The sequence below is a fragment of the Roseibium sp. HPY-6 genome, assembly GCF_040530035.1.
Taxonomy (GTDB): domain Bacteria; phylum Pseudomonadota; class Alphaproteobacteria; order Rhizobiales; family Stappiaceae; genus Roseibium.
Genome location: NZ_JBEWCD010000003.1, coordinates 510,526 through 625,058, shown reverse-complemented (window position 1 = coordinate 625,058; position 114,533 = coordinate 510,526). Strand labels below are relative to the sequence as shown.

Annotated in this window: 113 protein-coding genes (2 of these 113 only partly in view); 55 read left to right on the top strand and 58 right to left on the bottom strand. The window is 56.6% G+C overall.

The features are described 5' to 3' along the window. Positions 1-133: the 5' portion of a tetratricopeptide repeat protein gene (locus ABVF61_RS28945; protein WP_353997075.1), read on the bottom strand. Its footprint begins 806 nt before the window's first position; the window shows 133 of its 939 coding nt (coding positions 1-133); it begins with the start codon at positions 131-133; its stop codon lies off the left edge, out of view. Positions 134-136: 3 nt separating this feature from the next. Beyond that, positions 137-1,312 carry an ATP-binding protein gene (locus tag ABVF61_RS28940; RefSeq protein WP_353997074.1) on the bottom strand — a complete coding sequence of 392 codons (1,176 nt, stop codon included), beginning with the start codon at positions 1,310-1,312 and terminating at the stop codon, positions 137-139. A gap of 247 nt (positions 1,313-1,559) precedes the next feature. Between ABVF61_RS28940 and ABVF61_RS28935 the strand changes: the two genes are divergently transcribed. The 6 genes from ABVF61_RS28935 to ABVF61_RS28910 all read left to right on the top strand — a co-directional run bounded on the left by ABVF61_RS28935 (position 1,560) and on the right by ABVF61_RS28910 (position 13,492). Further along, positions 1,560-4,394, top strand: a complete 2,835-nt coding sequence (locus ABVF61_RS28935) for a [protein-PII] uridylyltransferase (protein WP_353997073.1) — start codon at positions 1,560-1,562, stop codon at positions 4,392-4,394. A gap of 32 nt (positions 4,395-4,426) precedes the next feature. Next, positions 4,427-5,989, top strand: a complete 1,563-nt coding sequence (murJ, locus tag ABVF61_RS28930) for a murein biosynthesis integral membrane protein MurJ (RefSeq protein WP_353997072.1) — start codon at positions 4,427-4,429, stop codon at positions 5,987-5,989. Positions 5,990-6,110: 121 nt separating this feature from the next. Then, entirely contained in the window at positions 6,111-7,190 is a 1,080-nt protein-coding gene (gene trpS, locus ABVF61_RS28925) for a tryptophan--tRNA ligase (protein ID WP_353997071.1), read from the top strand. A 399-nt stretch (positions 7,191-7,589) separates the two neighbouring features. Continuing rightward, entirely contained in the window at positions 7,590-9,803 is a 2,214-nt protein-coding gene (locus ABVF61_RS28920) for a PAS domain-containing hybrid sensor histidine kinase/response regulator (RefSeq protein WP_353997070.1), read from the top strand. 309 nt (positions 9,804-10,112) lie between these two features. Beyond that, entirely contained in the window at positions 10,113-11,051 is a 939-nt protein-coding gene (gene olsB / locus ABVF61_RS28915) for a l-ornithine N(alpha)-acyltransferase (RefSeq protein ID WP_353997337.1), read from the top strand. A 167-nt stretch (positions 11,052-11,218) separates the two neighbouring features. Next, positions 11,219-13,492 carry a transglycosylase domain-containing protein gene (locus ABVF61_RS28910; RefSeq protein WP_353997069.1) on the top strand — a complete coding sequence of 758 codons (2,274 nt, stop codon included), beginning with the start codon at positions 11,219-11,221 and terminating at the stop codon, positions 13,490-13,492. Between the two features lie 13 nt (positions 13,493-13,505). Here the strand turns inward: ABVF61_RS28910 and ABVF61_RS28905 are convergent, their stop codons facing one another. The 8 genes from ABVF61_RS28905 to rph all read right to left on the bottom strand — a co-directional run bounded on the left by ABVF61_RS28905 (position 13,506) and on the right by rph (position 20,580). After that, positions 13,506-14,054, bottom strand: coding sequence for an ATP-binding protein (locus ABVF61_RS28905; protein WP_353997068.1), 549 nt, complete (start codon positions 14,052-14,054; stop codon positions 13,506-13,508). Between the two features lie 26 nt (positions 14,055-14,080). Further along, entirely contained in the window at positions 14,081-14,518 is a 438-nt protein-coding gene (locus ABVF61_RS28900; RefSeq protein WP_353997067.1) for a hypothetical protein, read from the bottom strand. Positions 14,519-14,606: 88 nt separating this feature from the next. After that, positions 14,607-15,344: a M48 family metallopeptidase gene (locus tag ABVF61_RS28895; protein WP_353997066.1), complete on the bottom strand. Its 738-nt coding sequence runs from the start codon at positions 15,342-15,344 to the stop codon at positions 14,607-14,609. Between the two features lie 134 nt (positions 15,345-15,478). Beyond that, positions 15,479-15,913, bottom strand: coding sequence for a DUF2852 domain-containing protein (locus ABVF61_RS28890; RefSeq protein WP_353997065.1), 435 nt, complete (start codon positions 15,911-15,913; stop codon positions 15,479-15,481). A gap of 276 nt (positions 15,914-16,189) precedes the next feature. Continuing rightward, positions 16,190-17,764 (bottom strand): polyhydroxyalkanoate depolymerase, encoded by a 1,575-nt coding sequence (gene phaZ / locus ABVF61_RS28885; RefSeq protein WP_353997064.1) that lies wholly within the window; start codon positions 17,762-17,764, stop codon positions 16,190-16,192. 282 nt (positions 17,765-18,046) lie between these two features. Continuing rightward, positions 18,047-19,231 carry a radical SAM family heme chaperone HemW gene (hemW, locus tag ABVF61_RS28880; protein WP_502950027.1) on the bottom strand — a complete coding sequence of 395 codons (1,185 nt, stop codon included), beginning with the start codon at positions 19,229-19,231 and terminating at the stop codon, positions 18,047-18,049. Continuing rightward, positions 19,216-19,854: an RdgB/HAM1 family non-canonical purine NTP pyrophosphatase gene (gene rdgB / locus ABVF61_RS28875; RefSeq protein WP_353997062.1), complete on the bottom strand. Its 639-nt coding sequence runs from the start codon at positions 19,852-19,854 to the stop codon at positions 19,216-19,218. Before rdgB ends, hemW begins: the two co-directional genes overlap by 16 nt. Positions 19,855-19,866: 12 nt before the next feature. After that, the gene (gene rph, locus ABVF61_RS28870; protein ID WP_353997061.1) at positions 19,867-20,580 is read right to left on the bottom strand and encodes a ribonuclease PH; all 714 of its coding nucleotides are present in this window, start codon (positions 20,578-20,580) and stop codon (positions 19,867-19,869) included. A gap of 203 nt (positions 20,581-20,783) precedes the next feature. On the opposite strand from rph, the gene hrcA reads away from it, so the two are divergent. The 3 genes from hrcA to ABVF61_RS28855 are packed head-to-tail and all read left to right on the top strand — an operon-like array spanning position 20,784 to position 23,156. Then, positions 20,784-21,833, top strand: coding sequence for a heat-inducible transcriptional repressor HrcA (gene hrcA / locus ABVF61_RS28865; protein ID WP_353997060.1), 1,050 nt, complete (start codon positions 20,784-20,786; stop codon positions 21,831-21,833). Positions 21,834-21,887: 54 nt separating this feature from the next. Beyond that, positions 21,888-22,691 (top strand): HesA/MoeB/ThiF family protein, encoded by an 804-nt coding sequence (locus tag ABVF61_RS28860; protein ID WP_353997059.1) that lies wholly within the window; start codon positions 21,888-21,890, stop codon positions 22,689-22,691. Positions 22,692-22,745: 54 nt separating this feature from the next. Further along, complete coding sequence (locus ABVF61_RS28855) at positions 22,746-23,156, top strand: carboxymuconolactone decarboxylase family protein (RefSeq protein ID WP_353997058.1); 411 nt, start codon at positions 22,746-22,748, stop codon at positions 23,154-23,156. An 87-nt stretch (positions 23,157-23,243) separates the two neighbouring features. Here the strand turns inward: ABVF61_RS28855 and secB are convergent, their stop codons facing one another. After that, complete coding sequence (secB, locus tag ABVF61_RS28850; RefSeq protein WP_353997057.1) at positions 23,244-23,744, bottom strand: protein-export chaperone SecB; 501 nt, start codon at positions 23,742-23,744, stop codon at positions 23,244-23,246. Positions 23,745-23,978: 234 nt separating this feature from the next. On the opposite strand from secB, the gene ABVF61_RS28845 reads away from it, so the two are divergent. The 4 genes from ABVF61_RS28845 (at position 23,979) to ABVF61_RS28830 (ending at position 29,754) form a co-directional block, all read left to right on the top strand. Then, on the top strand, positions 23,979-25,304 hold the full coding sequence (locus ABVF61_RS28845) for an ActS/PrrB/RegB family redox-sensitive histidine kinase (RefSeq protein ID WP_353997056.1): 1,326 nt from the start codon (positions 23,979-23,981) through the stop codon (positions 25,302-25,304). A gap of 99 nt (positions 25,305-25,403) precedes the next feature. Further along, positions 25,404-25,961, top strand: coding sequence for an ActR/PrrA/RegA family redox response regulator transcription factor (locus tag ABVF61_RS28840; protein ID WP_299477434.1), 558 nt, complete (start codon positions 25,404-25,406; stop codon positions 25,959-25,961). Between the two features lie 102 nt (positions 25,962-26,063). Next, entirely contained in the window at positions 26,064-27,893 is a 1,830-nt protein-coding gene (locus tag ABVF61_RS28835) for a VHL beta domain-containing protein (RefSeq protein ID WP_353997055.1), read from the top strand. Positions 27,894-28,065: 172 nt separating this feature from the next. Next, complete coding sequence (locus ABVF61_RS28830; RefSeq protein WP_353997054.1) at positions 28,066-29,754, top strand: methyl-accepting chemotaxis protein; 1,689 nt, start codon at positions 28,066-28,068, stop codon at positions 29,752-29,754. Between the two features lie 59 nt (positions 29,755-29,813). Here the strand turns inward: ABVF61_RS28830 and coaA are convergent, their stop codons facing one another. The 8 genes from coaA to hisB all read right to left on the bottom strand — a co-directional run bounded on the left by coaA (position 29,814) and on the right by hisB (position 34,818). After that, positions 29,814-30,779 (bottom strand): type I pantothenate kinase, encoded by a 966-nt coding sequence (gene coaA, locus ABVF61_RS28825; RefSeq protein ID WP_353997053.1) that lies wholly within the window; start codon positions 30,777-30,779, stop codon positions 29,814-29,816. Positions 30,780-30,818: 39 nt separating this feature from the next. After that, positions 30,819-31,142, bottom strand: coding sequence for a phosphoribosyl-ATP diphosphatase (locus tag ABVF61_RS28820; protein ID WP_353997052.1), 324 nt, complete (start codon positions 31,140-31,142; stop codon positions 30,819-30,821). A gap of 24 nt (positions 31,143-31,166) precedes the next feature. Continuing rightward, positions 31,167-31,946, bottom strand: coding sequence for an imidazole glycerol phosphate synthase subunit HisF (hisF, locus tag ABVF61_RS28815; protein ID WP_353997051.1), 780 nt, complete (start codon positions 31,944-31,946; stop codon positions 31,167-31,169). Next, entirely contained in the window at positions 31,943-32,686 is a 744-nt protein-coding gene (hisA, locus tag ABVF61_RS28810; protein ID WP_353997050.1) for a 1-(5-phosphoribosyl)-5-[(5-phosphoribosylamino)methylideneamino]imidazole-4-carboxamide isomerase, read from the bottom strand. The genes hisF and hisA overlap by 4 nt, the downstream gene beginning before the upstream one ends. Before the next feature lie 5 nt (positions 32,687-32,691). Beyond that, positions 32,692-32,979, bottom strand: a complete 288-nt coding sequence (locus ABVF61_RS28805) for a DUF1330 domain-containing protein (protein ID WP_299477451.1) — start codon at positions 32,977-32,979, stop codon at positions 32,692-32,694. Between the two features lie 76 nt (positions 32,980-33,055). Then, positions 33,056-33,709, bottom strand: coding sequence for an imidazole glycerol phosphate synthase subunit HisH (hisH, locus tag ABVF61_RS28800; protein ID WP_353997049.1), 654 nt, complete (start codon positions 33,707-33,709; stop codon positions 33,056-33,058). Then, positions 33,706-34,209: a DUF2628 domain-containing protein gene (locus tag ABVF61_RS28795; RefSeq protein ID WP_353997048.1), complete on the bottom strand. Its 504-nt coding sequence runs from the start codon at positions 34,207-34,209 to the stop codon at positions 33,706-33,708. The genes hisH and ABVF61_RS28795 overlap by 4 nt, the downstream gene beginning before the upstream one ends. Positions 34,210-34,224: 15 nt before the next feature. After that, complete coding sequence (gene hisB, locus ABVF61_RS28790) at positions 34,225-34,818, bottom strand: imidazoleglycerol-phosphate dehydratase HisB (protein WP_353997047.1); 594 nt, start codon at positions 34,816-34,818, stop codon at positions 34,225-34,227. Positions 34,819-35,000: 182 nt separating this feature from the next. On the opposite strand from hisB, the gene ABVF61_RS28785 reads away from it, so the two are divergent. Together ABVF61_RS28785 and pyrF are read left to right on the top strand one after the other, a co-directional pair. Next, complete coding sequence (locus tag ABVF61_RS28785) at positions 35,001-35,849, top strand: SDR family NAD(P)-dependent oxidoreductase (protein ID WP_353997046.1); 849 nt, start codon at positions 35,001-35,003, stop codon at positions 35,847-35,849. Positions 35,850-35,918: 69 nt separating this feature from the next. Further along, a complete protein-coding gene (pyrF, locus tag ABVF61_RS28780; protein ID WP_353997045.1) occupies positions 35,919-36,659 on the top strand; it encodes an orotidine-5'-phosphate decarboxylase in 741 nt (246 codons plus the stop codon). Between the two features lie 1,415 nt (positions 36,660-38,074). Here pyrF and ocd read toward each other — a convergent pair. After that, entirely contained in the window at positions 38,075-39,160 is a 1,086-nt protein-coding gene (ocd, locus tag ABVF61_RS28775; RefSeq protein ID WP_353997044.1) for an ornithine cyclodeaminase, read from the bottom strand. A gap of 112 nt (positions 39,161-39,272) precedes the next feature. Further along, positions 39,273-40,214, bottom strand: a complete 942-nt coding sequence (gene rocF / locus ABVF61_RS28770; protein ID WP_353997043.1) for an arginase — start codon at positions 40,212-40,214, stop codon at positions 39,273-39,275. A gap of 127 nt (positions 40,215-40,341) precedes the next feature. Between rocF and ABVF61_RS28765 the strand changes: the two genes are divergently transcribed. The 3 genes from ABVF61_RS28765 to ABVF61_RS28755 all read left to right on the top strand — a co-directional run bounded on the left by ABVF61_RS28765 (position 40,342) and on the right by ABVF61_RS28755 (position 42,695). After that, positions 40,342-40,785, top strand: a complete 444-nt coding sequence (locus ABVF61_RS28765; protein ID WP_353997042.1) for an Lrp/AsnC family transcriptional regulator — start codon at positions 40,342-40,344, stop codon at positions 40,783-40,785. An 83-nt stretch (positions 40,786-40,868) separates the two neighbouring features. Beyond that, entirely contained in the window at positions 40,869-41,786 is a 918-nt protein-coding gene (locus ABVF61_RS28760) for a methylated-DNA--[protein]-cysteine S-methyltransferase (RefSeq protein ID WP_353997041.1), read from the top strand. Between the two features lie 645 nt (positions 41,787-42,431). Then, the gene (locus ABVF61_RS28755; protein ID WP_353997040.1) at positions 42,432-42,695 is read left to right on the top strand and encodes a hypothetical protein; all 264 of its coding nucleotides are present in this window, start codon (positions 42,432-42,434) and stop codon (positions 42,693-42,695) included. A 36-nt stretch (positions 42,696-42,731) separates the two neighbouring features. Here ABVF61_RS28755 and ABVF61_RS28750 read toward each other — a convergent pair whose 3' ends face one another. The 5 genes from ABVF61_RS28750 to ABVF61_RS28730 all read right to left on the bottom strand — a co-directional run bounded on the left by ABVF61_RS28750 (position 42,732) and on the right by ABVF61_RS28730 (position 47,709). Beyond that, positions 42,732-43,994 carry a hypothetical protein gene (locus ABVF61_RS28750; RefSeq protein WP_353997039.1) on the bottom strand — a complete coding sequence of 421 codons (1,263 nt, stop codon included), beginning with the start codon at positions 43,992-43,994 and terminating at the stop codon, positions 42,732-42,734. Positions 43,995-44,028: 34 nt separating this feature from the next. Further along, on the bottom strand, positions 44,029-45,345 hold the full coding sequence (locus ABVF61_RS28745; RefSeq protein ID WP_353997336.1) for a bifunctional folylpolyglutamate synthase/dihydrofolate synthase: 1,317 nt from the start codon (positions 45,343-45,345) through the stop codon (positions 44,029-44,031). 148 nt (positions 45,346-45,493) lie between these two features. Further along, a complete protein-coding gene (gene accD, locus ABVF61_RS28740; protein ID WP_353997038.1) occupies positions 45,494-46,468 on the bottom strand; it encodes an acetyl-CoA carboxylase, carboxyltransferase subunit beta in 975 nt (324 codons plus the stop codon). Positions 46,469-46,549: 81 nt separating this feature from the next. Next, positions 46,550-47,383 carry a tryptophan synthase subunit alpha gene (gene trpA, locus ABVF61_RS28735; RefSeq protein WP_353997037.1) on the bottom strand — a complete coding sequence of 278 codons (834 nt, stop codon included), beginning with the start codon at positions 47,381-47,383 and terminating at the stop codon, positions 46,550-46,552. Positions 47,384-47,538: 155 nt separating this feature from the next. Continuing rightward, a complete protein-coding gene (locus ABVF61_RS28730; RefSeq protein ID WP_353997036.1) occupies positions 47,539-47,709 on the bottom strand; it encodes a hypothetical protein in 171 nt (56 codons plus the stop codon). A 262-nt stretch (positions 47,710-47,971) separates the two neighbouring features. Between ABVF61_RS28730 and ABVF61_RS28725 the strand changes: the two genes are divergently transcribed. Then, positions 47,972-48,208: a hypothetical protein gene (locus ABVF61_RS28725; RefSeq protein WP_353997035.1), complete on the top strand. Its 237-nt coding sequence runs from the start codon at positions 47,972-47,974 to the stop codon at positions 48,206-48,208. 40 nt (positions 48,209-48,248) lie between these two features. Here the strand turns inward: ABVF61_RS28725 and trpB are convergent, their stop codons facing one another. Together trpB and ABVF61_RS28715 are read right to left on the bottom strand one after the other, a co-directional pair. Beyond that, the gene (gene trpB / locus ABVF61_RS28720; RefSeq protein ID WP_353997335.1) at positions 48,249-49,454 is read right to left on the bottom strand and encodes a tryptophan synthase subunit beta; all 1,206 of its coding nucleotides are present in this window, start codon (positions 49,452-49,454) and stop codon (positions 48,249-48,251) included. Between the two features lie 41 nt (positions 49,455-49,495). Beyond that, on the bottom strand, positions 49,496-50,140 hold the full coding sequence (locus tag ABVF61_RS28715) for a phosphoribosylanthranilate isomerase (RefSeq protein WP_353997034.1): 645 nt from the start codon (positions 50,138-50,140) through the stop codon (positions 49,496-49,498). Between the two features lie 122 nt (positions 50,141-50,262). Between ABVF61_RS28715 and ABVF61_RS28710 the strand changes: the two genes are divergently transcribed. Further along, the gene (locus tag ABVF61_RS28710; protein WP_353997033.1) at positions 50,263-51,069 is read left to right on the top strand and encodes an alpha/beta fold hydrolase; all 807 of its coding nucleotides are present in this window, start codon (positions 50,263-50,265) and stop codon (positions 51,067-51,069) included. 252 nt (positions 51,070-51,321) lie between these two features. Here ABVF61_RS28710 and ABVF61_RS28705 read toward each other — a convergent pair whose 3' ends face one another. Further along, positions 51,322-51,609, bottom strand: coding sequence for a GIY-YIG nuclease family protein (locus tag ABVF61_RS28705; RefSeq protein WP_353997032.1), 288 nt, complete (start codon positions 51,607-51,609; stop codon positions 51,322-51,324). Between the two features lie 158 nt (positions 51,610-51,767). Next, on the bottom strand, positions 51,768-54,050 hold the full coding sequence (locus tag ABVF61_RS28700; RefSeq protein WP_353997031.1) for an NADP-dependent malic enzyme: 2,283 nt from the start codon (positions 54,048-54,050) through the stop codon (positions 51,768-51,770). Between the two features lie 135 nt (positions 54,051-54,185). Here ABVF61_RS28700 and mutS point away from each other — a divergent pair, with 135 nt between their 5' ends. Together mutS and ABVF61_RS28690 are read left to right on the top strand one after the other, a co-directional pair. Continuing rightward, entirely contained in the window at positions 54,186-56,906 is a 2,721-nt protein-coding gene (gene mutS, locus ABVF61_RS28695; RefSeq protein ID WP_353997030.1) for a DNA mismatch repair protein MutS, read from the top strand. A gap of 84 nt (positions 56,907-56,990) precedes the next feature. Then, a complete protein-coding gene (locus tag ABVF61_RS28690; protein ID WP_353997029.1) occupies positions 56,991-58,178 on the top strand; it encodes an MFS transporter in 1,188 nt (395 codons plus the stop codon). Here the strand turns inward: ABVF61_RS28690 and ABVF61_RS28685 are convergent. After that, positions 58,175-58,696 carry a DUF2244 domain-containing protein gene (locus ABVF61_RS28685; protein WP_353997028.1) on the bottom strand — a complete coding sequence of 174 codons (522 nt, stop codon included), beginning with the start codon at positions 58,694-58,696 and terminating at the stop codon, positions 58,175-58,177. The genes ABVF61_RS28690 and ABVF61_RS28685 overlap by 4 nt on opposite strands. A 22-nt stretch (positions 58,697-58,718) precedes the next feature. On the opposite strand from ABVF61_RS28685, the gene nth reads away from it, so the two are divergent. After that, positions 58,719-59,534 carry an endonuclease III gene (nth, locus tag ABVF61_RS28680; protein ID WP_353997027.1) on the top strand — a complete coding sequence of 272 codons (816 nt, stop codon included), beginning with the start codon at positions 58,719-58,721 and terminating at the stop codon, positions 59,532-59,534. Then, complete coding sequence (locus ABVF61_RS28675) at positions 59,531-60,079, top strand: GNAT family N-acetyltransferase (RefSeq protein ID WP_353997026.1); 549 nt, start codon at positions 59,531-59,533, stop codon at positions 60,077-60,079. Before nth ends, ABVF61_RS28675 begins: the two co-directional genes overlap by 4 nt. Positions 60,080-60,087: 8 nt before the next feature. Here ABVF61_RS28675 and irrA read toward each other — a convergent pair whose 3' ends face one another. Next, positions 60,088-60,519, bottom strand: coding sequence for an iron response transcriptional regulator IrrA (gene irrA, locus ABVF61_RS28670; RefSeq protein WP_353997025.1), 432 nt, complete (start codon positions 60,517-60,519; stop codon positions 60,088-60,090). A 339-nt stretch (positions 60,520-60,858) separates the two neighbouring features. Here irrA and fabA point away from each other — a divergent pair, with 339 nt between their 5' ends. The 3 genes from fabA (at position 60,859) to fabI (ending at position 63,538) form a co-directional block, all read left to right on the top strand. Beyond that, positions 60,859-61,365, top strand: a complete 507-nt coding sequence (fabA, locus tag ABVF61_RS28665; RefSeq protein ID WP_299477528.1) for a 3-hydroxyacyl-[acyl-carrier-protein] dehydratase FabA — start codon at positions 60,859-60,861, stop codon at positions 61,363-61,365. Between the two features lie 126 nt (positions 61,366-61,491). Continuing rightward, positions 61,492-62,715 carry a beta-ketoacyl-ACP synthase I gene (gene fabB, locus ABVF61_RS28660; protein WP_353997024.1) on the top strand — a complete coding sequence of 408 codons (1,224 nt, stop codon included), beginning with the start codon at positions 61,492-61,494 and terminating at the stop codon, positions 62,713-62,715. A 10-nt stretch (positions 62,716-62,725) separates the two neighbouring features. Then, on the top strand, positions 62,726-63,538 hold the full coding sequence (gene fabI / locus ABVF61_RS28655; protein WP_353997023.1) for an enoyl-ACP reductase FabI: 813 nt from the start codon (positions 62,726-62,728) through the stop codon (positions 63,536-63,538). Between the two features lie 61 nt (positions 63,539-63,599). Here the strand turns inward: fabI and ABVF61_RS28650 are convergent, their stop codons facing one another. Further along, complete coding sequence (locus ABVF61_RS28650; protein ID WP_353997334.1) at positions 63,600-64,097, bottom strand: SH3 domain-containing protein; 498 nt, start codon at positions 64,095-64,097, stop codon at positions 63,600-63,602. A 288-nt stretch (positions 64,098-64,385) separates the two neighbouring features. On the opposite strand from ABVF61_RS28650, the gene ABVF61_RS28645 reads away from it, so the two are divergent. From ABVF61_RS28645 to ABVF61_RS28635, 3 genes are all read left to right on the top strand, one after another. After that, the gene (locus ABVF61_RS28645) at positions 64,386-65,372 is read left to right on the top strand and encodes a 2-hydroxyacid dehydrogenase (protein WP_353997022.1); all 987 of its coding nucleotides are present in this window, start codon (positions 64,386-64,388) and stop codon (positions 65,370-65,372) included. 18 nt (positions 65,373-65,390) lie between these two features. Continuing rightward, on the top strand, positions 65,391-66,278 hold the full coding sequence (locus ABVF61_RS28640) for an aminoglycoside phosphotransferase family protein (RefSeq protein WP_353997021.1): 888 nt from the start codon (positions 65,391-65,393) through the stop codon (positions 66,276-66,278). 251 nt (positions 66,279-66,529) lie between these two features. Continuing rightward, positions 66,530-68,611: a methyl-accepting chemotaxis protein gene (locus tag ABVF61_RS28635; protein WP_353997020.1), complete on the top strand. Its 2,082-nt coding sequence runs from the start codon at positions 66,530-66,532 to the stop codon at positions 68,609-68,611. A gap of 218 nt (positions 68,612-68,829) precedes the next feature. On the opposite strand, the gene ABVF61_RS28630 is transcribed toward ABVF61_RS28635, so the two are convergent. Beyond that, on the bottom strand, positions 68,830-69,147 hold the full coding sequence (locus ABVF61_RS28630) for a hypothetical protein (protein ID WP_353997019.1): 318 nt from the start codon (positions 69,145-69,147) through the stop codon (positions 68,830-68,832). Positions 69,148-69,208: 61 nt separating this feature from the next. Further along, positions 69,209-69,571, bottom strand: coding sequence for a DOMON domain-containing protein (locus ABVF61_RS28625; RefSeq protein WP_353997018.1), 363 nt, complete (start codon positions 69,569-69,571; stop codon positions 69,209-69,211). 268 nt (positions 69,572-69,839) lie between these two features. Between ABVF61_RS28625 and ABVF61_RS28620 the strand changes: the two genes are divergently transcribed. Continuing rightward, positions 69,840-70,274, top strand: a complete 435-nt coding sequence (locus ABVF61_RS28620) for a MarR family winged helix-turn-helix transcriptional regulator (RefSeq protein ID WP_353997017.1) — start codon at positions 69,840-69,842, stop codon at positions 70,272-70,274. A 35-nt stretch (positions 70,275-70,309) separates the two neighbouring features. Here ABVF61_RS28620 and dnaQ read toward each other — a convergent pair whose 3' ends face one another. The 5 genes from dnaQ to ABVF61_RS28595 form a co-directional block, all read right to left on the bottom strand. Further along, entirely contained in the window at positions 70,310-71,023 is a 714-nt protein-coding gene (dnaQ, locus tag ABVF61_RS28615) for a DNA polymerase III subunit epsilon (protein WP_353997016.1), read from the bottom strand. An 88-nt stretch (positions 71,024-71,111) separates the two neighbouring features. Continuing rightward, entirely contained in the window at positions 71,112-71,699 is a 588-nt protein-coding gene (gene coaE / locus ABVF61_RS28610) for a dephospho-CoA kinase (protein WP_353997015.1), read from the bottom strand. Further along, positions 71,696-72,544 (bottom strand): shikimate dehydrogenase, encoded by an 849-nt coding sequence (locus tag ABVF61_RS28605; RefSeq protein ID WP_353997014.1) that lies wholly within the window; start codon positions 72,542-72,544, stop codon positions 71,696-71,698. Before ABVF61_RS28605 ends, coaE begins: the two co-directional genes overlap by 4 nt. Beyond that, positions 72,541-73,134, bottom strand: coding sequence for a Maf family protein (locus ABVF61_RS28600; protein WP_353997013.1), 594 nt, complete (start codon positions 73,132-73,134; stop codon positions 72,541-72,543). Before ABVF61_RS28600 ends, ABVF61_RS28605 begins: the two co-directional genes overlap by 4 nt. A 29-nt stretch (positions 73,135-73,163) precedes the next feature. After that, positions 73,164-74,006 carry a pyruvate, water dikinase regulatory protein gene (locus ABVF61_RS28595; RefSeq protein ID WP_353997012.1) on the bottom strand — a complete coding sequence of 281 codons (843 nt, stop codon included), beginning with the start codon at positions 74,004-74,006 and terminating at the stop codon, positions 73,164-73,166. Positions 74,007-74,431: 425 nt separating this feature from the next. Here ABVF61_RS28595 and hemE point away from each other — a divergent pair, with 425 nt between their 5' ends. From hemE to ABVF61_RS28550, 9 genes are all read left to right on the top strand, one after another. Then, a complete protein-coding gene (gene hemE, locus ABVF61_RS28590) occupies positions 74,432-75,460 on the top strand; it encodes a uroporphyrinogen decarboxylase (protein WP_353997011.1) in 1,029 nt (342 codons plus the stop codon). Beyond that, positions 75,423-75,896, top strand: a complete 474-nt coding sequence (hemJ, locus tag ABVF61_RS28585) for a protoporphyrinogen oxidase HemJ (protein WP_502950026.1) — start codon at positions 75,423-75,425, stop codon at positions 75,894-75,896. Before hemE ends, hemJ begins: the two co-directional genes overlap by 38 nt. A gap of 299 nt (positions 75,897-76,195) precedes the next feature. Then, complete coding sequence (gene rho / locus ABVF61_RS28580; RefSeq protein ID WP_306142345.1) at positions 76,196-77,461, top strand: transcription termination factor Rho; 1,266 nt, start codon at positions 76,196-76,198, stop codon at positions 77,459-77,461. A 131-nt stretch (positions 77,462-77,592) separates the two neighbouring features. Then, positions 77,593-78,165, top strand: a complete 573-nt coding sequence (locus tag ABVF61_RS28575) for a GNAT family N-acetyltransferase (RefSeq protein ID WP_353997009.1) — start codon at positions 77,593-77,595, stop codon at positions 78,163-78,165. 472 nt (positions 78,166-78,637) lie between these two features. After that, a complete protein-coding gene (gene mnmE, locus ABVF61_RS28570; protein ID WP_353997008.1) occupies positions 78,638-79,987 on the top strand; it encodes a tRNA uridine-5-carboxymethylaminomethyl(34) synthesis GTPase MnmE in 1,350 nt (449 codons plus the stop codon). Positions 79,988-80,275: 288 nt separating this feature from the next. After that, positions 80,276-82,162 carry a tRNA uridine-5-carboxymethylaminomethyl(34) synthesis enzyme MnmG gene (gene mnmG, locus ABVF61_RS28565; protein WP_353997007.1) on the top strand — a complete coding sequence of 629 codons (1,887 nt, stop codon included), beginning with the start codon at positions 80,276-80,278 and terminating at the stop codon, positions 82,160-82,162. Further along, positions 82,162-82,818 (top strand): 16S rRNA (guanine(527)-N(7))-methyltransferase RsmG, encoded by a 657-nt coding sequence (gene rsmG / locus ABVF61_RS28560; protein ID WP_353997006.1) that lies wholly within the window; start codon positions 82,162-82,164, stop codon positions 82,816-82,818. The genes mnmG and rsmG overlap by 1 nt, the downstream gene beginning before the upstream one ends. A gap of 20 nt (positions 82,819-82,838) precedes the next feature. Continuing rightward, on the top strand, positions 82,839-83,663 hold the full coding sequence (locus ABVF61_RS28555; protein ID WP_353997005.1) for a ParA family protein: 825 nt from the start codon (positions 82,839-82,841) through the stop codon (positions 83,661-83,663). A gap of 106 nt (positions 83,664-83,769) precedes the next feature. Beyond that, positions 83,770-84,675 (top strand): ParB/RepB/Spo0J family partition protein, encoded by a 906-nt coding sequence (locus tag ABVF61_RS28550; protein WP_353997004.1) that lies wholly within the window; start codon positions 83,770-83,772, stop codon positions 84,673-84,675. Between the two features lie 162 nt (positions 84,676-84,837). Here ABVF61_RS28550 and holA read toward each other — a convergent pair whose 3' ends face one another. Genes holA through leuS form a run of 3 tightly spaced genes read right to left on the bottom strand, consistent with a single transcriptional unit; the run spans position 84,838 to position 89,089 of the window. Continuing rightward, complete coding sequence (gene holA / locus ABVF61_RS28545; RefSeq protein ID WP_353997003.1) at positions 84,838-85,878, bottom strand: DNA polymerase III subunit delta; 1,041 nt, start codon at positions 85,876-85,878, stop codon at positions 84,838-84,840. A 24-nt stretch (positions 85,879-85,902) separates the two neighbouring features. Continuing rightward, positions 85,903-86,481, bottom strand: a complete 579-nt coding sequence (locus ABVF61_RS28540; protein ID WP_353997002.1) for a hypothetical protein — start codon at positions 86,479-86,481, stop codon at positions 85,903-85,905. Further along, on the bottom strand, positions 86,468-89,089 hold the full coding sequence (leuS, locus tag ABVF61_RS28535) for a leucine--tRNA ligase (RefSeq protein WP_353997001.1): 2,622 nt from the start codon (positions 89,087-89,089) through the stop codon (positions 86,468-86,470). The genes ABVF61_RS28540 and leuS overlap by 14 nt, the downstream gene beginning before the upstream one ends. Before the next feature lie 290 nt (positions 89,090-89,379). Between leuS and ABVF61_RS28530 the strand changes: the two genes are divergently transcribed. The 10 genes from ABVF61_RS28530 to rimM all read left to right on the top strand — a co-directional run bounded on the left by ABVF61_RS28530 (position 89,380) and on the right by rimM (position 97,911). Beyond that, positions 89,380-90,051, top strand: coding sequence for a YggS family pyridoxal phosphate-dependent enzyme (locus tag ABVF61_RS28530; RefSeq protein ID WP_353997000.1), 672 nt, complete (start codon positions 89,380-89,382; stop codon positions 90,049-90,051). Between the two features lie 438 nt (positions 90,052-90,489). Next, positions 90,490-90,720: a hypothetical protein gene (locus ABVF61_RS28525; protein WP_299477611.1), complete on the top strand. Its 231-nt coding sequence runs from the start codon at positions 90,490-90,492 to the stop codon at positions 90,718-90,720. Positions 90,721-91,008: 288 nt separating this feature from the next. Further along, a complete protein-coding gene (locus ABVF61_RS28520; protein WP_353996999.1) occupies positions 91,009-92,001 on the top strand; it encodes a TRAP transporter substrate-binding protein in 993 nt (330 codons plus the stop codon). 98 nt (positions 92,002-92,099) lie between these two features. Beyond that, the gene (locus tag ABVF61_RS28515; protein WP_353996998.1) at positions 92,100-92,594 is read left to right on the top strand and encodes a TRAP transporter small permease; all 495 of its coding nucleotides are present in this window, start codon (positions 92,100-92,102) and stop codon (positions 92,592-92,594) included. Next, a complete protein-coding gene (locus tag ABVF61_RS28510) occupies positions 92,591-93,865 on the top strand; it encodes a TRAP transporter large permease (RefSeq protein ID WP_353996997.1) in 1,275 nt (424 codons plus the stop codon). The genes ABVF61_RS28515 and ABVF61_RS28510 overlap by 4 nt, the downstream gene beginning before the upstream one ends. A 20-nt stretch (positions 93,866-93,885) precedes the next feature. After that, complete coding sequence (locus tag ABVF61_RS28505; RefSeq protein WP_353996996.1) at positions 93,886-94,758, top strand: isocitrate lyase/PEP mutase family protein; 873 nt, start codon at positions 93,886-93,888, stop codon at positions 94,756-94,758. Between the two features lie 268 nt (positions 94,759-95,026). Next, positions 95,027-96,565, top strand: a complete 1,539-nt coding sequence (gene ffh, locus ABVF61_RS28500) for a signal recognition particle protein (protein WP_353996995.1) — start codon at positions 95,027-95,029, stop codon at positions 96,563-96,565. Further along, positions 96,562-96,885 (top strand): chorismate mutase, encoded by a 324-nt coding sequence (locus tag ABVF61_RS28495; RefSeq protein ID WP_353996994.1) that lies wholly within the window; start codon positions 96,562-96,564, stop codon positions 96,883-96,885. The genes ffh and ABVF61_RS28495 overlap by 4 nt, the downstream gene beginning before the upstream one ends. 18 nt (positions 96,886-96,903) lie before the next feature. After that, a complete protein-coding gene (rpsP, locus tag ABVF61_RS28490; protein WP_299477633.1) occupies positions 96,904-97,305 on the top strand; it encodes a 30S ribosomal protein S16 in 402 nt (133 codons plus the stop codon). A 48-nt stretch (positions 97,306-97,353) separates the two neighbouring features. Further along, positions 97,354-97,911, top strand: coding sequence for a ribosome maturation factor RimM (gene rimM, locus ABVF61_RS28485; RefSeq protein WP_353996993.1), 558 nt, complete (start codon positions 97,354-97,356; stop codon positions 97,909-97,911). Here the strand turns inward: rimM and ABVF61_RS28480 are convergent. Further along, positions 97,857-98,378, bottom strand: a complete 522-nt coding sequence (locus ABVF61_RS28480; RefSeq protein WP_353996992.1) for a VanZ family protein — start codon at positions 98,376-98,378, stop codon at positions 97,857-97,859. The two genes, rimM and ABVF61_RS28480, sit on opposite strands and share 55 nt — an antisense overlap. A 123-nt stretch (positions 98,379-98,501) precedes the next feature. Between ABVF61_RS28480 and trmD the strand changes: the two genes are divergently transcribed. Continuing rightward, positions 98,502-99,212, top strand: a complete 711-nt coding sequence (gene trmD / locus ABVF61_RS28475) for a tRNA (guanosine(37)-N1)-methyltransferase TrmD (protein WP_353996991.1) — start codon at positions 98,502-98,504, stop codon at positions 99,210-99,212. Here the strand turns inward: trmD and ABVF61_RS28470 are convergent. Next, entirely contained in the window at positions 99,209-100,354 is a 1,146-nt protein-coding gene (locus ABVF61_RS28470) for a helix-turn-helix transcriptional regulator (protein ID WP_353996990.1), read from the bottom strand. The two genes, trmD and ABVF61_RS28470, sit on opposite strands and share 4 nt — an antisense overlap. Positions 100,355-100,916: 562 nt before the next feature. Between ABVF61_RS28470 and rplS the strand changes: the two genes are divergently transcribed. The 4 genes from rplS to ABVF61_RS28450 all read left to right on the top strand — a co-directional run bounded on the left by rplS (position 100,917) and on the right by ABVF61_RS28450 (position 105,429). After that, a complete protein-coding gene (gene rplS, locus ABVF61_RS28465; RefSeq protein WP_299477645.1) occupies positions 100,917-101,387 on the top strand; it encodes a 50S ribosomal protein L19 in 471 nt (156 codons plus the stop codon). A 246-nt stretch (positions 101,388-101,633) separates the two neighbouring features. Then, complete coding sequence (leuC, locus tag ABVF61_RS28460) at positions 101,634-103,046, top strand: 3-isopropylmalate dehydratase large subunit (RefSeq protein ID WP_353996989.1); 1,413 nt, start codon at positions 101,634-101,636, stop codon at positions 103,044-103,046. Between the two features lie 298 nt (positions 103,047-103,344). Next, positions 103,345-103,902 carry an HNH endonuclease gene (locus ABVF61_RS28455; RefSeq protein WP_353996988.1) on the top strand — a complete coding sequence of 186 codons (558 nt, stop codon included), beginning with the start codon at positions 103,345-103,347 and terminating at the stop codon, positions 103,900-103,902. A 165-nt stretch (positions 103,903-104,067) separates the two neighbouring features. Next, the gene (locus ABVF61_RS28450; RefSeq protein ID WP_353996987.1) at positions 104,068-105,429 is read left to right on the top strand and encodes a TadE/TadG family type IV pilus assembly protein; all 1,362 of its coding nucleotides are present in this window, start codon (positions 104,068-104,070) and stop codon (positions 105,427-105,429) included. Positions 105,430-105,490: 61 nt separating this feature from the next. Here the strand turns inward: ABVF61_RS28450 and acs are convergent, their stop codons facing one another. From acs to ABVF61_RS28385, 13 genes are all read right to left on the bottom strand, one after another. Beyond that, positions 105,491-107,428 carry an acetate--CoA ligase gene (gene acs, locus ABVF61_RS28445; protein WP_353996986.1) on the bottom strand — a complete coding sequence of 646 codons (1,938 nt, stop codon included), beginning with the start codon at positions 107,426-107,428 and terminating at the stop codon, positions 105,491-105,493. Positions 107,429-107,625: 197 nt separating this feature from the next. Next, the gene (locus tag ABVF61_RS28440) at positions 107,626-108,027 is read right to left on the bottom strand and encodes a DUF1761 domain-containing protein (protein ID WP_353996985.1); all 402 of its coding nucleotides are present in this window, start codon (positions 108,025-108,027) and stop codon (positions 107,626-107,628) included. A gap of 87 nt (positions 108,028-108,114) precedes the next feature. After that, the gene (gene ureG / locus ABVF61_RS28435) at positions 108,115-108,741 is read right to left on the bottom strand and encodes an urease accessory protein UreG (protein WP_353996984.1); all 627 of its coding nucleotides are present in this window, start codon (positions 108,739-108,741) and stop codon (positions 108,115-108,117) included. Further along, a complete protein-coding gene (locus tag ABVF61_RS28430) occupies positions 108,738-109,475 on the bottom strand; it encodes an urease accessory protein UreF (RefSeq protein WP_353996983.1) in 738 nt (245 codons plus the stop codon). The genes ureG and ABVF61_RS28430 overlap by 4 nt, the downstream gene beginning before the upstream one ends. After that, positions 109,441-109,926 (bottom strand): urease accessory protein UreE, encoded by a 486-nt coding sequence (locus ABVF61_RS28425; protein ID WP_353996982.1) that lies wholly within the window; start codon positions 109,924-109,926, stop codon positions 109,441-109,443. The genes ABVF61_RS28430 and ABVF61_RS28425 overlap by 35 nt, the downstream gene beginning before the upstream one ends. Next, complete coding sequence (locus ABVF61_RS28420; protein WP_353996981.1) at positions 109,923-110,528, bottom strand: glutathione S-transferase family protein; 606 nt, start codon at positions 110,526-110,528, stop codon at positions 109,923-109,925. The genes ABVF61_RS28425 and ABVF61_RS28420 overlap by 4 nt, the downstream gene beginning before the upstream one ends. Before the next feature lie 30 nt (positions 110,529-110,558). Next, on the bottom strand, positions 110,559-112,271 hold the full coding sequence (ureC, locus tag ABVF61_RS28415; RefSeq protein WP_353996980.1) for an urease subunit alpha: 1,713 nt from the start codon (positions 112,269-112,271) through the stop codon (positions 110,559-110,561). Between the two features lie 3 nt (positions 112,272-112,274). Further along, a complete protein-coding gene (locus ABVF61_RS28410) occupies positions 112,275-112,736 on the bottom strand; it encodes a hypothetical protein (RefSeq protein WP_353996979.1) in 462 nt (153 codons plus the stop codon). A gap of 27 nt (positions 112,737-112,763) precedes the next feature. Next, positions 112,764-113,174 carry a lysozyme inhibitor LprI family protein gene (locus ABVF61_RS28405; RefSeq protein WP_353996978.1) on the bottom strand — a complete coding sequence of 137 codons (411 nt, stop codon included), beginning with the start codon at positions 113,172-113,174 and terminating at the stop codon, positions 112,764-112,766. Further along, entirely contained in the window at positions 113,174-113,599 is a 426-nt protein-coding gene (locus ABVF61_RS28400; protein WP_353996977.1) for a lysozyme inhibitor LprI family protein, read from the bottom strand. Before ABVF61_RS28400 ends, ABVF61_RS28405 begins: the two co-directional genes overlap by 1 nt. Further along, on the bottom strand, positions 113,596-113,901 hold the full coding sequence (locus ABVF61_RS28395; protein ID WP_353996976.1) for an urease subunit beta: 306 nt from the start codon (positions 113,899-113,901) through the stop codon (positions 113,596-113,598). The genes ABVF61_RS28400 and ABVF61_RS28395 overlap by 4 nt, the downstream gene beginning before the upstream one ends. Positions 113,902-113,934: 33 nt before the next feature. Next, the gene (locus ABVF61_RS28390; RefSeq protein ID WP_353996975.1) at positions 113,935-114,237 is read right to left on the bottom strand and encodes an urease subunit gamma; all 303 of its coding nucleotides are present in this window, start codon (positions 114,235-114,237) and stop codon (positions 113,935-113,937) included. A gap of 15 nt (positions 114,238-114,252) precedes the next feature. After that, a protein-coding gene (locus tag ABVF61_RS28385; protein ID WP_353996974.1) for an urease accessory protein UreD crosses the window boundary here: on the bottom strand, positions 114,253-114,533 show its 3' end. It continues 574 nt past the right edge of the window; 281 of the gene's 855 nt are visible here — the last part of the coding sequence; the start codon falls outside the window, past its right edge; the stop codon is at positions 114,253-114,255.

The window sequence follows — 114,533 nt, the reverse complement described above, 5'->3', positions numbered from 1 at the left end:
CGATCTTGATCCGCAAGATCCAGCAGCTGATATCATCCGGCTTCTTTTGCAGAATTTCGTTTACAAGCCGCCGTGCGCCATCGAAGTTCTTTGCTTCAAGCAAGGCTCGAGCTGTGTTGAGGGAATGGGTCACGACTCACCTCGCATATTTTTTCAGGAAGGCCGAGAGGTCGTCATACATGCCGCTCGAGTTTGCATATTCCGCGAAATTTCGAGCCTGGCCCAGCCATTCACCGACGGAGGACCTAACCTCCTGAAGTGCTTCCTGGAAGTGCACGGTTGACAGAGGGACAAGCGCTTCGACGGACGGGCTTTCTTCAATGGCAATATCGACCGCAGTGTCGACCAGGGCACTGAGATCGGCGCCTGAAAATCCTGTGCAACTTTCGATTATCCGCTCGATATCCAGGCTTTCGGAAACAGGCCGGTCTTTCAAAAGACCATTCAGAATGAATTTTCGGGCAACGCGATCCGGAGGCGGTACGAACAGCGTCCGGTCAAAGCGCCCCGGGCGCCGGAACGCGGAATCGATCGACCAGGGCACATTGGTCGCACCAAGAAAAAGAACGCCTTCATTGTCGCTAAAACCATCCATTTCGGTCAGCAACGCAGAGACCGTGGTATTCACCCTGGCACTGCTTTCAAACTGACGTTTTTGTGCCAATGCTTCGATCTCATCAAAAAACAGGACAACCGGACGAGACGCTCGTGCCTCCTGAAAGATCTGCGCTATCCTCTTCTCGGCATTCCCGACATATTGGTCGAGAATGTCCGCCGCGCGAACATTTTGAAATGTAGCTTTGCATTCAAACGCCAGGGCACGCGCAAGCATGGTCTTGCCGCAGCCAGGCGGGCCGTACATCAAAACGCCACCACCGGCCTTTCGTTTGAACCGGTCGAACAACGCCTTCTTGTTCTGAAAGGGATTTATGATTTTGCGGCGCACTTGTTTCTTGACATTTTCGAGGCCGCCGATGTCGTCAAATGTGATACTGCCGGATGGATTCGAGACCGTTACAGAGGTACGATCCATGGGAATGACGTTGTTCCCAAGCTTTGGCGCGGACACTTTGTGCCAACCTTCAGCCAACTCCGGTGCATCTGCTTTTCTCAAAAGAGTGGCAGCCCTGGCTCTCAGATCCATGTTTGCAACCAGACCCGGTTCAATCTGGCCGAGCCCATCAATAATAACGCTGCTGTCCGGAGCCTGTTCCAATAAAATCAGGACGGCCCGCATCGCACCATCGTTCGTTCCGTTTTGAGCGACAAGGTCAATAAGCGATTGAATATCTTCAGGAATGTCTCGCTGCAACTGGCTTCACCTTGCTTGGCGAGCACGATACAGTACTCGCGAAGAATCCATCTCGGTTTTGATGTCGGAACCTTCTTAGAGCGATTTAGTAAAAAGAGACTTCAACTTAAGAGCGAAATGCAACGTTTGTTTTTTACGTGCCTCAATGACAACGCTCAGATTTCCGTGTCCTTCCGGCACGATCCCTATATAAACGGCATCTGACCGCTGCCCAGACATTGAATTTTTGACGGACTTTCAAACACTCATGCACCCAAGCGAAGAAGATCTTGCCGGACTGATCGATGCCGATGACCTGCGGTCGCGTCTGAAAGCACTTACTGCCTCCAGCGACGGTGACGGATCGGATAGCAAGGTCAGGGCGGAGGTTCTTGGTCTGTTGAAGTCAGAGGTCAAATCCTCACGCGACCGCGTGAAGGACAAACTCGACGAAGACGGCGGTGGGCTGCTCTGCGCAAACCGGCTGTCTTATGTGCAGGACCAACTGATCCGCGTGATCTACGACTTCGCGGTTCAACACGTCTACCGGGTCAAGAACCCATCAGCAGCAGAACGCATGTCGGTCGCCGCTGTTGGCGGATATGGCCGCGGAACGCTTGCGCCCGGGTCCGACATCGATCTCCTGTTCATCCTGCCCTACAAGCAAACCCCCTGGGGCGAACAGGTTGTTGAGTACATTCTCTACATGCTCTGGGACCTCGGCTTCAAAGTTGGGCATGCAACCCGCAATCTCGACGAGTGTATCCGACTGGCACGCGCGGACATGACGATCCGGACGGCTGTTCTGGAAGCCAGGTATATTTGGGGTGACGTGGAGCTTTTTGAGAGCCTTGTCAAACGCTTCGACAACGATGTCGTGAACGGAACGAGCTCCGAATTCATCGCAGCGAAGTTGCTTGAACGTGATGACCGGCACCGGCGCCAGGGAACGTCGAGATACCTCGTTGAGCCGAATATCAAGGAGGGAAAAGGAGGACTTCGGGATCTCAACACTCTCTTCTGGATTGCAAAATACCATTACCGGGTCGACCGTCAGTCCGAGCTCGTCAAGAAGGGTGTTCTCACGCGGTCCGAATACACGCGCTTCGTCAAGTCAGAGGACTTCCTGTGGGCGGTGCGCTGCCACCTGCACTTTCTCACCGGGCGCCCGGAAGAACGTCTGGCATTTGAATTCCAGCGCGAGATCGCCATTCGTCTTGGCTACACCCAGCACCCCGGCATGCGCGACGTCGAGCGCTTCATGAAGCATTACTTCCTTGTCGCAAAAGATGTTGGTGATCTCACACGCATCATCTGTGCCGCACTGGAGGAAGAGCACGTCAAGGAACCACGGGGCAAGGGGTTCTCCGGAATGATGCGGCGTCTGCGCAGCGGGCGCGTGACGGACAGTGTGACGCCGGTCAAGGGCGCTCCGGGTTTCGTTGTCGAGAACAACCGGCTCAATGTCACCAACGACACGGTGTTCGAGAGCGACCCCGCCAACCTGCTCCGCGTTTTCCAGCTTGCGGACAAGCACGACTATAATCTGCATCCAAGACTGACACGGCTGATCAGGCACTCGCTCAAACTTGTCGACAGCGATCTGCGCAATGATGCAGAAGCCAACCGGCTGTTTCTGTCGATCCTGACCTCGCGCAATGTTCCGGAGAAAATCCTGCGCAAGATGAACGAGACGGGCCTGCTCGGGCGCTTTGTGCCGGAATTCGGCAAGGTCGTCGCGATGATGCAGTTCAACATGTATCATCATTACACGGTCGATGAGCACTTGATCCGCTCGATTGGCGTGCTGGCGGAGATCGAGCGCGGCAATTCAGGCGAAGATCATCCGCTGTCCACCGAACTGATCCTGCGGTTGCAAAACCGGAAAGTCCTCTATGTGGCCATGTTCCTTCACGATATCGCGAAGGGGCGCCCGGAAGATCATTCCATTGCAGGCGCAAAGGTTGCCCGTAAGATCTGCCCCCGCTTTGGTTTGAACGAGGCTGAAACCGAAACGGTCGCATGGCTGATCGAGCACCACCTCGATATGAGCACCATTGCCCAGTCGCGCGATCTCAACGACCGCAAGACAATTACCGATTTTGCGAACACGGTTCAGTCTCTCGAACGCCTCAAGATGCTCCTGATCCTGACGGTCGCGGACATCAGAGCCGTCGGGCCCGGTGTATTCAATGGCTGGAAGGGCCAGCTTCTGCGGACCCTCTTTTATGCCACCGAGCCTCATCTTTCCGGCGGACACTCCAAGATGTCCCACAAGGAAACTATCGAGGCGGCCAAGTCCGAGCTCATGTCCAAGCTCGAACACTGGACGAAGAAGGACCGCAACGCCTACCTCAAACGGCACTATGCTGCCTACTGGCTTCGTACCGAGCCGGAGCGTCTGCTTACGCATGCCGAATTGCTGCACAAAGCGGACAAGGGCGACAAGCGACTTGCTTTCGAGGTCATCCCGCGTGCCTTCGAAGGTGTCACCGAACTCAACATCATGGCGCCCGACCACCCGCGGCTTCTCTCAACCATAGCCGGGGCGTGTTTTTCAACGGGCGCTAATATTGTCGATGCGCAAATAGATACGACGACGGACGGTTTCGCGATCGATACGATTTTCATCGGGCGCGAACTCCCGGACGATGACGATGAGCGGCGGCGCGGTGAACGGATCACTCAACTGATCCGCACGACATTGCGCGGCGATGAGCGTCTGCCGGAACCCGTGACCAAGAAAAACACGATGAAAAGCCGCGTCAAGGCGTTCAAGGTCGCGACCGAGATCCTGGTCAACAATTCCCTGTCGGATGACTACACGGTGCTGGAAATCTCCGGGCTCGACAGGCCGGGCCTGCTTTACGATCTGACCAGGTCCATTGCGACGCTCAACCTGAATATCGGTTCGGCCCATATTTCGACCTTCGGTGAAAAAGCCGTCGATGTATTCTATGTGACGGACCTGACCGGGCAGAAGATTTCAAATATAGGCCGCCAGGAAATCATCCGGGAACGCCTCGCAGACGCTGTCAAAGGGCGTCTGGAACTCGATCCGGCAGCGCCTGTTTCCCGCAAGGCACAGCGACAGGCGTCCTGAACAGCCGGAAATTCCCACGGAGCCATTCCTGAATGAACCTCGTCCGCAACTTTACGACCGTTGGTGGCGCAACGATGCTGAGCCGGTTGCTCGGATTCGTTCGGGACGTACTGCTGGCAGCTGCGGTCGGGACGGGGCCTGTTGCGGACGCCTTTGCCGTCGCGTTCCGGCTGCCGAACCTGTTCCGGCGGCTCTTCGCGGAAGGTGCTTTCAACTCGGCGTTTATTCCACTGTTCGGGCGCGCTGTCGAAGAAGAGGGCGACGCGGGCGCACGGCGATTTGCAGGCGAAATCGGATCGGCGCTGCTGTTCTGCTTATTGATTTTGACCGCAATCGCGCAGATTTTCATGCCTTTTGTCGTTTGGGGTCTAGCGCCCGGCTTCGGTGCGGATGCCGCCAAGTTCGACCTCACCGTCCTCATGGCGCGCATTGCGTTTCCCTATCTCGTCTTCATGTCCATGCTGGCCTTCATCGCCGGTATCCTGAACACCTATCAACGCTTCGCTGCGGCCGCATTTGCCCCCGTCATGCTGAACGTCGTGATGAGTATCGTGCTCGGCTCCGTCCTGCTGACCGGTGTGGAAGACAACGATACGCTTGGCGTCATCCTGGCCACAGGCGTTACAGTGGGCGGCATCGTCCAGTTACTCGTCGTCATCATCGACCTCAAACGGCTCGGCTTCCGTATCCCGGTGTTCCGGCCGAGATACACAAAGTCAGCCAAACGCCTGCTTGTCCTCGGCATCCCGGGGATCATCGCGGGTGGCGTGACGCAGCTGAACATTGCGGTCGGGACAATCATTGCCTCCCTCCAGGACGGCGCCAACGCGATGCTCTATTTTGCGGACCGGCTCTATCAGCTGCCGCTCGGCGTGATCGGGATTGCGATTGGAGTCGTTCTTCTGCCCAGCCTCACGAGGCAACTCCGGGCCGGCGAATTCAACGCCTACCAGACAAGTCTCAACCGGGCGCTCGAGATCTCGCTGGTCCTGACCCTGCCGGCTGCCGTCGCCCTTGCCGTTGTGCCTCATGAGATCGTTTCAGTCCTGTTCCAGCGGGTCCGCTTCGACGAAGCTGCCGTCGACGGCACGGCCGCTGCCCTGCTGGCATTCTCGTTCGGCCTGCCTGCCTTCGTTCTGAACAAGGTGTTTTCACCGGGCTATTTTGCGCGTGAGGACACCAAAACACCGATGAAATTTGCCGCCGTCGGCATGGCGGTGAACGTATGCCTCTCCATTGCCCTGTTTCCAGTTTTCAAACATGTCGGGATTGCGTTGGCCACAACGCTGGCGGGATGGGTCAATTCAGGCCTCTTGATCGTCGTTTTGTGGAAACGCGGCCATTTCGTTCCTGACTTTGCACTCTTGCGCAGACTGTTGCTGGTCTTGGTGGCAAGCCTGCTCATGGGACTAACCATTCATTTTGCGGCTCTTTTCCTTGAACCCTACCTCGCCAGCGGCTGGCTTGCGGTCCGTGCGGCGAGCCTTGCTGCGCTCGTCATCACAGGCATCGCCGCGTTTGTCTTTTTCGCACAGATCAGCGGCGGCGCGGATCTTGTCGGCATGGCGAGAACGTTGACGCGGCGCAACACCTGAAGACGAAACACGGTTTCGATGTGATTTGCGCTTGCATAGGCGCATATCCGGGCTTACACCCGGCGCGCCCAAACAGTCACAGCGCCCTTCCAACCGGCCGCACCAAATAAAGGGATCATGTATGACGGAGTTCCAGCCCCGTGTCTTCTCCGGCGTTCAGCCGACCGGCAATCTCCACCTCGGCAATTATCTGGGCGCGGTTTCGCGCTGGGTGCCGCTGCAGGACCAGATGCCGACGATCTTCTGTGTCGTGGACAGCCATGCCATTACCGCCGGTTTTCCCGACCCGAACGAGCTGAGCGAAGCAACCCGCGAAGTGACGGCTGCCTATATGGCCGCCGGGATCGATCCGAAGAAATCGATCATTTTCAATCAATCGCAGGTGCGCGAACACGCCGAGCTTGCGTGGATTTTCAATTGCGTGGCCCGCATCGGCTGGCTGAACCGGATGACGCAGTTCAAGGAAAAGGCCGGAAAGAACAAGGAAAATGCTTCCGTCGGGCTGTTTGCCTATCCGAACCTCATGGCTGCGGACATCCTTGCTTATCGTGCGACGCATGTGCCGGTTGGTGACGACCAGAAACAGCATTTGGAGCTGACCCGCGACATTGCCGCGAAGTTCAACAATGATTTCGGCGACCGGATCAAGGACCTCGGTATCGGTGTGCCCAATCCGACACCGTCAAACGAGCTGCCCGAGCAGCTTTATTTCCCCTTGACGGAACCGATGATCGCCGGGCCTGCCACGCGGATCATGTCGCTGCGGGACGGGACAAAAAAGATGTCGAAATCTGATCCGTCCGATCTGTCGCGCATTAACCTCACCGATGATGCGGATACAATCGCGAAGAAGGTCAGGAAGGCAAAAACCGACCCGGATGCCCTTCCGAGCGAAGTGGACGGTCTCAGCGAGCGCCCGGAAGCCGACAATCTCGTCGGCATTTTTGCCGCGCTTCAGGGCGCGTCCAAGGAAGATGTGCTGAAAGATTTCGGCGGTCAGCAGTTTTCTGCCTTCAAGCCCGCCCTTTCTGAGCTTGCCGTTACGAAGCTGTCGCCAATGACCGACGAAATGCGTCGTTTGATGGACGACAAGACCCAGATCGATTCCGTTCTGAAAGAGGGTGCCGAAAAGGCCTCCGCCATTGCAGAGCCGGTCCTGAAAGATGTTCGTAAGATCATCGGGTTTCTGGACGTCAGATAACAAAATGCTTCGCCCTTGACGCCGTCCGGGCGAAGCAAACTGATGCCTTATTGCAATTCCTGTTGTTCGAACATTGGGGCGCACCATCGCGATCCGCTTCCGGAGGCCGCAGCACTTACGATGAATGAGCCGCACTGATCACCCTCGTGAAACGGTTTCTAAAAGTTTAAGCGGCACTCTCTGCCCATTAGGACCTTGCAGAGAGTAACACCATTGGTCAGTCATAACGGCGATCGCGCCACCTCAGCACAAGACAGAGGGAATGCGCATGCGCACGAGCAAACGGACCCGATTGTTCAACAAACATCACCTGCCCGTGACGCAGAGCCTTCCACGGGACAGGTGAACGACGCGGCAGGTCCTGATGTCGGACCCGGACGCCGCGCGACGGACCAACCTGTGTCTGCACCGAAGAAAACCTTGCAGCATCTGGCCGTTTTCGGGCTCGCCCTCGGCCTGCTCACAGGTCTCTTTCTTGTGTCCACGGATGGTTTGAACCGCTTTCTGGGCGTTGGCCTTGCCTTCTTCGCGGGCGGCCTCGCGGTCTGGCGGCTCTTGGCGGACGATCTCCATCGTTCGGTGCAGGCGCACCAGGTCAAGGACGAAAAGATCCGGCGTCTGATGGCGCGAATCGAGGAGTTGGAAGACCAGACCTGGGAACTTGGCGAATCGGACGAGCGCCACGCGAGCATCCTGTCAACGCTCGGCGATGTGGTGGTCCGGCGTGACGCGGACGGCGTGATCACCTATGTCAATTCTGCTGCCGAAGATGTTTTCGGACATACCCATGAACTGCGTCCGGGCAACGCCCTGCAACTCCCGACAATCAGCCGAGATGATCCCTTGATGCCGGCGACTTCATCGCAGGAGGCAGCCCCGGTCGGTACCGGCTTCCAGGATTTGCATATTCTAACGGCCCAGGGACCACGCTGGTTCTCACGCATTGATGTCCCGGTCCGCGACACCGCAACCGACAGGCAACTTGTGCAGACCGTTCTTCGGGACGTGACCGAGCGACGGCTGATTGAGGAAGAGTTGCTTGCTGCCCGGCATACGGCGGAAAGCTCGAATGAAGCGAAATCTCGTTTCCTGGCAACCGTGAGCCACGAAATACGGACACCGCTCAACGGCATTCTGGGAATGGCGTCGCTCTTGCGGGACACCCGTCTGACAAAAGAGCAGGACGCCTATATTGATGCGCTCGAAACCTCCGGCGAAACGTTGCTGCTGTTGATCGACGAGGTCCTTGATTTTTCGAAAGTGGAAGCCGGCAAGCTCGACATTCATGCGGCACCGGTCAAGGTCGGAGCGCTGGCGGAAAACGTTGTTGAACTGCTCGCCCCGAAAGCACATGCAAAAGGGCTCGAGATCGGTGCGATGGTCGATCCGGCACTGCCGGACGAGATCACGCTCGATGCAACACGCGTCCGCCAGATCCTCTTCAACCTGATCGGAAACGGCGTCAAGTTTACAGATGACGGTGGCGTCTCGGTCACATTGACAGGCAGAGCGCAGGCTGTCAGCGGCAGTGTCCTTGAAATCGACGTGCGTGATACCGGCATCGGTTTTGACGAAAGCGAAGCAGAACGGTTGTTCCGCGAGTTCGAGCAGGTTGATCATGGCCCCGCGCGCAAGTTCGGCGGCACGGGACTGGGACTGGCGATCGCCCAAAGGCTCGCCCGCCTCATGGGCGGCTCGATCACAGCACGGCCCGGGTCTGAAGGTGGCGGCCATTTCACGGTTTGCCTGCCGATACCGGAGACGCTGTCCGGCAACTCCGATCCCCGGCTCGCGATGCTTGAAGACAAGACCATCGTATTCGTCAGCAACAGCCGAATCGAATGCCCGCTCCTGTGTGAGCGGCTTGCCCGGCACAATGCCAAGGTTTCGGTAGAAGCGCCTGGCAGCGACAGCCTGGTTCATGCACTGACCAATGCCGATCTCATCGTTGTCGACAACGCGGCGCTGGCAGACAGCGGCGGCTGGCTGGCATCGGCGAGGCTTGCAGGAAGCGAAGCTCCCGCCGTCGTTCTCATTTCACCTGCCGAGCGTGACCGCCTCGATCATCTTCGCTCTGCAGGATATGCGGCTTATCTGATCCGGCCCGTGAGGATAGAAACTCTCATCCAGATCTTTTCCGGGCTGTTTGGCGGTGCGATCGATGGTCTTGCCTGGGACGCGGGTGCGCGCCCCGTTGAGAGTGGCGACGCTGCCCGGCGCGCCATTGCACCGGCGCGGCCGCTGCGCCTGCTTGTCGCGGAAGACAACGACATCAACCGTCTTCTCAGTGAAGCGATGCTGCGCAAGCTCGGTCACATCCCGGTGATGGTCGTCGACGGCGAAACTGCCGTTGAAGAAGCAGCGGGCGGTACATTCGATGCCATCCTGATGGATCTGCATATGCCGGGTCTCGACGGGTTTGAGGCAATCCGGAAAATCCGCGAGGATGAAGCAGCTGAATCGCGGCCGCCCGTGCCGGTTCTGATCGTCACTGCAGACGTTATGCAGGATGCTCGCGACAAGGCCGTTGAGGTTGGTGCCGCCGGCTATCTGACAAAGCCGCTTTCGGTCGATTCAATCTCCCAGGCCCTCGAATCAATCGGTCGCGCCTGACGTCGCTGCGCGCTGCCCTACTGTAAACGCTTGGTTCCGGCTTCTTCGGAAGTTCGACCAAGCGCTCTAAGCACTTCAGTAAATTTCACAAATTCCGAAGACTACGGTAAACTTGGGTTGTTCGATAAAAGGAAAAAACCCAATGTCATCCAGCTGTCGGAATAATGTGTTCTACGGCAGGACCGACGCACGCTGACCGCAGCCGGTGTTCGTGCTCCGGCAAAGGTAATAATAACGGTGAAACAGGTGCTAACCTGTGAAACCGCCCGGGGTGCCCCGTGAGGAATGCAAGAGGGTGGAATGTCCATAATGCGGCAAAACCTGTTTTCACCGAGAAAGCTCGTGCGAAGGTTTTCGCCTGCGATGCGCACCGGCGTCGCCGCGACAAAGACCACACACCCGGGTCCGCCAGTCCGCACTCCGGTCAAAACCGGTGAAACTCTCGGCAGGGTCGGCCCCCTCGAAGTGCGCATGGCCCGGAACTTCAAGGAAGTCAAAAAGGCGCAGCGGCTTCGGTATGAGGTTTTCTATGAGGAAATGTCCGCTGTCGCCGATGCTCATACCATCGCGACACGCCGCGATGCGGACCCGTTCGATGCCTACTGCGATCACCTTCTTGTCGTCGACCACGACACTCTCAAGCGCAACAAGCTCGGCCGGTTGAAGCCCGAGATTGTCGGAACGTACAGGCTGTTGCGGCAGGACGTGGCCGAGCAGCACAGCGGCTTCTACACCTCCGGCGAATATGACGTTCAAAAGATTATCGGAGCCAATCCGGACAAGCGCTTTCTGGAGCTCGGACGCTCGTGCGTGCTGAAGCCCTACCGCAACAAGAAGACCGTCGAATTGTTGTGGCACGGCATCTGGTCGTACGTTTTGCGGCACAAGATCGATGTGATGCTCGGGTGCGCCTCGATCGAAGGCACAAATCCAGACGCCCTGGCTCAGCAGTTGTCTTTCCTGCACCACAATGCGCGGGCACCGGAAGAATGGCGGGTCCGCGCGGTTGAAGACCGATATGTCGAGATGAACCGGATCCCGGCTGACCAGATCGATGCCAAGGCAGCGCTGCGCGCTTTGCCGCCACTCGTCAAAGGTTATCTGAGACTTGGGGCATTCATTGGTGACGGCGCAGTGGTGGATCATCAGTTCAGCACCACGGATGTGCTCATCATCATGCCGGTGTCTGAACTTAACACGCGCTACGTCAATTATTATGGTGCGGATGCCAGCCGGTATTCCAGCTGACAGCGATCACCTTTTCCGGCCGAACACGGCTCAAACGCCTGGATCGACGCAGGACATTTGACGTCTGAAAGGGCGCCGAAACTTAACGCCCCCTTAAATTGCCGCATTCTAAGATCACTCCCGGGGGTTCCGGCATGTGCCGGCACAGACGACGGGACGTATGATCGATGGCGCCTCGGGCGAAACGCCAGCCACGGATTGAACCGACATTCGGTGAGGACAGCAGCAGCCTGCTGGACCTGCGCCTTGGGCCGCAGGATCGCGCCTCCGCACCCGCGTCGAAGTCCGGATCCAAGTCCAAAAGTGCCAAGTCCGGCGGATCATCCGGGCGCAAAAAAACTTCTTCGAAAAAGCGCACAAAGACCCAATCGGGAAAAACGAGAGGCAATGCCGGCAACCGGCGCGGTGGAAGATCTGGAGCCAAGCGGCGCAGCGGCAAGCGCAGGACGAGGCTTAAGGTTCCGGCAGCCGTCGGCCGCCTCTTCAAACGCGGTGTCTATTGGAGCGCAGTTGCAGGCATCTGGGGCGTGATCGCAGTTGTCTGCGTTATCGGCTATTATGCGGCCTATCTGCCGCCGACTTCCGAATGGCAGGTGCCTGCGCGGCCGCCCAATGTCAAAATTGTTGCAATCAATGGCGATCTGCTCGCCAACAGAGGTGACACGGGAGGCGAAGCTGTCCGGCTTGAACAACTGCCCCCCTATCTTCCCAATGCAGTCATTGCCATCGAGGACCGCCGCTTTCGTTCGCACTTCGGTATCGATCCGATCGGCCTCATGCGCGCTGCTTACACGAACGTGACGTCGGGCCGTGTTTCGCAGGGCGGCTCGACACTCACCCAGCAGCTTGCCAAAAACCTGTTTCTTCAGCCTGACAGGACGATCAAGAGGAAAATTCAGGAACTGGTGCTCGCGTTCTGGCTCGAAGCCGAATACTCGAAGGACGAAATCCTCGAGATGTATCTGAACCGGGTTTACCTCGGATCCGGCGCCTATGGTGTTGACGCTGCGGCACGGCGGTATTTCGGGAAATCCGCACGTCTCCTGACGGTTGCCGAAGCGGCGACAATCGCCGGTCTGCTGAAAGCCCCGTCGCGGTACTCACCTGCGCGCAACCCGGATCTCGCGGAAAACCGGGCGCAGCTCGTGCTGTCCGCGATGCACGAGGAAGGTTACATCAATTCAGATGAAGCCAAAAACGCGATCGCAGCCCCTGCCAAGGCGATACGGCGCTACACGACTGCCAGCGAAAACTACGTTGCCGATTACGTCATGGATGTGCTGCCCCATTTTGTCGGTTCGATCGAAGGCGACATCATTGTGGACACGACCATAGATCCCGCCATGCAGCAGGCAGCGGAGGGCGCCTTGCGCTCCGCACTTTCTGAAAACCGCCAGAAAATGGGCGTTTCGCAGGGTGCCATCGTCACACTGGACACGGCAGGTGCCATCAAGGCGATGGTCGGCGGTGCGGATTACGCAAAGAGCCAGTTCAACAGGGCCGCCTATGCCAAGCGGCAGCCCGGATCGGCCTTCAAACCCTTCGTCTATCTCGCCGCGCTTGAAAACGGGATGACGCCCCAAACGGTTCGTCAGGACCAGCCGATTACCATCAAGGGCTGGTCACCGCAGAACTACACAAAAGAGCATTACGGCCCGGTCACGTTGACCCGGTCCCTGAGCATGTCGCTCAACACCGTCGCTGCACGGCTCGCTCAGGAGGTTGGCACCGGTACCGTTGCCAACACGGCCAAGCGCCTCGGCATCACGTCCGACATGAACAGGAATCCTTCGATGGCTCTTGGAACGTCGGAAGTCACGCCGCTCGAGATTGCTTCCGCTTATGTTCCGTTCTCCAACGGCGGTTACGGCGTGCTTCCACATGTGATCCGCCGCATCAAGACTGTCGACGGCAAAACGCTTTACTCACGCTCCGGCGACGGGCGCGGAAGGGTCGTTCAGCGGCGGAGTGTCGGCGACATGAACCTGATGATGTCCGAAACGCTGTTAAGCGGCACAGGCCGCAAAGCGCGTCTCGACAGCGGCCGGCCGGCCGGCGGAAAGACCGGCACGAGCCAGGATTTCCGCGATGCCTGGTTCATCGGCTATACCGGGAATCTCACGACAGCTGTCTGGTTCGGCAATGACAACAATTCGCCAACCAAAAAAGCAACGGGCGGCAGCCTGCCGGCAGCAACCTGGAAAGCGGTGATGGATGCCGCTCATCAGGGACTGCCCGTCGCTGATCTGCCCGGCGTTCCAAATGTTCCGGTCAACGTCGCAGCCCCGCGCAAACCGCAATCGCAGACGCCGACATCCGTGAGTTCCGGACGCAACCCGATCCCTCCCGGCTCGATCGGTGGAGGTGGCGGAAGCAGCGAAAGCACCGGAGAGCGCCGCGGACCATTGAACCTATTGAGGAACATTTTCGGCGGTGGCTAATTTTCGCCGCCGCTCATCGTTTCGACTTCAGTTCCTCAATCCAGCTTGCAATGCGAGTTGCCGACTTTTCGGCCGAAAGAAGCGTGGTGTTCAACAGCAGCAGATTTGGAGCGTCCAAGCCGGCCAGCGGCTTCGCCTGCTGCTGATTCCGTCGTGCCATTTCCGGGTCGCGCGGCTTGCGGTGCCCGTCCCGTGCAGGTGAAGAGATCCGTTTGATATTTTCGTCAAGATCGCACGACACGTGCACAACACAAAAAGGTGGCCGTTCTTTTCCAAGGCTTTTGAGTCGACCCCATTCCGCGTCTCCCCAATCGCTCTCACCTGCAATCACCGTTGTCAAAACGACTGGAACTTCTGCCGGCAGCTTGAGAACCAGATCATGGGCAATCGCTTCGATTTTCTCGACTGTTTCCCGAAATTTTGGTGACTTAAACTCGGTCAGCGCAAAAGCGACATTGTAGACGGAATGAATATCGAGCAGCCGCCCACCAAGCTTTTCGGCCAAAAGCCTGCCGATGGTCAATTTCCCAACGCCCGGATAGCCATTCAGAACGACAATCATTCAGCAGAAACCCTTAACGCGACTCCTCAGCAGTCGTGGCTGTAGGTAAAGACAAGCGTGTCGGATGTGAACCGGCCTGTCGGACGGCACTGATTGTAGACTTCGCGCGTTCCGCTGATTGTTACCTGCAGCTGATCGCCGCGCACGGGTCCTTCGACGTAGTATTCCAAAGGCGTGCCGGGACAGAACCTGGAAAATACACGCGCTGTTCCTGAATACCAGTTGCCGTTCTTTATGCCGTTGAAAAGAAGCGTGCCGCGCTGAACGCCTGCCTGCCGGAGCACATCACGCGGGATCTCATAGGACAGCCAGCGCTGATTTCCCTGCGCCTGCAGGCGCATGATGGAACCGTTATGGTTCCAGCAACTGTCCGCCAACGCCTGGCCCGCAAATGGTCCGGTGAGCCCCAGGGCAAACAGGACCAGTCCCGTCAAGATCCCGCTCTTCAGACAGAAGTTCCACATGGTTCGCCTCCCATATTCCTTAGCTTCAGCGAAACATATCCTGAGAATGTTGCCTATCCTTTTCTCGGACTTAAGGAAACCTTCAAGCTCAGCCGAAGCCGTGAAGGTAAAGGCCGTTTTCCTTGAGCCAGCGGCGCGCTGTTGGCGTCTGCGGCGCGAGCTGTTCGCATAGCCTCCAGAAGCGATCGGAATGGTTCATTTCCTTCAGGTGCGCGACTTCGTGCGCGGCTACGTAGTCCAGGATTTCAGGCGGAGCCAGGATCAGGCGCCAGGAAAAGGACAAGCGGCCGTTGGACGCACAGGATCCCCAGCGGCTTTTGGTATCGCGAATGCTGATCGCGGCAATTTTCTTACCGATCCTGCCCGCGTGAAACTGCGCGCGCGCATCGAGATCCTTGCGCGCCTCGTTCTTGAGCCAGGACGTGACTTTCCGCGGGATATGATCATCGGCGCCCGGGACCAGAAGCGCAGGTGCGCCGTCTTCCGAGACACCGGTTGTTACCAGTCCGCGCAATTTGCCTGTTCGCAGAATGAGGTGATCTTCGCCCCGAAGCGGAACGCGATCTCCCGGGCCAAAAGCGACATGTTCCGGACGGTCCTGCAAACGTTCGATCAGCCAGTCGATATGCTGCCGGGCAAAACGCTCGGCCCTCGACACATCTCCGCCCTTTGGGACGGTCAGTACGGGTCCGGAACGGTCGGCAGGCAAACGCAAAAGATAACGCTGCGCGCGTGGATTCGCGCGTAGCCGGATACGAACCGCCTTCGTTTCGGTCTCAATCTCGATGTGGTCTGGCAGTTGTTGTTTGCTGCGGCGCAGAAGCATGGAGCAGGGTCCGGTCGAATCACTTGAGACCAGTTTAGGGAAATTCTCGTTAAGATAAAAATGACGAAAGCGGCGCTGGGTAAGCGCCGCTCTCGGTCAGGCCGTCCGGGACGGGTCTGGGAGGAAGGACCCGCTTATGAGGGTGCGGCTTCGCCGCCACCGCTTGTCGGCCCCCGGTTGGCCTTCGCCATGAAGCGATCGAATTCTTCCTGATCGCGCGCCCGGCGCAGTTCGCGCAGGAAGTCATCGAAATCGGCCCGCATCGCATCGAGCTTGGCACGCTCTTCTTCAAGCCGCTTCAGCTCGCGTTCGCGGTAATCGTCGAACGCCACGTTTCCGGTCCGGGCATAGGCAGTGGTGTTTGACATTTGATCGAATGCTCCCTTCAGCTGGCTACCGCGCCAATGTTCCTTGGCGTCGCGCGCCATGCCCTCGAAACGGTCGCCCCACAAAATGTAGGCGAGCATCGCCAGTCCAAGTGGCCAGAACACCACAAACCCCAGCACCATCAGGCCGATCGTGACAGGTGTCCAGGCAGGTTTAATCATGCAACTTTTGGTCGTCGTCATCATCCTATCCATTTAAGACATCCACGATTGTCAGGTGGGCATTCCGGGTGATGGCTTCAAGGATTTGTGATGTTCAACACAGATGCGAAGGGGACAAACTTGTCCGGATCGTTTACGAAACTTTTCGATTAACTTATTGGTTTTATTGCGCTCTTTAACGAAAAATCGGATCGTGTTTGTCACAGGATCCGATTTGAAAAAAGTCTTCGATTTTTCGGGCGAAAGGTCCGCCGATACCTCAAGAAGGGGTGTTCAACCGAGGCTTTCAGAACGATTTCAACCGACCGTCTCAGACAGTTGACGCGCCTGCTCGATCCAGTTGTCGCGCTCGATCCTGCCGCGGAAATCCAACTTGCCGTCGAGTGCTTCGATCTGCTCGGCAGTCAAAGACGCGATCTGCCAGAAATGGAAGATCCCAGCCTCGTTCAGGGTCGATTCCAGTTTCGGACCAACACCACTGATTGCCTTGAGGTCATCGGCAGCCCCGTCCGGTTTCGTGAGCAGGATCTCCGCAAGCGAACCAGCGGCCGGCTTTGTTTTTTTCGCCGGCTTGGGCGCGGCCTTCGGTTTCGCCGGAGCTTCCGCCTTTGCTACGGATTTTACGGCCGGAGACTTGGGTCCGGCGTTCCGGTTCGAACGGATAAAGTCCATGACTCGCGGCGCGATTTCCGCACGCCAGCGCGATCCGTTGAAAACGCCGTAGTGACCGACATTCGGCTGCTCGTAATGCGCTTTCATGTCTTCCGGGAGATTGGTGCAAAGAGCATGAGCCGCCTGGGTCTGCCCACGGCCGGTGATGTCGTCTTTCTCACCTTCCACCGTCAGGAGCGCTGTGCGCGTGATCTTGCTGCAATCAACGATCCTGCCATTGTGCTCCATCGTGCCTTCAGGCAGTGCGTGCCTGATGAACACTGTTTCGACGGTCTGCAGATAAAACTCCGCCGTCAGATCCATAACGGCCAGGTATTCGTCATAGAATTCACGGTGTTTCTCGGCGTTATCACCATCACCTTCGACAAGATGCTGGAAGAACTCCCGATGCGCGGTGACGTGCCTGTCGAGGTTCATGCTCATGAATCCGGACAGCTGAAGAAAACCCGGATATACATCGCGCATGAAGCCCGGATGCGGGAACGGCACCTTCATGACAACATTGTTCTTGAACCATTCGATGCCCTTGGAAACGGCTAGATCGTTGACCGCAGTCGGTGCGACGCGTGTGTCGATCGGCCCACCCATCAACGTCATGGTAGAAGGCACATAGGGATCATCGCGGTCTTCCATGACTGCGACAGCCGCCAGCACCGGTACAGAAGGCTGACAGACACCGAGAACATGTGCATCCGGTCCCAGGAAATGCAGCATCGAGATGATATAGTCGATGTAGTCGTCGAGATCGAATTTGCCCTCCTGGATCGGCACCATGCGTGCGTCAATCCAATCGGTGATGTAAACATCCGCATTCGGCATCAATGCCTCGACCGTGCCTCTAAGAAGGGTCGCGTAGTGGCCGGACATAGGTGCAACGATCAAAACTTTCGGATCATTGCGATGCGAAGTGACACCGCGCTCAAAGCGGATCAGATCGCAGAAGGGCCGGCTCCAGACAACGTTTTCGCGCACGGGCACGCGCACGCCGCCGACGGTCGTTTCTTTCAGGCCGAATTCCGGCTTGCCGTAGCGCCGGGTCGTCCGTTCCAACACTTCACAACCGGCTGCAATCTGACGTCCGAAACTGGTGTGTGTCCAGGGATTTAACGGGTTCTGAAAATAGAGCCTGGTCATGTCCGCGACCGCTCTGAACGGCGCCATGGCTGCATGATTCAGCTCATAAAGATGATAAAATGGCAAAGGCGCGTCTCCTTGATTTACGAAGCCGCCGCCTGCCCCCTTGACGAAACTTGAATACATTTTTTTCGCGGCCCGCTTGTTATGGCACCATCTATTGCGTTGCAGCAGGATAGCCACCTGGGAGGCCACCTGCAATACTGCTAATTGCTATGTAAATCAGAGCTTAAGCGACCAACCCGACTGAATAACTCATTTTGACATCAAATCTGTTTGCGCTGCACAAGCCAGATTGAGCATTTAAATCAAGTTGGTAGAATTATTTGTCGAGGGAGTTGACGCTGCTCATGCCGCCAGGTCTGCGACAACCGCATCGAGAACGAAAAACCCTTCTCTGGTGGCGCGGATGCGGTTATCCCCGAGTTCTTCCACCATTCCGTGTTCCAGAAGAGCCTTCAGGCGGCGCGGGTCGACGGACCGATGCGCATAAGATTCATACCGGTTCAAATCAATTCCTTCGGTCAAGCGCAGGCCCATCAGAAGAAATTCATCGCCCTGTTCCTCTTCGTTCAGACCTGAATTTTCGATCAGGCCGTGCCCCCGGCTTTCAACGTTTTCGAGCCAGGTTTCCGGATGACGCTCCGTGGACGTCGCCAGGCGGTTCGCGCCAACGCCGAGCCTTCCATGGGCACCCGGGCCTGCGCCGACATAATCGCCATAGCGCCAGTAAACGAGATTGTGCCGGCACTCTGCGCCGGGGCGGGCATGATTGGACACCTCATAGGCGGGCAGCCCCGCCTGTGTGGTGATTTCCTGCGTCAGCTCAAAAAGTTCAGCGCCCATCTCGGGATCCGGTGTCCGGAGTTTTCCCTGTTTATGCAACGCGAAGAACGGCGTCCCCTCTTCGATCGTGAGCTGGTAGAGCGAGAGGTGGTCCGCGGCCAGGGAAAGTGCCTCGGAAAGCTCGTCGGCCCACGCGTCCGGTGTCTGATCAGGACGTGCATAGATGAGATCGAAGGAAAGCCGCGGGAAGGTGGCTCGCGCCGTTTCAATGGCCGAATGCGCCGTTGCAGCGTCGTGCAACCGTCCGAGAAGTCTCAGATCCTGGTCCTTGAGCGACTGAACGCCTAGGGAAACACGGTTCACTCCCGCGGCGCGATAGCCCTTGAACCGGTCCGCCTCAACCGAAGACGGGTTTGCCTCCAGGCTGATTTCAACATTGCTGTCGACTGTCCAGCGGTCCGAAATCGCTTTAAGAACACGTTCTACCGTCGCCGGGTCCATCAGAGATGGCGTGCCGCCACCCAGAAAAATCGAGTGAACGGTTTTACCACCCGTCAGATCGGCAAAGTAGGATAGTTCGCGTTCGAAAGCGGCCGCGAAGCGCACCTGATCAACATGCTGATGGCGCACGTGGGAGTTGAAGTCGCAATAAGGGCATTTGGCCGCGCAGAACGGCCAATGGATGTAGATGCCGAAACCACCGTCGGTCAGCCCTTGCGTCATCACGTCGGCTATCCCTCCAGACATCCTTCCGAAAACAGCTTGAATGCCCGGGCGCGGTGTGAAAGAGGCTCCGAACCAAGTGCCATGCCGTGTTTTTCTTCAGATGACATTTCACCAAACGTGCGATCATGGCCATCCGGCTGGAACATGGGATCGTAGCCGAACCCCAGATCGCCACGCGGTGGCCAAACCACATCGCCATGCACTTCGCCGCGAAAGAACTCCTGATGCCCGTCGGGCCAGGCAAGACAAAGAACGGCGACAAAATAGCCACGCCGGCTTACCTCTCCAGCGGACGCCAGTGTCTGCAGCTTCTCTTCAATCGTGCGCATGGCCATTGAAAAGTCCTTCTCCGGACCTGCCCAGCGCGCAGAATAGATACCGGGGTCACCGTCCAGCTCATCGACGCAAAATCCGCTGTCGTCGGCCAGAGACGGCAGGCCTGAAGCTTCCGCAGCCGCACATGCCTTTATCGCAGCGTTGGCCTCAAAGGTAAGCCCGTTTTCTTCCGGCTCAGGCAAGTCCAGCTCTGCAGCAGAGACGACCTCGAACCCGTAGGGAGAAAGTAACTCGTTGATTTCACGAATTTTTCCCTTGTTGTGACTTGCAACAACCAGTTTGCCTGCGTCGAGTTTCCGGTGGCTCATGCTGCGGGCTCCCTAGAGTATCGCCATCTTCTGAAGATCGACGAGACGGGTAATACCCGCCTTTGCAAGACCGAGCAGCTGACTGAATTCCTCTTCGGAAAAGGGTGCGCCCTCGGCAGTGCCCTGGATCTCCACGATGCCGCCGGAACCGGTCATGACAAAGTTTGCATCCGTCTCCGCTGTGCTGTCTTCGGCATAATCCAGATCGAGCACCGGTGTTCCCGCGTAAATTCCACAGGAAATGGCCGCGATATGATCCTTCAGGACTTCCTTGGACACCATGTCGCGCGCGCGCATCCATTCAATGCAATCGCGCAGCGCAACCCAGGCCCCCGTAATGGACGCGGTGCGCGTGCCGCCGTCGGCCTGAATGACATCGCAGTCGACAGAGATCTGAACTTCGCCAAGCGCTTCCAGATCGACAACAGCGCGCAGAGAACGTCCGATAAGGCGTTGAATTTCCTGGGTCCGGCCCGACTGCTTGCCGGCGCTCGCCTCGCGCCGCATGCGATCGCCCGTTGCGCGCGGCAACATGCCGTATTCCGCCGTCACCCAGCCGCGATTCTGTCCGCGAAGCCACGGCGGCACCCTTTCCTCGACACTCGCGGTGCACAGAACGTGAGTGTCACCGAATTTGACCAGGCAGGACCCCTCAGCGTGTTTGGATACACTGCGCTCCAGGGTGACTGCCCGGAGTTCGTCGGCTGCGCGTTTTGACGGACGCATGAATAATCCTTTCGACCTTCGCCTGAAACGACACGTTCATTCGGATACGGGTGTCTGCCCGCAAATCTCCTGCGCCTTGTAGACCTCAAAATCATCCAAGGTAAAGGGGCTGCTTCACGCCGGACCTATTTTGCGCCTATATCTTGGGTGTAAGACGAAATGACCCGATCCGTGAACCGGATCCTGCCTACGGAGACCGTGATTTGAGCCTTAGCGACCTCGACAAGAGATCACGCGAGATTTTTCGCTCGATCGTCGAAAGCTATCTTGAGACGGGGGAACCGGTCGGCTCCCGCAACGTATCGCGTAATTTGTCCATGTCGCTTTCACCCGCATCGGTGCGCAACGTCATGTCGGATCTGGAACATCTGGGTCTCCTGCATTCGCCGCACACGAGCGCCGGACGGCTGCCGACCGAAATCGGGCTCAGGTTCTTCGTTGACGCGTTGCTCGAAGTCGGAGATCTGACCGAAGCCGAAAGGCGGGAGATCGACGTTCAGGTGAGGGCATCGCATGAGGCGCATTCAACAGAGCAGGTGCTGACGGAGGCCAGCCAGATGCTCTCCGGCCTTTCCATGGGCGCCGGCGTGGTTCTGACGCACAAGAGCGACACGCGGCTGAAGCACATCGAGTTTGTGCGCATCGAACCCCATAAAGCGCTCGTTATTCTGGTCAGTGAAGACGGATCGGTCGAGAACAGGGTTGTGGATCTGCCGTCAAACCTGCCGTCATCTGCACTAGTCGAAGCAACGAACTACCTCAACGCCCAGATACAGGGCCGCACGCTGTCGGACATAAAGTCGGAACTGGAACAGGTTCGAGACGCGGACCAGGCAGAACTCGACCAGCTGAGCCAGAAGGTCATCAATGCCGGGCTTGCCGTCTGGGGTGGCGACAATGCCAGCGATCCGGGAACCCTAATCGTGCGCGGGCGCTCAAATCTCCTGACCGATCTCGACGCCGTGGAAGACCTGGAGCGGATCCGGCTGCTGTTCGACGATCTTGAGAACAAGAAGGATCTTATTCAGCTGCTCGGCCTTGCCGAAAAGGGAGATGGCGTGCGCATCTTCATCGGCTCTGAAAACAATCTCTTTTCGCTCTCGGGCTCTTCGCTGGTTGTCTCGCCCTACCGGGACAGCAATCAGCGTATTGTGGGCGTTCTCGGCGTAATCGGCCCGACGCGGCTGAACTATGCGCGTGTTATCCCGATGGTCGATTACACGGCGCGTCTCGTGAGCAGGATCTTAAAATAACAGAACCCGCCCGACGACTGCAGCAAAGTCACTCCAGTATTCGCAGGATCCAATATGCTTTCCCCGGCAGAACTCGAACGCTACGCCCGTCATATCGTCATGCAGGAAATTGGCGGTGCGGGTCAGCAGAAACTCAAAAACGCCCGCGTGCTGGTGATCGGTGCCGGCGGCCTCGGAGCGCCGGTCCTGCAATATCTCGCAGCGGCCGGGGTCGGCACGCTCGGGATCGTCGACGATGATGCCGTGTCGCTTTCCAATCTCCAGCGCCAGATCATTCACGATACGGACAAGCTGGGTGAGCCCAAAGTCGCCAGTGCTGCGGAGGCGATTGCGCGCCTCAATCCCAATGTCATTGTGGAGCCGCATCCGACGCGTATTGCCGGTCACAATGCGCTTGCGCTGGTCTCGGACTATGATCTGGTGGTCGACGGCTCGGACAATTTTGAAACGCGTTATCTCGTGTCTGATGCCTGTTTCTTTGCGAAAAAACCACTTGTGACCGCCGCAGTCGGCCAGTTCGACGGGTCAATCACGACGTTGAAACCTTTCGAGAAAAATTCAGATGGCGCGTTGAACCCGACCTATCGCTGCCTGTTTCCGCGAAAGCCGCGCGCGGGCCTGTTGCCGACATGTGCTGAAGCCGGTGTTCTCGGCGCACTGACAGGTATCGTCGGTACAATGCAGGCCATGGAAGTGATCAAGGAAATCACCGGAACGGGCGAAGGACTGGTCGGAAGAATGGTCATGTTCGATGCGCGCAGCTTCCGGATGGAAACCATTCGCTACAAACGCTCGGCGAAAAATCCGCTCAACGGCGACGATCCCAAGGACTGGGCCACCATGCTGGAGGATGCTTAGGACTTAATTTCAGCACGCGGCATGAAAGTCGTAACAATGACGGGAGAAGATCATATGGCAACAGTGAAGCTGATGACGGACGCTCAAGCTGACGCGATTCCTGCGGTCAAGGCGGTCTTTGATGATATTCGTGAGACGCGCGGGTCCGATTTCATCAACAATGTCTGGCGGGCTCTCGCGTGGGACCCCGAAAGTCTGGAGAGAACCTGGAGCCAGGTCAAATCGGTCATGGCTGTACCCGGCGCTCTCGATCCGAAAACACGGGAGATGATCTATATTGCTGTTTCGGCGGCAAACGCTTGCAGCTATTGCGTCCATTCCCACACGGCTGCCGCCCGCGCTAAAGGCATGACGGACGCAGAACATGGCGAGTTGCTGCGGATAATCGGCCTGGCCTCGATGACAAACGCGCTGGTGACGTCCCTGCAGGTTCCTGTTGATCCGGAATTCGAAGCATGGCAGTAGCGCTGCCAACCTCCTCGCAGTGCCGTTCAGTAAAAAAACCCGCACAATGAAACTCGCGCGGGTTTTCTGTTTGAGTCGCTCTGAGACTTAATTCGGCTTTTGCTCGCCTTCAGCCTGCGTTGCTGCCTGTTGGGCCATGTTCTGGCGGTAAAGCTGCGCAAAATCGATCGGGTCCAGCATCAGGGGCGGGAAACCACCATTGCGGGTCGCTTCGGACAGGATGTTGCGGGCAAACGGGAAAATCATGCGCGGGCACTCGATCATGACGAACGGATGCATGTGCTCTTGCGGAACGCCCGTGATTTTGAACAGACCGGAATAGACCAGTTCGACATTGAACATGACCATGTCCGGGCGCTCGGCCTTGGCAGTCAGTGTCAGGATAACCTCGAATTGATCCTCACCCATCTGCTGCGCGCCGACATTGACGTTGATGTCGAGCTTCGGCTGTTCGCCTTGCGCCAGGGACCGCGGCGCATTCGGGTTTTCAAACGACAGATCCTTGATGTACTGACCCAGGATATGCATGCCAGGTGCCGCGGCACCTTCCGTCTGCGGCTGCGCGCCGCCGTCATTCGTGTCGGTCATCGTGTTTCATTCCGTTTCGCGGTGCTGATCTGAGAGAAAGGCGTCGGAGCCGAACCGGACGGAATTGGCCTTCCATCTGCGCCAATCCAAGCCAGTCATTTGCCGTCATCCCTCCGGCGGGCCGCCGGCCCGCGTGAACCGGACAACCTTTTCAGCGGCTGGCTAACATCTCAATACGGCGCGCACAAGTGCTATGGCCTTGTCAGGCGCCGGAATCCGATTCAAAAGATGCTTATGACCGATGAGCCTGCCTCCAATATCAATTTGCCTCACAGGCAGCTGAAACTCGACACGCTGGTCAGGCTGCGCTGGCTTGCAGTCGGCGGACAGTCCGCCGCACTGCTCATCGTTCACGTCGGACTGGGCTACTCTCTTCCCGCGGGTCCTGCATTTGCCATGGTGGCCCTGTCCGCCTGGCTTAACATTTTTCTGAAGATGCGCTGGCCCTCGGCGATGCGCCTGTCTGAACGCGCCGCGACGCTTCAGCTGGCCTACGATATCCTTCAGATGAGCGGTCTCCTGTTCCTGACCGGCGGCCTCGGCAACCCTTTCGCCTTTCTTCTCATGGCACCGGTCATGGTGTCTGCCACCGGTCTGTCAGCGCGCTACACATTCCTGCTCGGCGTAGTGGCGACCATGTGCGCAAGCCTCCTGGCGGTGTTTCACTTGCCGCTGCCCTGGCCGGACACGGAAGACTTCAGGCTGCCGGTCATCTACTCCGTCGGGATCTGGGTCGCTCTTGTCCTGACGCTCGGTTTCATGGCGGTCTATGCGTTCCGTGTCGCAGAAGAGGCGCGGCAGCTTGCGGACGCACTCACCGCAACGGAACTTGTACTTGCGCGGGAACAACACCTTAACGCGCTGGATGGATTGGCAACGGCTGCCGCTCACGAGCTGGGCACACCACTTGCGACAATTTATCTTGCAGCAAAGGAACTAAGAGACGAATTCGAAGACGGCGACTACCGCGGCGAGGATATCGAACTGATCCGATCGCAGGCAGAACGATGCCGCGAAATTCTGAAGCAGCTGACCAGTCTTTCGAGCGAGGAAGACCAGACCTATCAGCGCATGCCCGTCGCCCAACTTCTGGAAGACGTCATCGACCCGCATCGCGGAACCGGTGTCGCCATTCATTCATCGATTGGCGGCAACGGTCCTGAACCCGTTGGAACACGGAATGCGGCAATTCGCTACGGTCTGGGCAATCTAGTTGAAAATGCAGTCGATTTCGCTGCGTCTCGGGTCGATGTCTCTGCACAATGGGACGATACTGTCCTGTCTATATCGATCCGTGACGACGGCCCCGGGTTTTCCGTCGACATTCTTGGAAAGATTGGCGACCCATACGTCTCTATTCGCAGTGGCAGATCGCCGCAAGGCAGCAGCGGTGGCGGTCTTGGGTTGGGCATCTTCATTGCCAAAACCCTGTTGGAACGCACAGGAGCGAAGCTGCAACTGGAGAACCAGGCACCGCCCGGCAATGGCGCCCATATCCGTGTCAGCTGGCCGCGTTCGACATTCGAAGGACGTGTTGGAGTGGACGAAACACCAATTTAGCCCCATAACCACAATAAAAGAGGATCAACCAGCAGGTTATTGATCAACAACACGCATCCGACCTGCACAAAAAGACGTACGAATAAACGGTAACGAGCCATGACGGACCATATGACATCAATAAATGGATCCGGAGACATGAGTCTTCTGATCGTCGACGACGACAAACCGTTTCAGCAACGCTTGGCGCGCGCAATGGAAAAGCGCGGATTTGCGACTGAAACAGCGGACGGCGTTCAGGACGCAGCACTCAAAATTGCACGCACCGCCCCGGCATATGCAATCGTCGATATGCGCCTGGAGGACGGAAACGGCCTCGATGTCATTGAAAAAATTAGACAAAAACGCCCTGACGCGCGCGCAATCGTCCTGACCGGCTATGGGAACATCGCCACAGCGGTGACTGCGGTAAAACTCGGTGCCATCGATTATCTGGCGAAACCTGCCGACCCTGACGACATCGTTGCGGCGCTTGCACGCAAGCCTGAGGACAAGGCACAGCCGCCGGAAAACCCGATGTCCGCAGACCGGGTGCGCTGGGAACATATTCAACGGGTCTATGAACTGTGCGACCGAAATGTTTCCGAAACCGCGCGCCGTCTGAACATGCACCGACGGACATTGCAGCGAATTCTTGCGAAAAGGGCGCCACGCTGAGGATCAGATGTGGTGAAACCGAATGCGGGCTTGCCCTTTCGACGCCACTTTGCCTAAGTAATCATCGATTATCGTTACTTTGCGCTCCGATGGAGATCTTTCATGCGGCTTGCGGCTGCTCGCAGTTTTAACACGCCCGTCATCAGAACACGTCTCCTGGCGGCCTGCAGCATTGTTTTCCTGACTTGCGGTACAAGCGCCTACGCACAGTCCGTTCCGGAAACAGTTCGGATCAACGTGCAGCCGGCGGAACCGGGTATACGCTCCATCGCGCTCGACAAGAAGTACCGGCCCATCATCAGCCGGGACGACAAGGGTGTGGTAATCGATACGATCGGCAGTGACGACAAGCCGCCACCCTGTGACGTGAAGCTCGAAGTTACCCTGGAAAACAGCCGTATTCTTCACCGCGATGCCAATCTATGCAGCGGCGACACACTTGTTGTCGATGTGACGAGCGACGGGAAACCTGGCGCTACCGCACGCATTGTCGGGACGTCTTCAGGTGTTTCGGCAGGTCCTGTCGCAAGTGCCCCTGCTGCAACGGCAGCGCCTCAAACTCAGGCAACCGAGACCCCGCAAACCAACCAGACCGACACCCCGTCGATCACTGAAATCACGCCACCGGCCGACAATGACGGGCTGAAGCCACTGGAAACAGTCGATACGCCGATTTCAGCCACTGATCCAAACGGCACCGAGACCGCAAGTCTGCCGCAAGATTCCGTCGGAACTGAAACAATCGTAACACCGTCACCGGGCGGCGCAAATGCAGCACCCGTTCTTGTAACGCCGGCCGAAGGACGTGCCTGGGTCGCCGAACCCGGTAGCCAACCCGGTTCCCCATCCGCGCTTCTGCACACCATTCCGCAGACAGACGACAGGGATTTCCGTGCGGATTGCACCACGCAGTCCGGTTTCGCGAAAATCACTTTCCAGCAAGCGCCAGCTGGCCTTCAGGAAGGCATGCCCCAGGCAATCCGTGTGTTGGCGGGTGACTACTCCGCAACGTTCAATACCTTCGGTTCGTCGAATGCCAACGAAGCCGGGGTCTCTCTTCCCGAGGTCAATATCGAAATGACCGACCCGCTCTGGGAAGCGATGATCCGGCAGTCGGAACTTTCCATTTCGGTCGAGGGACTGCCCGCCTATCCCGTATCGCTGAAAGGCAGCGCAAATCCCGTGCGCCTGTTTGTAGCGACTTGTTCGCTGCCCCAGCAGATCGTCGGAGATGATCCCTTTGGCGCCGGTGGGCAGGAGGCCAATTCTGACCTTTCATGTAACGAGCTTGGCCGTGTGCGCTCCGTGGAAGCCGTCCGCCCGGGCCAGATCGTTTTCCGGAACGCAAGCGCGCAGCCGGTCGAAGTGCATTGGGTAGACTATCGTGGCGGCGAACGTCCCTACGCGCGGCTCGAACCAGGCCAGATTCTGGATCAGCAGACCTATTTCTCGCACGCCTGGACCGTTCGAGGTGCGAGCGGTGAGTGCCGGGGTATCTACGTCACGCAAGCCCCCTATCGTGAAGTCGTCATCAGCGGACAAGCAGGCTTGGGTGGCAACGGCGCAGGGGGCTTTGGCGTCCCTGCCGGCCAGGGCGGCGGGATTCCGGGCGACCAGTTCGGCAACGGTGCAGGCCCCATTCCGCCGGGCAGCATTGGCGGAAGCGACCAACCCGGCTTTCAGCAGCAGGCCGCCAGGACGAATGTTGCCGATTACCTTTGTACGGCCGGTATTGACCTGAACGTTGTGTTTTCGCCGGACGGCGCAACCGCGACGGTTGCCGAAATGGGGTATGGAGCGGTCACTTTGCAGAGGTTCGGAAGCCCCAATACCTTCCATTACGAGGGACAGGGTCACATCCTGAAGGGTCAACTCCAGAATGCCACCTGGACGCGTCCCGGTCTGCGGGATGTGTTCTGCGCCCGCAGGTAAGTCAGGCGTATTTTTCCCAGTATTAGAAAATACTTACGCAGTTTTTGCAGGTGCACACAGTCGGATCAGAGCCTTTTTCTGTTTCCGGATCCAAAACCCTGGAATCTTAAGGTTTTGGTCAACAGTTTCGGGACTTATTTCCTCAACGCAATCCGAGAGGAATCACCCCGCCATGTCTTTCGCACGCTGGCCCATCACCTGGAAAATCAGTCTGCCCATTGCGACCATTCTCGTGGTTACGGCAGCCATCTGCGTGATCAGTCTCAATAGCCTCTATTCAGCAATGTTTGCCGAACGTATGGCAAAGATCGAGGATATCTCAAACGGTGGCGTTGCGATCGCTGCTCATTTTCATGAATTAGAGCAATCCGGTGACTTGAGCCGTGAGGAAGCGCAAGCTGCGGCAAAGGCAGCAATCGGGGCCATTCGGTTCGAAGGCGACAATTATCTCTTTGTGTATGCCTATGACGGCACCAATCTCGTGCATCCCAAGACTTCGCTTATCGGCACAAACCTGATGAACTTTACCGACAAGACCGGAGTTCGTCTTGTCGAGACGCTGATCAATCGGGCCAAAGCCGGCGGCGGGGCGATGCTCTACTACTGGCCGCGCGCGAACAGCGAGGTTGCCATTGAAAAACATGGCTGGGGCGCAGGTTTCGAACCCTGGAACTGGATGATCGGAACCGGTGTCTATGTCGACGATCTGGACGCTGCATACTGGAGCGCAGCAACAACAATTATCGCGCTCGCGGTCGTCGGAGCGCTTATCGCGATCTTCATTGCAGTTGTTGCCGTTCGCCAGACGGTCGGCCCACTGCGTTCGCTGACGGCGAACATGAGCACATTGGCCGACGGCAACACGAATGTCTCCGTCGAAGGCGCCGATCGTGGTGACGAAATCGGTCAAATGGCCAGCGCCATGGAGGTGTTCGTTCAGAACGAAACCAACCGCCGTGCACTGGAAGACCAGCAAAACGCCGCGCAAGAGGATGCGGCCCGCAAAGGTGCCGAGATCCAGCAGTTGAGCGGTGAATTCGATCGCCAGATCATGGATATGCTGAACATCATCGACGGCTCCGTTCAGAACCTCCAGTCCGCATCGAGCGACATGACAGGCGTTGCAGCTCAGACGACCGAGCAAAGCGGCCTTGTGTCAAACGCATCTTCTCAGGCTTCGCACAACGTAGAGACCGTTGCAGCCGCTGCGGAAGAACTGTCTGCTTCGGTCAACGAGATCCGCAGGCAGGTCCAGTCCTCAAGCGAGATTGCCGCGAAAGCGGCAGGGGAAGCTGAATCGACCAACCAGCGCATGAGCGGCCTTTCCGAATCGGCAAGCCGTATCGGCGAAGTTGTCACGCTTATCCAGGCAATCGCCGAGCAGACCAATCTCCTGGCGCTGAACGCGACCATTGAGGCGGCCCGTGCCGGCGAGGCCGGTAAGGGCTTTGCGGTCGTTGCCGCTGAAGTCAAGGAACTGGCCAACCAGACTTCCAAGGCCACGGAAGAAATTTCGAGCCAGATTTCCGCCATTCAGGAGGAAACCGGTCTTGCTGCCAGCGCGATCTCATCGGTGACAGAGATCATCACCAACATGAACGAGATCGCCTCTTCGATCTCGGCCTCGGTCGACGAGCAGGGTGCAGCGACCCAGGAGATCGCAAGCAATGCGACCGAAGCCTCCCGAAGCACGGTGGAAGTGACGACCAATATCGAAAGTGTCGCGTCTGCTGCCGAAAACACCCGCGATACCGCGCAGAAGGTCGACGCCTCGGCACAGGAACTGCGCGAAAACGCAGTTCAACTACGCGGACAGGTCGCGACTTTCCTCGATGAGGTCAACAAGCGCTCAATCGCCTGAAACACTTTTGAAAACAACACGTTGAACAAAGCCTGCAGTCATCCCGGCCGCAGGCTTTTTCACACCTTGCGCAAGGCCACCTTGGAAATCCGGTGGCTCGCATTCTTGGAGAGGATCAGATCAGCTCGTGGCCGGGTTGGCAGGATGTTCTCACGCAGATTGACAAGATTGATGTCGTTCCAGATCCGCGTTGCGGTTTCAACTGCCTCATTGTCGTTGATGCGCGAGTATTTGTGAAAGTAGGACCCGGGGTCGCGGAACGCCGTTTCGCGCAGGCGCATGAAACGATCGACATACCATTTGCTCAGCAAGCCCTCATCCGCATCGATATAGACGGAAAAGTCAAAGAAATCCGAGACAAAGGGCACCGCGCGCCCGTCCTTGGGCAACTCTCGCGTCTGCAGGACGTTCAGGCCCTCGACGATCAGGATATCCGGCTTGTCGACGGTAACCGTGTGGCCGGGCATGACGTCATAGTAAAAGTGCGAGTAAACAGGCGCCCGAACGTGCCGCCGCCCCGCCTTGATGTCCGACAGGAACTTGAGCAGCCGCGGCCGGTCGAAGCTTTCCGGAAACCCTTTCTTGGACATGAGGCCTTCAGCCTCAAGAATGGCGTTCGGATAGAGAAACCCGTCCGTTGTGATCAGATCGACCTTCGGGCTTGCCGGCCAGCGGGCCAGAAGCTCGCGCAACACACGCGAGGTCGTTGATTTACCGACGGAAACAGACCCGGCAACGCCAATGATGAAAGGCGTCTTGCCGTCCCGGTGACCGAGAAAATTCTGCGTTGCCTGGTGAATGCTGATCGTTGCCTCGGCATAGAAGGCCAGCAAGCGGGAGAGGGGCAGATAGATCGTCTCCACCTGCTGCATGGAGACCGGCGCGTTCAGGCCCTGAAGCTGTTCGACCTCGTGTTCATCGAGTGTCATCGGCGTGTCGGCACGCAAACGGGACCACTGGCGTTCGGTGAACACCCTATAGGGGGACAAATCCATGTCCAGGGCCGTTGCGACTTTCTGATCCATCGTCTCGCAGTTCCCGCTGCGGTGCCTTAAGGCAGACAATCACTCCTGAGGCCGAGAGGCCTTTTCCTCAAGTCCGGTCTGTCCTGTCCGTTTGCCCAACTCCGCCATGACGTCCGCCAAGGGAACATTGGATACATTCAGAACCACCAACAAATGATAAAGCACATCGGCGGCTTCCGCCGTCAATTCTTCCCGGTCTTCCCTCACAGCCGCAATCGCCGCCTCGACCGCCTCTTCCCCCAGTTTCTGGGCGCATTTGGCTACGCCCTTATTTACAAGTTTGCGTGTGTAGGACTTTTCATCGTCGCTCTTCGCGCGTGCAGCAACTATGGCATCCAGAGCTTCGAGTGTGAACTTGGTCATTTGGCTAGAGCTCTTTTCGCAATTTCAGGCATCGAGACGCATGGGAACGCCCGCGTCGTCCATGTATCTTTTGGTTTCCTGGATCGTGTACTCGCCGAAATGGAAGATCGACGCCGCTAGGACCGCAGTCGCATGGCCGTCCCGCACGCCCTCGACCATATGATCAAGTGTTCCGACGCCTCCGGACGCGATCACCGGCACGGGCACGGCATCGGCAATCGCCCGCGTGAGCGCGATGTTATAGCCCGACTTTGTACCGTCCCGATCCATGGACGTCACCAGGAGCTCACCGGCACCGAGCTCGACCACTTTTTTTGCAAACTCAATGGCATCAATACCGGTCGGATTACGCCCGCCATGGGTGAAGATTTCGAACTTTTCAGGGTCGCCCGGAGTGTTAACCTGCTTGGCATCAATGGAAACCACGATGCACTGGGCACCGAATTTTTCCGCCGCCTCGCGGACAAAGTCCGGGTTTTTGACCGCTGCCGTGTTGATCGACACCTTGTCGGCCCCCGCGATCAGAAGTTTGCGGATGTCTTCCACCGTCCTGACACCGCCACCGACCGTTACCGGCATGAAGCAGGCTTCCGCCGTGCGCCGAACGACATCGTAGATCGTGTCCCGGCCTTCATGGCTGGCCGTGATATCGAGAAAACAGAGTTCATCGGCACCGGCGGCATCATATGCCTTCGCAGCTTCCACAGGATCGCCTGCATCGACCAGATCCACAAAATTGACGCCTTTGACGACACGGCCGTCCTTCACATCGAGGCAGGGAATGACACGGGCTTTCAGGGTCATGATGCTTTTTTCCTGGCGCTCAGGATCAGGTCCATCGCTTCTTTCGGATCCAAGCGCCCGTCATAAAGCGCGCGGCCGGAGATCGCGCCTTCCAGAATGGCGCAATCAGGCTTCAGAAGCCGGTGAATGTCATCAATCGAAGCGAGGCCGCCCGAGGCGATCACGGGAATGGAAACGGACTGCGCCAGCTCCAGGGTCGACGGTATGTTCAGCCCCTTCAGGATCCCGTCCCGGTCGATATCGGTGTAGATGATCGCCGAAACACCGGCATCCTGGAACCGTTTTGCCAGATCCACTGCGGTCAGTTCCGAGGTTTCCGCCCATCCTTCAACAGCCACATGGCCGCCTTTGGCGTCGATCCCGACAGCGACCTTACCCGGAAACTTGCGGCAGGCTTCGTTTACGAGATCCGGGTCGCGCACGGCGACCGTCCCGAGAATGACCCGTGCAATACCTCTTGAAAGCCAGGTTTCGATATGATCGAGCGTCCTGATCCCGCCGCCCAGCTGAACCGGGTTTTTCGTCGATGCCAGGATGGCGTCAACGGCCGCGCCGTTCACGCTCTCGCCGGCGAAGGCCCCATTGAGGTCAACTACGTGTAGCCACTCAAAACCTTGGGCTTCAAAGGCTTTTGCCTGTGCCCCGGGGTTGTCGTTAAAGACAGTTGCCTGGTCCATATCGCCAAGCTTCAAGCGCACGCACTGGCCATCCTTCAGGTCGATGGCGGGAAAGAGGATCATTCTCGTTACAGTCCTTCCACGATGACGATTTCGCCATCGGCAACTTTCTGGCGGATTTTCACCGCCTGCTGGTATTCGGGCGAGTTATAGCAATCGACCGCATGTTGGAAGCTGGGAAATTCAATCACGACATTCCGTGCCCGTCCCGGACCCTCGATGGCATCGGTCTTACCGCCGCGTGCGAGGAAATTGGCGCCGAACCGCTCAAACGCCGGCTTGGCCGTTTCCACATATTGCGGATAGTTTTCCGGGTCGTGCACATCCACCCGCGCAATCCAGTATCCCTTGCTCACTCGTTCTCTCCCGTTTGATTTCAGGTTCCCGTGACTATCGCCGCTTTACCTGATGTCACGCACGCGTCCTGTTTCTTCAGGGTTTCCAGTCCAGAAAATTGCCGATCAGGTCGAGACCCAGCCGCTGGCTCTTTTCCGGGTGGAATTGCGTACCGATCATGTTGTCCCTGGCAACCATGGCCGTGAAGGTCCCCGCATAACCGAAGCTCGCGAGACGATCCGCCTCATGGGTGCAGGCAAAGTGGTAGGAATGTACGAAATAGGCGTGCAATCCGTCCGGGCCTGTTGCCAGACCCTTGAAAACCGGATGGCTTTCAGAGCGAACGTCGATCGTGTTCCAGCCCATATGCGGGATCTTCAAAGACGGGTCCGACGGTTTCATTTCCGAAACATCGCCTTCGATCCAGCCTAGGCCCTCGACGGTCTCGAATTCCAGGCCGCGGGTTGCCATCAGCTGCATCCCGACGCAAATGCCGAAAAAAGGCTTGCCCTGAACACGAACGGTTTCATGAAGGGCGTCCGGCATGCCGTCGACAGCCCACAGGCCGCGCTTGCAATCGGCGAAGGCACCAACGCCCGGCAAGACGATCCGGTCGGCCTTCAGCACGCGATCCGGGTCTGCGGTAACAATCACATCCGGCACATGGGCATGGGCGCGGGCCGCGCGCTCGAAGGCCTTTTCGGCCGAGCGCAGATTGCCCGACCCGTAGTCGATAATTGCAATTGTCATTGACGCGTCTCCGGCCCAAGGGTCAGGCCAACCACCTGTTCGCTGCCTATCCGCGGCACGATAGGGTTTCGAACAGGCGCCGGCGGATGAACCTGTTCCGGCTCAGCTGGAGCCAACAACCCGGCTTCCTTGTTCAAAAATCGAAGTTCCGCTTCAGCGGGATTTTCGCCGTCGACGATCCCAATGACGCGCCAGCCCTTACGCTCGAGCGACCAGCGGCGCAGCGCCTGTGCCTCGAACCCGAACAAAAGCGATACCACAAGCGCGGCGATACCTGTGGCCTGTGAACTCAATGCGCTTGCGAGAAGCTCAATCGCCAGCGTGAGCGCCAGATAGCCGAGCAAAACCAGCCACATGCGATGCACCAGCAGCCAGATGAACGAGAAGACAAAAGCCAGCACCGAAAACCTGTCCGGTATGAACAGAAGCCGGTCGCTTTCGCTTGGGTCCCCTGCCAGATCGTCAAATTCGGGCGGGGCCATGACAACGTAAGTACTCATACGCCAATCCGTTTCCTAGCCGCCCAGCTGGCCCTTGGTCGTGGGAACACGGTCCGCCTGGCGCGGATCGATTTCGATGGCCTTGCGCATGGTGCGGGCAACGGCCTTGAAGCACGTTTCCGCGATATGATGGCAGTTAGACCCGTAAAGATTGGCAATATGAAGAGTGATGCCGGCATTCATGGCAAATGCGCGGAAAAACTCTTCAAAAAGCTCGGTATCGAAGTCTCCGACCTTGTCACGATCGAACGTCACGTCCCAGACGAGAAACGGGCGCCCCGAAACGTCCAGTGCACACCGCGTCAATGCTTCATCCATGGCGAGATGCGTGTCGGCATAGCGGGTGATGCCGGCCATGTCGCCCAGCGCATTTGAAATCGCCTGGCCGAGCGCAATTCCTGTGTCTTCGACGGTATGGTGAAAGTCGATATGGGTGTCGCCTTCGGCACGCACCTTCATGTCGATCAGCGAATGGCGCGACAGTTGTTCCAGCATGTGATCGAAAAAACCGACACCTGTTTGAACGTCGTAGCTGCCCGTCCCGTCGAGATTGATGTCAACGGAGATGCGGGTTTCCTTGGTGTCGCGCGATACACTCGCTGTGCGCATCAGTTGCTGTCCTTGCTTTTAAGTGCGGAACCGGCGGTGTTGTAGCAGCCTGAACCGACTAATGAAATAGCAACGTATGCTGCAGGCCTCGCAAGACCGCTCGACAAGTGCATCGATTTCACCGACCCTTGCGTCCAACGTAACAATCAGACTTCGAATAGTGGCTCCAGGAGGCCGATTTCATGTTCAAGGAAGCTATTGCAGAAGGTGGTCTTGCGGTCGTGACCGGCGCGGCAAGTGGTGTCGGTCTTGCTGCCGCAACCCGCTTCGCTGAAGCAGGGCTCGGGATCATCCTGGCGGATCTGCCGGGAGAGACGCTGGACGCGGCAACGGAAGTGGTTCGCAAAGCCGCGAAACCTGGCGCCACCGTGATCGCCGTGCCAACCGATGTCACTGATATGGATCAGGTTGAACAGCTGGCGGATAGCGCATTCCAGACCGGGCCTGTTGCTGTTCTCATGAACAATGCCGGCATCGGGATGTCATCGAAGTGCTGGGAAAACTATGACGCCTGGACACGCATGATGGACGTCAATTTTTACGGCGTGCTCAGGGGCGTTCAAGCATTTACGCCGCGCATGATCGAGGCGGGACGCCCGTCGGTCATCATCAATACCGGATCCAAGCAGGGGATCACGACCCCACCCGGCAATCCCGGCTACAACGCAACCAAGGCGGCCGTGAAAGTGCTGAGCGAGCAGCTTGCGCATGAATTGCGGGAGGCAGGCGCGCCGATTTCCGTTCACCTGTTTGTGCCCGGCTTTACCTATACCGGCATGATTTCGTCTTTCCTGCCGGAAAAACCGGCAGCGGCGTGGACCAGCGAGCAGACCGTTGACCATTTCATCGAGCACATGACGGCAGGCGACTTCTACATCCTTTGCCCCGACAACGACGTCGACAGCACACGCGACAAGCGCCGCGCCGAATGGGCTGTTGGAGACATCATCGAAAACCGGCCACCTCTCTCCCGCTGGCATCCCGACTACAAAGAGGCCTTTGCGGAATTTGAGAAAACCGGAAAGACGTAGTCTGGTGTTCCGACAACCGGAGTGGTATGGACGGGGCGCTTTCCCCATATCCTGAAAGGAGCCCGCTCCATGCCGACCAGCCCGTTCGCCCCTAAGACCGCGCTTGACCGTTTGATGCTTCCTGTCGATGTCCCGACCCTCAAGGAAGCGGAAAACCTTGTCAGCCGGACCGAGGGAAAGGTCGGTGTCTACAAGATCGGCATGGAACTGCAGTTTGCCGGCGGGCTTGAGTTTGCGCGCGATCTGGCGGCGAGTGGCAAGAAGATCTTTCTCGACGTCAAACTTCACGACATCGACAACACCATTACCAAGGCCGTGCAAAACATCGCCAAGATGGGCATGACTTTCATGACGCTGCACGCCTATCCGAAGACCATGCGCGCCGCCGTCCGTGGCCTGATGGCAGAGGGCAATCCGGATCTCTGCCTGCTTGGCGTCACGGTGCTAACCTCCATGGACGAGGACGATCTGGTGGCTGCAGGGTACCGCGGGCCGGTTGCCGATCTGGTCGAAGCGCGTGCCCGCGATGCGCGCGAGGCCGGAATGGGCGGTATAGTCTGCGCGGCGACGGAAGCGGAAAAGCTGAGGCCGATCCTGGGCGGAGACCTTGTCATCGTCACACCCGGAATTCGCCCGGCAGGGAGCTCAGCCAACGATCAGCGCCGGGTCATGACCCCGGCAGACGCCATCCAGGCCGGCAGCGATTATCTGGTCGTCGGGCGGCCGATCAGCAAGGCCGAAGATCCGGGTGCGGCGGCAGATGCGGTTGTCGAGGAAATAACGGCGGCGCTGCACCGACCTGCAGCTTGATCAAGACGTGACGTTCATGACCCCACCCTTAACCCCTCCCCACAAGGGGGGGATTGCGTATCAATCGCCGTAAGGTGGAGAGCCTTTTGAAAGTGACGTTGAGCGGAAGTACCTCTTTCTCCCGAAAAGCCCGGCTCTTCTCACATTTTTTGGTGGAATAGTATTTTTGTCCAATCATGCGGTTTTGTGAGTTTACGCATATTTTGATATAAAGGTATGCGCATATGTGTTTTTCTTTCTGTTTACAAGAATTTTGAGAATCGAATCGGTTTTGCGATGCAAAACTCGCCTTTATTCACGAATCATGTAAGATCAGCACCAGTGAATTAGTGAGAAACGACACTCATACCCGTAATTCGATACTTGGGAGGAGACCGCTTAAGTCTCTGTTATTTATTGTTTTTCGTTGAACAACTGTTACCAAATGGTTAACGGTTGTATTGGTGCGTGTATTCGCCCCTTGACCTTCAGCTCCCAATCAAAGCTAAAATGTCGCATCAAACGAAGAAACCGTCGCTCCGGCCAAGGTAACGACGGCTTCAAAGTTTGCACCCGCATTCTGGTCAGAAGGCGCGGGGCTGATGCAACTAGTGCGATTCTATTGAATCGAAGAACAAGCTATCGGTCAAGCCTTCTGACGCTCATATAGAGAGTTGATCGAAAAATGTTACAGCTAAAATGGCGAACTTGCGGAGATAACAAACACTGGTGCGATCTCTGCAATCTTAATCTCAAAAGCGTCAAAACTACCGGGGTGTACATCATATGGCACCCCGGCAATCCATCGCGTGTGGTGCGTGTCGGTCAAGGACAGATCGCAAAGCGCTTGTCTGAACACCGCAATGACCCCGCAATCCTGCACTATCAGAAGTACGGGACTTTGCGCGTCACATGGGCATCAGTACAGACTCTTCAGTTGGACGGTGTTGAACGCTATCTCGCTGATCATTGGAACCCACTAGTCGGAGATGCGTTCCCGAATGCACGTCCGATTGCGGTGAACTCTCCGTGGTAGTCTCCATGCCCCCGATGATTGCATCGAGGGATTCTCGGAGCTTCATGTACTGATACCAAGCCCACGGCGGCTCATCGCCGGAGGACAGTTTCTGGTTTACCCAGGTCCGAACACCTTCAAGTTCATCGCGTGTCATGGTGCTAGCTCAACACTTCAGAGTTAACATTGGGTATACGCACTACTTGGAGCAGTCCTCCACCTTATCTGCTTTAGGTGGAGGACTTTTCGCGATACCCCTTAGTTTCGCAGAAAAGTTGCCTCAGGATTGTCGCAGCCCTTGTGGGAAGTGGTTAGGAGTGGGGTAAGTCGCCCAAACTACTCATTCCAGCAAACAAGCTTTGCGAAACAAAAAAGCCACCGCAATTGCGGTGGCCAGTCAGGAAACGCGGTCTTTATTTTGTCATGCCGCTTGATTGTCGCCGGCAGCCGAAGAACGCAGCACCATCCCGTAGAGATCGCGCGGATCGTCCGGATCCGCCAGCAGGTCCAGCTTCTCGAAATGGCCGGTCTTCGGCAGAAGATCGCGCACGTAGCGAAGCGCCGCGAAATCCTCGATAGCGAAACCGACACTGTCGAACAGGGTGATCTGGTTGTCTGACGTCCGGCCGGTCGCCTTGCCCGCATAAACCTGCCAAAGCTCGGTCACCGGATGGTTTTCCGGCAATTGCTGAAGCTCTCCTTCGATGCGCGTCTGCTCCGGGAGTTCAACAAAGATGTCGGAGCGCAGAAGAATGTCCTTGTGCAGTTCCGTCTTGCCGGGACAATCGCCACCAATCGCATTGATGTGGACCCCAGACCCGACCATGTTGTCGGTCAGGATCGTTGCGTATTTCTTGTCGGCGGTCACCGTCGTGATGACCTGCGCGCCTTCGATGGCATCTTCAGGCGTCTTGCAGATGGTCACGTTCAGTCCGGAATTGGCCATGTTCCGTGCCAGCCGGATGCTGGCTTCCGGATCGATGTCAAACGCACGGATCTCGGTTATTCCGAGCATTTCCTTGAAAGCCAGGCACTGAAAATCGGATTGGGCACCATTGCCGATGATTGCCATCGTCTTCGATCCCTTCGGCGCAAGATATTTCGCTGCCAGAGCCGATGTTGCGGCGGTGCGCAGGGCTGTCAGGATCGTCATTTCGGTGAAAAGAACCGGATAGCCAGTGGAAAGTTCCGAGAGCACGCCAAATCCGGTCACGGTCTGCAGGCCGTCTCGAAAATTCTGCGGATGACCGTTGACGTATTTAAAGCCAAAGGTCTCGCCGTCGCTGGTCGGCATGAGTTCAATCACGCCCTGCGGGGCGTGCGCTGGAATGCGCGGTTTCTTGTCGAAGCTTTCCCAGCGCAGGAAGTCCTGTTCGATATAGTCGGCAATGCCGACAAGCGCCTTTTCCACGCCGATCGCACGGATATTGCGCATCATGTTGTCGACACTGACGAACGGCACATAGGCCAATTCCGACGGCTTTGGATTGTGGTTCGCGGCGGTCATTTTTTCTTCCTCCAGATCAACGGATGTTCAACTGGAACCGATTGAGCATCCAAAAGTTGATCGATTCCAAAGTGATAGAGCATCTTCGGTATTCTCTTGAACGCAGGATGCTCTAGAAGCTTCGAGTCGGACGGTCGAAGACGCGGCGCCCGAACAGGCTGCCTGTCAGGTCGACCATCAGGCGGGCGGTTTTTCCGCGGTCATCGAGAAACGGATTCAGTTCGACAAGGTCGAGCGACGTCACCAGACCGCTGTCATGCAGCATTTCCATCACCAGGTGGGCTTCGCGGAAAGTCGCCCCGCCCGGCACGGTGGTTCCGACCGCAGGTGCGATTTCCGGGTCAAGGAAATCGACGTCGAGGCTGACGTGCAGCAGGCCGTTTTCGGCTTTCACCCGGTCGAGAAACGGATTTAGAAGCGATCCGATACCCTCTTCGTCGATCCGGCGCATGTCGCTGACACCAACGCCCTGGCTGAGCAGCATTTCGCGCTCTGCGGTATCGATGGAGCGGACGCCAAGGATCTCGACATTTTCCGGACTAAGCGGGTGTTGCAGCGGTTCGCCAAGCAACCCGTCGAACCCAGGCAGGCCGCAGGCAAAGGCCAGTGGCGTGCCATGGAGATTGCCACTGTCGGTGCTGTCGAACGTATGGAAGTCGGAGTGCGCGTCAAGCCACAGAACAAAAAGAGGGCGGCCGCGTTCCGCTGCAGCGCGCGCGTGACCGGAGACGGTACCCGCCGCCATCGCGTGGTCGCCGCCAAGGTATATCGGAACAACGGACTGCAGCCCGAGTTCATGGGATTTGGCGTGAAGCGCGCGCGTCCACCCGGCGTAAGAGCGGAAGTTCTTCAAAACGGGGTTTGGCGCCTGTAGCGCGCCGACGTCGGCCCGTTGAAGATTGCCATGGTCCAAAACATCGTGGCCCAGCGCTTTCAGCTGCTCCAGAAGACCTGCCGTGCGAAAGGCATCGGGTCCCATCAGACAGCCCTTCTGGCCCGCTCCGTCATCAACGGGTGCGCCGACAAGCGCGATTTTTTTGCTGGCAACGTTCACGGTTCGCTCTATCTGCCCTCGATCCGGCAAATCTGGGCAATACACGCGGCGGAGTAAATCCCATGACTTGATCAAATGAGCAGTCTGATTTATCGATCTGGTAAACAAAACTACTCAAAATGATAAAATGGACGATCTGGATCTTCGACTCATCTCGCTACTTCGTAACGATGGCCGCCGTTCGGTGTCCGATCTGGCAAGCGATCTGAAGGTGTCCCGCGCGACAGTCCGCTCCCGCATGGAAAAGCTTCAGGCAGCGGGCGAAATCCTCGGATACACCGCCGTACTGCGTGATGACTGGCGCGACCTGCCGATCCGTGCCGTGACATTGCTTGTGGTCGACGGACACAATACGGACCCGGTGATCCGCGCCCTGGGAGCCATGACGGAAGTCCGCGCGATTCATTCGACCAACGGCAAATGGGATCTGGTTCTCGATGTCGCGACACGGGACCTTGCCGCCTTCGACGATGCACTCAATCGCATTCGGCTGATCGAAGGCATCACCGGGTCGGAGACCAATCTGCTGCTCAACACGCGAAAAGGTCCGGCGGTCATGCCCAACCGTTAGATCCTGCCCCTCGCAAAACGGGTCGCTCTTTCGCCGAACGCTTCCTAAAGTAAGATCGAAACCGAACAAGCGATGAGTTCGACATGACCAAGGCAATCGATCTTTCCAGCCTCGCGCCGAAACCGGAACCGATTTCGGTCGGCGAAGAGGCCGCAGAAAACTATGCAGTCGTCCGCCAGACCCTCAAGCGGATCACCAATGACTGGCGCGAGCAACCGACGCTCGAGCAGCTCGCAAAGGAAGCGGATCTGCAACCGATCCAGCTGCAGCGTGTCTTCTCGCGCTGGGCGGGCCTGACCCCCAAGCAGTTCCTTCAGGCCATCACACTGGATCATGCCAAGGCGCTCCTGCGCGATTCCGCAAGCGTCCTTGACGCGTCGTACGAGGTCGGCCTGTCCGGCTCTTCCCGTCTGCATGATCTGTTCGTGACCCATGAGGCCATGACACCCGGCGACTACCGCGCCCGCGGTGAAGGCCTGCAAATCGCCTATGGCTTCCATCCCTCGCCGTTCGGGCAGGTCCTGATCATGGCCACCGACAAGGGTCTGGCCGGTCTCGGTTTCGCCGATCCGGGGGAAGAACAATCCGCATTGACCGATATGTGCGAGCGCTGGCCGTCAGCCGTCTACGGTCACGACCAGGATGCCACCGCCTCATATGCGAAGCGTGTCTTCGACCCCGCCAGGTGGCAGGAAGACCAGCCGCTCAATGTCGTCATGATCGGAACGGATTTCGAAATCAGAGTGTGGCAGACCCTTTTGAAAATCCCCATGGGCCAGGCGACGACCTATTCCGACGTTGCCGCGTCGATCAGCAAACCGAAGGCCTCACGAGCCGTTGGATCCGCCGTTGGCCGCAATCCGATCTCCTTCGTCGTTCCATGCCACAGGGTTTTGGCCAAGGGCGGCAAGATCGGCGGCTATCACTGGGGCCTCACCCGCAAACGCGCGATTCTCGGCTGGGAAACCGGGCTTGCAGGGCCGGTTCTGGAGTGTGTTTAGGCGAGCGGGGCCACCAATTCCCCGTTCGTTCATTTCGTCATCCCTGGACGTAACACGGCGAAGATCCAGGGCCGTGGCGTCAATTCGTCCAAGTAACGGCTTAATCGGCGCACCGATCCCGTCGCGCGCTTCGCTTGGCCGGGATGACGCGATCAAGGTTAGCTTCAAAACGATGGAACCATCAGAAGCAATGCCAAGCTCAAACAAATCCTTCGATTGTCGTCCCGGTTTGGCGTTAGCCAAGACCGGGACCCAGTACCCGAGGCCTGCGATGACTGGATCCCTGCCTGCGCAGGGATGACAAGACTATTGGGCCGACTAGCATACTGGGAGTTTATTGCTCCCTTCATCCTGAGGTGCAAAGCGCAGCGAAGCCTCGAAGGATGGGCCGCGTATTGTGTTCTTAACGCCCATCCTTCGAGACAGCGCTAACGCGCTTCCTCAGGATGAGGGTTTGAGCATTTAATCAAGCCCTCCTCTCACAAAAGCGGCGACGCTTCGAACCAGTGAAAAATCCCAGCATTGTCCTCTTGAAATTTACGCTAGAGTGTCCGTCCCTTCCGCAAGCTCTGCGAAGCAGTGATGAAAACATTATTGTATTTCCGATACACTTGGCCAAACGAAGATTCACCAGGCAACAATCCCGTGAGTACGAACTACGAAGTCGTTCAGGAAACAGACTTCGTCTCGCGTATTGTAGACCTTTATTCTGATGGCCGGGCCGTCAGAAACAGCGTCAAGCTCGCCGAGCGAGAAGGTTCTGACTTCCGGCCCCCGGAACACAGATCTCTCGTCCACGGGCCGTTTCTCAAGTACGCAAACGAGGCTCCCCTGATCTCGATTACCGAGGAGGAATTCAATGGTCTGTGGGAGAGTGCGATAGACAAACCCTGGCCGCCGAAAGGATGAACCTGCAGAGTGTGTTGGGCTTGCGCAGCATTCAACCTAGTGAACCGGCCCTTTCGGCATCGGATAGTTTCCGGTGATTTCCCAGCCGAAGGATGCGATGCGTTCGGCGGCGAGCGGTGTAAGATCACCCGTGATCAGGAAATCGACGCCCGAGGGCGGGAACGGCAACCCGGCCATGCCCTCGTGGATTGACGAGAAGGTGCGGGCCACGGTCTGCGTCCAGGCGACCATGTCGAGCGGCAGGACAACGGCTGCCAGTCCGTCGCGTCTGATCGCGACCGGAATGCCGTTTACATCCCGGACCTGTCCCAGGCCGGAAATTGTCCGATTGTAGGTTTCCAGAAGGACAATGCGGCGCAGCTGGAAATAGGCTATGTCCCTGCTTTCAGCATCTGCTGCCTTGGCTGCGATAAGGTCGAGGTCCTGAACGCTCGGCATCGCCTGGAGCTGATAGGCCATGATGACCTTCTCCGACGCCGTATAGAACGGGTTCGCGGCAACTCTTGAAATTGTCTGCTCCGAAACACCTGCATTGCGAAAAGCCGTGGCGGTGCGTTCTTCCAGTTCAGCCGGTGTGCTGTCGACGATCACGGTCCGGAAATTGTCCGCCTGACGCGCGGCAGAAACGATCATGCCACCCGGCAACAGGGCGGTGATTGCCGTGACGGTCCAGCTTCCCGCCGTTGTCACGCTCGCTGTTTCGTTCAGTTTTTCAGATAAGGGCGCATAGAAGGTATAGGGATCGACCCCAAGTTCCACGGCGAGCTCGCGCTCGGCCCGTGCCTGTCCTGTGATGGCCTTGGCGAGATCCGCCGGCGAGCCGCCTTTTCCCGATACCGCTTCCTCAACGCCCTTGGTCAACCGGCCGAACATGCGCCCGACGCCCGACACGGTGCTCTTGGCGGTTCCGACCGGATCGGTCACGGTGCTTTCGACGAAATCAACTGGTTTCTTGGCAGCTTCCTTGAGCCCGTCCAGAAAACTGGCGTCGTTCTTCAGGCTCTCCAGCGCAACCAGAACCCTGATTTCCGCCAGACGGAGCTTGAGAAGCCCGTCCCCCTCAATCTGTTCAACACCTTCTTCCGTCTGCAACTGATAGATCCGCAGAAAACCGTCGCTTCGAACCGGAGACAGGACGGCGTAGCCCGGACCGTTTTCCTTTCCCTCCAGCACGACGGCAGGATCCTGCTCCGGGGGTGTTTCGTACTGTTCTGAAAGGGCCATCGCCGGCTGAATGCCGAGGGCGACGCCCAGCATGACACCGGCAACTACAGCACTGGATTTAGGGAACACGTGCATCCAACAGGTCTCCTTTTGGGGTCCCGGCAGGATGTCAATCCGGAGCAGATCCATTCCGTGCCAGGGCTTCGCCCGCGAGATAAAGCGAACCGCAGATCAGGATCCGAGGCGGTTCACCATCCTTTTCAGAACAAGCTGCCACATCCGCGAGCGCGGCGTCCAGTGATTGAAAGGGCGTTGCTTCCAAACCTGCGCAACGTGCAAGGTCTGCAAGCTCCTCCGGGGACCTGGCGGTCGTTGTCGAGGATATCGGAACGGTGCCAACGTGACGGACCAGACCATGGAACGGCCGAAAGAAGCCGACGGGATCCTTGGTCGTCAGCATTCCGGCCACGACATAAAGCGGGCGCGGGGACCGTTCCTCCTGCTCGCCCATGAACTGGGCAACAGAAACCCCGGCGCCCGGATTATGGCCGCCGTCGACCCACACCTCAGCGCCTTGCGGGCAAAGATCCAGCAAAGGGCCATGCATGATCGGCTGCAAGCGCCCCGGCCAATTGACGGACCTCAAGCCCTGCGCGATCGTGTTTTCATCCGGCAGCAACCCTGCAGCCTTCAGCGTTGCAACCGCAAGACCTGCATTGTCGAACTGATGTCCACCGCCCAGAACCGGCAGCGGCAAATCGAGAAGCCCGTCATCGTCCTGGAAGGCCATGCGGCCCTGATCAGATTGCGCCACGAAATCTTGACCCAGGATCTTAAGCGGGGAACGAAGCCGCGCCGCCCGTCGAATAATCGGCGGAAGGGCATCTTCGGGCTGAGCGGCAGAGATGACCGGTATGCCAGCTTTGATAATTCCGGCTTTTTCCTGAGCGATCGCGCCTATGTCGTCCCCCAGAAACTTCTCGTGATCCATCGAAACCGGCGTGATTACCGTGGCGATCGGGTCTTCAACGACATTGGTCGCGTCGAGACGGCCTCCAAGCCCGACTTCCAAGAGGAGAACGTCGGCGGGATGTTCGGAAAAGATCAGGAAGGCAGCTGCGGTCGTGATTTCAAAGAAGGTGATTTCTTCACCGTCATTGGCTTCTTCACACCGATGAAGAGCGTCGTAGAGAACGGGATCGGAAACGAAGGCGCCGTCCGTGCCGAGCCGGATACGTTCGTTGAACGAGACGAGATGCGGCGATGTATAGACGTGGCAACGCTTTCCGGCGGCTTCCAGGATCGCGCGCATCGTGGCCGTGACCGAGCCTTTTCCGTTGGTGCCCGCCACATGGATCACCGGCGGAAGCTTGTGCTCCGGATTGCCGAGCGCATCCAGCAAGCGATGCATCCGTCCGAGTGAGAGGTCGATCTCCTTCGGGTGCAGCGCAAGCAGCCTATCCAGGATTTTGGTTATCTGATCCAGGGTGCCCTCCGAAGGGTCCTATATCCGGTTTTGCTCTTTACGGCCTTTAGGGGATGGTTGTCGGCTTGACAAGCGGACCCGTTCGTTTTGTCGGAATATGCCGCTTTCGCGACACTATCAGGGAAATTCGGCACTCCAATCCGACATGTCAGCTGGCTGGTTCGGTTTCCCGCGCGTCCTTGTCTTCCGCCGGGGTCTCTTCCGCTGCTTCCTCTGCAGCGGGCTCTTCAGCAGGCTCTTCGGGTTCCGGGGCCTCAAGCTTTGGCAGTTCGACTTCCCGCTTCATCAGGATACCGCATATGCGCGCAATCGTTTCCTTCAGCTCCTGACGCGAGACCACCATATCGATCATGCCATGATCCAGCAGGTACTCGGCGGTCTGAAAGTCTTCCGGCAGTTTTTCCCGCACAGTCTGCTCGATGACCCGCCGCCCGGCGAACCCTATCTGCGCACCCGGTTCGGCGATATGAACGTCACCCAGCATGGCGTAGGAGGCGGAGACGCCTCCGGTCGTCGGATTGGTCAGAACCACGACGTAAGGAAGGCCTGCCTCGCGAAGCATCTGCACACCCACTGTCGTGCGCGGCATCTGCATGAGCGAGAGGATGCCCTCCTGCATGCGCGCACCGCCCGAGGCCACGAACATCACGAATGGTGTACCGTCTTCAACGGCCCTCATCATGCCCGCAAGAATAGCTTCACCCGCCGCCATGCCCAGTGAACCGGCGATGAACTCAAAGTTTTGGACGGCTATGGTCATGTCCATACCGTTGACCTTGCCCTGGGCCACGATCACGGCCTCGTCCTCACCGGACTTGGATCTGGCCTCTTTCAGCCTGTCTGTATAACGCTTGGAATCGCGGAACTTGTGAGGATCCGCCTGAACGTCCGGGGTTTTGACGTCCGTGTAGTCGCCATCGTCGAAAAAGGCTTCGACTCGCTTGCGGGCTGGCATGCGCATGTGATGGCCGGAATTCGGCACGACCCAGAGATTGGCTTCCAGATCCCGGTGAAACACCATTTCCCCGGTTTCAGGGTCCTTGATCCAGAGATTTTCCGGAACTTCGCGCTTTTTCCAAAGGTCGCGAATCTTGGGGCGTACGATAGAGTTGATCCAGTTCACGTCAGACGCGTCCGCTTACTCGAGTAATGACTAGGCGAAGATATGGTGTCCGCCTGAAATCCTTCAATTTGACCGGCCCAATCAATTTGCGCGGGCGCGCTTGCAGCCCGCAGCCAGATCGGCGACGACATCGACAACAGCCTGAACGGTGCCTTCCGTGGCCTTGCCCGCCTCGTCGAGGCTGTCACGAATTGCGTTGACGAGGACCGATCCAACGACAACACCATCCGCGTCCTTGCCAATGACCGCTGCCTGGTCCGCGGTCTTGACGCCAAATCCGACAGCGACGGGAAGTTCGGTGTGTCCCTTGATGCGGTTGACGGCAGCGGTCACCCGGCCTGTGTCTGCAATGTTCGCGCCGGTTATGCCGGTGACCGAAACGTAATAGACGAAACCGGATGTGTTGGCCAGAACGGCCGGCAGGCGTTTGTCGTCAGTCGTAGGCGTTGCGAGACGGATGAAATTCAGACCGGCCTCGAGTGCCGGAATACACAGTTCATCATCGGCTTCAGCCGGTATATCCACGATGATAAACCCGTCGACGCCGGCTTCCTTGGCGACGTGGACGAATTTCTTCGGATCACGGACATAGATGGGATTGTAGTAGCCCATGAGGATAATGGGCGTGTCATTGTCCTGCTCGCGGAAGCTGCGCACCATGTCCAGCGTCTTGTCCATGGTCTGACCGGCTGCGAGAGCCCGCTGGTTGCCAAGCTGGATCGGAACGCCTTCCGCCATCGGGTCTGAAAAGGGCATGCCGAGCTCAATGACGTCGGCTCCGGCTGCCGGCAATGCGTTGAGGACCGCCTGGGAGGTTTCAAGATCGGGATCGCCTGCCGTTACAAAGGTAACCAGGGCCGGCCGGCCCGCCTCGGCACAAGCCTTGAAGCGGCGATCTATACGCGTTTCCGTCATGCAACGTTCCCCTGCCGCTCTCATGCGGCCCGTTTGCTCATTTCAATCTCAGAGCGGTGTAGGGGAGCGGGCAAGCCCATGTCAATCAAGAACATGGCAATTGGGCAATAAGCTTAAGTCCGAACGAAACCCTGTGCAGGTGCCCGGTTTTTTGCTCAGCGCTTATTGAAGTGCTTGTTGAATGCGTAGCTGGAGATCTCGGTGCGGTCGAGGCCAAGCTGTGCAAGTTCGGTTGAGTTCATCCGGTTCAGGCGTTCAAACTCGTTCGCTGCGCGGCGAGCAGAGCGGATGTCGCGGACAAAACCAGTCAAAAGATCGAAGTTCATTTCGTTTCCTTTCGTCTTGGCCGAGCAGCGGTGTTTCACTGTTCATGTCCTTGCGTGAACATAATCATTGCTGCACTGCACACAACACATATGATTGCAATGCAGCACTCCCAATTTCGAATGGCTCCCATCCGGAATTCCACCCGATAGGCTCACAAGAATGCATAGCTGGCTTAACTGATCTGCGGAAAAAGCAGGTTCAAATGCGCACAAAGTGCACTTATCTTGGCCCAGATGAAATTAACAAGATAAGGAGCTGAAAATGGCCCACTCGCTTTTCGAGCCTGCTCCCACTCCGCTACGGGAACTGATCTGGCAACGGGTCAAGGCGTTCAGCGTCGGAGGAAATCAAGACTCTTCCAATGACGAAAGTACGGCGGTTCAGACGGACCCGGCTCTGCTGCAACAATCCACAAAGCTCGATGCGCGCGGCAGGCTAGAGCTCCTGGAAGCAGTGCTCACTTCCAAACCCATCAAAAACAAAGCCGCGCGTTCCTGACGCGCGGCTTTGAAAATCTCTGGTCCGGTGCAGATCAGGGTTACATTTCGAAACCGAGCATCTGCCCGACTGCGAACACATCCTTGTCGCCCCGCCCGCACAGGTTCATGACAAGGATCTGGTCCTTGTCCATCTGCGGGGCCAGTTTGACCACCTGCGCCAAAGCGTGAGCAGGTTCCAGCGCCGGAATGATCCCTTCGACACGGGTCAGAAGCTGGAACGCATCCAGCGCTTCTTTATCCATGATCGGGACATATTCGACCCGTCCAATCTCCTTCAGCCAGGAATGTTCCGGACCAATGCCCGGATAGTCCAGGCCTGCCGAGATGGAATGACCTTCGAAGATCTGACCATCGTCATCCTGAAGGAGATAGGTTCGGTTGCCGTGCAGGACGCCGGGCTTTCCGGCCGTCAGAGACGCGCAGTGTTCCTCGCCAACAAGACCGCGGCCGCCCGCTTCGACCCCGTAGATCTTGACGTCCTTGTCATCGAGAAACGGGTGAAACAGACCGATTGCATTGGATCCGCCGCCGACGGCCGCGACAAGCGCGTCGGGCAGACGGCCCTCAGCTTCCAGCATCTGCTCCCGCAATTCCTTGCCGATCACCGATTGGAAGTCACGCACCATTTCCGGATAAGGATGCGGGCCGGCAGCAGTTCCGATCAGGTAGTAGGTATCCTCGACATTGGTGACCCAGTCGCGAAGCGCTTCGTTCATGGCGTCTTTCAGGGTGCCGGCACCGGCTGTTACCGGAACAATCTCGGCGCCAAGCAGTTTCATGCGGAACACGTTCGGCTTTTGACGCTCGACGTCGGTTGCGCCCATGTAAACAACGCATGGCAGGCCGAACCGCGCGCACACCGTTGCCGTTGCCACGCCGTGCTGCCCAGCGCCTGTCTCCGCAATGATACGGGTTTTGCCCATCCGCTTGGCAAGCAGAATCTGGCCAAGGCAGTTGTTGATCTTGTGTGAACCCGTGTGGTTCAGCTCGTCGCGCTTGAAATAGATCTTTGCGCCGCCCAGCTCTTCCGTCAGCCGTTCCGCAAAATAAAGCGGTGAGGGCCGACCGGTGTAGTGCTTGTTCAGGGTTTCGATCTCGGCGTGGAACGCCGGATCGTTCTTGGCATCCTTGTATTGCTGCTCGAGATCCAGGATCAGCGGCATCAGGGTCTCGGCGACATAACGGCCGCCGAAAATCCCGAAGTGTCCACGATCGTCCGGACCCGTCCGGATGCTGTTGGCCATATCGTTCACGCGTTTACTCCTTACACCGGATCGTCCGGAAATCAGGCGCTTTTGGCCGCCGCCACAAAAGCGCGAATTAAGTCGCTGTCCTTGACGCCTTTCTCACGCTCAACGCCAGACGATACGTCAACCGCGGATACGCCGCTCTGCCGGATTGCCTCGCCTACATTTGCCGGATCAAGACCACCCGACAAGAGGAAAGGCTTCTTGAGCTCCAGGTCCTTCAGCAATGTCCAATCGTAGGAGACCCCATTTCCGCCGGGTAGCTCCGAATCCTTTGGCGGTTTAGCGTCAAACAGAATCCAATCCGCAACAATAGAGTAGAATTCCGCGCGTTCCAGATCCTCCGGTTCCTCAATCGAAAGGGCCTTCATGACCTTGGTTCCCTGCATAACCTTCGCCGCAGCAAGGGCTTCCGGGGCTTCCGAGCCGTGAAACTGGATGATGTCGGGTTCGACAAGTTCCCGGATCCGCGACAATCCGTCCGGATCCATGTTCACAGTGACCGCAACAATTTCCGCCTTGCCACGTGCCATGTCGGCCAGCTTGCAGGCCTTGCTCAACGAAACGTGCCGCGGGCTTTTGGGGAAAAACATCAGGCCAACCATGTCCGCTCCTGCGTCAAGCGCGGCTTCCATGGTCTCCTCGGTCGACAGACCGCAGATTTTGACTTGAATATCAGACATGGGATCGAGGTATCGCCGCTGCCGAACGGTTTGTCAAAAGGGGATTTCAGGCTTATTGCCTCGCGTAAGCGCATTATGCGATGGCTCGAACCGGATCAAACTGGTTTCGGGCCCGTGCCGCCATGCGCAGTAACAACCGAGAGCTGACATTTATGCTTCACTACAGCCAGTCCGGCGAGCGCGAACAAGCACCCATCGTTTTTCTTCACGCGGCCGGTTTTGATGGGCGGATCTGGAGAAAAACGCAGGAGCTTTTGCCTGACTTTAATTGCGTATGCCCGGATCTGCCAGGACATGGAAACTCGCGGCAGATTCCTGTTCGTGACTTCGATGCTGTGGCGGATGAGGTGGCGGATCTTATATCCCATCTTGGCAAAGGTCACGTGCATCTCGCGGGGCTTTCCATGGGGTCCTATATCGGCTTCCGGCTTATGGTCCGCCGTCCGGACCTGGTGAAAAGCGCCGTATTCAGCGGCTTCCAGCATGATCCAATTCGCGTTTCTGTTTTCATACGTGCGTTGATGCACGCGTCTTCCTGGATGATGAATTCAAAGCGAAACCGGGAAAAAATGGCGCGGTCACTTGGCGTTGCGGACGCGAGCCTTGTGAGCTTCAAGGGAAGCAGGCCCATCGCGACCTCAAGCACGATGCGGAAAATCAGCTCGCTGGCGCTGAATTTTGATGTCACGGCGGATCTCGCCGGCGTCACGACGCCCACGCTCGTTCTTGCCGGTGAAACCGAACACCCGGCAATCCTTTCATCGCTCTCGACGTTTCAATCCGAAATGCCGAACTGCACAGCACGGCTGGTCCCGGGCCACGGTCACGGCTGGATTGCCCGTGAGCCCGAACTCTTCGCCGACAGCCTGCGTGCCTGGTTCTCGGAAACCCCTCTTCCGGACGGCCTGACGACAATCGCAGAGGAGTAATGCGGTTGGGTGGCTATTCGTTCTACGAGATCGTTCTTTTTTGAAAAATAGGGCGCTGGCTCTCCGATCCCGGATCTCCTTTCAGTCGTCCGGGATGACGGAATGAATCACAGCCTTCGTCATCCCGGCCAAGCGAAACGCTGAGCCGGGATCGGAGGGCCCATGAGCCAACAGTTTGATACGCAAATTCACGTTGCGATTTGAGCCAATCACATCAGCTTCCAAAAAGTGCGATCGCTCTTTATGGAAACATCATTGATTCAACGTGAGATAAAGGTCATCCCACGCGGGATTCATCTTTTCGATCAACTCGAACTTCCATTGCCGCCGCCAGCGTTTGATCTGTTTTTCCCGGGTGATCGCCGCTGCGATTTCGGAGTGGTTCTCGTACCAGACCAGTGTCCTGATGCCGTATTTTTCGGTGAAGCCCGGAACGAGGCCTTCACGGTGTTCATATGTCCGGCGCTTCAAATCCGTGGTGACGCCGGTATAGAGCGTTTCATAGGGTCGCGAGGCGAGAATGTAGACCCAGGCCGACAAGGGTTTTCCTGTTCAAGACGGTCATCTGTGGCACTCCGATCCCGGATCTCCTTCCAGTCGTCCGGGATGACGAAATCAGTCAGAGCCTTCGTCATCCCGGCCAAGCGCAGCGCTGAGCCGGGATCGGAGTGCCCATAGACCTAATGTCGTCCTGAAACCTAGGACACGTTGAATGCTGCGATTGCCGCCATGTTGACGATGTCGCTGTCTTTGGCGCCGATTGGCAGGATCTGGATCGACTTGTCGAAACCGGTCAGAAGCGGCCCGATGACCGTCGCGCCGCCGAGTTCCTGAAGCATCTTGGTGGAAATCGATGCGGAGTGGAACGCCGGCATGACGAGAACATTGGCAGGACCCGAAAGGCGGCAGAACGGATAGGCAGACATTCGGTCCATGTTGAGCGCCACGTCAGCGGCCATGTCGCCGTCATATTCAAAATCCACCCGGCGCCGATCCAGGATTTTCACCGCTTCTATGACCTTTTCAGACCGCTCTCCGCGAGGATGACCGAACGTGGAATAGGCCAGCATGGCAACGCGCGGCTCATAGCCAAGCTTGCGGGCAACGTGCGCTGCCTCTTCGGCGATGTCGGCCAGTTCTTCGGAGTTGGGCATGTCAATGACCGCCGTATCGGCAATCAAAACGGTCCTGCCGCGCACGAGCACAAGCGAAACGCCGATGACCCGGTGACCCGGCTTTGGATCGATTGTGGCCTTCACGGTATCGAGCGCGACGGAATAGTTCCGGGTGAGGCCCGTGACCATGGCGTCGGCATCTCCGCGCGCGATCATGATGGCGCCCCAGTAGTTCCGGTCATTGTTGACCATGCGCTGACAGTCGCGGAGGAGGTAACCCTTGCGCTGCAGACGGCCATAAAGATATTGCGCGTAGTCGGTATTGCGGTCCGACAATCGCGCATTTTGTATTGAAATGCCCGGGCGATCGATATCAACGCCGGCTTGTTCGGCCATGGATTGGATTTCGTCCTCCCGGCCAATGAGAATTGCCTCGCCGAGGCCTTGCGCAACGAATGCAGCAGCTGCACGGATGACCGGCTCCTCTTCCCCTTCGGCAAAGACAACGCGCTTCGGCTGCTGGCGTACCTTGGTAAAGATGCGTTGAAGCGTTCCGGCGATCGGGTCGCGCCTTGCAGAAAGCTGATGCTTGTAGGCTTCCATGTCGACGATGGGCCGTTTGGCAACGCCTGAATCCATGGCGGCCTGGGCAACAGCGGGCGGAATGGCGTGAATGAGACGCGGGTCGAAAGGCACCGGAATGATGTATTCAGGGCCGAATTTCGGCCGGTTACCGCGATAGGCGGCCGCAACCTCGTCCGGTACTTCCTCGCGGGCAAGCTGGGCAAGTGCCTGAGCGCAGGCGACTTTCATTTCGTCGTTGATGGTCGTTGCGTGGACGTCGAGAGCCCCTCGGAAGATATACGGGAACCCCAATACGTTGTTGACCTGGTTCGGATAATCCGACCGGCCGGTTGCGACGATGGCGTCGTCCCTGACCGCCGCCGCTTCTTCCGGTGTGATCTCCGGGTCCGGATTGGCCATGGCGAAAATAATCGGGTTCGGCGCCATGACACGCAGCATGTCCGGCGTCAGTGCACCTTTTACCGACACGCCGAAGAAGACATCCGCCCCTTTCATCGCGTCGTAGAGCGAGCGGTCGGAGGTTTCGATGGCATGCGCAGATTTCCACTGGTTCATGCCCTCGGCGCGTCCCTTATAGATCACGCCCTTGGTGTCACACAGGGTAATGTTGTCGTGCGGAATGCCCATCGCCTTGACGAGTTCGATACAGGCAATGCCCGCCGCTCCGGCACCATTGCAGACCACTTTCGTGGTCTTCATGTCCCGCCCGGTCAGGTGCAGTGCGTTGAACAGCCCGGCGGCGGCAATGATGGCCGTCCCGTGCTGATCGTCATGAAAGACCGGAATGTCCATCAGCTCGCGCAGGCGCTGTTCGATGATGAAGCAATCGGGCGCCTTAATGTCCTCAAGATTAATCCCGCCGAAGGAAGGACCCAGATAGCGGACCGAATTGACGAATTCCTCGACATCCTGCGTTTCGACCTCAAGGTCGATCGAATCGACATCCGCGAAGCGCTTGAACAAAACGGACTTGCCTTCCATTACCGGCTTGGAGGCCAAAGCGCCGAGATTTCCGAGGCCAAGGATGGCGGACCCATTCGAGATGACAGCGACCAGATTGCCCTTGGTCGTATAGTCGTATGCGCGGCTCGGATCCTCCGCGATCGCGCGAACCGGCACCGCCACGCCGGGTGAATAGGCCAGCGACAGGTCGCGCTGTGTGGCCATCGGTTTGGTCGGCGTGACTTCCAGCTTGCCGGGACGGCCCTGCTGGTGAAATTGCAGCGCTTCCTGTTCGGTAAAGCTGATACTTGTTTTCGGCGAAGACTTGTCAGTGGACATGGCGCAGGCGTTTCCTCTCGGTCGCACTTCTTAACGAGGCGGGACCCTGACCTTATCCCCTGGAAAATGAAGCCTCAAGCCGGGATGGCATAACCCTTTTGTGGAATGGCGGGCGAGGTTTGATACGTATTTGGCATGAGTGGACAGAGCGCGCAGAAGGTGGCCTCGGCGGATCAAAAAGTAACGCCGATGATGGCCCAGTTCATCGAGATCAAAACCGCCAATCCGGACAGCCTCCTGTTCTATCGGATGGGTGATTTCTATGAGCTGTTTTTCGATGATGCCGAGATCGCCTCGCAGGCACTCGGCATAACGCTCACGAAACGCGGCAAACATCAGGGCGCTGATATTCCAATGTGCGGCGTTCCGGTACACGCCGCTGACGACTATCTGCAGAAGCTCATTGCCAAAGGACACCGGGTATCCGTCTGCGAACAGACTGAGGATCCGGCGGAAGCCAAGAAACGCGGGTCGAAGTCTGTTGTCCGCCGGGACGTTGTCAGGCTTGTGACGCCCGGGACGCTGACCGAAGAACGCCTGCTGGATGCGGGCGCCAACAACTATCTGATGGCTCTGGCCCGCTTGCGCGGCGGTTCACTCACCGGAGACGTGGTGTACGGTCTTGCCTGGATCGACATGTCCACCGGATCGTTTCAAGTATCAGAGACAGATCAGCAGCGTCTCGCCGCCGACCTGGCCCAAGTGTCCCCGAAAGAACTGATCCTGGCCGATAGCCTGTTGCAGGAAAGCGAAGTGCGTCTCCTTGCCGAACAGTCGGGCGGTGCCCTGTCACCGGTGCCGCGCGCGTTTTTTGACAGCTCCACGGCGACAGACCGGCTGGCACATTATTTCGGCGTGAAAACGCTGGACGGTTTCGGCACCTTCAGCCGCGCGGAACTGTCCGCGGCTGCCGGGATCCTCTCCTATATCGAGCGGACACAGCTGGGGGAACGCCCGCCGCTCGACCCGCCGGTGCGCGAAGCAGGCGCCGGGCGGATGCTGATCGATCCGGCAACGCGTGCCAATCTTGAACTGGCGCGGACGCTGTCCGGCGAAAAGCAGGGGTCGTTGCTCGCCACAATCGACCGGACTGTTACAGGTGGCGGATCCCGCCTGTTGGCAAGCCGTCTGGCCGGGCCGCTTGTGAATGTCGATGCGATCCAGCACCGGCACGACTCCGTTGCGTTTTTTCTCACCAACGAAATCATGCGGGAAGGATTGCGCCAGACCTTGAAGGGTGCGCCCGATATGGCGCGGGCGCTTTCCCGGATTGCACTTAATCGGGGTGGCCCGCGCGACATTCTTGCGATCGCGCAAGGACTTTCAGCTGCAAGAGCCGTGCTTGACCAGACCGGAAGCGGAGACATACCGGCAGAAATCGCAGCGGCACGCGCAAGCCTGGAAATGGCACCGCATGAGCTTGGCGCAGAACTCGTTGCCGCGGTCAAGGAAGAGCCGCCTCTCTTGAAGCGGGACGGCGGCTTCGTCGCAACGGGATACGATTCAGATCTTGATGAGTTGAGGTCACTGCGGGATGAAAGCCGCAAGGTGATCGCAAAACTGCAGGCGGATTATTCCGAAGAGCTTGGTCTGCGGTCACTCAAGATCAAGCATAACAACGTACTGGGCTGGTTCATCGAAGCGCCGACGGCCCAGACTGAGAAACTGACCGCCGACCCGGCCAGGTTCATCCACCGGCAAACGATGGCTGGTGCGATGCGCTTCACCACCACGGAACTGGCCGATCTGGAATCCAAGATTGCAAGTGCCGGCGAGCGGTCGCTGTCGATTGAGATGGAGATTTTCGACACGCTGGCCCAGGCCATCATCGATGCCAGCGATGCCATCAAGGCCGCTGCGCAAGGCCTTGGGATCCTGGATGTGTCGGCCGCTCTTGCCAAACTTGCTCAGGAAGAAAGTTATTCTAGGCCTCTTGTAGACGACAGCCGCGCATTTGACATCAAGGGAGGACGGCACCCCGTTGTGGAGCGGGCTCTCAAGATGTCCGGCGGTGACAGCTTCGTTGCCAATGACGCCGATCTGGGGCCGCAGTCGTCAGAAGAGACAGGCCGTATCTGGCTGATCACCGGTCCGAACATGGCCGGTAAGTCGACTTTCCTGCGCCAGAATGCCCTGATTGCGGTCCTTGCCCAGATGGGATCGTTCGTGCCCGCCGCCGAAGCGCATATCGGTGTTGTCGACCGCCTCTTCTCGCGGGTCGGTGCCGCCGACGACCTGGCGCGGGGACGCTCGACCTTCATGGTGGAAATGGTCGAAACGGCCGCAATTCTTAATCAGGCTGGCGACCGGTCGCTGGTCATTCTCGATGAAATCGGACGCGGGACGGCAACGTTTGACGGTTTGTCCATCGCCTGGGCAACGATCGAGCATCTGCACGAGGTCAACAAGTCCCGGGCGCTGTTCGCAACGCATTATCACGAGCTGACTGCGCTTTCTGCGAAACTCGACCGGTTGTCGAATGCGACCGTAAGTGTCAAGGAATGGAATGGTGAGGTCATTTTCCTGCATGAAATCGTCGCCGGTGCCGCCGACCGGTCCTATGGAATTCAGGTCGCGAAGCTCGCGGGCCTGCCTGCCAGTGTGGTTGAGCGGTCCAAACAGGTACTCAGCCAGCTGGAAGAGCAGGATCGGCGATCGCCTGCGGAGAGCCTGATCGACGAACTGCCGCTCTTCGCCAACATCGTCGCATCGCCACCTCCTGTTGCCGTTCAAGACGCGGAACCGGACCCGGTTTCCGACGCACTCACAGGCATCGATCCCGATGACATGACCCCGAGAGAAGCGCTTGAAGCCCTTTACCGGCTGAAATCACTGAATGCCGGCAAAGACGGGTGAATACGCTTTTTGCGTGACCTCGCCGGATAGCCGAACTAGTCTGATCGTTCTCGCCAAGCCTTTCGAACGCGGCTCAATCCGATCATGAACTCCGTTGCGCAATTGCCCCGGCAGGCAATACTGATCCTGCTGCTGCAATTCACCAACAGTCTGGGCACTTCCGCGCTGATACCGATGATGAGTTTCTTCATCGTCGAAGGCCTGGGATCCGAACCCTGGCAGGTCGGACTTTATACAGGGCTGGTCATGCCGCTCACGCTGCTAGCAAATCGTTGGGCAGGCGAACGGCTGGATCACGGATTTCCGGTGAAGCGCCTGCTCTTGATCTCCGTCTGCGCCTTCATCCTCGTGACAGCGCTCCTGACGCAGGTCTCCAGCCTGTTGATGCTGGTTCTGATGGTGGCGCCGTTGATGGGACTGAGCAATATGGGAACGGGAACCATATTCACCTATTGCCGGCTTTATGCGGAACGCAACCAATTGGATGTGGTGCGAATCAATTCCTTGCTCCGCATGATGGTTTCCCTTGCCTGGATGATCGGACCCGCCGTGTCGTTCCTGCTGGTCACCGAATTCGGCTTCGTAACTGCGTTCAGCGCAGCCTTTGGTATCGGTGTGCTTTATTTGCTCCTCGGCTACGTTGCCGTTCCTCACAGTTTCAAGTCGGCCCGCAAAAAGTCTGGCAACAAAGACACGTCTCCAATCAATTGGGGCCTCCTGATTGCCGGAGCGATTTGTCTGGGTTTCGTGATCACCAACTCGCTCTTCGTCTCCGCGATGCCGTTGTTCTTCGTGCAGGAAACCGGATTGCCCGGCTATACGCCCGGCCTGTCTTTGTCGGTCAAATGCCTGGTCGAAATCTTCGTGATTTTCGGCTCCGTACGGTTGGCGGAAGTCATCGGCTTGCGCAAGGTCCTGCTCGTCTCGGCCAGTTTTGCAGGGATCAGCATGTTCCTGTTCGCCGAGGTCACTACCGTCTGGCAGGTCATCGCCGTGTCGGCTCTGGAGGGTACCTATTACGGTCTCTTTGCCGGGGTTTCGATCACCTTCGTCCAGAGCTTTGCGCCGGACCGGCCTGGCCGGGCAACTGCGGTTTATATGAACAGTCTTTTCCTCGGTGGTATGATCGGAAGTGTTTCGATGGGTTTCATTGCAAGCGCGACCGATTTCAAGACGGTGCTCTACGTTGCAGCCTTGAGTTCATTTGCCGCATTGGTGGTGCTGATTGCAACGCTGAAAGTCAGGCCCGCGCCAACAGAAAGCAAAGCCTAAGCGCTACCTGACTTTGCGACGGCCAGGGCATTCGCGATTGCACCGGCAAAGCTGGTTCTGTCGTCGGGATTAAGGAAATTGCCTAGATCAACGCTTTCACCTCGGCTGGTGAGCGTGATTTTCACGACACCTTCATCTTCGATGCGGTCAACCGAAAGCCGGACCCAGAAAGGGTTGAACCTGAATTCCTGGAAGCGTTTACCCGGACCGACCTTGCGAATGATCAGTTCATTGCGGGAAACCACAACCTCTTCGTGGGTTTTCGCTGAGCGATAATTCATCCGGAAGGCAAGCCAGAGAAGGGCGATATCAAGCCCGAAGAACCCGAAGACGGGCCAGGCACCAATGCTCCAGAACAAAACACCGGCGACGAAACTGACGGCGCCGAAACAGAGCATCAGAATCATGAAACCGTTCGGGCCCAGCGATCTGTGAGGTGTCAGGATCGCGGTGAAAAAAGGCCGGTCGATTTCGTCTTCCCGGGAACTATTCTCGGGTTTCGGATTGTTCTCGCTCATGAGGATTGATTATAGAGAGTTCATGACCCAAGCAAAGAGCTCAGCCAAACGCAAAGCCCCAAAACGGTCCGCAAAGAAAAAGCAGACCAGGAAAACGACGCCTTCCGTGGACAATCCCGGCAAGGTTCTGAAACGGTCCCGCTACAGCAAGGCCGAGGCCTTTGCCGTTTTTCAGAGGTTTCACGCAGACAATCCGGAACCGGAGGGCGAACTCGACTATGTCAACGCCTTTACCCTCCTGGTGGCGGTCGTTCTTTCCGCTCAGGCAACCGATGTTGGCGTCAACCGGGCCACGAAGAACCTGTTCCAGATCGCGGACACACCGGAAAAGATGGTCAGCCTCGGCGAGGACCGGGTGCGCGACGAAATCCGGACGATCGGGCTTTACAAAAACAAGGCCAAGAACGTTATCCTGCTCTCCGAACAATTGATCCGCGATCACAACGGAGACGTTCCGGAAGACAGGGAAGCGCTTGAGCAACTCCCCGGGGTTGGACGCAAAACCGCGAATGTCGTCCTGAACATCTTCTTCGGTCATCCGACGATTGCGGTCGATACGCATCTTTTCAGGCTGGGGAACAGAATCGGGATCGCCCCAGGTAAAACACCGCTCGACGTTGAAAAGGCCATGGAAAAGGCGGTTCCGAAGGAATTTTCCCTTCACGCGCACCACTGGCTGATCCTGCATGGCCGCTATATCTGCAAAGCACGCAAACCGGAGTGCCGACGTTGCGTGATCTACGATCTTTGCAAGAGCACCGAGAAAGAGAAGTTCGACGCGGTGCCGGAGATCGCCCTGCGCGCCAAAGCGCAGATCGAAAGGGAAAGTGCCGCGTGAACCTTCCAGATGGACCCTTTCCCGAGAGCGAACGCCTGACCTTCCGCCTGCCAACAAAAGAAGATGCCGCCTTTTACAGGCAGATGATGAACGAGCCGGACTATCATCGCTTCATTGCCGATCGGGGCATTCGAACCGATGCGGACGCTGCGGGCTACATAGAGGAAAAAACGCTCGCGCATTTTAAAAAACACGGGGTCGGTCTCTGGCTGGTCGCGCTTAAGCAGACAGGGGAGCCGCTCGGAGCCTGTGGTCTCGTCGTGCGCGATGACCTCGATTATCCCGATCTTGGCTACGCTTTTTGCGAGAAGAACCGGGGCCAAGGCTATGCTATCGAAGCCGGGCAGGCGGTTCTGGATTACGTGAGGCTGAATATGAACCTCGAGCGGCTCTGCGCGATAACGCATTTGGAGAATGCTCGATCAGCCAGGCTTCTGCTGAAATTGGGATTTGTTGCTGAAGGGCGCAGATATCTCGCCACGTATGACGACATGTCCGACTATTTTCTGTTTCACTTCAACAGAAGCGACCAGTCAAACCGCTGAGCTTCGGATCAACGCTTTTCACGGACGCGGACGACAACATCGACGCGAACAACTTCCATACCCTCAGGTGCCTGCGGGATCCGGTCAATGCCGACGCCCTCACCCGGGATGTCGATCACGCGGTTTTCGCCCTCGATGAAGAAATGGTGATGATCGGACACGTTGGTGTCGAAATAGGTCTTGTTGCCGTCAATCGCGACTTCACGCAGCAAACCTGCCTCGGTGAACTGGTGCAGCGTGTTGTAAACAGTCGCCAGTGAGACGGGAACGTCTGCCTCGACCGCTTCTTCGTGAAGAAGCTCCGCTGAAATGTGACGGTCACCCTTGGAATAGAGCAATTCTGCCAGAGACACGCGCTGGCGCGTTGGCCGCAGACCCGCGGAACGCAGCATATCGGTCACATCCTTGCCGGTTGTTTCCATTGCAGTGTGTGTCGTCATTCCAATTCGATCCAAATCTAAGCTCTTGTTTCAGATGGCTGTTTTATCCCTATACCATCTTCATGAAGAACCTGTTTCAGCTAATATTTGCCTAGTTCTGCCATTTCTTGTGCCCAAGATGCAAGTTTTAACCGCCGGGCGCAACCAAAGTCGGCGGTAATATTTGGGCGAAACTTTCGCTCAAAACTTGCCAAATGGCCCGAAAAACGCTGAAATTTCGCTTATGCGACATCTTTCGGTCATGGTTCCCCTGTGTTAGGAAGGCGCCGCAAACAAGACGAAAAATCAAACCCGTTCCACCTAGGAACCATGGGTAGGAAGCAAGAAAACGGATCCTGAATGACCGAGCGCCGCTCCAGCTACGATTACGAAGATCTCCTCGCCTGCGGCCGCGGCGAGCTCTTTGGCCCGGGCAATGCCCAACTGCCTCTCCCGCCAATGCTGATGTTCGATCGGATAACCGAACTTTCCGAAACAGGCGGAGAGTTCGACAAGGGTTACGCGCGTGCGGAATTCGATATCAAACCGGATCTATGGTTCTTTCCGTGCCACTTTCAGGGCAATCCGGTCATGCCCGGATGCCTTGGACTGGACGCTCTGTGGCAGCTGACCGGCTTCGTTCTCGGCTGGCTCGGACTGGAAGGAAAGGGCATGGCGCTTTCCACCGGCGAAATCAAATTCAAGGGAATGGTCACGCCCGACGTGAAACTCGTGGAATATGGCGTTGACTTCAAACGGATCATGAAAGGCCGCCTGGTCCTGGGGATAGCCGACGGCTGGCTGAAAGCCGATGGTGAGCAGATCTACAAGGCGACGGACTTGCGCGTCGGCCTGGCGAAGACCTGAGGCCCACATCATCGATCGAATTCGACCGGCGTTTCTTTTGGGGAACGCCGGTTTGCGCATTATGTAAGGCATGAGGCCGGCAAAGAGACCAAAGCCGCTCGCGCCGTGAAAAATTAGGAGACCGCAATGAGACGCGTTGTCGTCACCGGTATCGGAATCGTTTCATCTATCGGATCGAATGCCCAGGAAGTGCTTGCTAGCCTTCGCGAAGGCAAGTCCGGTATCCGTTTTGCACCGGACTACGCAGAGCACGGCTTTCGCAGCCAGGTGCACGGCATGCCGGATGTCGACATTCCGTCGCTGATCGACAAACGCCAGCTTCGTTTCATGGGAGATGGCGCCGCTTACAACTACATCTCCATGCAGCAGGCGATTACGGACAGTGGTCTGGAAGAGGCCGACGTTTCGAATACGCGCACAGGCCTGATCATGGGCTCCGGCGGGCCGTCGACGAAGAACCTGTTCCAGGCCCACAAAATCGTCATCGAAAAAGGGTCGCCGAAACGAATGGGTCCTTTCATGGTGACGCGCGGCATGAGCTCAACAAACTCCGCGTGCCTGGCAACGCCCTTCAAGATCAAGGGCATCAATTATTCCATCACTTCCGCCTGCTCCACCTCCGCACACTGCATCGGCGCTGCGACCGAACAGATCCAGTTCGGAAAGCAGGACGTCATGTTTGCCGGCGGCGGTGAAGAACTGGACTGGACCCTTTCCTGCCTGTTCGACGCCATGGGCGCCATGTCCTCCAAATACAACGACACACCGGAAACCGCATCTCGCGCCTATGATGCAACCCGCGACGGCTTCGTGATTGCAGGCGGTGGCGGCGTTGTTGTTCTGGAAGAACTGGAGCACGCCAAGGCGCGCGGCGCGAAAATCTACGCCGAAGTCACGGGTTACGCGGCCAATTCAGACGGTTACGACATGGTGGCTCCCTCCGGTGAGGGTGGCGAGCGCTGCATGCGGCTTGCCATCGAAACGCTCGGGGACCGCAAGGTCAACTACATCAATACCCACGGCACCTCGACGCCGGTCGGTGATATCGGAGAGATCGAAGCGATCCGGCGCGTGTTTGGCGAGCATCAGCCGCCAGCCTCCTCGACCAAGTCGCTGACAGGACACAGCCTCGGTGCGACCGGGGTGCAGGAGGCAATCTACTGCCTGCTTATGCTGCAGAACGATTTCATGACGGCATCCGCCAACATTGCTGATCTCGATCCGGCTCTCAACAAGGACGAGATCGTGACCGAACGTGTCGACAATGCCGGCCTGGACACCGTTCTTTCCAACAGCTTCGGCTTCGGTGGCACCAACGCCTCCCTCGCGCTGTCGCGCTACCACGGCTGAGGAGACCGACATGTCTGATCTGATGAAGGGCAAACGCGGCCTGATCATGGGCGTTGCCAACGATCACTCCATTGCCTGGGGCATTGCCAAGACACTGGCCGACCACGGAGCGGAACTCGCATTCACCTACCAGGGTGAAGCCTTCGGCAAACGCACCAAACCATTGGCCGAGTCGGTCGGTTCTGAGATCCTGTTGCCGTGCGACGTCGAGGATATCGCGTCTGTTGACCATGTCTTCGATACCCTGAAAGAGACCTGGGGCACGATTGACTTTCTGGTTCATGCGGTTGCGTTTTCCGACAAGTCGGAACTGCGCGGAAAATACGCGGACACGACCCGGGAGAATTTCTCCCGTACCATGCTGATTTCGTGCTTTTCCTTCACGGAAATCGCCAAGCGTGCAGCGGATATTATGCCGAATGGCGGTTCAATCATCACGCTGACCTATGGCGGATCGACCAAAGTGATGCCGAATTACAACGTCATGGGCGTTGCAAAAGCGGCGCTTGAATCCTCCGTCCGGTACCTCGCGGTCGATTATGGCGAACAGAATATCCGCGTGAACGCAATATCCGCCGGCCCCGTCCGCACGCTTGCCGGCTCGGGTGTCTCGGACGCGCGGCTGATGTTCAACTTCCAGAAGCGCAATTCACCGCTTTGCCGAACTGTCTCCCTCGACGAGATTGGCGGGACAGGACTGTACCTTCTGTCCGACCTTTCCGGCGGCGTGACCGGCGAAGTTCATTTCGTCGACAGCGGCTACAACATCATGTCGATGCCGCGTCTGGACGAATTGAAGGCGCAGGAAAACCAGGCGAGCTAATCGAGCTTGGAGCAATCTTTGAAAAAGGCGGTCTTGGGCCGCTTTTTTTGTTTGCCGCCGTTCAGTCTTCCAGAATTTCATCCGGGTAAACGCCGAAAAGACGCGTCTGGTCGAGCCAGCCGTCATATTGCGCGCCATTGACGCGGCACCAGCCACCCGCACATTCGGTGACCGAGGTCAGCACGAAGGGTTCAAGTTCCGCAACGATATCGGCATCGGAGCGCGAGCGGGCCCTGAGCGGGGTCCGATCATTCTTTTCCCAGGGCGTCACCAGCGCTGTCCGGCGGCCGGAAAGCAGAGAATGGAACACCCAGCCGACCTTGCCTTCCCAGTCGCGTATGCGGCGCCAGTTTTCAAATTCCTGGATGATCTCGACGGGAAGACCGGACTGAACGAAAGTCCAGGCGATGGCATGTTCTCGCGAAGGGCCGACCCGAACATTGACCCGGTCCGATTTCAAACTGACGAAGCGTGGAATGGGCAACCCCGACGCGCCGGTTGTCGTGCCTTGCGCCGCGGCGGGCGCCGTCAGCCAGGTCATGGCAAACAGGATTGTCATCACACACACAATGTGGCGGCTGCCTGGAAACGAACGGGTCATATTGTCCGGTTGTCCAATTGTTCTTGATCTTTGAGTTGCGTCAAATCTGTAACGAAAAAACTGCGTAAAAACCACCTTGCCGATTCTGGCTGGTGGGCAATACGCGGCGAATGAAACCGATCTCTTGTTTCTGCCGAACCATCTGGTAAGGAAAGGGTGTGGTCTCATGCGCTCGCGCAACGCGCAGCATCAAAGTGAATCCGTTGGGGTTAACAAATTCCCAACGCAGCGCGAAAGGCAGTTGGTATGGCGAAAAAGAAGCCTGTCGTTGTTGTGACCCGGAAGCTTCCGGACGTGGTTGAAACCCGAATGCGGGAGCTTTTTGAAACGCGTCTCAATGAACATGACAGACCTTTCAGCCAGGCCGAGCTTGTAGAAGCTGTCAGAACTGCCGATGTTCTGGTGCCGACTGTGACTGACCGGATCGATTCGTCCGTCCTGTCGCAGGCGGGCGAAAACCTCAAATTGATCGCGAACTTCGGTAACGGCGTCGACAACATCGACGTCGTCACGGCCAACAATCGCGGCATCAACGTCACCAACACGCCGGGTGTACTCACCGAGGACACGGCCGACATGACCATGGCGCTGATGTTGTCGGTACCGCGTCGACTTGCCACAGGCATCGGTGCGCTTGCCGCAGGCGATTGGGCAGGATGGTCGCCAACCTGGATGCTGGGTCACCGGATCTGGGGCAAACGCCTCGGAATTATCGGCATGGGACGCATCGGTCAGGCCGTGGCGCGCCGGGCAAAAGCCTTTGGAATGTCGATCCATTATCATAACCGCCGCCGGGTTGCCGACGAGGTGGAGGAAGAACTTGAGGCAACCTATTGGGAAAGCCTCGACCAGATGCTGGCCCGCATGGATGTGGTTTCGGTCCATTGCCCGCACACGCCGGCAACCTTCCATCTCCTGTCTGCCCGCAGGCTGAAACTCCTGAAAAAGGACGCTTACGTAGTCAACACCGCACGCGGCGAGGTCATCGACGAAAACGCTTTGATCCGTATGCTGGAGGCGGGCGACCTTGCCGGAGCTGGCCTGGACGTCTTTGAGCATGAACCTGCGGTCAATCCGAAGCTGGTGAAACTGGAAAACGTGGTTCTGCTTCCACATATGGGATCGGCCACGATCGAAGGCCGCATTGAGATGGGCGAAAAGGTCATCATCAACATCAAGACCTTCATGGATGGTCACCGGCCGCCGGATCGCGTGTTGCCGTCGATGCTTTGATATCCGTCCGGATTTCCTGTGGAGCCAGCTTCCCGCGAAACGCACATAAAGGTTCCAGACCGATTGGTCTGGCTGGAGAGGCTGGAAGGCGGGCGTGCCTGGCTAGACAGTCTTCCGGACCTGATTTCGCGTGCCCGACAACGTTTTCAGATTTCAGCTCTCGGACAACCGTTTGAGGGCGGCAACGTTTCGCTTGTCATCCCGGCCGAGCGCAACGGGGAAGCCATTGTCCTCAAACTTCAGTTCGTTCATAGAGAAACGCGGTTCGAAGCTGACGCGCTTTCCTGTTGGAATGGCAATGGCGCTATCCATCTACTCGACCATGCCCCGGACCTCGGCGCGCTTTTGCTGGAACGCTGTCGTCCTGGTCTGCTTCTGGCCGAGTCTGAAGACGTCGACCAAATCGACGTGCTTTCGAAGTTGCTCAAGAAGCTGCTTGTCCCGGCAGACCAGCCATTTACGAGCCTTGGCGACGAGGCTGCGCATTGGCGCGCATCGATAAGGTCTGATTGGGAAAAAGCAGGAAAACCATGCGACAAGTATCTTGTCGACCTTGCCTTTGACGCCTTGGGTGAACTGACGAAAGACAAAACCGGCAAGGTATTGCTGCATCAGGACCTTCATGGCCACAACGTCTTGTCCGCCGATCGCGAACCCTGGCTGGTGATCGATCCAAAACCGTTGGTTGGCGATCCGGCTTTTGCCCTCAGCCCGATCGTTCGGAGTTTCGAATTTGGACATTCGAAACGCGAAGCGCTTTACCGGTTGGATCGTTTGTCGGAGGAACTCGAACTGGACCGGGAGAGGGCCCGGTTATGGACAATCGCCCAGACGATGGCCTGGGCGTTTGAAAGCGACTACGCGCAGCGTCATTTTGATACGTTACGGTGGTTGCTTTCCAGATAGTGCTGATATGAGACGTAAAAACAATCAACCCAGCCACTTACGTTCAAAATCACAAGTACCTGCAAACTGTTCGCCGAGCTAAATTATAAATAGCCTATTTTAGATTTACTATCTAAGATTGCAAAACTGTTTTTGATATTACTTAGAACAACTCACAATCACGAAGTAATACTACCTATGTTTGGTGTTTCGTAATGGATGTTTAAGGACATTTCGTAACCGTATTTATAATTTTATTCTACGAGGTTGGCATGTCCATCAAATCAAAGATGATTGCAATCAATGCGGTGATCGCCTGCATAGTTCTGTTGCTATCAGCCATGGCGATGATGCGCGAATGGGGGAAGTTGCAGACTCTCAACAGCGCATCCGAGGCGCAATCTGTCGTCAGTGCCATGTCAAAAGCCACAATAGAATTGTCGCTTGAACGGTCCCTGGCACAAGTGGCTCTAAACCTCGACAGTCCGGTGTCAAGCGACATCCGTGGCATGCTGGATAACCAGCGAAAAACATCAAACGCACTCTTTTCAGACGCTAAATCAGTCTTGCTCAATTCACCTTCGATTGAAGATCGAAAAGAATTTGCAACACGGTTGGATACGATCCTGTCCGGCATTGCATCGCTCCGCGATGCCGTCGATAGCCAGATTGGAAATTCAATCGACAAACGATCCGAGCAAGATATCGTATCCTTGCCCAAAAAGATCAAAGCATCAGTCTCGAAACTCAACGACCTGGCATTCGACATTCGCACATTGATGAACCAGGCGTCTTCCGAAATCCTTGCGACCGACCTTGTCATGCAACGCGCATGGGCGATCCGGGAATATGGAGGACGCGAGCGGACTCTTTTTGCGATTGCAACAGTGCGCAAGGAGCCGATAGCGGCAGCGGACCTTGCATACATGTATGAAAATCACGGCCGCGCCGAACAGGCATGGGAAGCGCTTCGGCGAGACAAAAACAACGCTCTTTTGAGCAACACGCTGCGGGAAGGGATCAAAACGGTCGGTTCCGACTATTTTCAAAGATACAATGCATTGCGCCATGATCTACTGGCGTCCGCGCATACCGGAGACTATAGCGTTGAATTCCCGGTCCTTTTCGAGCAGTCCGAAAGCGCATTGCAAACCGCAATTGCCCTCATGAACCTGGGCATAGACAGCAATATTGCGAACACCGAAGCAGCTTTGGGCGACGCATGGTTCCTGTTCATAGAAGAAGCCATCATCGCTCTGGTCGCTCTGACGTTCGTGGGGTTTGCGATCTTCTACTCCATCCGGAGCATTATCGTGCCGATCCGAGAAATGACCAACGTCGCAGGGATCCTGGCAAAAGGCGACAACACGATTGCGATTCCATATGGCGACCGTTCGGACGAAATCGGAGAAATGGCGAAAGCGGTGCAGGTTTTCAAAGACAGCGCGATTGAACGAGAACGGTTGGAGTCTCAGGCGAAGCAGGACAATACCAGCCGACTTGAGCGCGAACAGCACGTCAACGACCTCATCACCGGCTTCCGGAGCGAGGTTGAGGAATTGCTGGCCGCAGTCACCGATAATATGTCGCAAATGAACAGCACCGCGACACATTTGTCGAATATCGCTGAACGTACATCCGAACGCGCCGACAACGCGTCCAATGCCTCGTCGGAAGCCTCCACCAATGTCCAGAATGTGGCCTCGGCATCTGACGAACTGGGTGCCTCAATCCAGCAGATCGCACAGCAGGTTAATCAGACCATGTCGATCGTTGAAAAGGCGACTAGTTCTGCAGAGACTACGAACCAGCAAGTGGCAAGTCTGGCGGAAGCCGCTCAGAAAATCGGCGATGTCATCAGCCTGATTTCCGAAATCGCTGAGCAGACGAATTTGCTCGCGCTGAACGCAACAATCGAAGCGGCCCGCGCAGGCGAAGCAGGCAAGGGATTCGCGGTGGTTGCATCCGAAGTCAAGCAACTCGCGGAGCAAACCGCCAAGGCGACCAGTGACATCGGCAACCAGATCAGTGGCATCCAGTCTTCGACAAACGACGCCGCTTCCGCGATCAAGTCTATCGCCGAAATGGTTCAGGAAGTGAACAGCAATACTGCAACCATCGCGACCGCCGTGGAAGAACAGGATGCGGCGACAAAGGAGATCGGCGAAAACGTCCAACAGGCGGCGTCAGGTACGGCTGATGTCAGCGCAAGCGTTCAGGATGTGACGGCGGCGATTGTCGAAACCCGGCAGGTTGGCGAGGAAATGCTGAAGGTGTCTTCCGTCACCTCCGAGAGATCTCAGTCCCTCAAAGCGGCCGTCGACCGCTTCCTTTCAAGTGTCGCGGCTGCCTAGGTTCGCCGCGTAGAGGGCCAGACAACCATGGGTGCAAGGATCACTCCTTGCGCCCATGTAGGTTTCCGGAACTGACTGAATTCCCGTTTCAACCTGCCTGACCCCTAAAGCGTCGTTCGAAGATGTCAACGCCATAGTCTGCTCGACCATGCCCCGTACCTCGGTGCGCTGTTGCTAAAACACTTTCATCCGTTAATTTGTGTTCACAGACAGTCGAATTAGAATCCTGCTGCATTGCCGGGAACCAACCGCGTTATCGTTCCTACGGCTTCACCTTCCGGATTGATATAAGTGAAGGTGCCTGGGACATAGGAAATTTTCCAGAATCCTTCCGGCCCGCCATCCCACTTCACGTAGTAACCGTCATCCTTCAGCGTCACTTTTCCTGTCAGCGGAGCATCCGCTTTTGGCAGCTGCATGTGCGCCACGGTTTCGTTCGGATAGTAGATGACAGCGTCCTCGCCTTGACCGACATCCACATAATGCGTTGATCCGATCATTACGACTGCAAGCAGCTTTCCGGTAAGAATATCCATCGGTTAAGTCCTTTCGGTTTGTTTGCCTGATTGCTTGGTGAACGAGCGCCGATCAGCTGCCCTAGAGGGTTTTTCGAAAGTGTCGGCGCCATGCGGAGTGGTGGGCGAAGTCTTTGCTTTGAGACCAGGCCAGCATGACGTGCGTTTCGTGACCCTCGGTCAGCCGAACGTTTGCAGGACCTGGTAGATGCGGTGGCAACTGGATTGAAACGCTTGTCTTGCCAGCATCCGCACTGCCTGAGCCGGCAATCAGGACCGCCGGCAGACCGAGCTCACCAACACCTGCGTGATCGAATCCGGACGAAATCCGTTCGCTCGACTGAAACTGCTCGTTTTCCACTCGCATCATGACGAAATAAGCGTCTTTCAAACCTGGGGACGCGTTGAAACCAATCGCGAGCCAGCCTTGCGTCGGAGCCGTCATTTGTGCGTAAAACCGCTCCTTCCGAAAGTGCCAGGCGAATTCGACGCCGTCTGAGATAATTCGTTTGTTTTGGCTGTTTCGCTTCGTTGCGGAGACAGCCGACGCGGTCCAAAATAGAAGACAACCCGCAGCCCCGATGACCAGGAACCGCCTGTCCATGAAATGGAGATCGTACATCATTTGCCTCCTTCAATATTGTCAAGTAGCTTGACTACAGGTAGCAAACTCAACTGTCAAGCTACTTGACTATCAAATTCTGAGATCGGACATGACGAAAACCAAAAAGCCTGAACATGTTGGCTGGGACCTGTGGCAGGCAACAGCTGTTTGGAAACAACGCTTTACCAAAGGAATGGTGGACCATGGCCACAGCTGGTACGCGGAAGCACGCGGCAGTCTCATGCAATTTTTGAGCGATGAGGGAATTGCGCAGACAACTCTTACAGAGCTGTCGGGACTAACCAAGCAAGCCGTTCAACAACACCTCGATGACCTGGCCAATGACGGGATCATCCGTCGTGAAGCCGACACGGGAGACAAACGCCGGAAGCTTGTTGTTCTGACGGAGCAGGGCATGCAGGCGTTTGGGGATGCGACAGCAGTGAAACTGAAAATCGAACGGGAATACGCGGATGCACTCGGCACCGAAAAGCTGGACACATTGAAGGCCGGCCTCAAGGCGATCATCAAGTTGGGCGCTTGATCAGATCGACCGATTTTTTTTGGGTTACGCTGAATTCAATTCCCGTATTTTTTCCAAAGCGCGTCGTCTCCCAGCCCTTCGACGAACGCCTTGTGAGCTGCAAACTCCTCGTCTGTCAGCCTGGCTTTGAGCGGTGACGGGCGCGGTTTGGCGTTGAACCTGCCGAGTTCCCCGGAAACAACCGACGCTCCGGCATTCGACGCTGCCTGCTCTTCCGGCATCAATCCAAGGGCTGTCTGGCGTCCGCCGATCAGTTCCAGATAGACCTCTGCCAGGATTTCTGCATCCAGAAGAGCGCCGTGCTTGATACGCTTGGAGTTGTCAATGCCGTAGCGCGAACACAGGGCATCCAGCGAATTCGGACCCGTCGGATGTTTGCGCCTTGCAATTTCCAGCGTGTCCAGAACCTGCGTATTCGGAATGGTCCGCCGGCCTGCGCGTTCCAGTTCCGTGTTGATGAAGCCCATGTCGAAAGCCGCGTTGTGAATGACGAGGGTCGCATCCCCGACAAACTCAAGAAACTCGTCAGCCACCGCCGCAAAGAGCGGCTTGTCGGAGAGAAACTCTTCCGACAACCCATGCACGCGAAAGGCTTCTTCCGGCATGTCGCGTTCCGGATTGATATAGACGTGATAGGAATTGCCCGTTGCGATGTGGTTGATCAGTTCGACGCCGCCGATTTCCACCAGCCGGTCACCGCCGCGCGGGTTCAGTCCGGTTGTTTCCGTATCGAAGGATATTTCGCGCATTTTGTGCCTTTCGCTCCGATACCTACTGTGCAGCTTCAGATGCCGGAGGCAAGATTGACCGCCGGTTTTCCCCGGTGTTCAGCCTTTTCTATTCCCGATCGCTCAGTTGCTGCAGGATGTCCGCGACCCGTTGTTCGGCTGCTTCCATCCCTAGCCCCGTGTCGATCAGGAAGTCCGCCTTCTCGCGCTTGACCGCATCCGGCACCTGCTTATTCACGATTGCTTCGAAACGCTCTGCGGTCATACCCGGCCGCGACAACACGCGTTCGCGTTGAATGTCCGCATCCGCCGTGACGACAACGATAACATCGACGCGGTCTTCCGCGCCGGTTTCAAAGAGCAATGGTATGTCCAGCAGAACGGCAGAATGCCCATCCAGCTTCGCTATATCCAGAAAGATACGTTCTTCTTCCTGCACCAGTGGATGGACGATCTCTTCCAGTCGCTTCATGGCCTCCGGATTGCCAAGAACCTGTTTTGACAACAGCGCCCGGTCAACCCGTCCGTCCATCACTGTTCCGGGAAACGCCTCGTTGATCAGAGGGACGGCATGTCCCTCATAAAGACGGTGAACGGTTGCGTCGGCATCATGCACCGGAACGCCGCGTGCGGCGAACATCTCCGCAGTTGTCGACTTTCCCATGCCGATGGATCCCGTCAATCCGATCCTGATCACGTGGTGACTCCAAGGTCTTTCAGAACAAGAGTCCTCAACTCATCTGTCACCTCAGGCCGGACACCGAACCAGCGCTCAAACCCGGGAACCGCCTGATGCAAGAGCATACCGATCCCGTCGACGACTGGATTGCCCCGTTTGGCTGCAGCTTTCAGAAGATCGGTCTCCAGGGGGGCGTAAACGATATCGTTGACGAGCGCGTCGCCGCGCAGATTGGTCAAGTCGATCTCGAGCGGCGGGTTTCCGGTCATTCCTAGGGATGTTGAGTTCACCAAGAGGTCTGTTTTTCCAAGAAGTGTCCCCAGTTCATCCCAACTGTGTGCAAATGTTCCGGTTCCAAATTCATCGGCAATTTTTTGAGCCTTTTCAGCCGTTCGATTGATGATATGCACACTTGTGAATTTTCTAGAAAGCAATGCCCACACAATCGCACGCGCTGCGCCACCGGCACCAATCACCAGCGCGGTTCCGGCAGATTGGTCCCAGCCTGGTGCCAACTGGTCAAGATTGCCGAGAAATCCGAGACCGTCGGTATTTGCGCCGCAAATTCTGCCACGATCATCCACCCAAAGCGTATTGGCAGCGCCCATGGCTTTGGCCGCACTATCCAGCCAATCACACGCCTTTGCCGCCGTCTCCTTGTGTGGAACCGTCACGTTCGCGCCGATTAGTCCAGAGGTGGAAAAGGCCCGATAGTACGCGTCGGCGGTTTCCGGGGCGACGTCAACACGGCCGTATTCCCCTTCGATGCCAAGTTGTTTCAGCCAATAGCCATGAATGAGCGGCGACCTTGAATGGGCAACCGGGTGACCGGTGATTGCGGCTTTTCTCCCAGGCGCGCTCATGTCTCCAAAACCTTCAGGTTTCGCAACTGGGCGAGCAATGGCAGCAGCGGCAGACCAAGAATGGTGAAATAGTCGCCTTCAATATTTTCAAACAGCTGCACGCCGAGACCCTCCAGTTGGTAGGCCCCAACGCTGGAGAGAACGTCATCGCCTGCGGCCGCCAGATAATGACCGATGAACTCAGGCGTAAGCACCCGCATTTTAAGACGAGCCGTCGAAACCTGACGCCAAACGGTCTCACCGTTCTGCGAGATCACGACGGCGGAATGGAGTTCATGTGTTTTTCCGGAAAAAGAGAGCAGCTGACGTCTGGCGGCTTCCATATTTTCCGGCTTGGTGCGACGTTTGCCTTCAAAAGCCAGTATCTGGTCGGCGCCGACCACAAGGTCGCCTTTTCTGCGGCCGCTGACATCATTTGCTTTGGCCTCGGCCAGAACGCTGGCAAGATCCTCGGGCGGAAATCCGGCTTCGAGAAGCGGGGCCTCTACCGCGCGTTCATCCACGTCAGACCGATCCACCTCGATCGCCAAACCGGCATTTTTCATCAGTTCAGCGCGGATCTTGCTTCCGCTCGCCAAAACGAGTGCCATTTTCTGTTTAACCCTGGTTTGCGATCGCTTCAGATCGCTTTTTCAGTTTCAGATTTGAAATCCTTGAAAAGCGTCAGGATTTCAGCAGCTGTTTCTTCTACCGACCGGCGCGTGACGTCAATAAGCGGCCACCCATGTTCTGCGCAGAGCCGGCGCGTCATGATAACTTCCTGAGAAATTTCCTTCCGGTCGACATACGTATCGTTGTAACCGTCGGAATTCAGCGACAGAACCCTGTTGCGCCGGATTTGCTGGATCCGTTCGACGGATGCGATCAGCCCGACAATCATTGGCCGTTTCAGTTTTTTCACATGATCGGGAAGTTGGATCCCCGGGACAAGCGGCACGTTTGCGGCCTTGATCCCCCGGTTCGCCAGGTAGATGCAGGTCGGTGTCTTGGAGGTTCTGGATATGCCGATCAAGACGATGTCAGCGGATTCCAGATCGTCCCATACCTGGCCGTCATCATGCATCATCGTATAGTTGAGTGCTTCCATCCGGCGGAAATACTCTGCATCCAGCTCGTGTTGCCCCCCGACGCGATGGGTCTGGGTCACATTGAGGTAGGACTGGAAAACCGCGAACACCGGATCGAGTATGTTCACGAACGGAACACCGAGTTCCCGGCATTTCTGCTCCAGGCGGTTGGAAATCTGGCTGTCGACCAGCGTATAGAGAACAATACCAGGGGCGTTTTCAATTTCGGAGATGACTCTGTCGAGTTGTTTTGCCGAGCGGACCAGCGGGTAAACGTGCTCAATCTCCTGGACGTTGTCATATTGCACTGTTGCTGCCCGGGCGACCGTCATCAGCGTTTCACCGGTTGAGTCTGACACAAGATGCAAATGGAAGTAGTGTCTCGACTTGTTCACGATGTCATCCCCAGGGCTGTTGACGAATTGGGAGTCTCGTCCCGACTTGATCAGGTGTCACGGAGTTTATGCCCGATCAGCAAGAATTGTTAACAATGCATTAACGCGCGCAAACTGACTCCGAAACGAATGTGGGTTGATGTGGATTCACAAAGAGGCTGTGACATTTCGACAGATTATCCACGCGAACACAATTTCTTAACGAAAGGTAAACACGGCTTCAAGTGTCTGGAATCAATCCGTAAATTTGGTTATCGACTCCTAGGGAGAGATTCGAACGAAAGCTTGCGAGATTTATCCCGCCACGGAATTTTGCGTAAGTGCATTGTGGATAGAAAATGATCCCGGTAATCCACGCACAAACAGAAAAAACAGATTCAAATAAAGAATCTTATTTGATTTGAAATGTGGGAAAGGTCCATCCGATGAAATCCGAAGACAGAGCAGTGATGCGGGTTCTCTCAGGAGAAAAAATCTGGCCACCTCCCATTTGGATGATGCGGCAGGCAGGACGCTACCTTCCTGAATATAGGGAGGTCAGAGCCAAGGCCAAAAACTTTCTGGATTTCTGCTATTCCCCGGATCTTGCAACAGAAGTCACCCTCCAGCCGATCCGTCGTTATGGTTTTGATGCAAGCATTCTTTTTTCAGATATCTTCGTCGTTCCCGACGCGATCGGTTATCCCGTTCGTTTTGAGGAAGGACGTGGTCCGGTTCTTGAACCCTTGTCTTCCGATCTCGTCGACCGTCTTGAGCAGGACCGTGCCGAGGAACACCTCAAACCGGTCATAGAGACCGTTTCGCGTCTTCGAGCAGAACTTCCCGCGGAAACGACCCTCTTGGGCTTCTGTGGGGCTCCCTGGACCGTTGCCTGCTATTCCGTCGCAGGTCATACGACACAGGATCAGGTTGCGGCGCGTGTCGGTGCCTATCGCGACCCGGACCTCATGCAACGATTTGTCGATCAACTGGTAACAGCGTCGATCAAATACCTCTTGCGCCAGTTCGAGGCCGGTGCCGATGCCGTTCAGATATTCGACACATGGGCCGGCGTTCTCGACGACGCGGGATTCCGCCGTTGGTCAATCGAGCCGACACGCAGGATTGTCGATGGGGTCAGAGCACACAAGCCGGATGCAAAAATTATCGGCTTCCCGAAAGCGTCTTCTGCGCGGCTCAAAACATTTGTCGAGGGAACCGGTGTTGATGCGGTCGGGTTCGACTGGACCGCGCCGGATCACCTGGCTCTTGAAATACAGCGCAGTGTCCCGATCCAGGGCAATCTTGACCCCATGCGCCTGGTCGCTGGCGGTGCCGCATTGGACGAAGGTGTTGCGCATATTTTGAAGACCTTCGACAAGGGTCCGCTGGTCTTCAATCTCGGGCATGGCGTGACCCCGGACGCGGATCCGGATCATGTTGCCCGGATGGTCGACCTGGTGCGCAAAGGGTAACGCCGCGATGGATTTGTTTTTATGGGTCAAGTCGCTGCATGTGATTTCAATCATCGCCTGGATGGCGGGAATGCTCTATCTGCCGCGTTTGTTCGTTTATCACGCGAACACGGAAATAGGCTCGGAGCAATCCGAAACCTTCAAGGTAATGGAACGCCGCCTGCTGAAGGCGATCATGAACCCCTCAATGATTGCGTCCTGGGTATTCGGGCTCTGGGCAGCCTATGAACTGTCGGCCTGGCAGGATGGCTGGTTCCACGCAAAGTTGACGCTCGTCCTGATAATGTCGGGTGTGCACGGGTATCTCAGCCGCTGTGTGAAGACCTTCGCTGCTGACAAGAACACGAGGTCAGCGCGATTCTACAGGATCATGAACGAAGTGCCGACGGTGCTGATGATCGGGGTCGTCATTCTAGTCATCGTCAAACCGTTCTAACGGTTGATATGGTGAGCAAGAACGAGGCAGTTGCGGGTTTGCAGCTGCCTTTTTCGTTAAGTGCCAAAGGTATCTGGGGGCCTAAAAAACCAGCAGATTTGCGGGCTTGCGATTCACCGCAAAACAACGTATCTTCCGGCCACTTCAATTCGGTGTAGTGTTTGTTTCAAGTCGATACGTTTCACCGAACAATCTGGATACATCTAAAAGTCTCTCAGATATTGTCTGGCCGTCCCATCTCATACGGCGCAGACCGACCTTCCAAATGAAATCCCAATAACAACCCTGACCCCAACTCGATGCGGGAAATGAAACTCAAAGATCTAAAAGAAAAAACACCGACAGAGCTGCTGCAATTTGCCGAGGAGCTCGAAGTCGAAAACGCCAGCACCATGCGTAAGCAGGAGCTGATGTTCGCTATCCTGAAAAATCTGGCCGCACAAGATGTGGAGATTATCGGTGAAGGCGTCGTCGAAGTGCTTCAGGACGGTTTCGGCTTTCTCAGATCCCCTGATGCGAACTACCTGCCTGGACCGGACGATATTTACGTCTCACCGTCCCAGATCAGACGCTTTTCGCTCCGGACCGGTGACACAGTCGAAGGACAGATCCGCAGCCCGAAAGAAGGCGAGCGCTACTTTGCCCTCCTGAAAGTCAACACGATTAATTTCGAGGATCCGGAAAAGGCACGGCACAAGGTTCACTTCGACAACCTGACACCGCTTTATCCCGATGAACGTTTCCGGATGGAAATTGAAGATCCTACAATTAAGGATCTGTCCTCACGGGTAATCGATCTCGTTGCGCCGCTCGGCAAAGGCCAGCGTGCCCTGATCACCGCGCCACCGCGGACCGGTAAAACCGTATTTCTGCAGAACATCGCGAAATCCATTACGACGAACCATCCGGAATGTTATCTCATCGTTCTGTTGATCGATGAGCGACCGGAAGAAGTCACCGACATGCAGCGTACGGTGAATGGGGAAGTCGTTTCGTCGACGTTCGACGAGCCGGCGTCACGCCACGTTCAGGTTGCCGAGATGGTCATCGAGAAGGCCAAGCGCCTGACCGAGCATGGCCGCGATGTTGTCATCCTGCTGGACTCCATCACGCGTCTTGGCCGGGCATACAACACCGTTGTGCCGTCATCCGGTAAAGTCTTGACCGGTGGCGTCGATGCAAATGCGTTGCAGCGTCCGAAACGTTTCTTCGGCGCGGCCCGTAACATCGAAGAAGGCGGCTCGCTGACGATTATCGCGACGGCCCTGATCGATACTGGCAGCCGTATGGATGAAGTCATCTTTGAAGAGTTCAAGGGAACAGGCAACTCGGAAATCATCCTGGACCGGAAGATCTCCGACAAGCGTGTCTATCCGTCGATCGACATTCAACGCTCTGGTACACGGAAAGAAGAACTGCTTGTGCCGCACGAGCGGCTCAAGAAGACTTTCGTTCTGCGCCGTATTCTCAACCCGATGGGGACCGTCGATGCGATCGAGTTCCTTCTCGACAAGCTCAAGCAGACGAAATCCAACGACGAATTCTTCGACAGTATGAATACCTGATCCCGGTAGCAGTCGGATTTTTCAAAGGCGCGGATCCCCAAGGTTCGCGCCTTAACTTTTTGTTAACACCGTCGCGGTGTGCGGCTAGTGACGAATGCTTGTCGGCAATAATTTGAATCGGACCCGATCTGATGAATAAGAAAGTCTATCTGGAAACCGATCGGCTTCTTTTGCGCGCTTGGGAGGACGAGGATATTGTTCCGTTCGCCAGTTTATGCGCGGACCCGGAGGTCATGCGTTACTTTCCGGAAATCCTCACACGTGAAAAATCGGAAGAACTGGTTTCCCGTTGTCTTGAAAAGCAGGAGCGGGATGGCTTCTGCATGTCACCTGTTGAGACAAAGGACGAAGGCGAGTTTCTTGGGTTCGTCGGATTAAGCCGACCGGCTTATGCCAGGCCTCTTCCTTTCGATCCGTGCATTGAGATCGGGTGGCGTTTAAAGAAATCATCCTGGGGCAAAGGCTATGCGAGTGAAGCAGCAAGCGCCTGGCTTCGATTCGGGTTTGAAACGATAGGCCTGAACGAAATCGTCGCGTTCACAATTCACGCAAACATGCCTTCGCGAAAGGTGATGGAGCGGATTGGCATGAAGCGGGACCCGGGTGGGGACTTTCTCCATCCATCACTTCCAGCCGATCATCCAATTGCGCCTCATGTGCTCTATCGGTTTGCAGCGTCCGACTGGCGCGCGCGTTCATTTTAAAGCAACAAACGATTCACGTGAAACAAGGCCAGTTTGCAGGACGACGTGCCGCCATCGAAACTCTGGTTCTGAAAATGATTCGTATCCGAACCAATAGCGACGATTCAGTCTCTTTAGGGTGTTAAGCCAGATACAAGGATGCCAATAACTGAGCAGTCCAGCTTGGTCTGGCCCTTTGTTCTGAATTCTCAGGGTTGCCTCTTCCTCATTCGCATGCTTTGACGATTTCCGGCTGACATTGATTCACGTGAAACATTTAGCAGATGTTTCACGTGAATCGAGTGCCGTAGGTTTGAGATCGAATCGTTGGCGGAACATTGGGTAGTGCGTCCAGTTCGGCAATTAAGATAGGGAGGGTTACCTGGGTGATATCAAGGGAATGCGGCTTTGCGTTTCCGATGTCGTTTGTTATTGAGGCATATGTGAAGTGTGGTCAGCACGACACCCGAAAATTCTCCCCGGAACCAGATCAATGTCAGAAACAATTTTTGCACTTTCGAGCGGCGCGGTGCCGTCGGGTGTCGCTGTTATTCGCGTTTCGGGCGCAAGAACCAAAACGGTTGTCAAAGCACTTTGCGGGCAAGTTCCGGCAGCAAGACGGGCAAGCCTGAGCAGATTGAAAAACCCTGAAACGTCTGACGTCGTCGATGACGCACTGGTTCTGTTTTTTGAAGCACCAAAGAGTTTCACGGGTGAAGACATTGCAGAATTTCACTGCCATGGCGGGCGGGCTGTGGTTGCCAGGTTGCTTGAGATTCTTGGCAGCTTCGAAGCCTGCAGGCCAGCGGAACCAGGTGAGTTCACGCGTCGTGCCTTTTACAACGGCCGGATGGACTTGACCGAAGTTGAAGGTCTTGCAGATCTCATTGCCGCGGAAACGGAGAGCCAACGGAAGCAGGCTGTGCGGCAGATGGGCGGCGCGCTTGGAAGTCTTTATGAGGACTGGCGCAAGCGGCTCATTCATATGCGGGCCATGATTGAAGCTGATTTCGATTTTGCGGATGAAGAAGATGTTCCGGGAAGCGTTGCCGACGAAGTCTGGCAGGAGGCTGAGACGCTTCGGGCCGAGATTTACGGACATCTCGCAATGTCCAAAAGAGGAGAGCGTCTACGGTCGGGATTGCAGGTGGTGCTGATGGGAGCTCCGAATGCCGGCAAATCGAGTCTGCTCAACGCTATCGCGGGCCGGGATGTGGCTATTGTTACAGAAGAGGCAGGCACGACAAGAGACACGATTGAAGTTCATCTCGACCTTGAGGGATACCCCGTCACGCTGATTGATACCGCGGGCCTTCGAGAAGCTGAAGGCAAGGTAGAACAGGAAGGGATCCGCCGAGCTCAGGTTCGGGGACGAGAAGCGGATTTGATCCTCTGGGCGGTAGAACCCAATGGTGCAGAACTTGATGATCCCGCGTCTGGCTTACCAGCCGATCTTGTTGGTACAGTGCCGGTCTGGATCGTTCGCACCAAGAGTGATCTTGTGACTCTTCCGAAACAAGACTCTTCCGGAACAATCAAGGAAATCGACTGTTCTGACAAGGCAGATGACGGTATGACGGCCTTGTTCAACGCGTTGACACATTTTGCAGAGGAAACGATTTCCTTGAGCGAAGCGCCACTGGCGACGCGTGAACGACACCGTCATTACCTTTCTGACTGCCTCTCGGCTCTGGGTGCTGCTGTGCAGGCGACGCATCTTCCGGCTGAGTTGCGGGCTGAGGATCTGCGCCGCGCATCGGACAGTCTTGGACGCATAACCGGCCGGATTGATGTAGAAGATCTGCTCGATGTCATCTTCCGCGATTTCTGTATCGGCAAGTGATGTTTCACGTGAATCATTGAAGCAAACCAAGGATTGGTTCTGAACCGGAACATGTTTCACGTGAATCATGTGCCAGCGGAACTGGCGTCGTGCGTCGTTGATTGGGAAGACGAGAAAATTCGGCTTGAATTCCACTTTGACGTAAAATCAAACCCACCGTATAAGATCGATCAGAAAAGCCGACTTGATCGGCTCTGTGATGATCTGGCGATTGCCGGGTAACCGACCTCTACGAAATCAGAATGTTGCCAGGTGCTTCAGAGAGGCGCTTGTGAGCGGTGAGACCAAATGAAGCCTTCGGACTTGGAATTCGATGTTGTTGTTATTGGCGGTGGACATGCCGGGTGCGAAGCCGCGGCCGCAGCCGCCCGCGCTGGTGCATCGACTGCGCTCGTCACGCACACGTTCGAAACAGTTGGCGTGATGTCTTGCAACCCGGCCATAGGTGGTTTGGGCAAAGGTCACCTGGTCCGGGAGATCGACGCCCTCGATGGATTGATGGGTCGTGTCGCGGATAGGGGAGGTATTCAGTTCCGGATGCTCAACCGGCGTAAAGGTCCAGCCGTCCGTGGTCCCAGAGCACAAGCTGACCGGAAACTATACCGCGAGGCCATGCAGCGCGAGATCTCGGCAATTGACGGTCTGACGGTTGTTGAAGGCGAGGCACACAAACTGCTTTTTCCAACTGACATGTCTCATCGGTCTGTATCGGGTATTAAACTCGCTGACGGGCGTATTGTTGCGTGCGGATCTGTTGTGCTAACAAGCGGCACGTTCCTGCGTGGATTGATCCACATTGGTGACAAGAAAATCCCGGCCGGGCGTTCCGGTGAAGCGCCGGCTATGGGACTGTCTCAGTCGCTTGAAGAAATCGGGTTCGAGCTTGGCCGCCTCAAGACCGGCACGCCGGCGCGGCTGGATGGACGAACAATTCATTGGGATCGCCTCGACGAGCAACCTGGTGATGACGATCCCGTGCCGTTTTCGACATTGACCGAGAAAATTGAAACGCCCCAGGTTCCTTGTCACATTACGCGCACCACACCTGAAACCCATCAGATCATTCGCGAGAACCTGTCGCGGTCTGCGATGTACTCAGGTGAAATCAAGGGACGCGGACCGCGCTACTGTCCGTCGATCGAAGACAAGATCGTCCGGTTCGGCGAACGGGATGGACATCAGATCTTTCTGGAACCGGAAGGGCTTGATGACCACACGGTCTATCCGAATGGTATTTCTACGTCGCTTCCTGAAGAAACGCAGCTTGCCTTTCTGAAGACCATCCCCGGTCTTGAAGATGTCAAAGTCATCCAACCTGGATACGCCATTGAATATGATCACGTTGATCCACGTGAACTTCGGCCGACTCTGGAGGCCAAGCGTTGCTCCGGTCTTTATCTTGCCGGACAGATCAATGGAACGACGGGTTATGAAGAAGCCGGTGCACAGGGGCTTGTGGCCGGGGTGAATGCTGCATTCAGGACAGCGGGCAAAGAGCCTTTCGTGATTGACCGGTCACAGGGTTATATCGGTGTAATGATCGATGATCTGGTGACACGCGGCATTACCGAACCCTATCGCATGTTCACGTCACGTGCTGAATACCGTCTGTCGCTCCGCGCAGACAATGCGGATCAGCGGCTGACGCCGCTCGGAATCGAGAGTGGTATCGTCTCTGAAACGAGACGTCAGGCATTTGAAACCAAGATGAAAAAGATCGCATGGGCGACTGATCTTTTGAATGCGCTGACAATCACGCCTTCCGAGGCGCAGAAGAAGGGCTTGCCGGTGAACCAGGACGGCATTCGTCGCTCTGCTTTCGATCTGCTGTCCTATCCGAATGTGACGTTCGAGATGCTGCGTGGGCTCTGGCCGGAGCTGAATGCGTTGGAAGAGAATATTGCCGAACAGGTCACGACGGATGCTCTTTATGCTGTTTACCTTGACCGGCAGAAAGCGGACATCGAAGCGCTTAAGCGCGATGAAGCCTTGCGTATCCCAGATGGTTTCGACTACGAAGCGATTGTCGGACTTTCCAACGAGGTCAAACAGAAACTGATCGACATTCGCCCTGCCACCCTGGGGCAAGCGTCGCGGATGGACGGCGTCACACCTGCCGGCCTCACGCTCATCCTGTCTCACCTCAAGCGAGGGTCGCAGCGGGGAGCCGCTTGATGAGCCGGTTGCCGGTGTTGAACGACAGTGGACAGGCTGTGTACAAGTTTGGGGATGTTTCACGTGAAACGTTGGATAGACTCCAGATTTACGTCGACCTCGTTCTCAAGTGGCAACCGGCACAAAACCTGATTGCACCATCAACGATCCCCGATATCTGGAACCGACACATTGCCGACAGTCTTCAAACCTGTTGGAGTTTTCCAGAGGCAAGGACCTGGGTTGATATTGGCAGCGGTGGAGGCTTTCCCGGTATTGTCACAGCGATCCTGCTTGCAGACAAGCAAGACGCCCACGTTCACCTGATTGAAAGCAACCAACGCAAAGCCGCGTTCTTGCGGACGGCATTGCGTGAGACTGGTGCTACCGGCACCGTTCATCCTGGCCGGATCGAATCGGTTGCGAAAGAATGGAAACACGGTGCGGTAGATGCTGTTTCTGCGCGAGCCCTGGCGTCCCTGGACCAATTGTTCCGGTTGTCTGAGCCCTTTACGACCACGGGCGCGAAGGCCGTTTTCCACAAAGGACAGGATTTTCAAAGAGAAGTTGATGAAGCCTCTGACGCTTGGAACTTCGATCTGGTAAAAAAGGAAAGTCTTGTAGATCCAATGAGCCGGATGCTTCTCTTTTCGAATATCTCAGCCCGGCCAAGATAGCCCAGGAAGGTGGTGTGGCAATGAGCATGCTTCCCGAAACACCGCGCGTTCTTGCGCTTGCAAACCAAAAGGGTGGGGTGGGTAAAACCACAACAGCTATTAATCTCGGGACGGCTCTCGCGGCGATTGGCGAAAAGGTTCTGGTCATTGATCTCGACCCCCAGGGTAACGCGTCCACAGGTTTGGGTATCGAACACCGCGACCGCGGTCTGTCCACTTACGAGATCTTGAGTGGTGACTGTTCGCTCGCCGAAGCAGTCAGAGAAACCGCGGTCCAGCGCTTATGGGTTGCGCCGTCGACCATGGATCTTCTGGGGCTTGAGCTTGAAATCGCATCGACGAGCGATCGTGCCTTTCGCCTTCGCAACGCGATCGAAAACCTGACTCGCTCACGGTTGTTTCAAGAGGTCGGGTTTACCTATGTCCTTGTTGATTGCCCGCCATCACTCAACCTGTTGACGATCAATGCCCTGTCCGCATCGCATTCCATACTCGTGCCGCTGCAGTGCGAGTTTTTCGCGCTGGAAGGACTCAGTCAGCTTTTGAGTACGGTCGAGCAGGTCAAGAATGCTCTCAACGGTGAGCTCAGTATCCACGGCATTGTTCTGACAATGTATGATAGTCGCAATAATCTCTCCAATCAGGTCGTCGCCGACGTGCGCGAGACGATGGGCGATGCGGTCTACGAAACGATCATTCCACGCAATGTTCGCATTTCAGAAGCACCTTCCTATGGCAAGCCGGCCTTGCTTTACGATCTGAAATGCGCGGGCAGTCAGGCCTATTTGCGACTCGCATCCGAAATCATTCAGCGTGAGCGAGAGCTGCGCCGGGTCGCGGCATAGGCCGATTGGATTCGGAAGCGAACTGAAAAACACATGTGGCGACGGTATTGAAAGTCGTGCGTTGATGTCAGATAAACTATTGAAATAAAAAAGAAAAAGGTGCTGTATGGCTGACAAGGACGGCAAGAACAAGCGTTTGGGCCGGGGTCTGGCTGCGTTGATTGGAGACTCGGCGCCGGAAGCAGTGGCTCCAGCTGAGAAAATCGTGCGGGACAGCCGGAAGGTGCCCATCGAGCACCTGGAACCGAACCCGCGCAATCCCCGCAAAACGTTCACGGAAAAGGATCTTGCGGATCTTTCGGAGTCTCTCAAAGCCAAAGGTATTGTGCAGCCAATTCTGGTCCGTCCTGCTGCTGGCAAGACCAATCGTTACGAGATTATCGCCGGCGAACGCCGGTGGCGGGCCGCTCAACGGGCGGGTCTGCATGAAGCCCCTATTATCATTCGAGACGTGACTGACCAGGAAGCGCTTGAACTTGCGATTATTGAAAACGTTCAGCGTGCGGACCTGAATCCCATCGAGGAAGCGATGGGGTACGATCAATTGACGGCTGAATTCAAATACAGCCAGGGCGAACTTGCCAAAGTAATCGGCAAAAGCCGCAGCCATGTGGCGAACACTATGCGGCTCCTCAAGTTGCCGAACTCGGTCAAGGATTACCTTGCTGAAGGCCTTTTGACGGCCGGGCATGCGCGTGCGCTCATCACTGTTGATGATCCGGCCGCTTTGGCGGAACTGATCGTCGAGAAGGGGTTGACGGTCCGGGATGCGGAAAAGATCTCGCAAGATCCTGATGCTCTGGCGAAACTGAAGGGCGGCAAGTCTCCGGGCGAAAAACCGCAAAAAGACGCTGATACCAAGGCGCTTGAAAAACGCCTGACCGACACGCTGGGTCTGAAGGTGGTTGTCGGGCACAAACCCGGCAAGGAGTCCGGGGATCTGAAGATCAAGTACACGTCTCTCGAGCAGCTTGATGAACTGTGTAAAAAGCTGGGCGTTGAAACGCGGTAAATTATTGAATTTATTTTAATATCAGCAAACCGGCGGACTCATTTCAATTGAGATGAGGCGTCCATGCAGCTGCATGCTTCTTGCCGTTCCAATCCCTGCCAGGTTCGGTGCTTTCCTCAAAGTGAGATCACGTCACGTTTGTGGTTTCAGAAACTGACAGTCTCAGCGCCGCTGAGCACGGGCGCGTGCCACGCGTCCCAGAGTAAGAAGGGCCTCTGACAGGACAGGAACACCCAGCGGATCATTCAGCCTGGACACCCGGGTTGCTTCGCTCAAAATGTGCATCGCCTTTTGAAGATCGTTCAAGGACCAGATTCGAAGCTGTTGAGCGAATTTCGGCTTGCGGCTGAAAAAAATGGGTGGGCGTTGGCTGTCGATCACACCCTGAGCGCTTTTGCCCGCGTCGACATCGACACGCATCCGGTGCAAGTTCTGAAAATGCTTCAGCGCCTGATTGGCAATGATCGATGCTTTTGATCCAGCATCGGACAATCGTTCAAGCCCGTGGTCGAGGGTTGCGATGTCGCCGGTTGCAGCAGCATCGATGAGTTCCGACATCTCAAAGGCAGAAGCATCGCCGATAATTGCTTCAATGTCCTCGCTGTCGATCCGGCCCTTGCCGAGGGCATAAAGGCACAGCTTCTTGAGTTCGCCGCGGCTTGCCATCCTATCTCCGCCAAGAAGGCTGTGCAGGGCGGCACGCGCCTCACGCGTGATGGTCAGACCGGCTTCACGTGTCTCTTCATCGATCAGCTGGTCGATGCCACGGTCGTTGTCCGTATAGCATGGCAATGCGACAGCCCGCTTGTGACCTTCGACGATCTTGCGCAGACCGACACCTTTCTTGATGTCGCCGCCTTCCAAAACGACGAAAGTCTCCCAATCATCAAGCTTAAGCACAGGTTCAAGTGCCGGGACAAGGTTCTTGCCGCTGGCATCCTTGACCCAAATGATCCGGCGGCCGCCAAAAAGGGGGACTGTCAGTACTTCATCGATCAATCGATTCGGATCCGAGCTGATATCTGCGGCGTCAATCTTGACCAGGTTGAAGGGGTCGCTGTTGCCTTCAGATGCCTTTGACACCAGCCGGGTTGCTCTTTCTGAAACCAGTCCCGTATCAGGTCCAAAGATCAGGACAACAGCGCCCTGATCCGGCGGGTTGGCAACGAAGCGGTCAATTTCGGCGGCTTTCAGCAGGGTCACAGGCAGATTTCTCCTGCCGGATGATCAGGACTGGCTGGCAAAGTAGCCGGCCAGGCGCGTTGCAATGTCGTCTGCCACTGCCTTGGCAACCCGTTCCTGTGCGTCTCTCAGCGCTCGCTGGTTGGCAAAACGTTGGCTGGAAAAGTCGTAAGAAGCCGAACGGAAGGTTCTGCCGGTCGTCAGGGTTTCATCGGTCTCAATGTCGCTCATGACGAATGTGGAATTCATTGTGATTGTAAAGGCTGAGGGCACATCTGCGAATTGCTCGATGGCGACCGCAGCGTTGTTGATATCGACGAGAATCTCAAGACGATACTTTTTCTCCTGGGACCCGGCACCGCGTTCCAGCCTGAATGTCAGCTCATTGTAAAGAACCCTGGCGGAATCCGCGTTCGCAAATCGAGCTGAAATATCATCGATATCGATCGCTGCCAGTTCTGCGGCAACAGGGGAAGACTGTGCGCCGAAGTCGCCGGTCGTGCTGGTGCCGTAGAGCGGTCGCACCTGGCAGCCGCTCACAAAAACAGCCGTTACGAGGGCACCGCAAAGTGCCAAGCGCCGCAAGTTGTTTTCGCCTTTTAAGATGGTGCTAAACAACGACATTCACGATCCTTTGCGGCACGACGATCAGTTTCTTTGGCGCATTGCCGTTCAACGCCTTGCGGACGAACTCCAAGGCCAACGTAGCTGCTTCGACCTCCTCTTTGGAAGCCTCTTTTGCGATTTCCAGTTCACCGCGCCGTTTACCATTGATTTGGATCGGATAAACGACTGAATCTTCAGCTAGAAGTTCCGGATCAGCAGTCGGCCACTTCGCTTCCGAAATCAGATTGTCGTGCCCGAGCGCCGACCAGCATTCCTCTGCAAGATGAGGCATCATGGGTGCCATCATCTGAACCAGATAATCGGCGGCCTCGCGAACAGCAAATTCCGTGGCGGTGTCCTCGACACCGTCGCTGACAGTCTTGCTGATCGTGTTTACCAACTCGTAAAGACGCGCAACCGCCCTGTTGAAACCTAACGATTCCAGATCGTTCGAGACAGCGGCAAGTGTCTTGTGGCTGGCACGGCGAAGCTCGAGCGCCTTACCCGAGGTTTCCGGCACAGTGCCGCTGCGCGGTTCGCTTTTTTGCGAAATGTCGCCGATCAAGCGCCAGACACGCTGCACAAAACGCCAGGCGCCCTGGACTCCGTCTTCCGTCCAGATCACGTCTCGTTCCGGTGGACTATCCGACAACATGAACCAGCGCGCCGTGTCGGCACCGTAGGTGTCGATGATGTCAGTCGGGTCGACGGTGTTCCGCTTAGATTTCGACATCTTTTCGATGGAACCGATGGACACTTCCTCTCCTGTTTCAAGGAGAGTCGCCCGGCGATGCCCATCAACATCTTCAATCTTGATTTCGGCCGGTGAAATCCAGGAGCCATTCGCCTCTTCGCCGATGCGATAGGTCTCGTGGGTGACCATGCCCTGAGTGAACAGGCCTTTGAAAGGTTCCTTCAGATCGAGGGCCCCGACCTTTTGCATGGCTCTGGTAAAGAACCGGGAATAAAGCAGATGCAGGATCGCATGCTCGATACCACCGATATACTGGTCCACAGGCAACCAGCCATTGGCTGCTTCGGGGTCCGTCGGCTGGTCGCAGTTCGGTTCCGTGAAGCGAGCGAAGTACCATGAGGAATCCACGAACGTGTCCATCGTGTCAGTTTCCCGCAGCGCGGGTTTCCCACACTTCGGACATGTCGTGTTGCGCCAGGTCGGATGACGGTCGAGCGGGTTCCCCGGCTTGTCGAAATTGATATCTTCCGGCAGCTCAACCGGCAGGTTTTCATCTTTTTCCGGAACAACGCCACAGTCGTCACAATGAATGACCGGGATCGGACAACCCCAGTAGCGCTGGCGGGAAATTCCCCAGTCGCGCAAACGATAGTTGACCTGGCGCTCGCCTTGCGGCGCGCCGTCGGCGGTGACGGACTCCAGCTTTTTCGCAATCGCTTCCTTTGCGTCGGGAATAGACATCCCGTTCATGAAATCTGAATTGAAAATCGTGCCGTCATCCGTGAAGGCTTCCGTGCCGATCTCGAAAGTCGCCTCATCCGCGTCCTTGGGCAGCACCACCGGCTTGACCGGCAGTCCATACTTGCGAGCGAAGTCGAGGTCACGCTGATCGTGCGCCGGACAGGCGAAAATTGCGCCGGTGCCGTAATCCATCAGGATGAAGTTGGCGACGTAAACCGGCAGCTCCAGGGAACTATCCAGCGGATGGTTGACCCGCAGGCCGGTATCGATACCCTTTTTCTCCGCCTTTTCAATCGCTTCTTCGGATGTTCCGACGCGTTTGCATTCGTCGATAAAGCTCTTCAGTTCCGGATTGGTTTCCGCGAGTTTTGTGGAGATGGGATGATCCGGTGACAAGCCCATGAACGAGGCACCGAACAGGGTGTCCGGACGCGTGGTGAAGATCTCAAGGGTCTTGTCACCTGTCGGAGCAGGGGTTGTGAACTCAAAACGAACGCGCAGACCTTCGGAACGGCCGATCCAGTTCTTCTGCATCAGACGGACCTTGTCCGGCCAGCGATCCAGCGTGTCGATCGCTTCCAGCAGGTCTTCCGAATAGTCGGAAATTTTGAAGAACCATTGAGTCAGCTCGCGCTGCTCGACCAAAGCGCCCGAGCGCCAGCCGCGACCATCGATCACCTGCTCATTGGCCAGGACTGTCATGTCCACCGGGTCCCAATTCACCTTGGCATTCTTGCGGTAAACCAATCCGGCTTCCAGGAAACGCAGGAAGAGGCGCTGCTGCTGTGTGTAATAAGCAACGTCGCAGGTTGCGAATTCCCGGCTCCAGTCAAGTGACAGACCCATGATCTTGAGCTGGTCGCGCATCGCGGCAATGTTTTCATAGGTCCAGTCTTTTGGATGGACCTTGTTCTGCATGGCGGCATTTTCCGCGGGCATCCCGAAGGCATCCCAGCCCATCGGATGCAGGACGTTGAACCCCCTGGCGCGTTTGTAGCGTGCAACGACATCGCCCATCGCATAGTTGCGCACGTGCCCCATATGGATGCGGCCGGACGGGTACGGGAACATTTCCAGGACGTAGTATTTTTCGCGGGGATCGTCATTATGCGTGACGAAGACGTCCTTGTCGTTCCAGATTTTTTGCCAGCGCGCTTCAACCTCGCGCGCGTTGTACCGTTCCGTTGCCATCAAATGTGCCGTTTGTTCTTGCCGCCGGACGGGCGGAATACCTGAATGATAGATTGCCGGACTGTCACCAGAAATCCGGGTCCGGGTCAACATGTCCGACAAGAAAGACCCTTAGGTTGACTGTTTATTTCGCATCGCCGCATTCGTAAAGCGAAACGCTTGAGAACTCCGCAAAGCCTTTCTTCAATGATTGCACCCGAGACATTTCGGATACAGCCTCTTGAGAATCCGGATCAGCAGGGCGTAAACAACGAACAGCCACTGCGATCATCGTCAGGAGAGGAACAGGAATGACGTCTGCGGAAAACTGTCTTTACGAAGTTCAGGCTGAGATTCGCGCAGCGGAAGCGGAATTTGCGCGGCCCAACGGTTCGGTCAGGCTGATCGCGGTTTCAAAAACATTCGCTGCTGATCAGATACGGCCTGTTCTCGAAGCCGGTCAGCGCGTATTCGGTGAAAACCGTGTGCAGGAGGCCATGGGCAAATGGCCCGGCTTACGAAATGAATTCGATGATATTGAGCTTCACCTGATTGGGCCACTGCAGTCCAACAAGGCCAAGGAAGCAGTGGCGACCTTTGATGCCATTCATTCCGTCGACCGCCCGAAAATTGCCCGTGCATTGAAAGCGGAAATGGAAAAACAAAGCCGTCCTCTCCCCTGTTTCATACAGGTGAACACCGGTGAAGAACAACAAAAGGCCGGAATTCTTCCAGCCGATGTCGATGGATTTGTCGCCGAATGCCGCGATGGCGTCGGCCTCAATATCATTGGGTTGATGTGCATTCCGCCAATAGACGAAGCACCTGGCGAGCATTTTGCCCTGCTGCAGAAAATCGCCGAACGCAACGGCCTTGATCAACTTTCGATGGGAATGTCTTCCGACTATCCAGTGGCAGTTGGATTTGGGGCGACCCATGTCCGGGTCGGATCCGCCATTTTCGGTGTAAGAGACAAGGCGTGATTATTTCGGGCAGCATTGTTTCCGAGACGTCGGTTCAGCCTATTCGCGAATCGACCTGAGAATTCAAGGATTGAAGCTTTTATTTCAAGTCACTCGCTTCTATTGATAAATAAGTTTAGAGCAAACTATGTTTAAATTCGAAATATTATAGACTTTATATTACTAGAATTAAGCCGTGTTCATGCCGAAAACTTTCAATGATGTCATGAATATGACTGACCTATGGCTGAATACGATACATAGCCACAACAATGCCGCGAAGGTTCCCAAGAGCAGCCCTTTGCCGGTCGCGATCTCAGATCACAGTCTGTCCTGTTCCGGTTCGGCAGGTCGCAGGGGCCTGGCGGATGGACGGAACACAAGGCGGACGTCTCCTTCGTCTATTTCAAACCAAGAGACGAGGCGATCCGACCAGAACCAACATTTGGAGGTTTAACTATGTCTAAACGTCTTACCGCTGCTCTTCTCATCGGTGCTTTCACTGCTTCTTCCGCAGCGCTCGCACAAGGCATGTCATTTGAGACGATCGACAGCAACCAGGACGGCTTTGTGAGCTTTGACGAGATCACGACTGCTGTTCCGGATATGTCGGAAGACGTTTTCAAGGCTGCTGATGCGAATCAGGACAACCTGCTCGATCCGGCTGAATTTGCAGCGGTTCAGCCATAATTCGGCTTCGGGCGATCCTCCCCCCGTAAGCTGCGCTTGCAGTGGGGTTGCCTGATAAAGACCACTGCCGGTACGGTCACACCGGCGGTGGTTTTTTGCTTTGAGGAATACATGCATCAAGCATGATTTTCGACGCCACAGCACCCGGTTCGCGTCCGGGTATTTTGTTGCCGTCCGGCACTAACCTCAATCGACTGGTGAGTTTTCGTAACCCTTCGCACCAACCTTGGCTTGTTGACCGCTGATTGCTCCTTTGCAAGACTGATCGTCTATACTTGGGAGGAAATCATGAAATCACTTGCATGGGCACTTGGTGCTGCCGTGGCGATCGGTCTGTCGACAGGTGCCACGTTCGCGGCCGACACGACATTGCGCATCTCGTTACAGTTGCCGCTGAAGAGCCACCTTGGACAAAATCTGCTTCTTTTCAAGGAAGAAGTCGAAAGCAAGTCCGGTGGCGAAATTGCCGTCGAGATCTATGATTCTGCCCAGCTTTACAAGGACAAGGAAGTCCCTGCGGCCGTTGGTTCGGGTGCGATCGAAATGGGTGTGGCCTCGCTGACACGCTACGTCGGTGACATCCCTGCGGTCGATATCTTCTACCAGCCGTTTCTGTTCGATACCGAAGAGAAAGTGCGCGCAGCGGTCGCGCCGGGGTCGCCCGTCCGCGGTCCTCTGGACGAGGCGATAAAAGACACCGGTTCGACGGTGCTCTGGTGGCAGGCCTATGGCGGTGCGATCATGCTGTCCAAGGACGGACCTTTGAAAACGCCTGCAGACATGCAAGGCAAGAAGGTGCGCGTATTCGGCAAGACACTGGGTGATTTCGTGACTTCTGCGGGAGGCGCACCCACGTTGATTTCCGGCTCCGAACAGTATCTTGCCTATCAACGCGGTACGGTCGACATCGGCATGACCGGCGTTTCAGGGGTTAAATCCCGGAAGCTCTGGGAAGTGATGGATACAATTTCGGTGACCAATCACGCCGACATCGAGTTCATCGTCGTTGTGAATACCGATTTCTGGGAAGGCCTGCCTGACGGACACAAGGCGATCATCCAGGCCGCAGCGGTGAAGGCGGAAGATGATGTCCGGAACCGGATGTCGGAAATCGAAGCAGCCGCATATGCCGCGGCTGAGGAAAATGGAATGACCGTCTACAAGCCAACCGCTGAGGAAATCGAAGCGTGGAGAGCCGTCAGCCAGCCGGTGTACGATACTTACGCCGAAAAAGCAGGTGACCTTGGCAAGAAGGTCATGGACGCAGCAAGAGGTCTGTAACGGTCCATTGAGGTGAAAACGCTTCGCATCCTTGGGATGCGGAGCGTATCTGCCTTTAAAACAAACAATCCCACCATCTAACCTTTGCCTGGGTACCAATGATTGCCTTTTATGCGTTGCTTCGGGCGCTTGCCGGAACCGCGGCCATTTTGTTCGTTCTCGCCGGCTGCATGCTGACCTATGAAGTGACCGCCCGCTACCTGTTTGTGGCGCCGACGATCTGGGCGGCTGAGCTTTCGCAGCTCTGCCTTATCTGGGGAAGCATGTTCGGCATGCCCTGGCTCCTGAAAACCAATCAGCATATCGCGGTTGATGCGCTGACGGTCAGGCTCAGCAGAACGGCGCAGCGTATCTGCCGGATCCTCGCCATGAGCGCGATTGTGCTTTTCAGTGCACTGGTTGCCTGGAAGGGTGGCGAAATTTTCCTCGATTCCTTCGAACGCGGAAGAACAACGGGATCGATGCTCGATTTGCCCACATGGGTTGCTGAACTTGCCATTCCAGTCGGATTTACGCTGGTGCTGGCCCAGGCACTGATCGAGCTCGCGGCAGCTGTCAGGGGAGGAGATCTGGAAAGCGGTGCCGCTTCATGACGACACTCCTTATCCTGGCAACGCTTTTCGCGCTCCTTCTCATCCGGGTTCCGGTTGCCTTCACGCTTGGCGGCCTTGGTCTCGCGATGCTCGTTTTTGGCGGATTTTCACCGCTGATGGCACCACAGGCCATTCTCTCCACGCTGGACGGTTTTATCCTGCTGGCCGTACCGCTGTTTCTGCTGATGTCCAACATTCTGCTGAAGGGTGGCGTGGGCAAAGATCTTTTTGCAGCCGTTCACGCCTGGGTGGGCCATTGGCCGGGTGGGCTCGCAGTCGCGACAATTCTCTCCTGCGCCATCTTCGCCGCCATCTCGGGCTCTTCAGTGGCGACTGCCGCTACCATCGGGACGGTCGCCATTCCGGAAATGATCAACCGGGGATATGAACGCAAATTCGTTTACGGTCTGCTGGCGGCAGGCGGGACACTGGGCATTCTGATCCCGCCTTCCATCCCGATGATTGTCTACGGTTTTGTCACCGAACAATCCGTTATCTCGCTGTTTCTGGCCGGTATCGGGCCGGGCATAATGCTCGTCGTGTTCTTCGTCGTCTTCGCAATGATACATGCACGCTGGCTGGGCGGATATCAGGCTGAACCTGCCGCCAGCGCGGAAGAACGTTTCTGGAGTTCATTGCGCGCGCTCCCCTCCGTCGTACTTGCCGCTTTTGTCATCGGCGTGATCTACACCGGCGTTGCTACGCCAACCGAAGCGGCGGCCATCGGATTTGCCGTTGCGCTGGTCATCACGGGGGTCGTGCTCAGAACGCTTTCCTGGCAGGGACTGAAGGAAGCAGCCTACGATTCCATGGTGACGACGGTGGCTATCCTTCTGATTGTCGCGGGAGCCAAGGTGTTTGGGAAGGCAATAACGCTCTATCGGATCCCGCAGGAAATCTCGATGTTCATTGGTCAGAACATCGATACGCCGCTGGCTTTCATCCTTGTGGTCTCGGTGGTGCTCCTGATCATGGGCCTTGTGTTCGAAGCGCTCTCGATGGTCCTCATCATGACACCGGTGTTGTTGCCGGCGGCCATGCTTCTCGGTTTCGATCCTATCTGGTTCGGCGTCTACATGGTGATCATGGTCGAATGCGCGCTGATTACCCCGCCGGTTGGCCTCAACCTCTATGTCATTCAATCCGTTGCGAAATCAAGCCTCGCGGATGTCTCAAGAGGTGTCCTGCCATTTCTGGCGCTGATGCTGTTTTCAGTCGTGATCTTGTATGTTTGGACCGACATTGCGCTTTATATTCCCTTTAAATTCTAACTCTTTTGAAAGAGGTGAGCATGCCGTCACAGGCAGACAAACTCCGAAGCCTGCTTGAAGCAGAAAAACTGCATGTCATGCCGTGCTGTTTCGATGCGCTCTCGGCCAAACTGATCGAACAGGCGGATTTCGATCTGACCTTCATGTCAGGCTTTGCGATTTCGGCGTCACGGATCGGTCAGCCGGATCTGGGCCTGATGTCCTATGGGGAAGTCCTCGACCATCTTGGCAACATTACGCAGGCAGTGAATTTTCCCGTCATTGCCGACGGGGACACGGGTTACGGCAACGCCATGAATGTGCACAGAACGGTTTCGGGATTCGCAAAAGCCGGAGCCGCCGCGATCATGATCGAGGATCAGCTGTCGCCAAAGAGATGCGGCCATACCCCGGGGAAAGAAGTGGTGACGCGTGAAGAGGCTTTCGACCGTATTCGAGCTGCCAGCGATGCGAGAAAAGACGGTGCGGATATCCTGATCCTGGCGCGCACCGATGCACGGCACGAACACGGCCTGCGCGAAGCAATCGACCGCGCGACACGCTTTAAGGAGTTGGGTGCCGATATTCTCTTTGTCGAAGCGCCGAAAACGATTGCCGAAATGGAGACAATCTGCCGGGAACTGCCGGGACCGAAGATGGCCAATATTGTGGAGGGCGGCGAGACGCCCGAACTGTCCCACAAAGAGCTGGAAGATATGGGATTTGCAATCGCAGCCTACCCTTTGACTCTTATGGCGAGTGCCATGAAAGCGATGATGGAAACGCTTGCAAAACTGAAATCGGATTCTGACAGAACACCCCTCATGATGGATTTCGCCGAACTTCGCGACCGCATTGGCTTCAATGACTACTATGAACAGTCGTCACGCTACGAAACCTCCCGCAGATCGTAAGCTTGCTGGCGGGCCGGCAAGGCAGACGAAACTTGACTCCTGCACACCATTGAGGCATAGACCCGCGAACTCCAGATGAGTGACTGACAATTCGAACCACCGACCGGGACCCGAGAAGGTGTAAAGAGATCCCGGAGGTTAACACCCGACAGCGCGATGCGCCCTCGGGTGCCAAACTGCTTTGCTTTGGCAAATCGGTTGGATCCGAAAGTCGGCTGCCCATATGGTTCGGGAGATTTCCCGAAAGCAATGACCTAAGGACCTCTTTATGTTTGAAAGCCTGTCCGATCGACTAAGCGGAATTTTTGACAAGCTCACCGGTCGTGGTGCGTTGTCGGAAAACGACGTGAATGAAGCGCTGCGCGAGATCCGCCGTGCGCTGATCGAGGCTGACGTTGCCCTGCCGATTGTTCGCTCCTTCACCGACAAGGTGCGTAACCGGGCGGTGGGTGCGGAAGTGGTCAAGTCCGTCACGCCGGGCCAGATGGTCGTGAAGATTGTTCACGATCAGCTCGTGGAAATGCTCGGGGCCGAAGGTCAGCCGATCGATCTGAACGCGCCGGCACCTGTTGCGATCATGATGGTCGGTCTGCAAGGCTCGGGTAAAACCACAACCACCGCCAAGATTGCGCGGCGCTTCACACAGCGCGACAAGCTCAAGGTTCTGATGGCGTCGCTCGACACGCGCCGGCCCGCCGCCCAGGAGCAGCTCAAGATTCTCGGTGAGCAGAACGAGATCGACACGCTGCCGATTATCGAGGGGCAGGGACCAGTCGAGATTGCAAATCGGGCGATGTCGGCCGCCAAGCTCGGTGGGTTCGACGTTGTTCTTCTTGATACGGCAGGCCGGATTCATATCGACGAACCGCTGATGATCGAGATGGCGGAGGTGAAGTCCGCGGCGCAACCGCATGAAATCCTGCTGGTTGCCGATTCACTTACCGGTCAGGATGCGGTCAATCTGGCTCAAAGCTTCGATGAGCGCGTCGGCATCAGCGGCATCGTGCTGACCCGAATGGACGGTGACGGCCGTGGTGGCGCAGCCTTGTCCATGCAGGCGGTGACCGGCAAGCCGGTGAAACTGATCGGTACCGGTGAAAAATCCGATGCGCTCGAGGATTTTCATCCGAAACGGATCGCCGACCGGATTCTTGGAATGGGGGACATTGTTTCCCTGGTCGAGAAGGCGGCGGAAGCCATCGATGCGGAACAGGCTGCAAAAATGGCCAAGAAGATGCAGAAGGGTCATTTCGACCTGGAAGATCTGGCCGAACAGCTGAAACAGATGGAAAAACTCGGAGGCATGTCCGGAATGATGGGCATGTTGCCGGGCGTCGGCAAAATGAAAAAGCAGATGGAAGCCGCGAATGTCGATGACAAGATGTTCAAGCGGCAGATCGCCATCATTCAGTCGATGACGCCGAAGGAGCGGCAGAAACCGGACGTGCTCAAGGCGAGCCGCAAAAAGCGGATTGCTGCGGGATCCGGAGTCCAGGTTGCGGAAGTCAACAAGCTCCTCAAAATGCACCGCCAGATGGCGGACATGATGAAAAAGATGGGCAAGGGCAAAGGCATGCTGGGCAAGCTGATGGGCGGCCTCGGCGGCGGGATGCCCGATGTTGATCCGAAACAGCTGGAAGAGATGGCCAAGTCCGGCCAGCTGCCGGGCGGAATGGACCTGCCGAAGGGGTTACCCCCTGGCATGCCCGGCGGTATGGGCGGTGCCGGTTTGCCCCCGGGTCTTCCCGGCCTCGGCGGACCGAAACTTCCCGGTCTGCCGGGCATGGGGAAAGGTAAAAAACGATGAGCGAGGCCGAAGTTCAGTTGGGCCAGAGCGAGGCGTTGCTGGAGCTGAAGGCCTTGCGGTCCTCCATCGACAACATCGACGCCGCGCTCATCAACATGCTCGCCGAGAGATTCAAGTGCACCCAGAAAGTGGGTGTCTTGAAAGCGACCAACGACCTGCCGCCGGCTGATCCGGCGCGCGAGAAAATTCAGATCGAACGGCTGCGGCGGCTGGCTGCCGACGCCAATCTCGATCCTGACTTTGCCGAGAAATTTCTGAACTTCATCGTTCGCGAAGTTATCCGGCACCATGAAGCCATTGCCGCGGAAGCCGGCAACTGAAGAACTGGAGAATTAAAAATGGCTACGAAAATTCGCCTGGCACGTGGCGGTTCCAAGAAACGTCCTTACTACCGCATTGTTATTGCCGACATCCGTTCACCGCGTGACGGCCGCTTCATCGAGAAAGTCGGAAGCTACGATCCGATGCTCCCGAAAGATTCCGAAGACCGCGTCAAGCTGGACGTCGAGCGCATTCAATACTGGCTCGGCAACGGCGCCAAGCCGACCGATCGCGTTCACCGTTTCCTGGATGCTGCCGGCCTTTTGAAGCGCGAGCCGCGCAACAATCCGAAAAAGGCTGAACTCGGCGCAAAAGCCAAAGAGCGTCTCGAAGCCAAGCGCCAGGCTGAAGAAGAAGCAGCCGCGGCTGCCACTGAAGCAGCAAACGAAGGTGCTGCCGAAGAAGCTGCTGCTGAATAAGCCTCAAACCGGAAGCGATGCCGATTTGCTGGAAAGAGTGCTGCTGACATGAGCTCGCCGGACGATCAGAAAGTCCTGATGGCAAAAATCGGTGCTGCGCACGGCATTCGCGGGGAAGTGCGGGTCAAACCTTTTGGGGAAGACCCGCTTTCCTTCGCCGATTACGGAATTCTGACCGACAAGATCGGTTCCAGAACCTTTGAGGTCGAAAAAGCACGGGTTCAGAAGACGGTCGTCATCACCAAGTTCAAAGAGGTGAAAGACCGCAATCAGGCAGAAGAACTGAACGGTGTCGAACTCTACGTTGAGCGCGCGCAACTGCCCGATCCCGAAGAGGACGAATTCTACTATTCGGACCTAAATGGTCTGAGCGTGCTCGATCATGATGACACGCAACTTGGGAAAATCGTGGCCGTTCAGGACTTTGGCGCCGGAGATCTGTTGGAGATCCGTCCGAAACGCGGACGTACCTTCTACATTCCGTTCACGAAGGCTTTCGTGCCAGAAATCTCGCTCTCAGACGGTTATGTAAGAGCGCAATTGCCCGAAGACTATTTTTCCGAAGAGGGCTCTGACGAATCCGAAGCGGCTTCCCCCGACAAGTAGCGGATCGGTACCGGCTGCAATCCCATGCGCCCAAGGTTCAGATCTTCCTCCGGGTCCTTAACAGCCTGAGTGACCTCGGCGCGCAGGAGCGCGATGAGCGCAACGACGAGTGCAACACCGATTCCGTTTGCCACGAGATCAGGCAATGACATTGCGTGATGCGGCAGAAAACCCTGCGCGAGTTCCCCGGCCATTCCCATGCCGAAGGCTACCACTGCCGAGATCCGGAGCCGGCAGCAAAAAAGCGCGTGTATGGACAATGTCAGCAAGGCGAAGAAGCCGATGTGGATGACCTTGTCATAGGGATGCCCGACCCCGGTCTCGAAGACCAACCCGACCAGAATGCCGAATGTCATCAGTGCAACGAGCGGCAAGATCCGGCTAAGGGAAATGTCCAGATAGTGCTGATCGACACGTTTTTGGATGATCGCTGGTAGCTTGAAACGCAGAACTGGGATCTGAAACACGGGAATAGACCTGATTGAAACACTCTTGCCAGCATGAACGGGGGGCCTTAATCAGTTCTTTCCAAGCCGTTAGTCTTCGGTTGAAAGACGGCACTTTCAGTTCACAGGGTTAACACTGTCTTTATGCCCTTCAGCGCCACCATCCTCACGCTTTACCCGGACATGTTTCCCGGTCCACTCGGCCAGAGCCTGTCAGGGCGGGCAATGGAAAAAGGGCTGTGGCAGCTGGAAACGAGCCAAATTCGCGACTTTGCGAGGGACAAGCACCGAAGCGTCGATGATACGCCGGCCGGCGGGGGTGCCGGTATGGTGCTTCGCGCCGACATACTCGCGAAGGCCATCGACGCAACGGCGCCCGCTGACGATCCAAGACCGCGGTTTCTCATGAGCCCACGCGGACGTCCGTTTACCCAGTCGCTCGCGCATGAGCTTGCGTCCGGGCCTGGTGCGATCATTGTCTGTGGCCGTTTTGAAGGCGTCGACCAGAGGGTAATAGACTCCAGGGATCTGGAGGAGGTTTCGGTTGGAGACTACATCCTCTCGGGTGGTGAAATCGCGGCGATCACAATGCTCGATGCCATCATCCGCCTGCTTCCAGGTGTCATGGGCAACATGGAAAGCGCAGAGACGGAAAGCTTTGAAACCGGATTGCTGGAACATCCGCATTACACCCGTCCGGCGGACTTCGAAGGAATGTTGATTCCGGAGGTTCTAACGTCCGGCAACCACCAGAGAATTCATGACTGGCGCATGGCTGAGGCGGAACGTCTGACCCGTGAGCGCCGACCGGATCTTTGGGACGCTTATATGGCTGACGAGGACGATGTGGATTAATTCTGGTCGCCGCTTTCGCTGAGCTTTGCCAGGATTTGCGTCCCGCGCCGTACGATGTCCGACTGTGAGCGGGCGCCGGTTTTCGATGTTGCGCTCGCCAGATGGTTCCTTGCCGTGTTGTAGGAAATCTGCAGAATTTCCGCCGCTTCCTTCAACGAAGAGCCGAGAATAAGCTGTTGGACGACAAGGCATTCCCGGTCAGTCAGTCCGAATGCGGCGGACAGGATCCTGCTGGACGGCTTAGGTGCTTCGGAAGGATCGAATATCGTCACAAGCAGCGGTAAACTGGGCGTCAGGAACGGCGCTAAACCCGGATGGATCTGATCCTTGTGTTGGATGGGCAGCACGAAGAAGAAAGGCCCGCCACGGTTTTTGCCGGACAAGGGGGTCGGTCCCACTGGTAACGATGTTTTTGCGGCTTTGTCGAGCGCGTCCTGGAGTGCGGTCTGATTTTCTGTTTTGCGCGCGCTCAATCTGACCATGCGGTCTATGTAAAGCAGCTCACTTTCGTGAAGCACGCGGTCAGCCTGCTCGTTCAAATAGGTTACCTTGCGATCCGGGGTCACCAGCAGAGCCGTTGTCGGTATCGTGTTGAGCCAGAATTCCGGATTTGCCGGAACCGTCTCCCGCTTGGTAACTTCAAGAAGCAATCCAAACGCACTTTGCAGATGTGGCCGCAGAAAACCGAACAGATCCCGTACGTGTTGCTCTTCGCGTTGTTTCATTGACCTTGGCAGGTTCGCCGCGACAAAGGCGGAATCTTCGCCATGCCGATGCAGGATGATCCCGAAGGCACGATTGATTTCGCCATGGTCCTTCAGAAACTCGTGATAAAAGTCCGTCATTTCAACGTCAGCCGTTGAAATGAAGTCGCCTGTGAACGCAACGTCGGTGGTGTCGCACCTCAAAGCAATTGGCGGGAAGGGATTGGCCGAGATCGCCTTGCTGAGCCGAAACTCTGCACCCTCTCCGTGATTATACATGGCGCAGTCATAAACGCTGTTTTCGTATACGCACTGGGCCTGATACGAGATAGGCAGATCCGGATAAATGGTTGCAAGATCAGAAAGCACACTAGTAAGTCCACCATCCAGCAAAGCAGCGCTATAGAGTTTGTGCAGTAAACTGGAGTGGTCCTTCATCACATAGCGCTTCCTCTAGTCAACGAGACAAGACTTTACCGTAATCAATAATTTTAATTTTATAAATACCGTAAATGACGGCGTGACATTTTTTTTAAAATGTGCTATAAGCGGTATATTGCAACTAAAAATGCTTCTAAGGTTGTAAAAATCTGAAGAAGTAGGGAAAGAATTACTTTAGGCAATGCTAAGCATCAGCAGCGGCACTTGTGCCGCTGCTTTTGTTGTTAAAACTAACCATGTATTTGTTTGAAAAACTATTGCACTTTTGGTCGGATATTGTGCGGTTTTCAACACCATCCCTCAATGCGCGAAGCTAATTAACTGGCGGCTGCATTCCAGGTCTCAAAAACCGCATGACAAACACGGGTTTATGCGGTATACGCCCGCGGAAGCTGGATGAAAGCGGGTCTGATGTGTCCAGATCCGGTCATCGGCGGGCCCAACTGACCCGACGTCCGATGAGACCAGCTGATATGCACCATGGCCCAAAGAAGGCGAATACGTCTCCCGTCGGCGGGAAACGCTCTGGCCTCTTTGTAATTGAAAAGGGAAAAATGCCATGAACATTATCGAGCAGCTGAATGCTGAGGAAATGGCGAAAATCGAGGAAAAGCGCAAGCTTCCTGAGTTTTCGCCGGGTGACACTGTCCGCGTGAACGTGAAAGTCACCGAAGGTAACCGTACCCGTACACAGGCTTACGAAGGTGTCTGCATCGCCCGTTCCGGCGGCGGCATCAACGAGAGCTTCACGGTTCGCAAGATTTCTTACGGTGAAGGCGTCGAGCGTGTCTTCCCGATTTACTCCCCGATGCTGGAAGGCGTTGAAGTAGTCCGCCGCGGTAAAGTCCGTCGTGCGAAACTTTACTACCTGCGCGACCGCCGCGGTAAGTCCGCCCGTATTTCCGAGAACACCAATGTTCGCTCCAAGCGCCTCAACGAAGAAGCGCGGGCTGAAGCTATTGCTGTCAAGGCTGCGAAGGCCGAAGCCAAAAAGGCTGAGCAGGAAGCTGCCGAGAGCGCAGCTGAATAAGCCGGCCGAACAGCCGAAGTTCCTGAGGGCGGTCCGTGTGGCCGCCTTTTTTGGTCCAAGCAGGCAATCAAGGTCAGTTGAATTCAGCTCAACCCCCCAATACTTGACGTTTTGGCGGAGCTGCGTCATTCACTAGCCTGAATTCAAAGGCACTGCTTTTCGGCTTTAAAAACCCAAAAGAATGACCCGGAGGAGCGCGCAAGGACGCTAGGCGCAGCAGATCCGGCGGAAAACGAGGAGAGACCCATGGCGAAGGCGCGCACGCTTTACGACAAAATCTGGGACGACCACGTCGTCGATATGCAGCCGGACGGCACCGGCCTGCTCTATATCGATCGGCATCTCGTCCACGAGGTTACGAGCCCGCAGGCTTTTGAAGGTCTTCGGATGCATAGCCGCAAGGTTCGCAGCCCGGAAAAAACGCTTGCCGTCGTGGATCACAACGTTCCGACAACCGACAGGCGCCACGGCATCGACGATCCGGAATCAGCCCTGCAGGTTGAAACTCTCGCGAAAAACGCCGCCGAATTCGGTGTCGAATATTATTCTGAACTCGACATGCGCCAGGGCGTTGTTCACATCGTCGGCCCGGAACAGGGTTTCACATTGCCTGGCATGACGATCGTCTGCGGTGACAGCCACACATCCACCCATGGAGCGTTCGGTTCCCTGGCCCACGGTATTGGAACGTCCGAGGTGGAGCATGTTCTGGCGACCCAAACCCTGATCCAGAAAAAAGCCAAGAACATGCTAGTCAAGGTCAACGGCAACGTGCCGGACGGCGTGACCGCAAAGGACATTGTGCTTGCGATCATCGGAAAGATCGGAACAGCGGGCGGCACGGGATACGTCATTGAATATGCCGGTGATGCGATCCGGTCTCTGTCCATGGAAGGACGGATGACGGTGTGCAACATGTCGATCGAGGCCGGTGCACGCGCCGGTCTGATCGCGCCGGACGAGACTACCTTTGAATATGTGAAAGACCGGCCCAAGGCGCCAAAAGGTGAAGCATGGGACATGGCGATGGCCTACTGGCGCACGCTGCATTCGGATGCCGATGCCTATTTCGACAAGGTGGTGGAACTCGACGCGGCAAATCTCCCGCCAATCGTCTCCTGGGGATCCTCCCCGGAAGACGTCGTTTCCGTTGAAGGATTTGTGCCCGATCCCGATGAGATCGAAGACGAGAACCGCCGCGATTCAAAAAAGCGCGCTCTGGACTACATGGGATTGGAACCCGGCACGAAAATCACCGATATAAAGATCGATCGAGCGTTCATCGGATCCTGCACCAACGGACGTATCGAAGACCTGCGTGCTGCTGCCGCCGTAATTGGAAACCACAAAGTGGCGTCGCATGTCGATGCCATGGTGGTTCCCGGATCGGGGCTGGTGAAGGAACAGGCCGAAGAAGAAGGTCTTGACCTGATCTTCAAGGAAGCGGGTTTCGACTGGCGCGAACCGGGCTGTTCCATGTGCCTGGCCATGAATGCCGACAAACTGAAGCCGGGGGAGCGCTGTGCCTCGACTTCAAACCGGAATTTCGAGGGTCGTCAGGGACATAAGGGCCGGACGCATCTTGTGTCGCCGGCGATGGCCGCGGCAGCTGCGATAGCCGGACATTTTGTCGACATTCGCGAATGGACCGTGAATTGATTCGGTTTCCGACTTCAGATACGCACTGAAAATCGAGGGCGCCGCTGGCGCCCTTTTTCGTTTTGATCACAAATCCGTCACAGCGACGCCGCCGGTTTGGATATTCGGCAAACGATTCATAGATTTACGAAAAATGCATTGCCAAAAAACACCTTTCAACACCCTCCTTCAGAAATGAATTTGACGGGCTTCACAAGACTGTCACCTCGGCACTACAATACTCCCGTCACAAAAGGACATGTTCCGCTGTCCAATTGACCGGACGACGGACAATCCGAGAAGGTGTGAGGAGCGGAAGGTGACGATAGCGGTTTCGCCTGGAGCCCATCCGGCGTTAGTGCTCAATGCGGATTATCGGCCCTTGAGTTACTACCCATTGTCCTTGTGGTCGTGGCAGGACACGATCAAGGCAGTGTTTCTGGACAGGGTGAACATTGTTGCCGAGTATGATGCGGCGGTCCGAAGTCCGAGCTTCGAGTTCCGATTGCCGAGCGTTGTCTCGCTCAAGACCTTTGTAAAACCCAGCCGATACCCCGCCTTCACCCGCTTCAATGTCTTCCTTCGCGACAAATTTCAGTGCCAATATTGCGGCTCCAGGTCTGAACTGACCTTCGATCATCTCGTCCCGCGCTCAAAAGGTGGCCTGACCACATGGGACAATGTCATCACAGCCTGCTCTCCCTGCAATCTGCGCAAATCAAACAAGTCCTGCGAGCAGCTGAACATGTGGCCCATGCACATGCCGTTTCAGCCAACCATCCAGGATCTGCATAACAACGGTCGCGGGTTTCCACCCAACTACCTGCATGAAAGCTGGATGGACTTTCTTTATTGGGATACGGAGCTCGAGCCGTAACACCAATTTCACCAGCGTCGTGACTCGCAGACTTGAAGCAACAGATCGGCTTCATGCATGTATTATTTATGCGCGTTAAGACTTCTTTTACTTCTTTTAAAAGGTTCATTTAAGAATTTAGGTACTTTTCTGTAATAACTGTCTCTTGAGAGCTGTGAGGCAGTCATGAAGAAACAACGTATTCAAATCATCCAGAACCTGGCACTGCGTTTCCGAGGCGACCGAGATGCAGCGGTTATCCCGCTTTTCGGCATCATGCTGATCATCATCATTGTGATGGCCGGAGCTGCAGTGGATGTTTCAAGGGTCGTCAACGCGCGCGAAAAACTCTCCTATGCGCTCGACGCAGCAGCGCTTGCTGCCGCGACCGATCTGTCGACCCAGGCATTGACCAACGATGAGATCAAGGAAGTCATCACGGATTCCTTCAACGCGAACCTTTCTGATGCCGAGTTCCTGGACGAAGCAATCGAAAATCTCGCGTTTTCCGTCGATTCCGACAATGGCTTGATCACGGTGAGTTCGACGGCCACGATGAACAACCTGTTCATCGATTTCGGCGGCTACGGCAAGACCGCGTTCGGTCCCGAAGCCTTCACATTCGGTACGAATTCGCAGGTGACCTATTCCCGCTTCGACGTCGAAATGGCAATGGTGGTTGATGTGACCGGATCCATGGGCTGGGCGCTGAACGACCTCAAGGATGCATCGGAATCGGTGATCAATATTCTCATTCCGGACAGTTCTACGGAAAGCAAGGTCAAGATTTCACTCGTTCCCTACAGCGTCGGCGTCAATATGGACAGTTATGCATCCGCTGCCACGAATGGCGTCAGCACGCGCTGTGTGACCGAACGTTCAGGTGACGAGCAGTTCACCGACGCGAGCTACACGGTCGAGCCTGCCGGCGACGGATCCGGCACTTACCGCAGTCAGGATTGCTCGGACTCCGTTCTGCAGCCGCTGACCGACGACCGCGACACGCTGATAACAGCGATCGAAAATCTTGAAACGGAAGGTTATACGGCCGCGCAAACCGGCATCGGCATTGGCTGGTATACGCTTTCTCCCAACTGGAAAGATCTCTGGCCAGCGGAATCGCAGCCGGCGGAATATTCCAATACGGAAGTCTTGAAATTCGCGCTAATCATGACCGACGGTGCATTCAACACGTATTACGACAAAGAAACGATGACCTTTGATGAGTGTGAAGACTACGAGGTCAACGGAAGGGACTACAAGGGCACATGCCTGAGTGGAACCAATGATTATTGGGTCGAAAAGCCACAGGGCGGGTATTCGGGTCAGCCTTCGCAGCGCGCTCTTTCACTTTGCAGCGCCATGAAAACTGCGGGCATCACGATCTACACGGTCTATTTCGGGACCGCGACAAGCTCGAGCCAGGCCAGGGTCATGGAAGAATGCGCCGACACGGGCAAGTACTATGTCGCAACGTCCTCGGATGACCTCATTGCTGCGTTTTCGAACATCGCCAAAAAGATCCAGCAAGTTTACCTGTCGCAGTAAGCACCGACTACAGACGCAAGAAAGCCCGCCGAAAGGCGGGCTTTTTCGTTTTGGGTCGGGATCAGGCCCGGTTCTGCCGGTTGTCGATCAGGTCATCGACCACAGTCGGGTCTGCAAGTGTTGAGGTATCGCCCAGGCTTTCAAAGCTGTCCTCGGCGATCTTGCGCAAAATCCGGCGCATGATCTTGCCGGAACGTGTTTTCGGCAGGCCGGGCGCGAACTGGATCAGGTCCGGCGAGGCAATCGGACCGATTTCCGCGCGCACGTGTTTGACCAGTTCTTTCTTCAGATCATCGGTCGGTTCCTCGCCTTCCATCAGGGTCACATAGGCATAGATACCCTGCCCCTTGATGTCGTGCGGATATCCGACGACGGCGGCCTCGGAAACCTGCGGATGGGCCACAAGGGCGCTTTCAACCTCTGCCGTACCCATGCGGTGCCCGGAAACGTTTATCACGTCATCGACGCGGCCGGTGATCCAGTAATAACCGTCTTCATCGCGCCGGCAGCCATCGCCGGTGAAATACAGACCCTTGTAGGTCGCGAAATAGGTCTGCACGAACCGCTCGTGGTCGCCATAGACCGTGCGCATTTGGCCAGGCCAGCTGTCCTTGATGACAAGGTTGCCTTCGGTCGCGCCTTCCAGGAACTTGCCTTCCGCATCGACAACGGCTGGCTGAATGCCAAAGAACGGCCGTGTCGCTGAACCCGGTTTCAGCTCGGTTGCGCCAGGCAAAGGCGTTATGAGAATGCCGCCTGTTTCCGTTTGCCACCAGGTGTCCACGATCGGACAGCGTTTTTCTCCGACGACGTTGTAGTACCACGTCCAGGCTTCCGGGTTTATCGGCTCGCCGACCGAACCGAGCAGTCGCAATGACTTTCTGGATGCGGCAGTCACGTGTTCGTCGCCTGCCCCCATCAGAGCACGAATGGCGGTCGGTGCCGTATAGAAGATGTTGACATTGTGCTTGTCGCAAACTTCCCAGAACCGGCCAGGGCCCGGATAGGTCGGAACACCTTCGAACATAAGTGTCGTCGCACCGTTGGCGAGCGGGCCATAGACAATGTAGCTGTGACCTGTCACCCAGCCGACATCCGCGGTGCACCAATAGATATCGCCCTCGTGATAGTCGAAGACATATTCATGGGTCATCGAGGCATAGACGAGATAGCCGCCGGTGGTGTGCATGACACCTTTCGGTTTGCCAGTTGAACCGGACGTATACAAAATGAAGAGCGGGTCTTCGGCATTCATCTCGGCAGGGTCGCACTGGTCGGATACGCGGTCAGCCTCTTCGTGATACCAGACATCGCGTCCGTCCTGCATCGCAATTTCGCCGCCGGTGCGCTTGACGACGATGACGCTGTTCACCGGCGCTTTTTCCGCAGCCCTGTCGACATTTGCCTTCAGCGGAACTTTACGGCCGCCACGCAATCCTTCATCTGCAGTGATCACGCAATCGGATTTGCAATCCTCAATGCGCTGGGCGAGGCTGTCGGGAGAAAATCCGCCAAAAACAATGGAATGAACTGCACCGATCCGCGCGCACGCCAACATTGCGTAAGCGGCTTCCGGGATCATCGGCAGATAGATCGTGACGCGGTCGCCCTTCTTGACGCCCTGCCCGTGAAGGACATTCGCGAACCGGTTCACCTCTTTCGAGAGCTCTTTGTAGGTGATGATCTTGTGTTCGCTCGGGTCGTCCCCTTCCCAGATGATCGCCGGCTGGTCGCCGCGTTTTTCCAGGTGCCGGTCCACGCAATTGGCAGAAACGTTAAGCGTTCCGTCCTCAAACCATTTGATCGAGACATTGTGGTAATCGTAGGAGGTGTTCTTGACCTTGCTGTAAGGCTTGATCCAGTCGAGGCGTTTACCGTGTTCGCCCCAGAACGCATCCGGGTCATCGACGGAACGCTGGTACATTTCCAGGTACTTTGCGTTATCGACATGCGCATGCGCGGCGACATCCGCGGGAACGGGGAAAACAGACTCAGACATTTGAAAACCTCCCGAAACCATAATGGCCGGCGGGGTTACCACATCCTCACCCCCACCGGTTTGTTTGCTGCGGGCCATTATGCTGATGACCTTACAGGGCGTCCAGAACCAAACTTTAGTGCTTTAGTCGCCGAGTCCTTGGTCTAATGCGTTCAAATACGTAGTGAATTGGGCTTAAGCCCTCAGACCAATGGTTGCTAAGAAGCGAACCAGCCGATCACAATAGCCTGGGCGAGAAGAACACCCAGCCAGTGCCCGCCGTCGATAAAAGTCAGGCTCCACGGCCGGCCCTGAAAGCGGTGGTTGATGATCTGTGTCGTCATGACGATACCTACCCAGACCATGAGCGCCGATATGATCCCGGTCCGAATTGAGGTTTCGCCGGTGTGATAGATGATGCCGGCGAAAACGAAGGCCATGATCAGCTGGCACACAAATGTAATACCCAGCGCAACCGGATCCGGCTTTGTCTGATCTTCCGTAAGCCCGGCGGCTTTCATCCAGGCCTTGCCGAGGACGCCATACCAGATCGATCCGAATATGAAGGAAGCTACGGCAGCTGCCGCCACCGCAATGAGATTCACGCCATCAAACATCATGGGTCCGCCCTCCGCATTTTTACGGTGTAGGGTGGAAGCAAATGGAAGAAAGATCAAGCTTGTGGTTGTGCTGGGGAAAGGCTCAAATCAAGCTGCGCGGATCTCGAGCCCGCCTTTTTCCACGATGAATTCGACGACCGGCGCCAGCCCGTCACCCGCCTTTGTATTGGCAAAGACGAAAGGACGGTTTTTGCGCATCTTCTTTGCATCCCGGTCCATCACGCCAAGGTCCGCGCCAACATAGGGAGCGAGATCGGTCTTGTTGATGACGAGAAGGTCGGATCGCGTGATGCCCGGTCCGCCCTTTCGAGGGATTTCCTCTCCGGCGGCGACGTCGATGACATAGATCGTCAGGTCGGCAAGCTCCGGCGAGAAGGTTGCCGCGAGATTGTCACCGCCCGATTCAATAAGGATCAGATCGAGGTCCGGAATTGCGTTCGTCAGATCCTCGACCGCAGCCAGGTTGATCGAAGCATCTTCACGGATCGCGGTATGTGGGCAACCGCCTGTTTCCACACCACGGATCCGCTCGCTCGAAAGCGCCTGCGAACGCATCAGAGCCTCAGCATCTTCGCTTGTGTAGATGTCGTTGGTGATTACGGCCAGTGAATAGCTGTCACGCATTGCCTTGCAAAGGCGATCGGTCAGTGTGGTCTTGCCGGCACCGACGGGACCGCCAATACCGACACGCAGGGGGCCGTTTTGAGAGTTCATGAACGAAAGAGCCTCGAATACTGAGTTTCATGTGCCATGGAGGCGATGTCCGCCAGAAAGGTGGTGCTGCCGAGGTCGTCTATCCCGGAGGACAATGCGTCTTCGGTGATTTCGAAGATCACCGGCTCCAGTTTTGCCAACACCATTTGCCCGTCATTCTGCCCAAGCGGCACCGTGCGGATGGCTGCGGAGACGATGTTGGCGGAAAAGGCCTGAAGATAAGCCACCACGGCTGCCCGTACCGGAATATCATGAGTTGAACAGACAAGACCGACCGCGACCGGATAGGGCCAGGCGTCCCTGTCGCCGCTGACCAGGTCCTTAAAGAGCTCTGCCGTCTCGCCGTCTTGTGGAAGCCAGCTCTTTTCGACCGTGCGCATGAATGCCGTTCCCTGTGCGCTGGCTTCAAGATAACGCTCGCCCGACGGCTGCAGGGCAAGCGCGAGTTCCCTCAAGTCTTCAAGCGCCTCGCGGTCGCCGATGCGGGCTGCCTTGCAGCTTTCGCTCAAGAAGATCGCATCGGTTCGTCCGGCACCATGACATATGATGTCTTTCAGCCAGGCTTCGAGCTCGGCGGGGTTCGTTACATTGCCCTCATCGACAACCTGTTCCAGGCCGTGACTGTAAGTGAACGCGCCGACCGGGAACCCGGGAGACAGAAAGGTGAGCAGCCGGTAAAGCGCCGCCGGGTTCAATGGGTCAGTCATGGCTGTGGCCGTGATGGTGGTGGCCATGATCGTGGCCGTGAGTTTGCCCGTGACCGTAAGCGCCGCCTTCGGGATCAAAGGGAGCCGAAACCGGGGTCAGGCGCCCCCCGAGCTTGGCGACCATGTCTTCGATAACGTGATCTCTTCGAATTCGGAGCACTGCACCGGCCAATTGGGTCGGTAAATGGCGGTTTCCGAGATGCCAGGCAATCCGGACCAGATGCGCGGTATTGTCGGCCTCGATTTCCACCAGCTCTTCTGCTTCAGCCAGGACCTCGACTATTTTTCCGTTTTCCAGCTCAAGCCCGTCGCCATGGTGCAAATGAACGGCGCTTGGTTGGTCCAGCAGAAATGTCAGGCCGCCGGCGCCGGTGAGTACCGCGCGTCTGCGATACCGGTCTTCACGATCCAGCGTGATGTGGTCAGCCGGGTCACCCTTCCAGGTTTTTGCTGCATGAATGGTGCGAACACGGATCATTGTGCTGCGTCAACCTTTGCCTTCATGGACAGGAACGCGGGCCGGTTCCGAAGGCGTTTGAAGTAGTCGTAGACCGGTCCTTCCTTCGGCAAGTCGAATTTGGCGGCAACCGCCCAGCCGGAACAATGACCGATGATGATGTCTGCGATCGTGAAGGTTTCACCCATGACATAGGGCCCCTCGCCCAGTCTTTGCCTCAGGGTGTCCAGGCCACGCTGGAACTCCATGTTGCAGACTGTTTTTATCTCTGGCACGCGCACATCTTCGGGAAGGATAAAGGTGTTCTTGGACGCTGTCCAAAGCGCACCCTCCAGAACATCCACGCCAAATTGCGTAAAGCTGTCCTGTGTCGCCCTTTCGATTGTACCGGCTGGAAACGTAAACTTCGCGTGCTTGTCGGCAAGGTAGGTGCAGATGGCGACGGACTCCGAGATGACGCCGTCTCCATCAGCAAGAAGTGGTACCTTACCGCTTGGATTGAGCGTGCGCGCGGTTTCGGATTGCGGCATGGCCGGATCGATTTCGTAAGGCTCGCCCAGTTCTTCCAGTAGCCACATCACCCGCATTGCGCGGGTGCGCGGAAATCCGATGATCTTGTACATTTTTTCTTCCAACGACTGTTCGTCCGGACCTTAGAACAGGAAATAGCGCTGCGCCATCGGGAGAACCTCAGCCGGTTCGCAGGTCAGAAGCTCGCCGTTGGCACGCACTTCATAGGTCTCCGGATGAACCTCGATGTCGGGTGTCGCATCGTTGAGGATCATGGATTTCTTGGAAATACCGCCGCGCACGTTCTTCACGGGCAGCACAAGGCTGTCGAGCCCGATCTTCGAACTGATATCCGTGTCGCAGGCGGCCTGGGAGACAAATGTAACGCGGCTTTCCGTCATCGCCTTGCCGAATGCGCCGAACATCGGACGGTAGTGGACGGGCTGGGGCGTCGGGATCGAGGCATTCGGATCCCCCATGGGAGCCGCCGCGATCGTACCGAGTTTCAGAACCATGTCCGGTTTCACGCCGAAAAACTTCGGATCCCAGAGCACGAGATCCGCGAGCTTGCCGATCTCGATCGATCCGACATGCTGATCAAGCCCGTGTGCGACGGCCGGGTTGATGGTCATCTTGGCCATGTAGCGTTTCACACGGAAATTGTCATTGTCGCCGCTTTCCTCCGGAAGACGCCCGCGCTGGACTTTCATTTTATGCGCGGTCTGAAGCGTTCTGATCACCACTTCTCCGACACGGCCCATCGCCTGGCTGTCGGAGGCAATGATCGAAAAGGCACCCATGTCGTGAAGGATGTCTTCAGCGGCGATGGTTTCCTTGCGAATGCGGCTTTCGGCGAAGGCGACATCTTCCGGGATTGAACTGTCGAGGTGGTGGCAGACCATCAACATGTCGAGATGTTCTTCGAGCGTGTTCACCGTGTAAGGCCGGGTCGGATTGGTCGAGGATGGCAGCACGTTCATCTCGCCGCACACCTTGATGATGTCCGGGGCATGGCCACCCCCTGCGCCTTCAGTATGGAAGGCGTGGATCGTGCGGTTCTTGAACGAGGCCGTGGTGTTTTCGACAAAGCCGGATTCATTCAGCGTGTCAGTGTGGATCATCACCTGAACGTCGTATTCGTCGGCGACGGACAGGCAGGTATCGATGGCGGCCGGGGTCGTGCCCCAGTCCTCGTGCAGTTTCAGGGCGGACGCACCTGCCATGATCTGTTCCTCGAGCGCAGCCGGCAGTGATGCATTGCCCTTGCCGGCGAAGGCGAGGTTCATGGGAAAGCTGTCCGCCGATTGAAGCATCCGCGTGATGTGCCAGGGGCCTGGCGTACAGGTTGTCGCGTTGGTGCCGGTGGCCGGGCCGGTGCCGCCGCCCAGCATCGTGGTAACGCCGGACATCAGCGCGTCATCGATCTGTTGCGGGCAGATGAAGTGGATGTGCACGTCGAGGGCGCCTGCGGTCAGGATCTTGCCCTCGCCTGCGATGGCTTCTGTGCCCGGTCCGACAACAATGTCGACATCCGGCTGGACATCCGGATTGCCTGCCTTGCCGATGCCGACGATGCGGCCGTCTTTCAATCCGACATCCGCCTTAACGATGCCCCAGTGATCGACAATCAGCGCGTTCGTAATCACCGTGTCGACCGCCCCTGCCGACCGGGGTGCCTGTGACTGGCCCATGCCATCGCGAATAACCTTGCCGCCACCGAATTTCACCTCTTCGCCGTAGGTGGTGAAATCCTTTTCCACCTCGATGATGAGATCCGTGTCGGCAAGGCGCAGCCGGTCGCCTGTGGTCGGCCCGAACATGTCCGCATAGGCGGCGCGTGGCATTTTATACGGCATGTCTCACTTCTCCGTTTTTTCTTTCAAGGGGGTGTGGCACTGGACAAGGAGAATGAATGCCAACATGGCTGCCCCTCCTAGATTGAAAACTACAAAAATCATTCCAGGAATCCCGTCCGGAGTTCCTGAGCGAAAAGGCGATGGCGACAGCGCAGGCCACTGGAACCAGATGTAAGTGAGCGCGCAGATCGTTGCGATCGGAAGAACGAGCAGAAGCGGGCGCTTTGTGTTGCGCCATATGCACGCCAGCGCCAAAGCCAATACGGCGAACGCGGTAAAATGAAATCCTCGAAATCCTGCAAATTTGACCTGCGTGAGCGGAACAAAGAGCAAGACAAACGCAACAGCCAATCCGGTCATGGCAACGCGCAGCCCGTGCGACTTGGCGAAGGTCGTGAATAGGCCCGCGCAAATCGCAGCGCCGACAAACATCGCCGCAATAGTGATCAAAATGACAAGAAACATGGATTTTGTCTGCTCTTTCAGTTGTTTCTATTCACCATAGTCATCGAGCGTTGCTTGCAAATCGTCGGTGCGCTGCATGGTCATGACGATCATGCAGTTACGGTAGAGTTCGTTTCCGCGGGTCCCGCCCTTGAAGGGAAAACTGTATGCTTCACAGTCTTTCTCGCGAAAAGAAATCCATGCGGATTGTGCCTCTTCGAGCGCAGCGGGACTGCCTTTAAGGTGCTCAGGCAGGTTTTCATCAATCGCAACAACCCTGGCATGAAGCTTTTCATACGCTTCCTCCATGCTGGCATTGGCATCCTTGAGCGCTTTTTCGGCACAATAGGTGCGCTCGTTGTTGTTGAGAGGATAACCGCAATCGATGTTCTCCTGCGCCGACGCAAATGGCGCGGAAAGAACGCTAACAAGGAACGTGACGCAAAGCTGGAGGCGCATCAGTTTCCAAGCCCCCTGGCAAGGTCTTCCAGTTCAGTGACGCGGGCGCGCGTCAGGTCGGCGCGGCACGCGTAAATGAGCTGCGGTTCCAAGGTGCCGCCGCGAGCGAGATAACCATATGCCGCGCAAGCCTTGTCGCGATAGGGAATCCAGGCCCGCTGGGCATCGCGCAGGGCGTCCGCCGCTCCCTTCAGATTGTCGGGCAGGTAGCCATCGGTTTCGCGCATCTTGGCCATGGCAAGCCCGTAGACCTTGTTCAGCGCCGCATCGGCTTCCATCCAGTCCTGCTCAGCACAATAGGTCATCTCAACCTGACTGACCGGATTGCTGCAGTCGACGCTGGTCTGCGCCTGAACAGGCGACCCGACCAGAATGGCGAGGGTCGCTCCGGCAAGCGCTGAAGACGCTTTGGCCGTGGCATTCATAATTGGCCCATGACCTTCTGATTGAAACCGTAGACGGTCCGGTTGCCGCGATAAGGCACGAGCTTTACCGATCTTGTCTGACCAGGCTCGAAACGCACGGCGGTCCCTGCCGGAATATCCAGGCGCATGCCCCTGGCTTTTTCGCGATCGAATGAAAGGCCTTCGTTTGTTTCAGCGAAGTGATAATGGCTGCCGACCTGAACAGGCCTGTCTCCGGTGTTGGAGACATCAAGCTCTACGGTCTCAAGACCGGCGTTCAGTTCGATTTCACCGTGTGCAGGAAAGATTTCACCGGGTATCATCGCAGTCTCCCGAAACAACGCGCATTGAGAAAATTATCGGATTGGCTCGTGGACAGTGACAAGTTTTGTCCCGTCCGGGAAGGTGGCCTCAACCTGAACGTCGTGGATCATTTCAGCGATGCCTTCCATGACCTGTTCGCGGGTCAGAACGGTAGCGCCCGCGGCCATCAGATCCGCGACTGACCGGCCGTCTCTCGCACCTTCGACGACAAAATCCGTGATCAGCGCGATCGCCTCGGGGTGATTGAGTTTGACACCCCGCTCCAGTCTGCGGCGTGCGACCATGGCGGCCATTGAAATGAGCAGTTTGTCCTTCTCGCGGGGAGTAAGGTTCACAACAAGTCCTCCAAGCTAACAATACCAGACGCGCGGCAGGTCAGCCGCACGGTATCCGGTCAAAAAGGAAATCAACGTATTTCGCAAATCGCGACCGTCGCTCGATACAAGGCGCGCCACCAGCAGATCGTTCCAGGAACTGACGGCGAAGCGCGTCGCGCCCAACGGTAGAGCGTCCAGCACAGTGCGTGCAAGAGACAGTCGGTCGCCGGCGTCAGCCGCGCAATCGACGAATGTCGCAAACACATGGCCGCCCCCTGCCGTAGCGGGGCCGCGCAGAATGTCTTCGGGCACGC

Coding starts and splice junctions, on each gene's coding strand:
- ABVF61_RS28935 (WP_353997073.1), top strand. CDS start 1,560: ATGCACCCAAGCGAAGAAGATCTTGCCGGACTGATCGATGCCGATGAC.
- murJ (WP_353997072.1), top strand. CDS start 4,427: ATGAACCTCGTCCGCAACTTTACGACCGTTGGTGGCGCAACGATGCTG.
- trpS (WP_353997071.1), top strand. CDS start 6,111: ATGACGGAGTTCCAGCCCCGTGTCTTCTCCGGCGTTCAGCCGACCGGC.
- olsB (WP_353997337.1), top strand. CDS start 10,113: ATGCGGCAAAACCTGTTTTCACCGAGAAAGCTCGTGCGAAGGTTTTCG.
- ABVF61_RS28910 (WP_353997069.1), top strand. CDS start 11,219: ATGGCGCCTCGGGCGAAACGCCAGCCACGGATTGAACCGACATTCGGT.
- ABVF61_RS28905 (WP_353997068.1), bottom strand. CDS start 14,054: ATGATTGTCGTTCTGAATGGCTATCCGGGCGTTGGGAAATTGACCATC.
- ABVF61_RS28900 (WP_353997067.1), bottom strand. CDS start 14,518: ATGTGGAACTTCTGTCTGAAGAGCGGGATCTTGACGGGACTGGTCCTG.
- ABVF61_RS28895 (WP_353997066.1), bottom strand. CDS start 15,344: ATGCTTCTGCGCCGCAGCAAACAACAACTGCCAGACCACATCGAGATT.
- ABVF61_RS28890 (WP_353997065.1), bottom strand. CDS start 15,913: ATGACGACGACCAAAAGTTGCATGATTAAACCTGCCTGGACACCTGTC.
- hemW (WP_502950027.1), bottom strand. CDS start 19,231: ATGTCTGGAGGGATAGCCGACGTGATGACGCAAGGGCTGACCGACGGT.
- rdgB (WP_353997062.1), bottom strand. CDS start 19,854: ATGAGCCACCGGAAACTCGACGCAGGCAAACTGGTTGTTGCAAGTCAC.
- rph (WP_353997061.1), bottom strand. CDS start 20,580: ATGCGTCCGTCAAAACGCGCAGCCGACGAACTCCGGGCAGTCACCCTG.
- ABVF61_RS28860 (WP_353997059.1), top strand. CDS start 21,888: ATGCTTTCCCCGGCAGAACTCGAACGCTACGCCCGTCATATCGTCATG.
- ABVF61_RS28855 (WP_353997058.1), top strand. CDS start 22,746: ATGGCAACAGTGAAGCTGATGACGGACGCTCAAGCTGACGCGATTCCT.
- secB (WP_353997057.1), bottom strand. CDS start 23,744: ATGACCGACACGAATGACGGCGGCGCGCAGCCGCAGACGGAAGGTGCC.
- ABVF61_RS28845 (WP_353997056.1), top strand. CDS start 23,979: ATGACCGATGAGCCTGCCTCCAATATCAATTTGCCTCACAGGCAGCTG.
- ABVF61_RS28840 (WP_299477434.1), top strand. CDS start 25,404: ATGACGGACCATATGACATCAATAAATGGATCCGGAGACATGAGTCTT.
- ABVF61_RS28835 (WP_353997055.1), top strand. CDS start 26,064: ATGCGGCTTGCGGCTGCTCGCAGTTTTAACACGCCCGTCATCAGAACA.
- ABVF61_RS28830 (WP_353997054.1), top strand. CDS start 28,066: ATGTCTTTCGCACGCTGGCCCATCACCTGGAAAATCAGTCTGCCCATT.
- coaA (WP_353997053.1), bottom strand. CDS start 30,779: ATGGATCAGAAAGTCGCAACGGCCCTGGACATGGATTTGTCCCCCTAT.
- ABVF61_RS28820 (WP_353997052.1), bottom strand. CDS start 31,142: ATGACCAAGTTCACACTCGAAGCTCTGGATGCCATAGTTGCTGCACGC.
- hisF (WP_353997051.1), bottom strand. CDS start 31,946: ATGACCCTGAAAGCCCGTGTCATTCCCTGCCTCGATGTGAAGGACGGC.
- hisA (WP_353997050.1), bottom strand. CDS start 32,686: ATGATCCTCTTTCCCGCCATCGACCTGAAGGATGGCCAGTGCGTGCGC.
- hisH (WP_353997049.1), bottom strand. CDS start 33,709: ATGACAATTGCAATTATCGACTACGGGTCGGGCAATCTGCGCTCGGCC.
- ABVF61_RS28795 (WP_353997048.1), bottom strand. CDS start 34,209: ATGAGTACTTACGTTGTCATGGCCCCGCCCGAATTTGACGATCTGGCA.
- hisB (WP_353997047.1), bottom strand. CDS start 34,818: ATGCGCACAGCGAGTGTATCGCGCGACACCAAGGAAACCCGCATCTCC.
- ABVF61_RS28785 (WP_353997046.1), top strand. CDS start 35,001: ATGTTCAAGGAAGCTATTGCAGAAGGTGGTCTTGCGGTCGTGACCGGC.
- pyrF (WP_353997045.1), top strand. CDS start 35,919: ATGCCGACCAGCCCGTTCGCCCCTAAGACCGCGCTTGACCGTTTGATG.
- ocd (WP_353997044.1), bottom strand. CDS start 39,160: ATGACCGCCGCGAACCACAATCCAAAGCCGTCGGAATTGGCCTATGTG.
- ABVF61_RS28765 (WP_353997042.1), top strand. CDS start 40,342: ATGGACGATCTGGATCTTCGACTCATCTCGCTACTTCGTAACGATGGC.
- ABVF61_RS28760 (WP_353997041.1), top strand. CDS start 40,869: ATGACCAAGGCAATCGATCTTTCCAGCCTCGCGCCGAAACCGGAACCG.
- ABVF61_RS28750 (WP_353997039.1), bottom strand. CDS start 43,994: ATGCACGTGTTCCCTAAATCCAGTGCTGTAGTTGCCGGTGTCATGCTG.
- trpA (WP_353997037.1), bottom strand. CDS start 47,383: ATGACGGAAACGCGTATAGATCGCCGCTTCAAGGCTTGTGCCGAGGCG.
- ABVF61_RS28730 (WP_353997036.1), bottom strand. CDS start 47,709: ATGAACTTCGATCTTTTGACTGGTTTTGTCCGCGACATCCGCTCTGCT.
- ABVF61_RS28725 (WP_353997035.1), top strand. CDS start 47,972: ATGGCCCACTCGCTTTTCGAGCCTGCTCCCACTCCGCTACGGGAACTG.
- trpB (WP_353997335.1), bottom strand. CDS start 49,454: ATGGCCAACAGCATCCGGACGGGTCCGGACGATCGTGGACACTTCGGG.
- ABVF61_RS28715 (WP_353997034.1), bottom strand. CDS start 50,140: ATGTCTGATATTCAAGTCAAAATCTGCGGTCTGTCGACCGAGGAGACC.
- ABVF61_RS28710 (WP_353997033.1), top strand. CDS start 50,263: ATGCGCAGTAACAACCGAGAGCTGACATTTATGCTTCACTACAGCCAG.
- ABVF61_RS28700 (WP_353997031.1), bottom strand. CDS start 54,050: ATGTCCACTGACAAGTCTTCGCCGAAAACAAGTATCAGCTTTACCGAA.
- mutS (WP_353997030.1), top strand. CDS start 54,186: ATGAGTGGACAGAGCGCGCAGAAGGTGGCCTCGGCGGATCAAAAAGTA.
- ABVF61_RS28690 (WP_353997029.1), top strand. CDS start 56,991: ATGAACTCCGTTGCGCAATTGCCCCGGCAGGCAATACTGATCCTGCTG.
- ABVF61_RS28685 (WP_353997028.1), bottom strand. CDS start 58,696: ATGAGCGAGAACAATCCGAAACCCGAGAATAGTTCCCGGGAAGACGAA.
- nth (WP_353997027.1), top strand. CDS start 58,719: ATGACCCAAGCAAAGAGCTCAGCCAAACGCAAAGCCCCAAAACGGTCC.
- irrA (WP_353997025.1), bottom strand. CDS start 60,519: ATGACGACACACACTGCAATGGAAACAACCGGCAAGGATGTGACCGAT.
- fabA (WP_299477528.1), top strand. CDS start 60,859: ATGACCGAGCGCCGCTCCAGCTACGATTACGAAGATCTCCTCGCCTGC.
- fabB (WP_353997024.1), top strand. CDS start 61,492: ATGAGACGCGTTGTCGTCACCGGTATCGGAATCGTTTCATCTATCGGA.
- fabI (WP_353997023.1), top strand. CDS start 62,726: ATGTCTGATCTGATGAAGGGCAAACGCGGCCTGATCATGGGCGTTGCC.
- ABVF61_RS28650 (WP_353997334.1), bottom strand. CDS start 64,097: ATGACAATCCTGTTTGCCATGACCTGGCTGACGGCGCCCGCCGCGGCG.
- ABVF61_RS28645 (WP_353997022.1), top strand. CDS start 64,386: ATGGCGAAAAAGAAGCCTGTCGTTGTTGTGACCCGGAAGCTTCCGGAC.
- ABVF61_RS28635 (WP_353997020.1), top strand. CDS start 66,530: ATGTCCATCAAATCAAAGATGATTGCAATCAATGCGGTGATCGCCTGC.
- ABVF61_RS28630 (WP_353997019.1), bottom strand. CDS start 69,147: ATGGATATTCTTACCGGAAAGCTGCTTGCAGTCGTAATGATCGGATCA.
- ABVF61_RS28625 (WP_353997018.1), bottom strand. CDS start 69,571: ATGACGGCTCCGACGCAAGGCTGGCTCGCGATTGGTTTCAACGCGTCC.
- ABVF61_RS28620 (WP_353997017.1), top strand. CDS start 69,840: ATGACGAAAACCAAAAAGCCTGAACATGTTGGCTGGGACCTGTGGCAG.
- dnaQ (WP_353997016.1), bottom strand. CDS start 71,023: ATGCGCGAAATATCCTTCGATACGGAAACAACCGGACTGAACCCGCGC.
- ABVF61_RS28605 (WP_353997014.1), bottom strand. CDS start 72,544: ATGAGCGCGCCTGGGAGAAAAGCCGCAATCACCGGTCACCCGGTTGCC.
- ABVF61_RS28600 (WP_353997013.1), bottom strand. CDS start 73,134: ATGGCACTCGTTTTGGCGAGCGGAAGCAAGATCCGCGCTGAACTGATG.
- hemE (WP_353997011.1), top strand. CDS start 74,432: ATGAAATCCGAAGACAGAGCAGTGATGCGGGTTCTCTCAGGAGAAAAA.
- hemJ (WP_502950026.1), top strand. CDS start 75,423: ATGTTGCCCGGATGGTCGACCTGGTGCGCAAAGGGTAACGCCGCGATG.
- rho (WP_306142345.1), top strand. CDS start 76,196: ATGCGGGAAATGAAACTCAAAGATCTAAAAGAAAAAACACCGACAGAG.
- ABVF61_RS28575 (WP_353997009.1), top strand. CDS start 77,593: ATGAATAAGAAAGTCTATCTGGAAACCGATCGGCTTCTTTTGCGCGCT.
- mnmE (WP_353997008.1), top strand. CDS start 78,638: ATGTCAGAAACAATTTTTGCACTTTCGAGCGGCGCGGTGCCGTCGGGT.
- mnmG (WP_353997007.1), top strand. CDS start 80,276: ATGAAGCCTTCGGACTTGGAATTCGATGTTGTTGTTATTGGCGGTGGA.
- rsmG (WP_353997006.1), top strand. CDS start 82,162: ATGAGCCGGTTGCCGGTGTTGAACGACAGTGGACAGGCTGTGTACAAG.
- ABVF61_RS28555 (WP_353997005.1), top strand. CDS start 82,839: ATGAGCATGCTTCCCGAAACACCGCGCGTTCTTGCGCTTGCAAACCAA.
- ABVF61_RS28550 (WP_353997004.1), top strand. CDS start 83,770: ATGGCTGACAAGGACGGCAAGAACAAGCGTTTGGGCCGGGGTCTGGCT.
- ABVF61_RS28540 (WP_353997002.1), bottom strand. CDS start 86,481: ATGTCGTTGTTTAGCACCATCTTAAAAGGCGAAAACAACTTGCGGCGC.
- leuS (WP_353997001.1), bottom strand. CDS start 89,089: ATGGCAACGGAACGGTACAACGCGCGCGAGGTTGAAGCGCGCTGGCAA.
- ABVF61_RS28530 (WP_353997000.1), top strand. CDS start 89,380: ATGACGTCTGCGGAAAACTGTCTTTACGAAGTTCAGGCTGAGATTCGC.
- ABVF61_RS28525 (WP_299477611.1), top strand. CDS start 90,490: ATGTCTAAACGTCTTACCGCTGCTCTTCTCATCGGTGCTTTCACTGCT.
- ABVF61_RS28520 (WP_353996999.1), top strand. CDS start 91,009: ATGAAATCACTTGCATGGGCACTTGGTGCTGCCGTGGCGATCGGTCTG.
- ABVF61_RS28515 (WP_353996998.1), top strand. CDS start 92,100: ATGATTGCCTTTTATGCGTTGCTTCGGGCGCTTGCCGGAACCGCGGCC.
- ABVF61_RS28510 (WP_353996997.1), top strand. CDS start 92,591: ATGACGACACTCCTTATCCTGGCAACGCTTTTCGCGCTCCTTCTCATC.
- ABVF61_RS28505 (WP_353996996.1), top strand. CDS start 93,886: ATGCCGTCACAGGCAGACAAACTCCGAAGCCTGCTTGAAGCAGAAAAA.
- ffh (WP_353996995.1), top strand. CDS start 95,027: ATGTTTGAAAGCCTGTCCGATCGACTAAGCGGAATTTTTGACAAGCTC.
- ABVF61_RS28495 (WP_353996994.1), top strand. CDS start 96,562: ATGAGCGAGGCCGAAGTTCAGTTGGGCCAGAGCGAGGCGTTGCTGGAG.
- rpsP (WP_299477633.1), top strand. CDS start 96,904: ATGGCTACGAAAATTCGCCTGGCACGTGGCGGTTCCAAGAAACGTCCT.
- rimM (WP_353996993.1), top strand. CDS start 97,354: ATGAGCTCGCCGGACGATCAGAAAGTCCTGATGGCAAAAATCGGTGCT.
- trmD (WP_353996991.1), top strand. CDS start 98,502: ATGCCCTTCAGCGCCACCATCCTCACGCTTTACCCGGACATGTTTCCC.
- ABVF61_RS28470 (WP_353996990.1), bottom strand. CDS start 100,354: ATGAAGGACCACTCCAGTTTACTGCACAAACTCTATAGCGCTGCTTTG.
- rplS (WP_299477645.1), top strand. CDS start 100,917: ATGAACATTATCGAGCAGCTGAATGCTGAGGAAATGGCGAAAATCGAG.
- leuC (WP_353996989.1), top strand. CDS start 101,634: ATGGCGAAGGCGCGCACGCTTTACGACAAAATCTGGGACGACCACGTC.
- ABVF61_RS28450 (WP_353996987.1), top strand. CDS start 104,068: ATGAAGAAACAACGTATTCAAATCATCCAGAACCTGGCACTGCGTTTC.
- acs (WP_353996986.1), bottom strand. CDS start 107,428: ATGTCTGAGTCTGTTTTCCCCGTTCCCGCGGATGTCGCCGCGCATGCG.
- ABVF61_RS28440 (WP_353996985.1), bottom strand. CDS start 108,027: ATGATGTTTGATGGCGTGAATCTCATTGCGGTGGCGGCAGCTGCCGTA.
- ureG (WP_353996984.1), bottom strand. CDS start 108,741: ATGAACTCTCAAAACGGCCCCCTGCGTGTCGGTATTGGCGGTCCCGTC.
- ABVF61_RS28430 (WP_353996983.1), bottom strand. CDS start 109,475: ATGGCCACCACCATCACGGCCACAGCCATGACTGACCCATTGAACCCG.
- ABVF61_RS28425 (WP_353996982.1), bottom strand. CDS start 109,926: ATGATCCGTGTTCGCACCATTCATGCAGCAAAAACCTGGAAGGGTGAC.
- ABVF61_RS28420 (WP_353996981.1), bottom strand. CDS start 110,528: ATGTACAAGATCATCGGATTTCCGCGCACCCGCGCAATGCGGGTGATG.
- ureC (WP_353996980.1), bottom strand. CDS start 112,271: ATGCCGTATAAAATGCCACGCGCCGCCTATGCGGACATGTTCGGGCCG.
- ABVF61_RS28410 (WP_353996979.1), bottom strand. CDS start 112,736: ATGTTTCTTGTCATTTTGATCACTATTGCGGCGATGTTTGTCGGCGCT.
- ABVF61_RS28405 (WP_353996978.1), bottom strand. CDS start 113,174: ATGCGCCTCCAGCTTTGCGTCACGTTCCTTGTTAGCGTTCTTTCCGCG.
- ABVF61_RS28400 (WP_353996977.1), bottom strand. CDS start 113,599: ATGAATGCCACGGCCAAAGCGTCTTCAGCGCTTGCCGGAGCGACCCTC.
- ABVF61_RS28395 (WP_353996976.1), bottom strand. CDS start 113,901: ATGATACCCGGTGAAATCTTTCCTGCACACGGTGAAATCGAACTGAAC.